At 38.7% G+C, this 115343-nt stretch carries 97 protein-coding genes and 2 tRNA genes (2 of these 99 only partly in view); 45 read left to right on the top strand and 54 right to left on the bottom strand.

Going from position 1 to position 115343, the window contains the following annotated elements; translation table 11 throughout:
* The 6 genes from SK086_RS01715 to SK086_RS01690 form a co-directional block, all read right to left on the bottom strand.
* A protein-coding gene (locus SK086_RS01715) for an ABC transporter ATP-binding protein (protein WP_324689330.1) crosses the window boundary here: on the bottom strand, positions 1 to 535 show its 5' portion. The gene continues 191 nt to the left of window position 1, outside the view; only the first 535 of its 726 coding nucleotides appear in the window; its start codon is at positions 533 to 535; its stop codon lies beyond the left edge, outside the window.
* Between the two features lie 92 nt (positions 536 to 627).
* Positions 628 to 1857, bottom strand: a complete 1230-nt coding sequence (locus tag SK086_RS01710) for a nitrous oxide reductase family maturation protein NosD (RefSeq protein ID WP_324689329.1) — start codon at positions 1855 to 1857, stop codon at positions 628 to 630.
* On the bottom strand, positions 1854 to 2285 hold the full coding sequence (locus SK086_RS01705; protein WP_324689328.1) for a nitrous oxide reductase accessory protein NosL: 432 nt from the start codon (positions 2283 to 2285) through the stop codon (positions 1854 to 1856). The genes SK086_RS01710 and SK086_RS01705 overlap by 4 nt, the downstream gene beginning before the upstream one ends.
* Complete coding sequence (locus SK086_RS01700; RefSeq protein ID WP_324689327.1) at positions 2282 to 2872, bottom strand: hypothetical protein; 591 nt, start codon at positions 2870 to 2872, stop codon at positions 2282 to 2284. Before SK086_RS01700 ends, SK086_RS01705 begins: the two co-directional genes overlap by 4 nt.
* A gap of 52 nt (positions 2873 to 2924) precedes the next feature.
* Complete coding sequence (gene nosZ / locus SK086_RS01695) at positions 2925 to 4904, bottom strand: Sec-dependent nitrous-oxide reductase (RefSeq protein WP_324689326.1); 1980 nt, start codon at positions 4902 to 4904, stop codon at positions 2925 to 2927.
* A 61-nt stretch (positions 4905 to 4965) separates the two neighbouring features.
* Positions 4966 to 5448 carry a c-type cytochrome gene (locus SK086_RS01690; RefSeq protein WP_324689325.1) on the bottom strand — a complete coding sequence of 161 codons (483 nt, stop codon included), beginning with the start codon at positions 5446 to 5448 and terminating at the stop codon, positions 4966 to 4968.
* A 236-nt stretch (positions 5449 to 5684) separates the two neighbouring features.
* Between SK086_RS01690 and SK086_RS01685 the strand changes: the two genes are divergently transcribed.
* The 6 genes from SK086_RS01685 (at position 5685) to SK086_RS01665 (ending at position 9425) form a co-directional block, all read left to right on the top strand.
* Complete coding sequence (locus tag SK086_RS01685; protein ID WP_324689324.1) at positions 5685 to 6638, top strand: 2-hydroxyacid dehydrogenase; 954 nt, start codon at positions 5685 to 5687, stop codon at positions 6636 to 6638.
* Between the two features lie 154 nt (positions 6639 to 6792).
* Positions 6793 to 7134: a TM2 domain-containing protein gene (locus SK086_RS01680; protein ID WP_290872153.1), complete on the top strand. Its 342-nt coding sequence runs from the start codon at positions 6793 to 6795 to the stop codon at positions 7132 to 7134.
* A gap of 3 nt (positions 7135 to 7137) precedes the next feature.
* The gene (locus SK086_RS13640; RefSeq protein ID WP_407652313.1) at positions 7138 to 7545 is read left to right on the top strand and encodes a DUF2752 domain-containing protein; all 408 of its coding nucleotides are present in this window, start codon (positions 7138 to 7140) and stop codon (positions 7543 to 7545) included.
* Positions 7542 to 7991: a DUF4870 domain-containing protein gene (locus SK086_RS01675; protein ID WP_324689323.1), complete on the top strand. Its 450-nt coding sequence runs from the start codon at positions 7542 to 7544 to the stop codon at positions 7989 to 7991. The genes SK086_RS13640 and SK086_RS01675 overlap by 4 nt, the downstream gene beginning before the upstream one ends.
* Positions 7988 to 8782, top strand: a complete 795-nt coding sequence (locus SK086_RS01670) for a M48 family metallopeptidase (RefSeq protein ID WP_324689322.1) — start codon at positions 7988 to 7990, stop codon at positions 8780 to 8782. Before SK086_RS01675 ends, SK086_RS01670 begins: the two co-directional genes overlap by 4 nt.
* A 148-nt stretch (positions 8783 to 8930) precedes the next feature.
* Positions 8931 to 9425, top strand: a complete 495-nt coding sequence (locus SK086_RS01665) for a DUF805 domain-containing protein (RefSeq protein WP_324689321.1) — start codon at positions 8931 to 8933, stop codon at positions 9423 to 9425.
* 48 nt (positions 9426 to 9473) lie between these two features.
* Here the strand turns inward: SK086_RS01665 and SK086_RS01660 are convergent, their stop codons facing one another.
* On the bottom strand, positions 9474 to 11285 hold the full coding sequence (locus SK086_RS01660) for a lysophospholipid acyltransferase family protein (protein ID WP_324689320.1): 1812 nt from the start codon (positions 11283 to 11285) through the stop codon (positions 9474 to 9476).
* A 194-nt stretch (positions 11286 to 11479) separates the two neighbouring features.
* On the opposite strand from SK086_RS01660, the gene SK086_RS01655 reads away from it, so the two are divergent.
* The 3 genes from SK086_RS01655 (at position 11480) to SK086_RS01645 (ending at position 14415) form a co-directional block, all read left to right on the top strand.
* Positions 11480 to 12241, top strand: coding sequence for an exodeoxyribonuclease III (locus SK086_RS01655; protein ID WP_324689319.1), 762 nt, complete (start codon positions 11480 to 11482; stop codon positions 12239 to 12241).
* A 27-nt stretch (positions 12242 to 12268) separates the two neighbouring features.
* The gene (locus SK086_RS01650) at positions 12269 to 13234 is read left to right on the top strand and encodes an OmpA family protein (protein ID WP_290872135.1); all 966 of its coding nucleotides are present in this window, start codon (positions 12269 to 12271) and stop codon (positions 13232 to 13234) included.
* 146 nt (positions 13235 to 13380) lie between these two features.
* Positions 13381 to 14415, top strand: a complete 1035-nt coding sequence (locus tag SK086_RS01645; RefSeq protein WP_324689318.1) for an aldo/keto reductase — start codon at positions 13381 to 13383, stop codon at positions 14413 to 14415.
* Positions 14416 to 14975: 560 nt separating this feature from the next.
* Here the strand turns inward: SK086_RS01645 and SK086_RS01640 are convergent.
* Complete coding sequence (locus SK086_RS01640; RefSeq protein WP_324689317.1) at positions 14976 to 15476, bottom strand: hypothetical protein; 501 nt, start codon at positions 15474 to 15476, stop codon at positions 14976 to 14978.
* An 11-nt stretch (positions 15477 to 15487) separates the two neighbouring features.
* Positions 15488 to 16936 carry a glycoside hydrolase family 108 protein gene (locus tag SK086_RS01635; protein ID WP_324689316.1) on the bottom strand — a complete coding sequence of 483 codons (1449 nt, stop codon included), beginning with the start codon at positions 16934 to 16936 and terminating at the stop codon, positions 15488 to 15490.
* Between the two features lie 105 nt (positions 16937 to 17041).
* Between SK086_RS01635 and SK086_RS01630 the strand changes: the two genes are divergently transcribed.
* On the top strand, positions 17042 to 17410 hold the full coding sequence (locus SK086_RS01630) for a helix-turn-helix domain-containing protein (protein WP_324689315.1): 369 nt from the start codon (positions 17042 to 17044) through the stop codon (positions 17408 to 17410).
* A 1-nt stretch (position 17411) separates the two neighbouring features.
* Here SK086_RS01630 and SK086_RS01625 read toward each other — a convergent pair whose 3' ends face one another.
* Genes SK086_RS01625 through panC form a run of 8 tightly spaced genes read right to left on the bottom strand, consistent with a single transcriptional unit; the run spans position 17412 to position 26333 of the window.
* On the bottom strand, positions 17412 to 18035 hold the full coding sequence (locus SK086_RS01625; RefSeq protein ID WP_324689314.1) for a murein L,D-transpeptidase catalytic domain-containing protein: 624 nt from the start codon (positions 18033 to 18035) through the stop codon (positions 17412 to 17414).
* A gap of 4 nt (positions 18036 to 18039) precedes the next feature.
* Positions 18040 to 19413, bottom strand: a complete 1374-nt coding sequence (locus tag SK086_RS01620) for a PQQ-dependent sugar dehydrogenase (RefSeq protein WP_324689313.1) — start codon at positions 19411 to 19413, stop codon at positions 18040 to 18042.
* A gap of 51 nt (positions 19414 to 19464) precedes the next feature.
* Entirely contained in the window at positions 19465 to 21417 is a 1953-nt protein-coding gene (locus tag SK086_RS01615; RefSeq protein WP_324689312.1) for a biosynthetic peptidoglycan transglycosylase, read from the bottom strand.
* Positions 21418 to 21469: 52 nt separating this feature from the next.
* Positions 21470 to 22831 (bottom strand): DNA repair protein RadA, encoded by a 1362-nt coding sequence (gene radA, locus SK086_RS01610; protein WP_290872124.1) that lies wholly within the window; start codon positions 22829 to 22831, stop codon positions 21470 to 21472.
* Positions 22831 to 24096: an alpha/beta hydrolase-fold protein gene (locus SK086_RS01605; protein WP_324689311.1), complete on the bottom strand. Its 1266-nt coding sequence runs from the start codon at positions 24094 to 24096 to the stop codon at positions 22831 to 22833. The genes radA and SK086_RS01605 overlap by 1 nt, the downstream gene beginning before the upstream one ends.
* A 55-nt stretch (positions 24097 to 24151) precedes the next feature.
* Entirely contained in the window at positions 24152 to 25117 is a 966-nt protein-coding gene (locus tag SK086_RS01600; protein ID WP_324689310.1) for a lysylphosphatidylglycerol synthase transmembrane domain-containing protein, read from the bottom strand.
* 3 nt (positions 25118 to 25120) lie between these two features.
* Complete coding sequence (panD, locus tag SK086_RS01595; protein ID WP_290872115.1) at positions 25121 to 25471, bottom strand: aspartate 1-decarboxylase; 351 nt, start codon at positions 25469 to 25471, stop codon at positions 25121 to 25123.
* 13 nt (positions 25472 to 25484) lie between these two features.
* Entirely contained in the window at positions 25485 to 26333 is an 849-nt protein-coding gene (panC, locus tag SK086_RS01590) for a pantoate--beta-alanine ligase (RefSeq protein ID WP_324689309.1), read from the bottom strand.
* A 105-nt stretch (positions 26334 to 26438) separates the two neighbouring features.
* Between panC and SK086_RS01585 the strand changes: the two genes are divergently transcribed.
* The 12 genes from SK086_RS01585 (at position 26439) to SK086_RS01530 (ending at position 42726) form a co-directional block, all read left to right on the top strand.
* Positions 26439 to 27245, top strand: coding sequence for a glycogen/starch synthase (locus tag SK086_RS01585; RefSeq protein WP_324689308.1), 807 nt, complete (start codon positions 26439 to 26441; stop codon positions 27243 to 27245).
* 15 nt (positions 27246 to 27260) lie between these two features.
* Positions 27261 to 28916, top strand: a complete 1656-nt coding sequence (locus tag SK086_RS01580; protein ID WP_324689307.1) for a DUF4270 domain-containing protein — start codon at positions 27261 to 27263, stop codon at positions 28914 to 28916.
* Positions 28917 to 28927: 11 nt separating this feature from the next.
* Positions 28928 to 30775 carry a glutamine--fructose-6-phosphate transaminase (isomerizing) gene (gene glmS / locus SK086_RS01575; protein ID WP_324689306.1) on the top strand — a complete coding sequence of 616 codons (1848 nt, stop codon included), beginning with the start codon at positions 28928 to 28930 and terminating at the stop codon, positions 30773 to 30775.
* A gap of 286 nt (positions 30776 to 31061) precedes the next feature.
* The gene (locus SK086_RS01570; RefSeq protein ID WP_324689305.1) at positions 31062 to 33899 is read left to right on the top strand and encodes a TonB-dependent receptor domain-containing protein; all 2838 of its coding nucleotides are present in this window, start codon (positions 31062 to 31064) and stop codon (positions 33897 to 33899) included.
* A gap of 28 nt (positions 33900 to 33927) precedes the next feature.
* On the top strand, positions 33928 to 35415 hold the full coding sequence (locus SK086_RS01565; protein ID WP_324689304.1) for an SGNH/GDSL hydrolase family protein: 1488 nt from the start codon (positions 33928 to 33930) through the stop codon (positions 35413 to 35415).
* Between the two features lie 218 nt (positions 35416 to 35633).
* A complete protein-coding gene (gene atpD, locus SK086_RS01560) occupies positions 35634 to 37145 on the top strand; it encodes a F0F1 ATP synthase subunit beta (RefSeq protein WP_290873376.1) in 1512 nt (503 codons plus the stop codon).
* A gap of 72 nt (positions 37146 to 37217) precedes the next feature.
* Entirely contained in the window at positions 37218 to 37499 is a 282-nt protein-coding gene (locus SK086_RS01555; RefSeq protein WP_290873372.1) for a F0F1 ATP synthase subunit epsilon, read from the top strand.
* Between the two features lie 169 nt (positions 37500 to 37668).
* Positions 37669 to 38811, top strand: coding sequence for an aminotransferase class I/II-fold pyridoxal phosphate-dependent enzyme (locus SK086_RS01550; RefSeq protein ID WP_324689303.1), 1143 nt, complete (start codon positions 37669 to 37671; stop codon positions 38809 to 38811).
* Between the two features lie 41 nt (positions 38812 to 38852).
* Positions 38853 to 39254, top strand: coding sequence for a GxxExxY protein (locus tag SK086_RS01545; protein WP_324689301.1), 402 nt, complete (start codon positions 38853 to 38855; stop codon positions 39252 to 39254).
* 36 nt (positions 39255 to 39290) lie between these two features.
* Complete coding sequence (gene bioD, locus SK086_RS01540; protein ID WP_324689296.1) at positions 39291 to 39929, top strand: dethiobiotin synthase; 639 nt, start codon at positions 39291 to 39293, stop codon at positions 39927 to 39929.
* Positions 39930 to 39970: 41 nt separating this feature from the next.
* Positions 39971 to 41242 (top strand): adenosylmethionine--8-amino-7-oxononanoate transaminase, encoded by a 1272-nt coding sequence (gene bioA / locus SK086_RS01535; RefSeq protein ID WP_324689294.1) that lies wholly within the window; start codon positions 39971 to 39973, stop codon positions 41240 to 41242.
* 266 nt (positions 41243 to 41508) lie between these two features.
* Positions 41509 to 42726 (top strand): beta-ketoacyl synthase N-terminal-like domain-containing protein, encoded by a 1218-nt coding sequence (locus SK086_RS01530; protein WP_324689292.1) that lies wholly within the window; start codon positions 41509 to 41511, stop codon positions 42724 to 42726.
* A gap of 100 nt (positions 42727 to 42826) precedes the next feature.
* Here the strand turns inward: SK086_RS01530 and SK086_RS01525 are convergent, their stop codons facing one another.
* Positions 42827 to 43309 carry a regulatory protein RecX gene (locus tag SK086_RS01525; RefSeq protein ID WP_324689290.1) on the bottom strand — a complete coding sequence of 161 codons (483 nt, stop codon included), beginning with the start codon at positions 43307 to 43309 and terminating at the stop codon, positions 42827 to 42829.
* A 591-nt stretch (positions 43310 to 43900) separates the two neighbouring features.
* Between SK086_RS01525 and SK086_RS01520 the strand changes: the two genes are divergently transcribed.
* Complete coding sequence (locus SK086_RS01520) at positions 43901 to 50980, top strand: T9SS sorting signal type C domain-containing protein (RefSeq protein ID WP_324689288.1); 7080 nt, start codon at positions 43901 to 43903, stop codon at positions 50978 to 50980.
* Between the two features lie 63 nt (positions 50981 to 51043).
* On the opposite strand, the gene SK086_RS01515 is transcribed toward SK086_RS01520, so the two are convergent.
* From SK086_RS01515 to SK086_RS01505, 3 genes are all read right to left on the bottom strand, one after another.
* On the bottom strand, positions 51044 to 51904 hold the full coding sequence (locus SK086_RS01515) for a cupin-like domain-containing protein (RefSeq protein ID WP_324689286.1): 861 nt from the start codon (positions 51902 to 51904) through the stop codon (positions 51044 to 51046).
* Positions 51905 to 52005: 101 nt separating this feature from the next.
* On the bottom strand, positions 52006 to 53091 hold the full coding sequence (gene bioB, locus SK086_RS01510) for a biotin synthase BioB (RefSeq protein WP_324689284.1): 1086 nt from the start codon (positions 53089 to 53091) through the stop codon (positions 52006 to 52008).
* A gap of 154 nt (positions 53092 to 53245) precedes the next feature.
* On the bottom strand, positions 53246 to 54178 hold the full coding sequence (locus SK086_RS01505) for a bifunctional riboflavin kinase/FAD synthetase (protein ID WP_324689282.1): 933 nt from the start codon (positions 54176 to 54178) through the stop codon (positions 53246 to 53248).
* Between the two features lie 216 nt (positions 54179 to 54394).
* Between SK086_RS01505 and SK086_RS01500 the strand changes: the two genes are divergently transcribed.
* Positions 54395 to 57067, top strand: coding sequence for a zinc-dependent metalloprotease (locus SK086_RS01500; RefSeq protein WP_324689279.1), 2673 nt, complete (start codon positions 54395 to 54397; stop codon positions 57065 to 57067).
* Between the two features lie 46 nt (positions 57068 to 57113).
* Here SK086_RS01500 and pth read toward each other — a convergent pair whose 3' ends face one another.
* The 3 genes from pth to SK086_RS01485 form a co-directional block, all read right to left on the bottom strand.
* Positions 57114 to 57734, bottom strand: a complete 621-nt coding sequence (gene pth / locus SK086_RS01495; protein ID WP_324689277.1) for an aminoacyl-tRNA hydrolase — start codon at positions 57732 to 57734, stop codon at positions 57114 to 57116.
* 373 nt (positions 57735 to 58107) lie between these two features.
* Positions 58108 to 58716, bottom strand: a complete 609-nt coding sequence (locus SK086_RS01490; RefSeq protein ID WP_324689275.1) for a 50S ribosomal protein L25/general stress protein Ctc — start codon at positions 58714 to 58716, stop codon at positions 58108 to 58110.
* 31 nt (positions 58717 to 58747) lie between these two features.
* Positions 58748 to 59689 (bottom strand): ribose-phosphate pyrophosphokinase, encoded by a 942-nt coding sequence (locus tag SK086_RS01485; RefSeq protein ID WP_290873332.1) that lies wholly within the window; start codon positions 59687 to 59689, stop codon positions 58748 to 58750.
* A gap of 306 nt (positions 59690 to 59995) precedes the next feature.
* On the opposite strand from SK086_RS01485, the gene SK086_RS01480 reads away from it, so the two are divergent.
* Positions 59996 to 60075, top strand: a tRNA-Leu gene (locus tag SK086_RS01480).
* A gap of 38 nt (positions 60076 to 60113) precedes the next feature.
* Here the strand turns inward: SK086_RS01480 and mgtE are convergent.
* The 6 genes from mgtE to serS form a co-directional block, all read right to left on the bottom strand.
* The gene (mgtE, locus tag SK086_RS01475; RefSeq protein WP_290873328.1) at positions 60114 to 61466 is read right to left on the bottom strand and encodes a magnesium transporter; all 1353 of its coding nucleotides are present in this window, start codon (positions 61464 to 61466) and stop codon (positions 60114 to 60116) included.
* Positions 61456 to 62235: a 16S rRNA (adenine(1518)-N(6)/adenine(1519)-N(6))-dimethyltransferase RsmA gene (gene rsmA, locus SK086_RS01470; RefSeq protein ID WP_324690433.1), complete on the bottom strand. Its 780-nt coding sequence runs from the start codon at positions 62233 to 62235 to the stop codon at positions 61456 to 61458. Before rsmA ends, mgtE begins: the two co-directional genes overlap by 11 nt.
* A 41-nt stretch (positions 62236 to 62276) precedes the next feature.
* Complete coding sequence (locus SK086_RS01465) at positions 62277 to 62579, bottom strand: GIY-YIG nuclease family protein (RefSeq protein WP_324689270.1); 303 nt, start codon at positions 62577 to 62579, stop codon at positions 62277 to 62279.
* Positions 62580 to 62633: 54 nt separating this feature from the next.
* Positions 62634 to 62945: a DUF4286 family protein gene (locus SK086_RS01460; protein ID WP_324689268.1), complete on the bottom strand. Its 312-nt coding sequence runs from the start codon at positions 62943 to 62945 to the stop codon at positions 62634 to 62636.
* A gap of 55 nt (positions 62946 to 63000) precedes the next feature.
* Positions 63001 to 64779 carry a tetratricopeptide repeat protein gene (locus tag SK086_RS01455; RefSeq protein ID WP_324689266.1) on the bottom strand — a complete coding sequence of 593 codons (1779 nt, stop codon included), beginning with the start codon at positions 64777 to 64779 and terminating at the stop codon, positions 63001 to 63003.
* A 79-nt stretch (positions 64780 to 64858) separates the two neighbouring features.
* Positions 64859 to 66130 (bottom strand): serine--tRNA ligase, encoded by a 1272-nt coding sequence (gene serS / locus SK086_RS01450; RefSeq protein WP_324689264.1) that lies wholly within the window; start codon positions 66128 to 66130, stop codon positions 64859 to 64861.
* Positions 66131 to 66310: 180 nt separating this feature from the next.
* Here serS and SK086_RS01445 point away from each other — a divergent pair, with 180 nt between their 5' ends.
* From SK086_RS01445 to SK086_RS01420, 6 genes are all read left to right on the top strand, one after another.
* Positions 66311 to 68230 (top strand): M1 family aminopeptidase, encoded by a 1920-nt coding sequence (locus SK086_RS01445; protein WP_324689262.1) that lies wholly within the window; start codon positions 66311 to 66313, stop codon positions 68228 to 68230.
* 77 nt (positions 68231 to 68307) lie between these two features.
* Positions 68308 to 69654, top strand: coding sequence for an RIP metalloprotease RseP (gene rseP, locus SK086_RS01440; protein ID WP_324689260.1), 1347 nt, complete (start codon positions 68308 to 68310; stop codon positions 69652 to 69654).
* Between the two features lie 83 nt (positions 69655 to 69737).
* Positions 69738 to 69811, top strand: a tRNA-Asn gene (locus SK086_RS01435).
* Between the two features lie 293 nt (positions 69812 to 70104).
* Positions 70105 to 70974, top strand: a complete 870-nt coding sequence (locus SK086_RS01430; RefSeq protein WP_324689258.1) for an AAA family ATPase — start codon at positions 70105 to 70107, stop codon at positions 70972 to 70974.
* Positions 70967 to 71422 carry a JAB domain-containing protein gene (locus SK086_RS01425; RefSeq protein WP_324689256.1) on the top strand — a complete coding sequence of 152 codons (456 nt, stop codon included), beginning with the start codon at positions 70967 to 70969 and terminating at the stop codon, positions 71420 to 71422. Before SK086_RS01430 ends, SK086_RS01425 begins: the two co-directional genes overlap by 8 nt.
* A 37-nt stretch (positions 71423 to 71459) precedes the next feature.
* On the top strand, positions 71460 to 72452 hold the full coding sequence (locus tag SK086_RS01420) for a DUF3871 family protein (protein ID WP_324689254.1): 993 nt from the start codon (positions 71460 to 71462) through the stop codon (positions 72450 to 72452).
* Between the two features lie 226 nt (positions 72453 to 72678).
* On the opposite strand, the gene SK086_RS01415 is transcribed toward SK086_RS01420, so the two are convergent.
* Entirely contained in the window at positions 72679 to 72873 is a 195-nt protein-coding gene (locus SK086_RS01415) for a helix-turn-helix domain-containing protein (RefSeq protein WP_324689252.1), read from the bottom strand.
* 117 nt (positions 72874 to 72990) lie between these two features.
* Between SK086_RS01415 and SK086_RS01410 the strand changes: the two genes are divergently transcribed.
* The 7 genes from SK086_RS01410 (at position 72991) to SK086_RS01380 (ending at position 83714) form a co-directional block, all read left to right on the top strand.
* Complete coding sequence (locus tag SK086_RS01410) at positions 72991 to 73695, top strand: hypothetical protein (RefSeq protein WP_324689249.1); 705 nt, start codon at positions 72991 to 72993, stop codon at positions 73693 to 73695.
* Between the two features lie 225 nt (positions 73696 to 73920).
* Positions 73921 to 75171, top strand: coding sequence for a hypothetical protein (locus SK086_RS01405; RefSeq protein WP_324689247.1), 1251 nt, complete (start codon positions 73921 to 73923; stop codon positions 75169 to 75171).
* 187 nt (positions 75172 to 75358) lie between these two features.
* Positions 75359 to 77197 (top strand): ATP-binding protein, encoded by a 1839-nt coding sequence (locus tag SK086_RS01400; RefSeq protein ID WP_324689245.1) that lies wholly within the window; start codon positions 75359 to 75361, stop codon positions 77195 to 77197.
* Between the two features lie 297 nt (positions 77198 to 77494).
* Entirely contained in the window at positions 77495 to 79813 is a 2319-nt protein-coding gene (gene hsdR, locus SK086_RS01395) for an EcoAI/FtnUII family type I restriction enzme subunit R (protein WP_324689243.1), read from the top strand.
* Entirely contained in the window at positions 79813 to 81606 is a 1794-nt protein-coding gene (locus SK086_RS01390) for an AAA family ATPase (protein ID WP_324689241.1), read from the top strand. The genes hsdR and SK086_RS01390 overlap by 1 nt, the downstream gene beginning before the upstream one ends.
* Position 81607: 1 nt before the next feature.
* Positions 81608 to 83110, top strand: coding sequence for a class I SAM-dependent DNA methyltransferase (locus SK086_RS01385; RefSeq protein WP_324689239.1), 1503 nt, complete (start codon positions 81608 to 81610; stop codon positions 83108 to 83110).
* Complete coding sequence (locus tag SK086_RS01380) at positions 83103 to 83714, top strand: restriction endonuclease subunit S (protein WP_324689237.1); 612 nt, start codon at positions 83103 to 83105, stop codon at positions 83712 to 83714. The genes SK086_RS01385 and SK086_RS01380 overlap by 8 nt, the downstream gene beginning before the upstream one ends.
* A 301-nt stretch (positions 83715 to 84015) precedes the next feature.
* Here the strand turns inward: SK086_RS01380 and SK086_RS01375 are convergent, their stop codons facing one another.
* The 8 genes from SK086_RS01375 to SK086_RS01340 form a co-directional block, all read right to left on the bottom strand.
* Positions 84016 to 85575, bottom strand: coding sequence for a DNA primase family protein (locus SK086_RS01375; protein WP_324689235.1), 1560 nt, complete (start codon positions 85573 to 85575; stop codon positions 84016 to 84018).
* A 96-nt stretch (positions 85576 to 85671) separates the two neighbouring features.
* Positions 85672 to 85947, bottom strand: coding sequence for a helix-turn-helix domain-containing protein (locus SK086_RS01370; protein WP_324689233.1), 276 nt, complete (start codon positions 85945 to 85947; stop codon positions 85672 to 85674).
* 136 nt (positions 85948 to 86083) lie between these two features.
* On the bottom strand, positions 86084 to 86875 hold the full coding sequence (locus SK086_RS01365) for a hypothetical protein (protein WP_324689231.1): 792 nt from the start codon (positions 86873 to 86875) through the stop codon (positions 86084 to 86086).
* Between the two features lie 11 nt (positions 86876 to 86886).
* On the bottom strand, positions 86887 to 88122 hold the full coding sequence (locus SK086_RS01360) for a tyrosine-type recombinase/integrase (protein WP_324689229.1): 1236 nt from the start codon (positions 88120 to 88122) through the stop codon (positions 86887 to 86889).
* A 174-nt stretch (positions 88123 to 88296) separates the two neighbouring features.
* On the bottom strand, positions 88297 to 89850 hold the full coding sequence (locus SK086_RS01355) for a recombinase family protein (RefSeq protein WP_324689227.1): 1554 nt from the start codon (positions 89848 to 89850) through the stop codon (positions 88297 to 88299).
* A 486-nt stretch (positions 89851 to 90336) separates the two neighbouring features.
* Positions 90337 to 90957 carry an SHOCT domain-containing protein gene (locus SK086_RS01350; RefSeq protein ID WP_324689225.1) on the bottom strand — a complete coding sequence of 207 codons (621 nt, stop codon included), beginning with the start codon at positions 90955 to 90957 and terminating at the stop codon, positions 90337 to 90339.
* Between the two features lie 164 nt (positions 90958 to 91121).
* A complete protein-coding gene (locus tag SK086_RS01345; protein WP_324689223.1) occupies positions 91122 to 91427 on the bottom strand; it encodes a hypothetical protein in 306 nt (101 codons plus the stop codon).
* A gap of 32 nt (positions 91428 to 91459) precedes the next feature.
* Positions 91460 to 91927: a hypothetical protein gene (locus SK086_RS01340; protein ID WP_324689221.1), complete on the bottom strand. Its 468-nt coding sequence runs from the start codon at positions 91925 to 91927 to the stop codon at positions 91460 to 91462.
* A gap of 548 nt (positions 91928 to 92475) precedes the next feature.
* Here SK086_RS01340 and SK086_RS01335 point away from each other — a divergent pair.
* Both SK086_RS01335 and SK086_RS01330 read left to right on the top strand, forming a co-directional pair.
* Positions 92476 to 92706: a helix-turn-helix domain-containing protein gene (locus SK086_RS01335; RefSeq protein WP_324689218.1), complete on the top strand. Its 231-nt coding sequence runs from the start codon at positions 92476 to 92478 to the stop codon at positions 92704 to 92706.
* Positions 92707 to 92832: 126 nt separating this feature from the next.
* Positions 92833 to 93429 (top strand): recombinase family protein, encoded by a 597-nt coding sequence (locus SK086_RS01330; RefSeq protein ID WP_324689216.1) that lies wholly within the window; start codon positions 92833 to 92835, stop codon positions 93427 to 93429.
* Between the two features lie 280 nt (positions 93430 to 93709).
* Here the strand turns inward: SK086_RS01330 and SK086_RS01325 are convergent, their stop codons facing one another.
* Genes SK086_RS01325 through SK086_RS01315 form a run of 3 tightly spaced genes read right to left on the bottom strand, consistent with a single transcriptional unit; the run spans position 93710 to position 94560 of the window.
* Positions 93710 to 93865: a hypothetical protein gene (locus SK086_RS01325; protein WP_324689214.1), complete on the bottom strand. Its 156-nt coding sequence runs from the start codon at positions 93863 to 93865 to the stop codon at positions 93710 to 93712.
* Positions 93846 to 94052 (bottom strand): hypothetical protein, encoded by a 207-nt coding sequence (locus SK086_RS01320; RefSeq protein ID WP_324689212.1) that lies wholly within the window; start codon positions 94050 to 94052, stop codon positions 93846 to 93848. Before SK086_RS01320 ends, SK086_RS01325 begins: the two co-directional genes overlap by 20 nt.
* Entirely contained in the window at positions 94039 to 94560 is a 522-nt protein-coding gene (locus SK086_RS01315; protein WP_324689210.1) for a hypothetical protein, read from the bottom strand. Before SK086_RS01315 ends, SK086_RS01320 begins: the two co-directional genes overlap by 14 nt.
* Before the next feature lie 606 nt (positions 94561 to 95166).
* Between SK086_RS01315 and SK086_RS01310 the strand changes: the two genes are divergently transcribed.
* The 5 genes from SK086_RS01310 to SK086_RS01290 all read left to right on the top strand — a co-directional run bounded on the left by SK086_RS01310 (position 95167) and on the right by SK086_RS01290 (position 103703).
* Positions 95167 to 95562 (top strand): hypothetical protein, encoded by a 396-nt coding sequence (locus SK086_RS01310; protein ID WP_324689208.1) that lies wholly within the window; start codon positions 95167 to 95169, stop codon positions 95560 to 95562.
* Positions 95563 to 95642: 80 nt separating this feature from the next.
* Entirely contained in the window at positions 95643 to 96725 is a 1083-nt protein-coding gene (locus SK086_RS01305; protein WP_324689206.1) for an efflux RND transporter periplasmic adaptor subunit, read from the top strand.
* A 23-nt stretch (positions 96726 to 96748) separates the two neighbouring features.
* Entirely contained in the window at positions 96749 to 99925 is a 3177-nt protein-coding gene (locus tag SK086_RS01300; RefSeq protein ID WP_324689204.1) for an efflux RND transporter permease subunit, read from the top strand.
* Positions 99909 to 101345: a TolC family protein gene (locus SK086_RS01295; protein WP_324689202.1), complete on the top strand. Its 1437-nt coding sequence runs from the start codon at positions 99909 to 99911 to the stop codon at positions 101343 to 101345. The genes SK086_RS01300 and SK086_RS01295 overlap by 17 nt, the downstream gene beginning before the upstream one ends.
* 348 nt (positions 101346 to 101693) lie before the next feature.
* A complete protein-coding gene (locus SK086_RS01290) occupies positions 101694 to 103703 on the top strand; it encodes a zinc-dependent metalloprotease (RefSeq protein WP_324689200.1) in 2010 nt (669 codons plus the stop codon).
* Between the two features lie 203 nt (positions 103704 to 103906).
* Here SK086_RS01290 and SK086_RS01285 read toward each other — a convergent pair whose 3' ends face one another.
* From SK086_RS01285 to nuoF, 12 genes are all read right to left on the bottom strand, one after another.
* Positions 103907 to 104335 carry a LexA family protein gene (locus tag SK086_RS01285; RefSeq protein ID WP_407652311.1) on the bottom strand — a complete coding sequence of 143 codons (429 nt, stop codon included), beginning with the start codon at positions 104333 to 104335 and terminating at the stop codon, positions 103907 to 103909.
* Complete coding sequence (locus SK086_RS01280; protein ID WP_324689196.1) at positions 104332 to 105597, bottom strand: Y-family DNA polymerase; 1266 nt, start codon at positions 105595 to 105597, stop codon at positions 104332 to 104334. The genes SK086_RS01285 and SK086_RS01280 overlap by 4 nt, the downstream gene beginning before the upstream one ends.
* A gap of 72 nt (positions 105598 to 105669) precedes the next feature.
* Positions 105670 to 106134 carry a hypothetical protein gene (locus tag SK086_RS01275; RefSeq protein ID WP_324689194.1) on the bottom strand — a complete coding sequence of 155 codons (465 nt, stop codon included), beginning with the start codon at positions 106132 to 106134 and terminating at the stop codon, positions 105670 to 105672.
* Positions 106135 to 106245: 111 nt separating this feature from the next.
* Entirely contained in the window at positions 106246 to 107625 is a 1380-nt protein-coding gene (locus SK086_RS01270) for an NADH-quinone oxidoreductase subunit N (protein ID WP_324689192.1), read from the bottom strand.
* Positions 107626 to 107629: 4 nt separating this feature from the next.
* The gene (locus SK086_RS01265) at positions 107630 to 109066 is read right to left on the bottom strand and encodes a complex I subunit 4 family protein (protein WP_324689190.1); all 1437 of its coding nucleotides are present in this window, start codon (positions 109064 to 109066) and stop codon (positions 107630 to 107632) included.
* 10 nt (positions 109067 to 109076) lie between these two features.
* Positions 109077 to 110954, bottom strand: a complete 1878-nt coding sequence (gene nuoL, locus SK086_RS01260) for an NADH-quinone oxidoreductase subunit L (protein ID WP_324689188.1) — start codon at positions 110952 to 110954, stop codon at positions 109077 to 109079.
* Positions 110955 to 110960: 6 nt separating this feature from the next.
* Positions 110961 to 111281: an NADH-quinone oxidoreductase subunit NuoK gene (gene nuoK, locus SK086_RS01255; RefSeq protein WP_324689186.1), complete on the bottom strand. Its 321-nt coding sequence runs from the start codon at positions 111279 to 111281 to the stop codon at positions 110961 to 110963.
* A complete protein-coding gene (locus SK086_RS01250; protein ID WP_324689184.1) occupies positions 111281 to 111796 on the bottom strand; it encodes an NADH-quinone oxidoreductase subunit J family protein in 516 nt (171 codons plus the stop codon). Before SK086_RS01250 ends, nuoK begins: the two co-directional genes overlap by 1 nt.
* Entirely contained in the window at positions 111796 to 112347 is a 552-nt protein-coding gene (locus SK086_RS01245; RefSeq protein WP_290876938.1) for a NuoI/complex I 23 kDa subunit family protein, read from the bottom strand. The genes SK086_RS01250 and SK086_RS01245 overlap by 1 nt, the downstream gene beginning before the upstream one ends.
* A gap of 6 nt (positions 112348 to 112353) precedes the next feature.
* Entirely contained in the window at positions 112354 to 113385 is a 1032-nt protein-coding gene (nuoH, locus tag SK086_RS01240) for an NADH-quinone oxidoreductase subunit NuoH (RefSeq protein WP_290876941.1), read from the bottom strand.
* Entirely contained in the window at positions 113385 to 114434 is a 1050-nt protein-coding gene (locus SK086_RS01235; protein ID WP_290876944.1) for a 2Fe-2S iron-sulfur cluster-binding protein, read from the bottom strand. Before SK086_RS01235 ends, nuoH begins: the two co-directional genes overlap by 1 nt.
* An 80-nt stretch (positions 114435 to 114514) precedes the next feature.
* Positions 114515 to 115343, bottom strand: the 3' portion of a protein-coding gene (gene nuoF / locus SK086_RS01230; protein ID WP_295337221.1) for an NADH-quinone oxidoreductase subunit NuoF. It continues 539 nt past the right edge of the window; the window shows 829 of its 1368 coding nt (coding positions 540–1368); its start codon lies off the right edge, out of view; it ends in the stop codon at positions 114515 to 114517.

Below are 115343 nucleotides of genomic sequence, written 5' to 3'. Positions count from 1 at the left end.
GTTTTCCTTTTTCTTTTTCACGGATGATTTTTTCTTTTAAAATTTCGGATGCCAGCGGATCTAAACCGGCGGTAGGTTCGTCTAAAATCAGTACATCGGGATTGAATAAGAAAGCCAAAACAGCACTCACTTTTTGGGTAGTTCCGCCCGAAAGGGTTCGCATTTGTTTGTCGAATAACTTGTCGAGTTCAAAAGCGCGGATGAGTTCTTCGTCTAATTCGGTGGTTGAAGGCCGTACTTTTTTAATCATTTCGATAATTTGACCGATGGTCATATTGTCGGGATAGCGTCCAATTTGTGGCATATAGCCTATGTTGTTTCGGTAAAAATAATCACCGAGAATTGATTTTCCGTTGAAAGTAATCGAACCGTTATCGGGAATGACCATGCCTAAAATCGATTTGATTAAAGTGGTTTTTCCGCAACCGTTAGGTCCGATTAGGGCAATGCATTGTCCTTTTTGAAACGAAAGGTTAATGTCTTGCAATACGGCTAATTTGCCGAATTTTTTGTTTATATTTTGTATGGTTATCATGGTTTGTTTCGGGTTTCGGGTTGAAAGTTGCGAGTTTAAGGTTTCGGGTTTCGAGTTTTTAACCTATAACTCGCAACCCGTAACCCGCAACTTTATAACCTTAACTGCTTCATTAAAGGCGTATTGTCTACAAAATTATCAGGTGTGATGCTGGGTAATACTTTTTCGGATTTGTCCAAAAGGGTAATCATAAAACTGCGGTACAATAACATCGACGATGGGTTGCTTTCGGTGAGTACCGCAAACAAACTGAGCGGATGGTAAGGCACATCGCCTATGCCGTCTTTGTTTAAATCGTAGCCTTCGTATTTGTCCCAATAATTGCTGTTGAAAGTATTGAGCACTAAACTTCCGTTGGTGCTGATGTCGAACGTATTGCCGACATAATTGTTGTTTACCACTTCGTTTTCCATACAGCTGGCTTGGATTTTCATGCCCCAGCCGTTGGCTTCAAAAACGTTTTTTTCGACTTTAATTCGGGACGTACCTTCCATATAAATTCCGGAAGTATTTCGTTTGAAATGGTTGTTAAAGATGTAACTGTCGGCTATCTCTTTGAGCAATAAACCGTAGGCCGAATCGCCCCAGTTTTCTTCGAAATAATTATTGAACATTTTGACGTTTTTGGTAAACATCACTGCTACTCCGGCTCCGTTTCCTTTAAAGACATTAGTGATATAAGAATCGTCGTTAGAAAACATAAAGTGCAAACCGTACCGAATGTTGTGGTTGGAGATATTGCGCCAAATCACCGAGTTGGTTACAAATTCGAAATAGATGCCATCACGGTGTCCTGAAATTTTGTTGCCAATGATTTGCAGGTTTTCGCTTTTCCAACAGTGAATGCCGTTTCCGATGAGTTGTTCTTGTTTGCCGTAAGCCCTGATGTTATTGTTTTTGACAAGGCTGTTTTTGGAATTTTGGAGGTAAATGCCAAAAAAGTTATTGTCGAGGATGTTGTTTTCAATGCGAACAAAGTTTCGGTCATACACTTTAATCCCGCAAGGATCATCCAATGCGGCATAACCCGAATTGATGATTTTGAAGCCTTTGACTACCACATTATCGGCAGCAACAGATACTACTTCAAATTTGTTTTGGCCGTCAAGCGTTGGGAAGTTTTTACCCAAGAAAATGATTTTTTTGTTGATAAGAATATTTCCTTCTTTGTAAATACCCGGAGTAACCAATACCGTATCGCCATCGTTTGCCAAAGCCAAAGCTTGTTTGATGGTTTTAACCGGATAGGTTTTCCCAACGGTAATGGTTTTAGCATTACTGATTAGGCAAAAAAAGTAAAGGATATACACTAAATTTTTCATTTGTAACTGTTGTAAACTTCTGTCCAGTTTAAAGGTTTTGCATTGAACTTTTTAGCGTATTCGCTTTGTTCTGCTGCGGTTGCCAATGCTGCCATATTGCCTCTCATGGGCGAATTGATTTGGTCGCTTTTGATAAAGAAAGCTGTTTCTGCCGGAATCAAAGTGTTGTCTTTGGTGTAATCGTTTACAAAGAAAGATTGGTAAGGCACTACGGTATTAGATTTGGCAAATTGCACCATACAGCCCAAATCGTCAAATTTGTAATAACGGCCTTTTTGGGTAATCAGTTCGGCTCCGAATTTACCGTTGGCGATGGTCATTTTGCAAAAATCGCAAGCATCGGTATTGATTTTAAGAGGTTTAGCTTCTTTGGAACTACAAGAAGCCAAGAAAAGGAATGCGATACACGCTAAAGCTAGAGTTCTCATAAGGTTGTTTTTTTAGTAAACTTATATTCTTTCAGAACCACAAAAAACAGTAATATTCCGGCAACAGTTAACAACCAACCTCCGGTGTCTGGGATGGAGTAAGCCCCAAAATTGAGTAGTTGTTTGTAACCAATGAGTGGCGGCTGGTAAGCCATACCCGGGACTCTGATGGCTGCATTTGGATCGAGATTGTGTCCGTATTCGTAATTCCATCGATAGAAATCTACAGCAGCTAAGGCGATAAAAACTATATAAGTGATTAGAAAAGCGAGTACTGCTTTTCTTTTGGCTACAAAAATTAATACGATGGAGATAAGCGCAAAAGCACCGAAGACATAAGGCAAAACGGTAAACTCGAAAAAGTTTTCGGTATGCAAGGTGGCCATACCGATGTAGTGGTTTAACCCGTTGATGATTTCCACATCGCCGCCAATTTTGTTGGTGTAAAGTTGCAGTACAAGGCCTTCCGGGTATTGAGGTGCTTCGAGTTGGATTTGCCACATGGGTACAAACAAAGCTCCTACAAATAGGGCTCCGGTTATCAAAAGCAATACTTTTGACAGACCTGAAATGGATAGATTTTTCATTGCATTCAGAGAAAAAAAGGGAACAAATAAAATCTGTTCCCTTTGGTTAATTTTATTTGGTAGCCTTCGGTAAGTTGGTCCCCACACTCCAGGTGAGCGGAACACTACTTCCTGCCGGAGAAACTCTTACATAACCTTGCATTTCTTGGTGTAGTGCGCTACAGAAATCGGTACAATACATAGGATACATTCCTGTTTTTTTAGGAATCCATTTCAAGGTTGTGGTTTCGCCCGGCATGATGAGTAACTCGCCATTGTCGGCACCTTTGATGGCAAATCCGTGCGGTACATCCCAGTCTTGCTCTAAGTTGGTTACGTGGAAGTATACTTCGTCTCCCAATTTAATGCCTTCAATATTATCCGGTGCAAAGTGAGAACGGATAGAAGTCATATATACATGAACTTTGTTGCCTTCTCTAACCACTTTGGCTTCTTTTTCTCCTTTGGTTACAAAAGGGTGATTGTTGTCGGCAATTTTATAGAATTTCAACTGACCATTGTTTCGAATCAAATCGGCCGGTGCAGCTTGTGCATAGTGCGGTTCACCGATGGTCGGGAAGTCGAGGATGAGTTGCATTTTATCCCCGCTGATGTCAAATATCTGAGCAGATTGAGCTAACTCCGGACCGGTTGGTAAATAGCGGTCTTTGGTAATTTTATTATAGGCGATTAAGTATTTACCGAAAGGTTTTTTACTGTCACCGCCGGGGATACACAAGTGACCCACAGAATAGTAAGTAGGTACTCTATCCAATACTTTTAACGTTTTGATGTCCCATTTTACCACTTCAGAAGACACGAAGAAAGTGGTGTAAGCATTTCCTTTACCGTCGAATTCGGTATGTAATGGTCCTAAGCCCGGTTTTTGCACTTCACCATGTAAGGCCGCTTCGTATTTTACTACCGGAATTCCGCCGTAGTCACCTTCAAATTTTTTGTCTTTGATGGCGCCCATCAATTTATCAAAACTGAATACCGGAATCAAGGCAGCCAATTTACCGGAACCTACGATGTATTCACCTGTTGGATCAACGTCACAACCGTGAGGTGATTTAGGACAAGGAATCATGTAACAAATGTCTTTTAAGGCAGCGGCATCTAACACTAAAACTTCATTTTTCATTTCAGAAGTGGCGCTATGTGTTTTTTCATTCCATTTGTTGTGAGCGTATTTCACGCTTTGTTTTTTTCCTTTTCCGGCTTTGATGTACTCTTCAGCTTTTTTCCAGTTCACCGCCATAATGAAGTCTTTATCACGTTGAGACGCATTTACTTCTAATAAGGTGTTGGCTTGTTCGGTATTGTAACAAGAGAAAAAGAACCAACCGTGTGATTTTCCTTTACCGGCGTGCGATAAGTCGAAGTTAACCCCCGGCGTTACAATTTGGAATGCTAAGTCCATTTCTCCTTCTTTGCCCACTTTTACAAAACTGATGTGGCCTTTGAAGTTTTCTTTATAAGTATTGATGGCTACGTCACCGTTGGTATAATCCGGCGGAACGCTGAAACGAGTTCCGGCAACCACGTATTCTGTATTTTCGGTGATGAATGGAGAAGAGTGATTTCCACCACTGTTGGGCAGCTCGATAATTTCGGCAGTTTTGAATGTTTTCAAGTCGATTCGAGCGATACGAGGAGTGTTATTGGCGTTACCAAAAACCCAGCGACCGTCTACTTCACCATTGGTTTGTGACATTTCGGTGTGGTGTAAATCGTCCCAAGGCACAAAGCCGTTGGAAGTGTTTAACATCGGCTTGGTTTCTTCGCTGTAACCCCAACCTTTTTCAGGGTCAACGGAAAACACCGGAATTACTCGGAATAATCTACCGCTTGGCAGACCGTAAACACTCAACTGTCCGCTGAAACCTCCGGACACGAAGTTATAAAATTCATCATATTTACCCGGAGCGACATAGGCTTTTTGAGCGGCATCACCACTCACCGCATCGCCCGAATTCTTTGGTTTACAAGAAGTGAACAAAGCACTTCCGAGAACGACAGCAAAAATTGCTTTTACAAACTTATTTTTCATTATTATTGATTTAATAAGATTGGCCAGCACTTTCACGGGTTAACCAATCTCAGGTTTTGGTTTATTTTACACCGTCAATTTTTCGCATGTATTCTAAAATATGACGGGCATCATCGTCGCTTAACCCTTGGTTTGGCATACGAACCAAACAAATTTCTAATTGGGCTTGTACTTCAGGGTCTTTGTCGATCATTGGGTCAGGATTGGTGATAAAGTTCATAATCCATTCCGGTCTTCTTCTTTCGGTTACGCCTTTCCATCCCGGACCAACGAGTTTTTCATCAGTTGATTTGTGACAAGAAGTACATTTTACAGCAGCTACTTCTTCGCCTTTGCCGGCCATGGCTTGGTCGAGCGTAGCGCCCAATTCTACGTTGGTAAATTTACCTTCACCTCTTTTTGGGTCGTAACTTGATGGGTCAGCGGCTTTTGTTTCTGTTGCAGACGGATCGGCAGCAGGGTTGTATTCTTCAGTTTCTTTTTCCTTTTTCCCACAAGCAATCAGCAGAGAAAAGGTGAGCGCGGTTAACAATAATTTTTTCATGATAGGAAGTATTAAAGATTCATTTACAAATTTCAGCATTAAACACTTGTTAATTTTATGATTACAATCATAAAGAGTAGGAAAGTTTTCCGGCTTGTCTTTTAAAAGCTATGATTCTGATAGTCAGATAGTCATAATCGACTGTGCTTGTAACAAATGTTTAAGGTTATCATTGGTGTAAATTGCCTTTTTATCATGTCTTATTAAATCTTATCTTTACTTCTCAATTGCTACTTATGCCAAATCGAGACATCAAAATACTACACATCGACAGCAATCATCCTTTGTTATGGGAACAATTGGTTGCCGCCGGATTTCAAAATGAAGCCGATTTCACTTCCTCTAAAAGCGAAATCGAAGCTAAAATCGAAGATTATCAAGGCATTGTCATTCGTAGTCGTTTTAAAATTGACAAAGCGTTTATGGATAAAGCCACTAATCTTAAGTTCATTGCCAGAGTTGGCGCGGGGTTGGAGAGTATTGATTGCGACTATGCCGAGACCAAAGGTATTCATTTGATTGCAGCGCCGGAAGGCAATTGTAATGCGGTTGGAGAACATGCTTTGGGGATGTTATTGTCGTTAATGAACAAACTCAACAGGGCTGACCGTTTGGTGCGCCAAGGCCAATGGATACGAGAAGGCAATCGAGGCTATGAATTGGAAGGCAAGACCGTTGGCATTATTGGATATGGCAATATGGGGAAATCGTTTGCCAAAAAACTACGCGGATTTGACGTTACCGTTTTGTGTTATGATATTTTACCCAATGTAGGCGATGCCAATGCGCGTCAAGTTTCGTTGGCCGAGTTGCAAGCCAAAGCTGAGGTATTGAGTTTGCACATACCATGGACACCCGAAACGGATAAGATGGTGAATACGAATTTCATCAATGCTTTTGCCCAACCTTTTTGGTTGATTAATACCTCAAGAGGTAAAAATGTGGTGACCGATGATTTGGTCACAGCTTTAGCCACCGGGAAAATTTTGGGCGCCGGATTGGATGTGTTGGAATACGAAAAGTTGTCTTTTGAAAATTTATTTATCGACAGTGAAAAACCCAAAGCCTTTGCGTATTTATTGCAAGCGGACAATGTTTTATTGACGCCACATATTGCCGGATGGACGTTTGAAAGTCATGAGAAATTGGCCCAGACGATAGTGGATAAGATTTTGAAAATGTTCCGTTAGCCAATTCTTTTACCGTTACTACTACTGAGTTTGTTTTGTATTCCGAAAGGACTTTCTTTAAATTTCGGGTGCAATACTTTTTAAAAGTTCGATTTTTTATAAGAATTTTATATATTAGAGCCATCAATTAATTTAACCAATAAAACAATTTATTATGGACGCACAAAAAGTCGACATGTTTTTAATGATGAACTCTAAGTTTTTCGAAGCGCATCATTTGCCAAGTGTGAGAGAGAAATTATTAACCCTTGACGAGTCAAGATGGGGTATGGTTCAAACCATGCAATTTAAAGATCCTACAACTGCTTTAATCATTTCTATTGTAGGTGGTGGTTCTTTGGGAATCGACCGTTTCTTTATTGGTGATACCGGATTGGGAATAGGAAAATTGTTGACTTGTGGTGGTTTAGGAATTTGGACTATCATCGATTGGTTCTTAATTATGGGAGCTACTCGTGAGAAAAACATTGAGCTTTTTCAAAATACTTTATACTAGTAAATGATGACCCGAAACAAGTTATACGTATTGTTAGGTGTGGCTTGTTTCCTTGGGTTTGTTTACCTTCTTTTAAGTACCTATTACTTTCAGCAATCTGACACAACGCTTTGTTGGTTTAAGAATGTTACTGGGTACAATTGTCCTTCATGTGGCACTACGAGAGCTGTTTTGTTACTTTTTAAGGGCAACTTGTTGCAGTCTGTTCAGTTCAATCCTTTAGGTTCAATCGTATTTCTTATTATGGTTTTAGCGCCTATTTGGATTGCCGTTGACTTGCTGACCCAGCAAGACACTTTGTTTCAAAAGTATAAGCAAACTGAGGTTTTTTTGAGAAAACCCTTGGTCGCAAGCTTTTTTATTTTACTGATTTTATTGCTCTGGTATTGGAACCTAACTAAAAATCTATGAGAAGACAAATAACCAATTTTCCCTATCAGCCTTCGGATAGTGAATGTGAGAAAGCGTCGAACAGCTACTTGATGTCGTTAGTGGCTGTGGTAGCCGGATTACCGTTGCCGATTCTGAATTTGATTGCCACTTTCTTCTTTTACGTGGCCAACCGCAACAAGCCTTATTTTGTAAGATGGCATTGTACACAAGCCTTGCTGTCACAATTTGCGCTTTTCTTTATGAACAGTTACAGTTTTTGGTGGACGGTTTCTATATTGTTTGGCGACGTAAAGTTTACCAATGAATATTTTGCTTATGTGCTTACCGTAATTGTGGTTAATATCATCGAATTGATTTCTACGATTTATGCAGCCGTTCAAGTTAGAAAAGGCATACACATAAAGTTCTTCTTCTTTGGCGGACTAACAGATTTGATTTGTAAACCTAAAACGCTACACTTATGAAAATAGCAGCACAAGGATTAGCCATAGTCTTTACAGTGTTTTTGATTTGGTTTGGCTTATCACAGTTAGACTATGTTTCCTTTTTTAAAGTGAAGCAGAATGGTCAAGATTTAGAAACCGCTTTGGGAGAATTAATTTGGGATGAAATAGCCAAAACCGAAGATGTAGTGCTTAACGACAGCTTGGTTAAAACCCTCGATAAATTAATCAATCCTTTATGTGAAGCTAACGGAATTGAGCGTGATTCCTTAAAAGTTCATATCATAGAAAAAGATGAAATCAACGCTTTTGCTTTGCCTAATAATCATTTGGTGGTTTATACCGGTTTGATTGCAGATTGCAAAAACCAACAAGCATTGCAAGGTGTTTTAGGACACGAAATCGCCCATATTGAAAACAAACACGTGATGAAGAAGCTTTCCAAAGAAATTGGATTTTCCGTATTGCTTTCGGCTACCACCGGTGGCAAAGCAGGCGAAGTATTGAAGGAAATTTTCCGAACCTTATCTTCTTCGGCTTACGACCGTTCTTTGGAGAAAGAGGCCGACATAACCAGTGTAGATTATATGATAGCCGCAGATATCGATCCTAAACCTTTGGCCGATTTTATGTATGAAATGGCTATGGATAGCCAAATGCCTAAAGAGATGTATTGGATTGCATCGCATCCGGAATCCGAGGAACGAGCCCAATATATTTTGGAATACATTAAAGGAAAGAAACTCAAAAACAAAGCCACTATAACTGAGAAAGAATGGCAGGCTTTTCAAAAATTAGCCGAACAACAATAGCAAAAAAGCAATCTTAGGGTTGCTTTTTTTTGTTTCAAGAAATACCCAGCTTAATTATTTTATTACAAAATTTCTTTATATTTGAGTCTATTAACCCATGGAGTAACCGAAAATCCTTAAGAGTAGGACTAACTAATAACTATTAATTATGTTTAACTGGTACAAAAAAGTTGTATTTGAAAATTATGCCAATTTTAACGGCAGAGCACGCCGATCAGAGTATTGGTATTTCACGCTTTTTAATTTGATTTTTTCAGTCATTACAATGGCCATTGACAAAGCGTTGAATTTGGAAATTGGTCTAAACACCGTTTACGGTTTGGCTGTTTTTATTCCGGGATTAGCTGTTGCTTTCCGAAGATTGCACGACATTGGAAAAAGCGGATGGTTGCTAGTGATTATTTACTTAGCGATGATTATTTGTGCTGCTGTAATGGTTGGCGCTAGTTTGTCAGCTTTGTCAGGAGTAGCTTCGCCGGAAGGATTTGGCATAGGCGTAATTATTGCCGGAGTGGTTGTTTTTGGTTTGGCCATTTGGTTGCTTGTGATGTTTTGTACCAATGGAGATGTTGGAGAAAACAAATACGGACCGGATCCAAAAGCAGATGGTTCAGAAGATATCAGTCAGATTGGAGTAGAATAATCCCATTTGACATTCAATAAAAAAGCCGGTAGTTACTACCGGCTTTTTCTATTTGTAATTTTTTTCTTTGCGTTCCAATTCGGCTTGAAATTCCTCCATTACCGGTTTTACAGTGCTCTCGGGTAAGTCGGCAATGCGAATGTACATCAAGCCATCGACAGCATTATTGAATAGTGGATCTACATTAAAAGCCACCACGCGTGCGTTTTGCTTGATGTATTTTTTAATCAATACCGGAAGTCGCAAACTGCCCGGTTCGACTTCGTCAATAATTTTGTCGAATTTATTCAAATCGGCTTCCGTCTCATTGAATACAAAATCCTTGTCGGCATCTTTCAATTTTACTTTGAACTCTTTCTTCGGATTGATGTATTGCGCCACATACGGATCATAGTAATGCGACTTCATGAACTCTATCATCAACGATTTGGAGAATTCGGTAAACTGGTTACTGATGCTTACGCCACCAATCAAATATTTGTGCTCCGGATAACGCAAGGTAGTATGTACGATGCCTTTCCACAACAAGAACAACGGCATTGGTTTTTGCTGGTAATCGCTCACGATAAAGGCGCGACCCATTTCGATGGACTTCGACATCATGTCGTATAACTCCGGTTCGAAACGGAATAAGTCTTGTAAATAAAAGCCTTCGATACCGTATTTCGGGAAAATTTCTGCGCCCAAGCCCATGCGGTAAGCGCCGGCTATTTGCTGATTTTCATCGTCCCACAAAAACATGTGGTGGTAATAATTGTCGTATTGGTCTAAGTCGATTGATTCGTTAGTGCCTTCACCTACAGCCCTAAAAGTAATCTCGCGCAAACGCCCTATTTCGTGTAAAATGTTCGGGATTTTATCGGCAGTTACCAAAAAAACCAAGTAGTTCTTGCTTTGTAACAAACGGTAATCGCCTTGCTTCAACACTTCAATTTCCTCTAAAATCTTGTCGTGGTTGGCCGGTTTTACAATTTGTTTCGGACTCTTAGGCGTTTTCAAATTCAAGTTGAGGTTTTGCGAACTCAATAGTTTGGATTCTTCGTTAAAAGAATTGGCTAACATATAGGTTTTACGACGCAAGAATTCCGAGTATTCTTCAATGGTTTTGTGTTCGTTTTGTTCGGCTACGGATATCGGTTTCCCAATGCGCACTTTAATTACTCGGTCCTTTTGGGTTAGCAATTCCGAGGGTAATTTGGCGGTGCGCAGCGTTGGATTAATTTTTGATAAGAAGTAGAAAAAACGACTGTTCTTGGCGTGGAAATAAATGGGTACTACCGGAACTTGTGCTTTGCGAATCACTTTGATGGCGCCTTCTTCCCAAGCTTTGTCTACTACTAGTTTTCCGTCTTTATAGGTAGAAACTTCTCCGGCAGGAAACATGCCTAAAGGTTTGCCGTCGCTCAAATGGCGTAGCGTTTCTTTGATGCCGATGACGCTCGATTTGGCATCTTTATGGTTTTCGAACGGATTCACCGGCATGATGTAAGGCTTCATCGGTTCGATGCGATGCAACAGGAAATTGGCGATGATTTTAAAATTCGGTTCTCTTTCGAGCATTAATTTCAATAACAAAATACCGTCAATACCACCCAGCGGATGGTTAGATATTGTAATATAAGCACCGTCTTTCGGTAATCGTTTTAAATCGTCTTCCGGAATTTCAAACTTAATTTGAAATTCATCCAAAATAGCGTTTAGGAATTCTACTTCGCTCAAGTGTTTGTTGCGGTCGTAGATTTTATTTAAGGTGGAGATTTTCAAAGCTTTCATTAGTAACCAGCCACAAAAAGTTCCGAAAACCCCGTATTTATCAGCGTTTATTGCTTTTGCAACTTCTTTAGCAGTAACTAAACCCATGTATACCGTTTATTTTTGAGTAAGAAACAAAGATAGTAATTCTGCTGAAATAGCCTTCAGAAAATGTGGAAAACACGGTTGAAACTTTAATTTTTTATTAAGGTTTTTGGGTTTCAAATGTTTGGGTTTTTGCCTATTTTTGACCCAAGGCCTTTCGGTCGAACAGTATGCAACACAATTTAATCTAAAGCTTAATGCGCATCATCTCTTATAACGTAAACGGCATTCGCGCGGCGATTTCAAAAGGATTTTTGAATTGGTTGCAGCAAGCCAATCCCGATGTGATTTGCCTCCAAGAAATCAAAGCCACCGAAGACCAAATTCCGTTGTTAGACGTGGAACTTTCCGGCTATCCTTATCACTATTGGTTTCCCGCAACTAAAAAAGGCTACAGTGGTGTGGCTATTTTGTCTAAAATAAAACCCAACAAGGTAGTTTTCGGGACCGGTATTGATCATATGGATTTTGAAGGCAGAAACTTGCGAGCGGATTTCGATGATTTTTCGGTGATGAGTTTGTATTTGCCTTCCGGAACCAACATGGATCGCTTGGACTATAAGTTCCAATACATGGATGAATTTCACGAGTATATCACCAATTTGAAAAAAGAAATTCCGAATTTGATTATCTGTGGCGATTACAATATTTGTCATGAAGCCATCGATATTCACGATCCGATACGCAACAAAACCGTGTCGGGATTCTTACCGGAAGAACGCGCATGGTTGGACAAATTCATGAAAAATGGGTTTATCGATACCTTCCGATTCTTTAACAAAGAGCCGCATCATTACAGTTGGTGGAGTTATCGGGCTAATGCCAGAGCCAATAACAAAGGGTGGAGAATTGATTATTGTTTGGCCAGCGAACCTTTAAAAGACCGTTTACGCAGAGCGGTAATTTTACCCGAAGCCAAACATTCCGACCATTGTCCGGTTTTGGTAGAAATTGAATAAGTAAAAAACAGCCTTAAAATAGATAAAATGATAAAAAGAGTAGTTTTAGGAATCCTAGTATTAACGGTGATGTCATCGTGTGTGTCAAAAAAAATCTACAATGATTTAGAAAACAAATACACCGATTTAAAAAAGGAAAATCGTTCGTTATCGGATGAGGTAGATGAGTTGCACAAAGCCAACGCCGAGTTTGACTCGGTGAACAAATCACTGACAGCCGAATTAACTAAATTGAAAGCCGACCGCGATAAGTTGCAAGCCGATTGTGCCGCAACCACCAATAATTTAAAAGCGTTACAAGAATCGTATGCTGCTTTAGAAAAAAACAGCAATGATGCTTTGGCTTCAAATATGAACAAAAATCGCGAATTGCTTGCCCAATTGGAAGCCAAGGAGAAAGCCATGGCAGCTGAGCAAGATCGTTTGAATAAATTGAGAGATGAATTGGCTTCAAGTACCCAACGTTTGAATGAATTGGAAAGCATGATTGCAGCCAAAGATGCCAGCATGAAAAAGCTGAAAGAAACCTTATCCAAAGCGCTCAATGCCTTCGAAGGAAAAGGGTTAACCGTAGAACAAAAGAATGGGAAGGTTTACGTTTCGATGGAAAACAAATTGTTGTTCCAAACCGGAAGCTGGGCAGTTGGTGCCGAAGGAAGAAAAGCGGTAGTAGAAGTTGGGAAAGTATTGGCCCAAAACCCGGATATTACGGTGTTGATTGAAGGCCATACCGACAACGACAAAATTTACGGCGCTATTGGTGGCGGTATAGAAAACAACTGGGATTTATCGACCAAAAGAGCCACAGCTATTGTGAATATTTTGGGAGAGAATGCCGGGATTCAAAAGAAAAATTTAACCGCAGCGGGTAGAGGAGAATTTGCACCGTTGATGAGTAACGATACACCGGAAGGCAAAGCGAAAAACCGCAGAATTGAAATTATTTTGACACCGAAATTGGATGAAATTTCCAAGATGTTGAATGAGTTTTAATAGGTAGGTGTTAAGGCGCAGAGCAACTAAGGTTCTAAGTTTTTGCTTAGAACCTTTTTAGTTTCAAACGTTTCCAAAAAATCTGTTAATCGAAATAAAATAACGACCACAATACGCTACTTTTGCGGGGCAAAAAGCCATTCAAAATGAACTACACTACTTTACCGAATACCGATATTAAAGTCAGCAAAATTTGCTTGGGCACTATGACTTTCGGAGAGCAAAACACCGAAAGTGAGGCTCATGCGCAATTGGATTATGCCGTAGAGAAAGGCATTAACTTTATTGATACAGCTGAAATGTATCCGATTGCAGCCAGACAAGCGACTTTAGGATCGACGGAAAGGTATATAGGGACTTGGTTAAAAAAAACAGGTAAGCGTTCGGATTTGGTGATTGCGACCAAAATAGCCGGACCGAATCGAGGTATGGAGTACATCCGTCAACCTTTAAACTTTTCTAAGAAAAGCATACACGAAGCGGTGGAGTTGAGTTTGAAAAACCTACAAACGGATTATATCGATTTGTATCAAATGCATTGGCCGGAGCGGGTGATGAACATGTTTGGTCAGCGTAGTGTTTCGAAAATTGACACCCAATGGCAAGATAATTTTGCAGAAGTTTTAGGAGTGTATGACGGTTTAATCAAAGAAGGCAAGATTAGACATATCGGCGTCTCTAATGAAAACCCTTATGGCGTGATGAAGTTTTTAAGCGAGAGTGAAAAGCATAATCTGCCCAGAATCGCCACTATTCAAAATCCGTATTCGTTGTTAAACCGATTGTTCGAAGTAGGTTTGTCTGAGATTTGTATGCGAGAGCAAGTAGGATTGATGGCCTATTCTCCATTGGCTTTTAGTTTTTTAACCGGTAAGCATTTGAATGGTTTACAACCGGATTCTCGTTTGGGCTTGTTTCCTCAGTTTACGCGTTATGCCAGTGAAAATTGTTTGAAGGCTACCCAATTGTACCATCAGCTGGCATTGGATAACGGTTTGACCCTAACCCAAATGGCATTGGCTTTTGTGCACCAACAAGATTTTGTGATGTCTACTATTATCGGTGCTACTAAAATGGAACAACTCCAGGAGAACATAGCGGCTTTTAGCACCGTACTTTCTACTGAAGTTGTTGCCGAAATTAACAAAATTCAAGCGGTATTTCCTGATCCTGCGCCATAAGAAGGCACTTTATTGTTGAGAAAATTTATTTTTTAAAATTCATTAAAAGATGATTTTCTTTTTGATACATCACTTAATACCTTTATGAGAATTCCAGAAGATTTGGTTAAATAATCTTTTGGAGACCTTACTTTTGAGATAACGTTATTAGCATTTTTAGTCTAAGGTTGTCTATTAAAAATCAGAAATCCACTTTTCTCAATTGGTCTTAATGTTAATGTTGTTTCGGTTAAGCTATAGATTTCATAGCACAACGTTTCGTTACTGTTGCTTGAATTAACTAACCTGAGGTAGTTTAACTCTGAAGTTACCGGCACCACTTCACCACATTGTGGTGAGGTATTTGACAAGCTAAAGGAATATGTGGTGTTTGATTGTCCTGAATAAATCCATGTACAAGTGTTGCCGTTAAAAACCAATTTATAATTATTATCTTCTTGTGAAATCCATGTGCCTATGATTGAGGCGTCTTGGTTTTGGTTTGTTGTAAAGGATATTAATATTGTGGAAATTACAACAGTAACTATGATTCTAATTTTTGTTTTCAAGAAATAAAGTATTTAAGGTTGAGCCAAAGTCATAAAAACATGATTTGGTAAATAATATTCCTCAGACGGTTGTGACAATTGTTTAATAAAAACAGTATCATCATTTGGATTAAGGGTTAGTCGGACATTGATTATTGCATCTGAGAATCCACTTTTGATAGTACCTTCATAAACATTTTCCGAAACCAAATTAAGTGTGATAGAATCCTCTCCATTACTGTCCACGCAATCAAGTTTTGAACCGCTCATGAAGCTGCTACAGTGTTTACCTGTTACTACACTTCCGGTTTGAATTAGATAAAACTCAGTGTTGCTATCAGTTGTGGTCGATTTCCAATACCAAGTGCCACTTAAAGTTGCTTGTGAAGAAGGATTTGAATTTGCGAATAAGTTTTCGTTTTTTACATCATCATTCTTTAATGACATTTTAAAATATTTACCAATATTATTGGTGCCGTTTAAAGTTAACACTACGCTTAGTAAGGTGAGTATAATGATTGTAGCTCTTTTCATAATATTTGTTTTTAACAGTTAACATTTTTTGAATTTTGATTAGTTTTATTGATGAACTTGTTGGCTCTGTTCAGCCATCCGTTATGGTACTTTTTCAGGGTATTTGTTAACAACTGTTGATTAGTAGCGTTTGGATATTTAGCAATATATCTTGATGTGCTGGCGTTGACCAAGTTATCGTAATATTGAATTCTATTTGACTTAAAGTTATTGTATAAAGCAATTTGGTTTGGATGATTATTTATTATGCTTATAAGATTGTCATCTACAGAACCGTTCAAAGTTAAGTTGTAACCTAGATTGTTAAGCGTCTTTTTTAATGTGATTATTGCATTAGATCCTGCATTAACATAAAAGTCAAAAAGTATGTATCTCAAATCACCATCAATGATATCGTCACATTTTATTTTATCCCAATACAGTGATTTATACATCGCTTTAGCTTGATCATTTGTCAACATTTCTAAGTTCTCAATGTTGGGTTCAACCCCTAGAATGCTTTCTGCATTTGCTACCCATACTTTCCAGCTAATCCCCTTGTTAGTGGCACCACCCGGATCAATAGGGTCAAATGTAAAACCACCCTCAGCATCTATGATGTTGTTAACTCTTTTATCAAACGTGTTACAATCTTTATCGCTTTCTATAACCCCAATCACCCCGCTTGGTGCGCACCGATTCAAACCCATGGGGCAAAGATCTGTGAAAGTTACCACTAAAGTTACATCATAACCGGGATTGGACCCGTTGCCGCACATCGATTCGAGATATGAGTTCCAATCAGGATAGCTTCTTCCGCATTCACAAACTACAGAGAGAGAAACATCCAGACAAACCGTATCCTCCGAGCCTCCTCCTTGAGATCCTGTAGGGCCTTCGCTGCCACCATCATAGGAACCGCCACCGCCGCCAACTTCAGGGGTGTCTTCATTATCAGAAAAGTCAGTTTCAATATCTTCGCAAGGGTTTGTACTTAACAATCCTTTGGCGGTTACGGTCCCTTTAAATTCCTGAATTTTTTTGAGTTGTTCTTGGTACTCTTGCGCAAACACATCTGTCATAGCGTATTTCATCAAAGTCAATTCCAATTCCCCGTTTTTATCCGTCATTACCAAATTGTGGAAGGTCTTGTAATCGTCTTCCGGATGATTGGTAACCCTGAAAATGTAATTTCTAACCCCTAATGAATCAACAACAAGTAAGATAGTGCTGTAGTCAATCGTTTCGTAATCCGTTCTCGATAAAGATTGTTGTTGACCGTTTCCCCCTAAGTTAGTAAACTTAGTTTTCAGCGTGTTGGCAATTCGTTTGGCCTCAGCGCTTTTCAAATACTCGGTTGTAATACCGCTTTTTCTACCCAATCCCTTTTCTTTCACAAACATTTCTTCTGTTTGACAGCTTTGCAGGGAGCAAATGCTAATGAAAAGGATTCCCCAAAGATACAAATTTCTTACATTCATAATTAAATAAATTAAAATTTAACAAATAAATACAGCCAAAACTATATATATTTGTAGTAAAATTCTATTTAAAAATGAATTGTGTTGATTTAAAACGTAATAATTATGGAGATAGGAATTAAAATCAGAAAATTACGCGAAGCCAAAAAAATGTCACAAATGGAGTTGGCTTATATTTTAGGCATTTCACAATCTAAACTTTGTACTATAGAAAGCAATGAAGACAAATCGATTGATTTTGTGCTTATGCATAAAGTTTGCCAATTTTTCGGAGTGGGATTTGATCATTTCATAGATTACAAAGCCGAGGGGCAACCAACCAAAGGACAGCTTTCACTAAGTACCATTCACGATGCGTTTGAAGACAGCGTGATGAACCAAATCCATTTTCTTATTGTTGATAATCGCTCCAAAGAACACCGAATTCAAGAGCTTTTATTTCAAATTGCCCAAATGAAACGTGATCAAACGTGAATCAATAATATAAATACAATAAGATGGGTTTTTCCGAAGCATCAATCAGTTTTTCCAAACGGCCAAAATAAGTTTCATTCACCATCGGACACCCTAAGCTATTACAAATCGGGTTACTTTGCTCTTCGTAAGGCACTTTTTCATAGTGGTGTAAAACGATGAATCGCTCAAAAGCTTTGTCGTTTGTCTTCTCTAATCCGAAAAGCTTATACGATTTGCCAAACTTCCCAACATAATCTTTTCCGATAGCATACAAGCCTAAAGAAGTAGTATTAGAATCGGGAATATTACTGAAATATAATTCGCCTTCTATGCCGGTCTCAGAACCCGATCCGTGCGCCATCAATCCTTGGTCTGTTATCTTGTTTTGTTTCAAATCGTACACAAAAAACCTGTTTTTACCCGACATGATTTTTAAATCGGCCAGAAAAACCAACTCATTATTGTACTTCGGATTTTTATCCAAAAACTTTTGCAATACTTTTATTTTCGATGACAAACGCTTTTGGGCAACATCATCCGATAGGGGTTTGGACCGACTGAACAGCGGTGCGGATTTTTTCGTAAACCAATAGCCCAACCCTAAAACCAACACTATAACAAGAAGGCCAAACAGTTGTTTCATCAATTTATTCTTTAACCAATTTAGTTTGGAACAATCTACCGTTTGGACCGTCAACGGTAGCCAAATAAATTCCCTTAGCCAATGAGGCCACTGAAATACGATTGACTGCTAAAGCGTCTAAACCTTGAGTTAAAACTACCTTTCCGGTAAGGTCGGTAATGGTAACCGCTCTCAGCAAAAGATTATTGTCATTTTGAACCACTAATTCATTCTGAACCGGATTAGGGTAAAGTCGAATACCTTTGTTGCCAAAGTCGTTAACCGATAAACTGGCATCTATCATTTTGTAAATAGTACCACCCATGGCCACGTACAATTCTCCGTTTGTATCTTCTCCGAAAGTGGTAATTAAATTCGGACCGTTGTAGTTCCAAGTGATGGTTCCGTCGCTGCTAACCCATCCGATTTCTCCTGTACAATAGTCGGCAAAAAAGTATTTGTTGGCAAAGTTAGGATAAGTTGTACCGGTGTAAAAATAACCGCCCGTAATCGAGCATCGATTGGTAGTACCGTGAACATAAACCGCAATCGGGGCGTATGTAGCGCTATAACCCGGACAGCCGGAAGTATCATAAGGAACATTGCCCTCATAACATCGCCAACCGAAGTTTAATCCGGTGTTGGACGCAGGAGCACTTACTTTATTAATTTCTTCAATCGCATTTTGCCCAACATCGGCTATCCACAAATCTCCGTTCAAACGATTAAAGGAAAACTTCCACGGATTGCGTAATCCAATGGCCCAAATTTCATCGTTTCCGGTAATGCCCACATAAGGGTTGGTTGCCGGAATGCCGTATGGTGAAGCGGAGTCTACGTCAATTCGGAGCATTTTACCTAAATTTTCATTGATGTTTTGTGCTCTGTTTCCGGGATCGCCGCCACTGCCACCATCACCCATGCCAATGTACAAATAGCCATCGGGACCAAATTTAATCGAACCGCCATTATGGTTGCTAAAAGGCTGTGCTACAGTTAATAAAATGGTTCCGCTGGAAGCATCCGCGATATTGGGATCTGATGAAACACTATAGCGCGCAATAACAGTAGCCCCGTCACCAGCTCTGGTATAGTTGACATAAAAATAGCCATTAGTGGCATAGTTGGGATGAAAAGCCAAACCCAACAATCCTCGCTCACCACCTGATAGAATAGTGGAAGAGGTTAGGGTTAAAAAAGGAGTGGTATTGATGGTGCCGTTCGGATTCAGAATGCGAATCAAACCGCTTTGTTGGACTACAAAAAGGCGCGTATCATTGGGCGCACAAGTGATTTCTACCGGAGAGGAAAATCCGGTGGCAAAACTTTGTAAATTGATGGTTTGTGCCGAAATACCGAAGCAGCACAGTCCGAAAAGGAATAGTAATTTTGTTTTCATAGCAATTGGTTTTGGGTAAAGTTAAAAAAAACCAACTACTAATACAAGTCTTTAAAAATCAAACTCTTCCGTGTTGAGACTGTCGTTAACAACTGCCGGTACAATTTTTTGTTTTAAATATTGTTGTGCCGCTCCTGAAATGGTCAACGGGAAGTTGCCTATGGTGTCGGTTTCGGTGAGTAGTTTTCGGCGTAGCATCAATCGCGTTAGGAAATCGCTTTGCTGACGGGCAAAAGATTTGAGTTGTTGTTCGCCGTCAAATCGGTACATAAATCCTTTGGGTTTCGGGACAATGGTAGCCAGGAACAAACATTCGTTCAAATTCAATTCGGCCGGTCTTTTTTGGAAGTAAAACTGAGCCGCTTCGCCGATGCCGTATACATTCGGACCCCATTCGATGACGTTAAAATATACTTCTAACATGCGCTCTTTGGTGCTGATGCGATTGTTTTCCAATATGTAAACCAGCAAAATTTCTTCCAGTTTTCGCGATAAGGTTTTTTCGCGGGTGAGAAATACATTTTTCACCAGTTGCATGCTGATGGTACTGGCGCCGCGGGCAAACTTTTTAGTTTTGATGTTTTTGGCAATCGATTGCTTAAAGGCTTCACCGATAAATCCGCGATGGTTGAAAAACGATGGGTCTTCACTGGTAAGCACACATTTCTGCAAATAGGGTGAAATCTCAGTCAATGGCGTGAAATTCGGATTTGACGGGCCAACTACTATCGGGCGTTGCGGGATGCCTTTGTCAATAGCGCGATAGGTAAATTCACCGTTGATTTTATTCAGATCGGCTTCTCCGTATTTGGTAATTTTAAGACCTTCGGGTTGCAGTTTGCTCTCAAAAATCAGGTCTTTGGGTTTGTGGTTGTTGTATTCAAAATGCAGGGCATAACTAAAATGGCCTTGGGCTTCCATACCTTCAAAATGGCGAAATAATCCGGTAGGTAAGGAGTTGATAAAATCTTGTGCCTTCATTTTCGGAATGGCTAATTTCAAGGCGTAAATCTTATCTTCTTCATTCGTGTAAGCCACATAGGGTTTGCATTTGATGTCGTTTAATTGCAAAGTCGAAGTGCTGTCGAGTGCCAAAAAGCGAGAGCCGACAACCCAGCGGTAATCAAATCGGGCATTTTGAATCACCACATCTTTGGATGCGATTTTGGGATGGTTGACCACCAAACCGCGTATGGAAGAATAGCCGTTTATGTGCAATTCGCCGCTGTCCATCGCCAAATTTTCCAAGTTGAAATGAATCGATTGGAATCCGGTTTTCAACTGAAATTTTTGGTCCAAATACGGCAATCGAATGGTGTCGCTTTTCGGGTTGAAGAATTCCAAATCGGCTTTCCTATCGCGTGGATCGGCAAATCCGGTTACCGCCCATTGTTGGGAAAAGCCCTCAGAAGTCACTTTAATCAACGTGTTCAATTTTTTATCGGATAAGGCCAATTGGTTGAAATCGAAAACTACTTTGTGTCCCATATCGTCCAACTTTACGGCAAAACCTTTCACTTGCATGTCGGTTGGCACCAAGTCGAGTAAATTAGAAGTTAGGCGATTGAGCAGTTTGGCATAATTGACTTCAGCTGTTTCTTTTGGCTCTTTTTTGGAGCGCAGAAATGCCTTGAAGTTGCTGCCGTTTTTGGTTTTTACCAACTGAATATAGCCGCGGTTGATGTCGAGTTTGCCCAATTGGATATCACCGGTGAGTAGTTTCCAAAAATTAACACTGGTTTTTAAATTATCTATACGTACCAAAGTGTCAGCTTGGTTCGGCACCAGCGTAATGTGTTGGAATTCTAAATCGGATAAACCTTGGAATTCGGCTTTGGCCACTTGAAATCGGCATTGGTAATCGCGCTGCATTTTGGCATCAATCCTATCAATAACTTTGCTCAAAAGACTACCTCTAAAAACAAAGAGCAATACCAAGCCTAACAACAGCAAAACGCCACTGATTTTAAGACCTAAAAAAACTTTTTGTCGGGTGGTTCTCATGATTGATACGACTTCTAAAGCAGACTAAATAATGGCTTAACCAGATTTCAGTTTAGCCAAACAATTGTTCGACGACTTCTTCAATTTTGGAAACTAAAACGATTTTGATGAGCGGATTTTTGAGTGCAATTTTGTTGTATTTCGAAACGAATATCGTTGCAAAGCCTAACTTTTCCGCTTCTTGGATGCGTTGTTCTACACGGTTTACCGGGCGGATTTCTCCGGACAAACCAACTTCTCCGGCAAAACAAACGTCTTTCCCAACCGCTATGTCTTCGTTAGAAGATAAAATAGCAGCCACTACAGCCAAATCAATCGCCGGATCATCTACCGAAATACCGCCGGTTACATTTAAAAATACGTCTTTGGTGCCTAAGCGAAACCCGGCGCGTTTTTCCAAGACAGCCAAAATCATATTCAATCGTTTGGCGTTGTAACCCGTGGTACTGCGTTGCGGTGTTCCGTAAACTGCTGTAGATACTAAAGCCTGAATCTCTATCATTAATGGGCGCATGCCTTCTAAAGTTGAGGCAATGGCGGTGCCCGAAAGTTCTTCTTCGCGATGGGAAATGAGGATTTCCGACGGATTAGAGACTTCGCGTAAACCGGAACCTTGCATTTCGTAGATGCCCAATTCGGCGGTAGAACCAAAACGGTTTTTTAAAGAACGCAATAGGCGGTACACGTGATTTCGGTCGCCTTCAAATTGCAATACGGTATCGACCATATGTTCCAAAATCTTCGGTCCGGCTATGTTACCATCTTTGGTGATATGCCCAATCAAGATTACCGGTATGTTGGTTTCTTTGGCGAATTTAATCAACTCAGCAGTGGTTTCCCTAATTTGAGAAATGCTGCCGGCAGTCGATTCAATATGGTCGGTGTGCAGGGTTTGTATGGAGTCGATAATCACGATATCGGGTTCGACTTCTACAATATGACGGAAGATATTTTGTGTTTTGGTTTCGGTTAAAATCAAACAGTTCTCACTGTTGGGATTGATGCGTTCTGCGCGCATTTTAATTTGTTTCTGACTTTCTTCACCCGAAACATACAAGGTTTTGTAGGGAAGTTTCAAGGAAATTTGAAGCAATAACGTACTCTTTCCAATGCCCGGTTCTCCGCCCAAAAGGATGAGTGAGCCTGGAACGATTCCGCCGCCAAGCACGCGGTTCAATTCGCTGTCGGTGGTGTCCATGCGGACTTCCTGTGTCGAATCGATTTCCTTTATTTTCAGAGGTTTGGAAACTCTTTTGTTTTCAGAAGCTGAAGGCTTCCAATCTGTTTTTTCTTCTTTTTGAATAATCTCTTCGGCTATGGTATTCCACTCTTTGCAAGCATTGCATTGCCCTTGCCATTTGGCGAATTGGGTACCGCAATTTTGACAAAAGAAAGTCGTTTTGAGTTTGGCCATTATTCTGATTTTTTCTCTTCTGTTGGGGTTTCTGTCGGCGTTTCGCTTGGCGTTTCTGCCGGTACTTCTTCTACCGGCGTTTCTTCGATTACTTCTTGGCCTTTTTTACCTTTTTTTGGCATTGATTTTTTCAATTCATCGGCTCTTTCCATCATCATGTCTTTGGTCAAATCGCCCACTTCTGATTGTTGGAATGCGGCCAAATAGGATTTAAGTGCACGGGCATTGTCGCCTTTTTTTTCATACATCTGCGCCATGTGATAGTCGGCCAACATGGTTTTTGGGTAATTTTTGCGCGCCAATTGCGCCAATTGATCGAATTCGTTATATGCTTTGTTTTTTAAGATGGCGGCTTCGATGGCTTTGAAATCGTTCATTCTGATTTGTAATTTCAAGTTGAATGACTTTTCAAGCATATCGTACTTTTGAACCAAATAATCCACATAACCTGAAGGCAATACCACAATTTTTTCTTGAAACTCTACTGTAGAGATCGGTTGGTAGACCGAGAATATTTGGTACAAAGCACTCGGAATGGCATGTAAAACCAAGGAATAGTGCGAAGAACCTTTGAAGTCATCGTAACGGTAATTTACTTTTGGATTGTTGATTTTACCGGCCAATTCATCCAAGGCTTGAATACGGGTTCTCATTTTTTTGACATCACCATCGGCAGAGCAATGGTAGTAAAAAAGCGGTTGTTGTATGGCTGTTAAACGATTCACTATACGCTCTTCCATTTCGGTTCCCAATTCCGGACTCATCGAAATAAAAGCGTTAAAAATAGGTTGTTCTTTATACAAATAGCAATTTAAAAATCCGGCGGTAGTATCTAAACCGGCGGCAATTCGGAACGGAGCGATTCTGAAGTTTTTCTCAATCATCGGAATCAATTCCATTCCTAAAAACTCGAAAAACGCTTCTCCTTTTTCAGAAGGTAAACCGGTGGTTTCATCCAACATACAATCGGTTTCCCGCTCGTTGTTTTTATTTTGACTAACTGATACTATAATCACTTCGGGCAAATCATCCCAATAATATCCGTAACTCAAAGCACCTTGAAAAGCATCGTGCAGGAAGTCGCCGTCCAGCAACAATAACATCGGGTATTTTTGAGCTTTATTTTTAGAATACGAAGGCGGTAGACTAATTTTGATTTCGCGGTCTTCGTTTAATTTTTGAGAGGTTATGGTGTCGGTTATGGTTTTTTGGGCCATCAAAGAACCGGAGCAAACAAACAGAAAAAGGAACAACAATTGTTTCATGGGCTTTGGTTTTGGTTAAAGAAATAAATGCTGAAATGCTCAGCAAGATAATAAATTATTTATTGCGGTTAAACACCGGCAACAAAACATAAGAGGTTAACCCCAAAGTAATAATGAGCAAGGTTTGAGAAGTCCAAACCAACCAACCGAAAGCCGTGCCAATATCGTTAGAAATGCCGTAAAGAGAGAAAATCAAGGCGATGGAAAACGGGTAGGCGCCAAGACCTCCGTTAGAAAAACCAACCGCCAAACTTCCGAAGATAAAGCCCATAATTACGATGTCAAAACTAATCTCGGCCGTTTCGGGCAAGGCAAAAATAGTAACGTAAAACATGGCCAAATAGGAGAACCAAATAAAGAAAGAATGAAATAGGTATTCCCATTTTTGCTCCATTTTAAAAATAGTCATCATGCCCTCAATGAGCCCGGAGAGTTTTTTCTTGAGTTTAAGGATGATGTTCCATTCGGCATAAATCCAAATCAGCAGAAAAACAATGCCCAGGAATATAGCAAAAATAGCGTAGTAAATAAGCGTTTGCAGGGAAATGTTTTTGCTCAATAAGAATTGATAGATGGCATCAAATTGCGATACGAAGCCAATAATCACAAACAAGAAAAAAATGAACAGATCCACGATTCTCTCGGCTACTATAGTCCCGAAAGCCTTGTCAAACGGCACATCTTCGTATTTTTTTAATAAGGCTGCTCTTGAAATTTCACCCGAACGCGGCACCGTAAGATTCACCAAATAAGAAACAGAAACGGTGAAAAAGTTGTTGTAAAACTGCGTTTGATAGCCCAAATGATTCAGCGCAAATTTCCAACGGTAAGCCCTGGACCAATGTCCGGTAACCGCAATCACTAAAGACAACAAAATGTAATAGTAATTGGCTTTTTGAAAGCTGATTTTAATTTTGTCAATTTCCTCCGGTTGGAGTGTGGTGTATTGGTAGTAAATGATCCCGATTCCTATCAAAAGAGGAATGAGGATAGTGAGCCATTTACGAAGTTGTTTTTTCAAGGTTTAGGTAAGAGAATTGTCGTTTTCGTTAGGGAAAACCAACCAAGGTTTGAAGGTTTTAGCTTCTTCAAAATCCATGATGGCATATGACATGATAATGATGATGTCGCCTTTGTGCACTTTACGAGCAGCCGGTCCGTTAAGGGTAATTTCGCCGGAGTTTTTTAACCCTTTGATGACGTAGGTTTCGAAACGCTCGCCATTGTTCACATTCACTATAGACACTTTTTCACCTTCAATTAGGTTAGAAGCATCCATTAAGGCTTCATCAATGGTGATGCTGCCAATATAATTTAAATCGGCACCGGTAACTTTAACGCGGTGTATTTTAGATTTTACTACTTGAATTTGCATGGGGCAAAGTTAATTAATTTAATGAAATAGTGTCAATCAATCGGACATTGTTGACAAAAACCGCAATGAAAGCACGGTATTTTTTGTTTTGGCTTTTACGAACGCAAGGCAACAAAGTGGCTTCGTCGGCAATTTGAAAGTATTCCAACGCAAAAGCAGGATGTTTGGCAAAGCTTTTTTGAACCCATTGGGTAACTTCGGCTGCCGATTTTTGAGCAAACAATTTTCGGCTTTCTTTTAATATTTTATAAATGATGGCGGCTTCTTTTCGTTCGGTATCCGTCAGTCTTTCGTTTCTAGAGCTCATGGCCAGGCCGTTGGGTTCTCTTAAAATCGGGCAGCCAATTACAGTGACCGGAAGTTTTTCTTTTGCAGTCATTTTTTTTACGATTTGCAACTGTTGGAAATCCTTCTCGCCAAAATAGGCATTGGTGGGTTTTACAATTTCGAATAATCGTTTTACTATCGTGCCTACGCCGTTAAAATGACCGGGACGAAATTGTCCTTCCATTTGGTGTTCCAATCCGTCAAAATTAAAAGATTCCGAAACGGTGTTGCCTTGATAAATGTCGTCTACACTAGGAGCAAACACTATAATTTTATCAGAAACAGTTTTAATTTTGGCCACATCGGCTTCTAAGGTTCTGGGGTATTTGGCCAAATCATCGGCGTTGTTAAACTGTGTTGGGTTGACAAAAATACTGATGACGGTCAAATCGTTATTCGCCACAGCTGCTCGCAACAAAGACAAATGGCCTTCGTGCAAAGCGCCCATAGTAGGCACAAAACCAATGTTGGTAGTGGCTTTTGAAACAGCAGCTAAATGAGCAACTAATTCATTTTGATTGTTAAAAATGAGCATTGGCTTTGGTAAATGAGTTGCAAACTTACTATTTTCATAAATAACTGCATAAATTTTTGTACTTTTGCCTGTTTTTTATTGCCAATAAATAAAGTTACAAAAATTATGGAAGATAAGAGGATATTGTATGTATCATCTGAAGTGGTGCCTTACTTGGCTGAAAATGAGGTTTCTTTAATGTCGTATGACGTTCCTAAAATGATTAATGATCAAGGAGGACAAATAAGAATATTTATGCCACGATACGGGAATATCAATGAAAGAAGGCATCAATTACACGAAGTGATTCGTTTGTCCGGAATGAATTTAGTGGTAAACGACTTAGACATGCCTTTGATTATCAAAGTAGCTTCTATTCCTAAAGAAAGAATCCAGGTTTATTTTATCGATAATGACGAGTATTTCAAGCGCAAAGCTACTTTCAGCGATGAAGACGGTGTCTTGTATCCCGATAATGATGAACGCGCTATTTTCTTTGCCAAAGGTGTAGTAGAAACGGTGAAAAAACTCAATTGGGTACCTGATATTATTCATGTTCACGGTTGGATGGCCAGCTTGTTGCCTGTTTATATGAAACATTATTACAAAGACGAGGCCTTGTTTTCGGATACCAAAATTGTAACTTCTGTTTACAGTCAGTCTTTTGACGGGAATTTGGATCAGGAAATGATCAATAAAGTTAAGTTTGACAATATCCCTGAAGACGCAGTAAAAGAATTGGAAACACCTAATTACGACCATTTGATTATGGCAGCTGTAAAACACTCCGATGGCGTGATTATAGCGTCTGACAATGTATCGGCAAGTTTAACAAAATTTATAGAATCTTCAGAGAAACCTTTTTTACCTTTCACCCCGAAAGATAAATTCGCGGAAGCATACACGCAGTTTTACAAAACCATGCTTTCATAAAAATTACTACATTTTATGTTTAAAAAATCATTTTTACAACAGTTCGCATTAGGGCTTACCGCTTTGACTTTATTGGTGTCATGTGACAAAGATTATAACGAAATCGGAACCGATATTGTAGGCGACGATCATTTTGGATTTGAATTGTACAGCGGCGCTACTGTTAAAGCATACAACCAAAAGTTAGGGCCAATAGCGTCTAACAATTTACCGATTAATGCACTCGGATTTTATGAAAACCCTGCTTTCGGAACTACACAAGCTAATTTTGTGACACAAGTAGAATTAGGAACTTCTGATCCTCAATTTAACAATATTGATCCTGAAGATTACGATACTCAACCTACTGCAATTGACAGTGTTGTATTAGATATTCCTTATTTCAGTACGTTTTTAGATGAAGATGAGGACGGTGTTAAAACCTATGACTTGGATTCTATTTACGGCAATCCTGAATCAAAGTTCAAATTAAGTGTTTACCAATCTAACTACTATTTAAGAGATTTAGATCCGACACAGTCTTTAGGGGAACAACAATTGTTTTATACCGATATGAATACTGAAATTGACAATTTCAAAGTTCCGACCTTGTTGAATGATTTACCTACAACAGACCCTCAGAATTTAAACGGTCAACAAAATGCCCAATTCTTTTTTGATAAAAGAGAGCACAGAACCGTAACTTTAAATGATGATGGAGAAGAAGTGGAAACCCGATTTGCGCCATCGATGCGATTGCATTTAAACAAAGCTGTTTTTACCAATTTAATTTTAAATGCCCCAACGGGACAGTTGGCCAACAACCAAGTTTTCAAAAACTATTTCAGAGGCTTGTACTTTAAAACAGAAAGTATTGGAAATGCCGGCAGTATGGCGATGCTTAACTTCAAAGGCGGTAAAATTACCATTTACTACAATGAAGACAAGGCAAGTACTGTAGACGGCGCAACGGTGTATAAAAGAGTCAACAAAACTTTGGCGCTGAATTTAACCGGAAACTCTGTAAGCCTGCTCAACAACAGTAATGAAAATACTGATTATTTGAACACTACGGCCAATAACACGCAAGAAGCTTCTACCTTATACCTAAAAGGAGGCGAAGGTTCAATGGCGGTCATTGATGTATTCGGTCCTGATGCTGATAACAATGGTATTGCCGATGAAATTGAGGCTATCAAAGCCAATGGTTGGATGATTAATGAAGCCAACCTGACTTTTTACATCGACAGAACAGCAATGGCAAACACGGGTATTTCCGAGCCTAATCGTATCTTTTTATACGATTTGAACAACAAAAGACCATTGGTGGATTATTCTTTTGATTTTTCATCTAACGCAACTTATCCTAAATTTAATAAATTTGTCCACGGCGGCATCATCGAAAAAGAAGAGGTTGACAATGGAAGAGGAATCAAGTATAAGGTCAGAATCACCAATCATTTAAGGAATTTAATCAACAACGATTCCACTAATGTCAGATTAGGATTGTCGGTTACAGAAAGTATCAATAATGTTGCGTTTTCTAAATTGAAAACACCTAATGCTAACGTTATTAGTGCGCCAAGTATGTCGGTGGCAAACCCTTTGGGGACTATTCTTTACGGATCTCACTCTTCTGTACCGGAGGATAAAAGACTAAAAATTCAAATTTATTATACCAAACCAGATTAATATATAAAGTTATGTGTGGAATTGTTGGCTACATCGGATACCGTGAAGCGTATCCTATAGTAATAAAAGGTTTAAAAAGACTAGAATACCGAGGTTACGACAGCGCGGGTATTATGCTTTACGATGGGAATGATGTTGCCATTTCAAAAACCAAAGGTAAAGTATCTGACTTGGAAGAAAAATCCAAAGCATTGTCCGAATCCAAAGCCACAATCGGTATGGGACACACACGTTGGGCAACGCATGGCGTGCCTAATGATGTAAACTCACATCCACACGTATCTAATTCCGGCAACTTAGTGATCATTCACAACGGAATTATCGAAAACTATGAGCCGTTAAAGAAAGAATTAATCAAAAGAGGCTACACTTTTACTTCGGATACTGATACAGAAGTGTTGGTAAACCTTATTGAAGATGTACAAAAGAAAGACAATCTGAAAATAGGGAAGGCCGTTCAGGTCGCTTTAAATCAGGTGGTTGGGGCTTATGCGATTTGTGTTTTTGACAAACAGAAACCGGATGAAATTATAGTGGCCCGATTGGGAAGCCCGCTAGCCATTGGATTAGGAGAAAATGAGTTTTTTATCGCTTCAGATGCTTCTCCGTTTATCGAATACACTTCCAACGCCATCTATTTAGAAGACGAAGAAATGGCTATTGTAAGACTACACAAGCCACTTAAAATAAGAAAAATCAAAGATGATTCTTTGGTTGATCCATACGTACAAGAGTTGCAAATGAATTTGGAACAAATTGAAAAAGGTGGATACGATCATTTCATGCTCAAAGAAATCTACGAGCAACCTAATGTTATTAAAGATACCTATCGCGGCCGATTGTTGGCCAATCAGGGCATCATACAAATGGCCGGTGTAGAAGACAATATCGAAAGATTCCTCAATGCACAAAGAATTCTAATCATCGCTTGCGGAACCTCATGGCACGCCGGTTTGGTGGCTGAATACGTCATCGAGGAGTTTGCCAGAATCCCCGTGGAAGTAGAATATGCTTCGGAGTTCCGATACCGCAATCCTATCATCAACAAAGAAGACGTGGTGATTGCCATCTCTCAATCGGGTGAAACAGCCGATACCTTAGCCGCTATCAAATTGGCTAAAGAAAAAGGGGCTTTTGTTTTCGGAGTTTGTAATGTGGTAGGTTCTTCTATTTCCAGAGAAACACATGCAGGAGCTTACACACATGCCGGACCGGAAATTGGTGTGGCTTCTACCAAAGCATTTACAACTCAAATTACCGTATTGACTATGTTAGCTTTGCGTTTGGCTAAAGCAAAAGGAACTTTATCGAATTCGGATTTCCACCGCTATTTACAAGAATTGGAAGTGATCCCGGAAAAAGTAGCTGAAGCGTTAGAGTCGAATGAGACTGCAAAGGAAATTGCTGAAAAGTTTAAAGACGCCAGCAACTGTTTGTATTTGGGTAGAGGCTATAATTTCCCGGTAGCTTTGGAAGGTGCCTTAAAGTTAAAAGAGATTTCATACATCCACGCCGAGGGTTATCCGGCAGCCGAAATGAAACACGGTCCAATTGCCCTAATCGACGAACAAATGCCGGTTGTGGTTATTGCTCCTAAACAAGGGCATTACGATAAAGTGGTCAGCAATATTCAGGAAATCAAATCCCGTAGCGGTAAAATTATTGCTGTTGTCACTAAAGGTGATGTGCAAGTGAAACAATTAGCCGATCACATTATTGAAATTCCGGAAACTTCAGATGCGCTATCTCCGTTGATTACGACTATTCCATTACAATTATTGTCGTACCACATTGCTGTTTTACGAGGCTGTAACGTGGATCAACCCAGAAATTTAGCCAAATCGGTGACTGTTGAATAGTAATATTTGTACTACAATATAAAGGTTTAAGCGAGATTTGTTCTCGCTTTTTTTTTACCTTGAATTTATCATAAATTTAACAGAATATTCATTTTGTATGTGTGCATAGTATTTTTTTTATCGATTGGGCGAAAACATTAAAAAATGCGTAACAATTTTATATTTTATCATATTGTTGATAATCAGGTGTTGCAATACATTATTCTTAAAAACTAAGCTTGTTTTTTGACAATTGAAAAAAAATATTTGTACATTGGCTACTTAAACCAACAAAATTTAAAACCAAATGAAGATTTATTTATTTATCGTTTCATTGTTTTTTTGCGGTATCACCTACGCGCAAACTTCAATATCCGGTTCGGTAAAAGACAGTAAAAACCAACCGGTTCCCGGTGCCAACGTTAAAGTGGTTGGCGATAGTGCCGGAACAGTTACCGACGGCGATGGTAATTTTAGTTTGTCTACAACAAAAAAACCACCTTTTGACATCGAAATTTCCAGTGTGGGTTACGGTTCTACTACTGCTACAGTAACCGCCGCCAACCAAAAAATCACAGTGTCTTTGTCAGAGAAAGAAACGCAATTAGACGAGATTGTAGTGTCGGCTTCCAGAGCTCCTGAGAAAGTCCGAGAATCTCCGGTAACCATCGAGAGAATGACTATCAAAGATGTGAAGAAAACAGCTTCTCCGACTTTTTACGATGGTTTAGAGAACTTGAAAGAAGTTCAAATGAATACCAGTAGTATGTCGTTTAAATCCATCAATACCCGTGGTTTTGCTACTGTAGCCAATACCCGTTTTATGCAATTGGTGGATGGTATGGACAACTCTTCTCCGTTATTAAACTTTGTGTTAGGTAACTTGATTGGAGTATCTGATATTGATGTGGCCAGCGTTGAGCTTTTACCGGGTGCTTCATCAGCATTATATGGTGCCAACGCGTTCAACGGTATTTTGTTTATGAACAGTAAAAGTCCATTCAAATACCAAGGGATTTCTACCTATGTAAAATATGGTCAAACCAACCAAAAAGCGGCTGGTGCGAACGAATATTACGACTATGGTGTAAGAGCGGCACACAAATTCAATGATTATTTTGCAGCCAAAGCCAACTTCACTTACATGAGAGGTACCGATTGGTGGGCAACCGATTATACTGATAAAACAGTAGAAGGAAGAGACAGAAGTCACCACAATTATAACGGTATGAACGTTTATGGTGACGAAGCTACTACGAACATTAGAAGTGTTGGACAGTCATTGGTTAACTTAGGTTTATTACCGGCATCTGCCTTGAATGTTTTACCTAACGAGAATGTTTCAAGAACTGGTTACAACGAAGTAGATTTAACGGATAATAAAGTTAGAAATGCTAAAATCGACTTCTCTTTACACGCCAGACCTTTCGGTAACGAAAACTTTGAAATTATTTGGCAAAGTAAATTTGGTTTCGGGAACTCTGTTTACCAAGGGGCTAACCGTTATTACTTGAACGGCTTCCAAATGCAACAACACAAATTGGAGTTCACCGGGAAAAACTTCTTCGTTAGAGGATATTACACTACAGAAGACGGTGGTAAATCATACGATATGTTATTCACCGGATTAAACATCAACAGAGCTTGGAAACCGGATGCTACATGGTTCGGTCAATATGCCGGAGCTTTTGTTCAATCTACTTTAGCCGGTGCTACACCAACTCAAGCACACTTAGCAGCAAGAGCAACAGCAGATAACGGAAGATTTTTACCGGGTACACCGGAATTCCAAAATGCATTCAATCAGGTCACTTCTGATCCAAATGTATTAACAGGATCTAAATTGGTGGACAATTCTAAAATTTACCACTCAGATGCTAACTATAACTTTAGAGATTTAATCAAATTTGCTGAAATTCAAGTAGGTGGTTCTTACCGCAGATACGACTTGAATTCTTTCGGAAGAATTTACACTGATACACCACAATTCGGAGGCATCAAGTACGATGAATATGGTGTTTATTCTCAAGTTCAGAAAAAATTCATGGAAGACAGATTGAAATTTACCGGTTCGGTTCGTTACGATAAAGCGGAAAATTTCGACGGAAACTATTCCCCAAGAGTATCTTTTGTATACAGTGCAGGAGAAGCTAAAAATCACATCTTCAGAGCGTCATTCCAAACCGGTTTCCGTAACCCGACTACACAAGATCAATACATCGGATTCAACGTTGGAAATGCTATCTTATTAGGTTCAGCTCCGGACAACTTAACCCGTTACGAAGAAACTTTACCGGTAACATCACCGCTAGGGCAAGCCTTAGTAGGAACAAGTACTACCATCAATGGTAACAATGCTTACTACAACTCTTATACAGCGCAATCTGCAACTGCCTTTGCAGCCTTAGCACCGTCTAACCCGGTAGCAGCTGCGGCTTTATTGGTAAGAACAAATGTAGATTTAGTAAAACCTGAAACTGTAAAAGCATTTGAATTAGGATACAGAGGTGAAGTAAAAGGATTTACTTACGACATCAACGGATACTATAACATTTACAACGATTTCATCGGTAACTTAACCGTTGTGGCGCCTTTGTATGGTACAGCACAAGACGCTCCGGATCTTACTTTAGGTGCTTCTAATCCTGGCGTTCAATCGGTTGATGCATTGGTAACCGGAAACACCAGAGCGTTCCAATTGTACACCAATACCGATATCGAAATCAAATCAATTGGATTTGGTGTAGGTTTGGCAAAAAAACTACCTAAAAACTTTGAGGTATCAGCCAACTATAACTATGCAGAGTTCAACTTTGATCAGGCTAAAGATCCAAGCTTCGAAGCCGGTTTCAATACGCCTAAACACCGTGTGAAAGCCACTATCAGCAATGATAATTTATTCAAAAACTTCGGCTTCAACATCAGTGGAAGATGGAGTGATGAATACAAATGGGAATCGACTTTTGCTGACGGTATGATTGATGCCGCTACCGTAATTGATGCACAAATCAGCTACTTGGTACCAAGTATCAAATCTACTTTCAAATTGGGAGCTACCAACATTGGCGGTAAAGAATACAGACAGCTTCTTGGGCCTGGATTAATCGGTCAACAATATTTCTTGTCATTAACTGTTAATCCGTAATTATCAATCAGACTTAAAATATAATACTATGATAAAAAATTTCAAATGGTTACTATTGGTTTCATTAACCTTTGTAGCATGTAATAGTGATGATGAGCCTTTTGTAGATCCTAATTCTACAGACGGAACACCATTAACCGCAGGATCTGCCGATTTCTCAAAATATGTGGCTTTAGGGAATTCCTTAACAGCCGGATATGCTGATAATGCGCTATTCATTGCGGGACAACAAGGGTCGTATCCAAGTATCTTGGCCAGCCAGTTTGCTTTGGTAGGCGGCGGGGAATTTAAAATTCCTTTTATGGCGGATAATACAGGAGGACTATTGTTGGGAGGCAATCCAATTGCCGGAACCAGATTGTACTTTAACGGAAGTGCTCCGGCTTCAGTGCCTGGTGTGCCTACTACTGAAGTAACCAATGTGTTGTCAGGACCATTCAATAATATGGGTGTGCCTGGGGCAAAAAGTTTCCACTTATTGTCTACTTCCTATGGAAATCCTGCCGGTATCGGAAGTTACGCTAACCCGTACTTTGTACGTTTCGCTTCTTCTACTTCTGCCTCAGTGATTGGTGACGCTGTCGCGCAAAGTCCGACTTTCTTCTCGCTTTGGATTGGAAACAACGACGTGTTGGCTTATGCTACCTCTGGTGGTACCGGAGTGAACCAAACCGGAAACTTAAATCCGGCTACTTACGGAGCTAACGACATCACCGACCCTAATGTGTTTGCCAGTGTTTACACCGGTTTAGTAGATCAGTTAACCGCTAATGGAGCTAAAGGAGTAGTGGCCAACTTGCCTTATGTAACGACCATTCCATACTTTACTACAGTGCCTTACAATCCTGTTGCACTTAACGCAACAACAGCGGCTCAATTGAATGCCGGTTATACTGCCTATAACAACGGTTTGTTGTTTGCGCAATCTAACGGTTTATTAAGCGCTGCTGAAGTAGCCAGAAGAACCATTTCTTTCTCGGCTTCCAGCACCAATCCGGTGGTTATTGTAGACAGTTATTTGACTAACCTTTCCGGTTTCGGAATCCCTTCTTACCGTATGGCTACCAGCGAAGATTTAATCGTGTTGCCGGCCAGAACATTTATTGGTACTACAGTGGGTGGAAATCCGGCTCAAGTAAACGGAGTATCTGTTCCTTTGGCCGACAGTTGGGTGTTGTCTAAAGATGAAATCCAAGAAGTTAGAGTGGCTACTGATGCTTACAACAGCGCTATTGAGTCTATCGCTCAAACCAAAGGATTGGCTTTTGTAAATGCTAATGCTTTACAAACGCAAATTGCAACTGGTGGTATTGCCGCTAACAATGTTAATGTTACTTCAGCCTACGTAACCGGAGGTGGATTCTCATTAGATGGTGTGCATCCAAGTCCAAGAGGGTATGCGTTAATTGCCAACAAATTCTTAGAGGCTATCAATGAAACATACGGCTCTAATTTTAAAGGAGTAAACATAGGATTGTACCGAATTCTATACCCAATGGATCCGGCTAATTTCTAACCTAACCAATTTTTTCAAATACACAAAAACCACTTGCTATGTCAGGTGGTTTTTGCTTTTTACGCAGTGATGGTTCTTTTGAGAAACAGAATTATCAAAAAATAAGAAAAAAACTCTTGCCAAAGATTGATTTTTTAAAATAGAAAATTTACCTTTGCGCACTGAAAAAAGAGGTATTTTTTTCAAACCTAAATAGCTATTTAATAAATACATAAACAATGTCTAAAGCAATAGGAAAAGTTTCGCAAATCATCGGTCCCGTAGTTGACGTAGTATTTGATACTAAAGATGTTGAGTTGCCAAAAATTTACGACTCATTAGAAATCATTAATAAAAATGGTTCAAAATTAATTCTTGAAGTTCAATCTCACATTGGTGAAAACACGGTGCGTACCATCTCTATGGACTCAACCGACGGTTTGAGCAGAGGTACTGATGTACACGCTACAGGGGCACCTATACAAATGCCAATCGGAGCTGATATCTACGGAAGATTATTTAATGTTGTAGGAGATGCTATCGACGGTTTAGGAGATTTACCAAAAGATGGTGCTAACGGGATGCCTATCCACAAACAAGCACCTAAGTTCGAAGACTTGTCTACTTCAACCGAAGTTTTATTCACCGGAATCAAAGTAATCGATTTGATCGAGCCTTACGCAAAAGGAGGAAAAATTGGTTTGTTCGGTGGTGCCGGAGTAGGTAAAACAGTATTGATTCAGGAATTGATTAACAATATCGCCAAAGGTCACGGTGGTCTTTCTGTATTCGCAGGAGTAGGAGAAAGAACTCGTGAAGGAAATGACTTGCTTCGTGAGATGTTAGAGTCAGGCATTATCAAATACGGAGAAGATTTCATGCACTCTATGGAAAATGGAGGATGGGATTTATCTAAAGTTGACAAACCGGGCATGAGAGAGTCTAAAGCTACTTTCGTATTCGGACAAATGAATGAGCCACCTGGAGCTCGTGCTCGTGTAGCGCTTTCAGGATTATCTATCGCGGAATACTTCCGTGACGGAGCCGGTTCAGACCAAGGAAAAGACGTATTGTTTTTCGTAGACAACATCTTCCGTTTTACCCAAGCAGGTTCTGAGGTATCCGCGTTGTTAGGACGTATGCCTTCAGCGGTAGGTTACCAACCAACTTTGGCTACTGAGATGGGTGCGATGCAAGAGCGTATTACGTCAACTAAAAAAGGATCTATTACTTCTGTACAGGCGGTTTACGTACCTGCGGATGACTTAACGGATCCGGCACCGGCTACAACCTTTGCCCACTTAGATGCTACAACAGTATTGTCTCGTAAAATTGCTGAGTTAGGGATTTATCCTGCAGTAGATCCATTGGATTCTACTTCACGTATCTTAACGCCGCTAATCTTAGGTAACGAGCACTACGATTGTGCCCAAAGAGTAAAAGAGATTCTTCAAAAATACAAACAGTTACAAGACATCATCGCCATCTTAGGTATGGAAGAGTTATCAGAAGATGATAAATTAGCCGTATCTCGTGCGCGTCGTGTACAACGTTTCTTGTCTCAACCGTTCCACGTAGCGGAGCAGTTTACCGGTATCCCAGGGGTATTGGTTGATATCAAAGACACCATCAAAGGATTCAACATGATCATCGACGGTGAATTAGATCACTTACCGGAAGCAGCTTTCAACTTGAAAGGAACCATCGAAGACGTTATCGAGGCCGGACAAAAAATGTTAGCAGAAGCGTAATCAATTATGAATTACGAATTACGAATGAATAATTTTCGTAATTCGTAATTTCAAATTCGTAATTAAAATTTTATGATTTTAGAAATAGTATCACCGGAAGCTACCTTGTTCAAAGGCGAAGTAACCTCAGTTTCCCTACCGGGTGTTGACGGTTCCTTCCAAATCTTGAACAACCACGCGCCTATAGTTTCTATCTTAAAACAAGGCACCGTAAAATTGGCTGCTAACAGTTTTAAGTTCGACAAAGATGTAGCCGATAAGTTTACCAAAGTAAATGATCAAAACTACACTTTGGAAATCAATTCGGGAACTATCGAAATGAAAGACAACAAAGTAATCGTGTTAGCCGACTAATCCGATTCACTATACTTAAAGAACCCAATCTTGTAAAAGGTTGGGTTTTTTTATGGGGAGCTATTCCGGCTGTCCACTGTATCTTTTTATTTCGTTTTGCAAACAAAATGAAAAGGATGCCGTTCCCATCCGGGCTAAAAACCACTCTCCTTTCCTTATATTTGTAGTCATGGAACTGCCAAAATCCCTTCAAGCCAAACTCCAACAGCGCCAAGCCAACAACGCCTTGCGTCAATTGCCCAAAGCCAAGTCTTTAGTCGATTTCGCGTCTAACGATTACATCGGCTTTGCGCATAACGAAAACCTCTTTCACCAAACGCATCAGTATCTTTTAGCCCATAATATCAAAACCAATGGCGCCACCGGTTCCCGCTTAATCTCCGGCAATCATAATTTGTATGAAGTTACCGAGAACTTTATCGCCCAATTCCACCAAGCGGAAGCCGCTTTAATTTTCAACTCAGGTTACGACGCCAATGTGGGCTTTTTCAGCAGTGTTCCGCAACGCAACGATATTATCCTGTACGACGAATTGTGTCACGCTTCCATCCGCGACGGCATCCAAATGAGTCACGCCAAAGCGTATAAATTCAGTCACAATGATTTTGAGAATCTAGCGGGATTACTCAAACGATGTCAAACTGAGCCTGTCGAAGTTTATGTGGTGACCGAAAGTGTTTTCTCCATGGACGGCGATTCACCTAATTTGGAAGTACTTACCCAACTCGCCCAAAAATACAAGGCCTACTTAGTGGTCGATGAAGCCCATGCACTCGGCGTATTCGGAGAACATGGCGAAGGCCTAGTCCAAAGCTCCGGATTACAAGACCAAGTCTTTGCGCGCATCATGACCTTCGGCAAAGGATTAGGTTGTCACGGAGCTGCTATTTTAGGCAGTGCCGAACTCAAAAGCTACTTAGTCAACTTTGCCCGCAGTTTTATTTATACTACCGGCTTGTCTCCGCACAGTGTGGCTACCATTTTAGTGGCTTACCAACATTTAGCAAAAGAAAAGGAAACTCTGGCATTGCTGAAAAATAATATCATTTTCTTCAATCAAGAGAAATTGCGATTAGGATTAAAACCAATGTTTGTGTATTCCAAATCCGCTATACAATCCGCCATCATACCCGGCAATGATAAAGTAAAACACATCGCTACACAATTGCAACAACACGGCTTCGATGTCAAACCCATCTTGTCACCAACCGTACCCGAAGGCCAAGAACGCCTCCGCTTTTGCCTGCACAGCTACAATTCCGAAATGGAAATCTTGAATGTGTTGGAATTGTTAGCTACCTTTGTGTTTTAGCCACGGATGAAACAGATTTTACTGATTTATACAGTTTGCAAATGACAAAATTATTGCACAAACCAATTACTGATGGTATTTTAAAAGTATATTTTGATGTTTATAATCATTTGGGTTATGGATTTCTAGAGAAAGTTTATAAGAATGCAATGTATTTTGAATTAAAGGAGAAAGGCTATAAAGTTGAAATTGAAAAACCAATTAAAGTTTATTTTAAAGAACAACTTGTAGGGGAATATTATGCAGATTTGGTTGTGGAAGATAAAGTAATAGTTGAATTAAAAGCAACTCAATTAATTATGAATGTCCATGTAGCTCAAACAATCAATTATCTTAAAGCTACTCCAATTGAAGTTGGCTTACTGTTAAATTTCGGTGAAGAACCCGAGTTTAAAAGGCTAATTTATATTAATGAAAAAAAAAATAATTTAAAAAATCAGTGATAATCCGTTCAATCCGTTTTATCCGTGGCTAATTATATGAAACTATTCATCACAGGTATCGGTACCGATGTAGGGAAAACAGTCGCTTCCGCCATAGTAACACAAGCTTTGGAAGCCGACTATTGGAAACCCGTTCAAGCAGGCGATTTGGAACTTTCCGACACGCACAAAGTCAAAAACCTTATTTCTTGTCACACTGAGCGAAGTCGAAGTGCTAATTCCCAATTCCATCCCAACGCCTATGCGCTCAACACGCCGGCCAGTCCGCACTTAGCCGCCGAGTTAGACGGAATTACCATCGATTTAAATCAAATCAAAGAACCCGTGACGAACAATCACTTGGTTATTGAAGGCGCCGGCGGGATATTAGTTCCGCTCAACAATACCGATTGTATCATCGATTTAATCCGTCCCGATTATAAAGTCATTGTCGTGTCTCGACATTATTTAGGCAGTATCAACCATACCTTAATGACTATCGAAGCGCTTAAAAACCGAAAAATTACCGTAGCCGGGATTATTTTTTCAGGTGATGAAAACCAAGCTACAGAAACCATCATTCTCAACAAAACCGGAGTTAAATTGATTGGCCGAATTGACAATGAACCCTACTTCGACGCCAATGTGATTGCCTATTACGCCGATAAGTTTCGAGACAACTTGACGCGCTTGTAAATCTGAAATCAAAAATCGTTAATCAACAATCTTCACGCCCAATGACACTATCCGAAAAAGACCAACTATACAACTGGCATCCCTACACCCAACACAAAACCACCGGGCCTTTACCGGCTATTGTAAAGGGCGAAGGTGCATTGCTTTGGGATGACAACGGCAAAGAATACATCGACGCCATCGCCTCTTGGTGGGTGAACCCTTTTGGTCACTCTAACAAAGTGATGGCTGAAGCGATTTACAACCAATTGACCACTTTAGAACACGTTTTATTCGGCGGTTTTACCCATAACAAAGCGGTTGAATTATCCGAAAAATTATTGTCGATTTTACCCGCCAACCAAAAGCGTATTTTTTATTCCGATAACGGTTCTACCGCGGTCGAAGTCGCCCTCAAAGCCGCTTTGCAATACAATTACAATCAAGGTTTAAAGCGCACTAAAGTGATTGCTTTTGAAGACGCTTTCCACGGCGATACTTTTGGCGCTATGGCGTCCAGCGGCATTACTTTTTTTACCGAAGCCTTCAAAGGTTCGTTACTCGAAGTGGTGCGCATTCCGGTGCCTGTGCCCGGGAAAGAAACCGAAGCTTTACAAGCGTTGACCCAATTGGTACAAACCAACGAGTTCGCCGCCTTTATCTTCGAACCACTGGTGCAAGGTGCCGCCGGTATGGTCATGTATGAAGCTGCGGTTTTAGACCAAATGATCGCCCTTTGCCAACAACACCAAGTGTTTACCATAGCCGATGAAGTGATGACCGGTTTCGGGAAAACAGGCAAAACTTTTGCTTCAGATTACCTGCAAAACAAACCCGATATGCTTTGCTTGTCCAAAGCCCTAACTGGCGGAACGATTCCGATGGCCATCACTACTTTTACCCAACAAATCTTCGATGGTTTTTACGACAGCGATGTCAACAAAGCCCTGTTTCACGGCCATACTTTTACCGCTAATCCAACGGGTTGTGCCGCTGCTTTGGCCGCCATCGGTTTGCTGGAAACGCCCGAAATGCAAAACAATATCACCCGCATTAACGCCCAACATTTGTCTTTTGCCCAAAAAATGCAAAGCCATCCTAAAGTGAAAACCACCCGCGTGCAAGGCGTGATTTTCGCCCTCGAAATCAAAACCGACACCAACGAAAGTTACTATGGTGCCATGCGCATGAAACTCTACAATTTCTTCATCGAACACGGCGTGATTTTGCGACCGGTGGGCAACATCGTTTACATTTTACCGCCGTACATTATTACCACCGAACAACTGGAAAAGGTTTACAATATTGTGGAACAAGCTGTGGAGTTGGTTTAAAAGCTGTGGGTTATAAGTTGCGAGTTGTAGGTTTGGTCTTCGACAAGCTCAGACTGACAGCTGCTATTTTTCGAGAGGTTATGCTCAAGACAACAACAATTTCAATTTACAACAATCACAATCGTAAGCACTATTGTCTCCCTGAGCTTGTCGAAGGGCTGATTGAAGTTGAAAGCTGTAACTTACACCCAATGCCAATTGAACTCCCAACGCGTAACCTCTAACTTTCCCCAATAATAACTACCTTTGTTCCACAATAGACTGCCATGTTAACAAACAAAATCGCCATAACCTCGCTAGCTTCTATGTCTCCTTTGGGGAATGAGGCCAACTTGATATGGAAACAATACCTTTCGCCCGAAACACTCATTACTACCCAAGTGTTCGATGGGCAAAGTCGTTTGGTGGCTACCATCCCGCAAGCACTGCGTTTGGAAATCGACGCCTTGCGTAAAGAAGACAGCAAATACAAAGCCCTAGACGAAACCGTGCTCATGGCTATTTTGGCTTCTCGTCAAGCAGTGGCACAAGCCGGTTGGCAATCGGGCGATGTGTTCGGGATCAACATTGGTTCGTCTCGCGGGGCTACGCAACTGTTCGAGAAATACCACAAAGAGTTTATCGAAACCGGCAAAACCGCCACCCTAACTTCGCCTACCACAACCTTGGGAAATATTTCCTCTTGGATTGCCCACGACTTAAAAAGTACCGGTCCCGAAATCTCGCATTCCATTACGTGTTCTACAGCTTTACATGCCGTGTTGAATGCCGTGGCTTGGCTGCAATCGGGGATGGCAACTAAATTTTTAGTAGGCGGCAGCGAAGCACCTTTAACGCCTTTTACCTTGGCGCAAATGCAAGCGTTGAAGATTTATGCAAATCCTGATTGTAGCAATCAAACCAATAAAGAAGCAGATTGTCAGTCTGAGCCTGTCGAAGACCTTTCCCTCAAATACCCTTGTCGCGCCTTCGATTTTACCAAAACCAAAAATACGATGGTCTTGGGCGAAGCCGCTGCTGTAGCCTGTTTGGAAGTAGGCGATAACCCAAAAGCTTTAGGGTACATTACCGGAATGGGCTATGCTACGGACGACTTACAACACAACATTTCCATCTCTGAAGAAGCCTTGTGTTTTCAAAAATCAATGGCGATGGCGTTGGAAAATACACCTTTAGAAGAAGTTGATGCCATAGTCATGCACGCGCCGGGTACGTTGAAAGGCGACACTTCAGAATACAAAGCGATACAAAAAATATTTGGCGATAGCTTGCCGATGCTTACCACCAACAAGTGGAAAATCGGGCACACCTTTGGCGCTTCCGGCATGTTGAACCTCGAATTGGCTTTGCTCATGCTCCAATACCAAACCTTTATCGGGATTCCTTATGTAGCGGAACCTAATCCGAGAAAAACCATCCGCAAAGTACTGCTGAATGCCGTAGGTTTCGGTGGTAATGCGGTGAGTGTTTTGCTTTCAAAGTAGCCCTTCGACAAGCTCAGGGTGACATTGTGCAGCCGATTGTGTTTGGTGTTTGAAATGTAATTTATCTTCTTTTACGAATAAACAATTGATTATACAGTTGTCAGTCTGAGCCTGTCGAAGACCCAAACTCCTTCATCTTCTCATACACCAGCTGACTTTCCCAACCTCTTCGCAATAAGTAATCACAGAATTTTTTATTCTTTTTTTGTCCATCGCGTTCGGTTAAACTATTCCAATGGCGTTGCGCCAAGGTCTCAAAAATCTGATAGTATTCGGTGTCATCAATTTCGCTTAAAGCCGCTTTGATATTGGGTGCCGAAATGTGTCTTTGTTTGAGTTCGTTAACGATTCTGATTTTGCCCCAAGATTTGATACGGTGTTTGCCCCGAGCGAAACTGCGGGCGAAACGTTCTTCGTTCAGGAAATTGTGTTGCAGTAAATGCACAACGATTGCATCAATTTCGTCACTTTTCATGCCCAGTTGGTACAACTTATCCAACACTTCCTGATGGCAACGCTCTTGGTAGGAACAATAATATTCCAGTTTGAGTGTGGCTTCGGCAAGGGTTGGTTTTTCAGGCATAACATCTTGGGAATAGGTGTAAAAGTAACGATTATTTAGAAAATGGAAACCGGTTGCTTTGGATTAGCACACGGATGCCACGGATTATAAAGATTTTCACAATTTTTTTTTAGCCACAGATTTCACAGATTTCACAGATTTCACGGATTTTCTATCTGTGTTTATCCGTAGTATCTGTTTCATCCGTGTTCCAAAGAATTAGTTGTTGACCAGAAGATAATTTCGAGTTCAAAGTTGAATACCAACCCAAAACCCGCAACCCAAAACCCAAAACCCGCAACCCGTAACCCGCAACCCGTAACCCACTCCTTAAACACTTCTTAAAATGCTGTTTTTCAAATCAATACCCTGACATTTCATTGAAAACTTTGCAAGAAACGGAAGCTTTGTAGGGCTTTCGTTTCATTATCGGTAAAAATTACATTTTGATGACAATTTCTTAAGACAAACCGCTTGTAAATTATTAATTTAGATGTAGCTTTGTAAGCCCAAATCCTACCTTGCCATTACTTGGCCCTTATTGGTGTGCGCTGCGCTAAGTAGTTCGTTCACAAATAACTAGTGTCTATGAAACCTTAGATTCATTTTTATATGACATTTAAAAAATTACTCGTTGCCCTAACGGTTGTATTGGTTGGGATTGAAAGTTCATTTGGACAAGCTTTTACGGCTACTTACGACTTTGCGTCATTAACTACAACATCAGGACAAACTGACCCTACACCTGTTCCTACAGCTACAGGAGCTACTTTTGGGTCTTTTTTGTCTGTAGGAGCTTCCATGAATCCAAATGCTGCTGCAAGATTTTCGTATATATCATGGGATACAGGTGCAGTTAATGCTTCTGATGTATTTACAGGCTCATTAAATACAGGAAAATACTATGAAGTTACCATTACACCTGCATTAGGATATATTCTAGATATAAATACAATAACGTTTACACTTCAACGTTCTAGTACAGGGATTAGACAATATGCAGTTAGATCAAGTTTAGATACTTATGGGGCAAATTTGCCTGCCAGTGTTTCTCCTGCAAATGCTAATTTATCAGTTGTTGCAACCAATGTTTTTCAAGTTACAGATGCCTCGACTGGAGCAAATACTGGTAGTACAATAACACTTGGTTCAGCATATGATGTTTTGTCCGGAGCTGTAACTTTTCGTTTTTATGGGTGGAATGCAGAAGCTTCGGGAGGTTCATTTAGTATAGATAATGTAGTGATTAATGGTGTCGCTTCTCTTGCAGGACCAACAATAACCCTAGCCGACAACGGTACCCAAATCACAGCCAATACGGTAGGTCAAGGGACTACCAATCATATTTTGTCGTCGTTTCAAGTCACCGTAGCCAATGCAGCAGCTACTCTAAACACGGCTTCGTTTACCACTTCGGGCAATTACCAAGCGGCCGATATTGCGGCTTCGGGCTTTACCCTTTGGTACAGTGCAACCAATACTTTTGGGTCGGCTACGGCTTTGGGCACCTTGAGTTCGGCAGCAGCCGGCAGTGGTGAAACACTTAACTTTACAGGCTTAACGCAATCTATTCCGGTAGGCGTGGGCTATTTTTGGGTTACCGCCAATATAGCTTCGGGCGCTACCGTTAACAATACCATCAACCTCAATGCCATTGCCAATGCCAACTTAACGTTTGCCTCGGGCACCAAATCGGGCAGCGCAACAGCCGGTGGAACGCAAACCATTACCAATCCGGTGCGCATTACAGTGGCCAACGGGAACTGGTATGTAGGAGCTACTTGGCAAGGCGGTGTGGTGCCATCCAACACAGATAACGTAATTATTGCGCACTTGGTAACCAACAATGCCCCAAGTGGAGCAGCCATTACTCGCAACGCCGGAACCACTACTGTAATCAATGCAGGAGCCGGTTTATCTACCGGAGCCTTTACTTATACCAACAACGGCAGCACCACCGTAAACGGAACTTTTACCATCCAAAACGGAGGGTATGCCACCGGAAACAACTTTGTATATGGCGGGGCCAGTACCTTGGTGATGAGCCATGCCAATAGTACATATTACGACTTGAATGCCGGACAAGCCTTTTGGCCGGTAGCCAATCCGCCGTTTAACGTAACCATTTCGGCCAGCTCACCAACCCGTTTAAACATGGCAGTAGGTCCGGTAAACGGAACCTTAACGTTGAACAACGGAATTGACATCGCGGTAGCCAATGCGCTTACCGTAAACGGAACTTTAAGAATTAATCCCAATGGTTTTGTGAATACCAATTCGCCTATTTACGGCGCCGCTTCTACTTTGCAATACAGCACCGGCGGTTTGTACGGTAGAGGATTTGAATGGCGTGCTTTGGGCGTAGGAACCATCGGAGTAACGCCGGGTTATCCTAATAACGTTACAATAACGGCTAACACCGTGTTAGATTATATCAACGGAGCAGCTTCGGGAGCGGTAGGCATCAAAGCTATGGCAGGGTCTTTATCCATTAGTGCTACCACCGCTGCTTTACACATGAACTATGGGAGTGTTTCTGCCGGAGGTGCTTTGATTGTAGGCGGAAACGTGTCGGTTACCGGAACTTTGTCGTTAGGGCAATCCGCAGGAGACGATATCAAAATAGGTGGAAACTTAGCCGTTACCGGAACTTTTAACGGCAATGATAGGGCTGTCTTTTTTACCGGAACCAGCCAAACCGTGACGGCTTCGGCCACCCTAACACTTCCTTATGTAGTGTTTCAACCGGCTTCGGGTAGTACCACAGTACAGTTAATTGGAACCGGACCTTATGTTGTTTCGGCGCCTCAAGGAGGCAATGCCATCAGCTTTAGCAATGCCGGAGATATTTTTGATATCAACAGCCGAAATCTAACCATTGGAACAGCCGGCTTGGCCAACACCATTTCGGGACTGGGTACTTTTAAAGGAACAACTACTTCCAACTTAACGTTAAACGGAATAGGAAGTATTGGTACTTTATACTTTACCACAGGATTTCAAAATTTAGGAACTTTTACTGTAAACCGAACTTCGGGCGCTATTGGCTGTGTACTGGGTTCCGCTTTAACCATTAATAACGGTTTAGTACTTACCTCGGGGATTGTCGATTTAGATGTGTACACTATGAGTTTGAAAGCGGCTGCTACAATTACCGGAGCAAGTGCATCTAATTACGTTATAGCCGAAAATAGCGGGATATTGAGTAAAGAGTTTACAGCATTGGGTAGTTTTACTTATCCGATAGGCGACAAAACCGGCACCATGGAATACACGCCGGCTACCATTAACATCACCGCTCAAACAGGATTAGGAACCGGTGATTATTTAGGCGTTTCGGTAGTCGATGCCAAGCATCCTAACATGACGGCCACAACTAATTTTATTTCCAGATATTGGTCGATTACCAAAGTCAACACTTTTACCGCTACATATACCTTTACCGGAAATTATGTAACAGCCGACATTAACGGGGCACCGGGCTCTTCGCTTTCCCAACAATGGGACGGCACCGCTTGGTCGCTCACCGGAACAAGTCCTTTGGGCGGCAATACGCTAACACTAACTAACATAACGGCATTACCAACCACCAACCATTGTACAGGAGGTTTACGTGATCCTGAGATCAACATCAAACAAGGCGCAACCAATTACTTATCGGGCGGAACACCTTATGTCTTTACCAATACCACAGCAGGCGCTTCAACTTCGGTAACTTTTACCATAGAAAATTTAGGCAATCAAAATTTAATCATCACCGGAAATACCTTTACCGGAAATCCGCCATTCAGTTTAAATCCGGCATTAACTTATCCTATTTCGATAGCCAATAGCGGTACAACCACATTTACCATTGTATTTGCCCCTACAATTCCGGGGCCTTACAGCGGAAGCATCACTTTTGCCAATAACGATTCCGATGAAGGTAGCTATGTGTTAAACTTCTCCGGAACTTGTGTAGGCAGTGCTGCTTCGGATATTTTAAGAGTAAGCCCGTCCGAACCACTAACCATTCCGAGTACTAATATAGGCACCATAGCTTCAGTAACCGATGGGGTAGAAGTATGGCGATTTAATTTAAGAGATGGTGGTGCAACAGCCGATGCGGATTTATTGCCGACTACCATGACCAATTTGATCATTACACAAATTGCAGCAGACGAAATAGGGAACTGGAATGAAGCCATAGAAGATATTGTTTTGGTAGATGTTTCTTTGGGAACCATTTTGGCGCATGGTGTAGTGAATGCTAACCAAATTCAGTTTTCTGGATTTAGCACAACTGCAGCCGATGGCACTCAAAAATTATTGGCATTGCGATTAACATTGAAGTGTCCGTTAGGCGCAGGTGCCTTGGAAACCGATGATTTTGTGTTTACCATTTCAAATGCAAATGTAACTTTTGACCCGTCAGGTTCAGGGAAGACCACTTTTACCGCACAATCTTCTACCAACGACAGGAATGCGTTGTCTATGGTAGCCACTAAGTTATTGTTTACCACCCAACCAATCACCACCGGCGTTAATAGCGCCATGGCTAACGTGGTGGTATCGGCTACAGATAATTGCGGTAACTTAGATATCAATTTCACCGGCAATGTTAGCTTAACAAGTACCGGAACCATGACCGGAGCCCCTATCACTGTAGCGGCTGTTGGCGGAGTTGCAACGTTTACCGGAATTATTCATACCGTTGTTGGTACCGATTATACTATGGGTGCTACTGCTGTTGGCTTAACCGGAGCCGGTAGTACTTTGTTTGATATTTCGGTGGTTACTGTTTTAACGCCGGGCGATTTAGCCGTGTTGGCCATTAACACCAATACCGAAGCACCTTCGGGCTGCGACTTGATCAGTTTTGTTTGTTTCCGCGATTTGTTACCGGGAACTACTTTGTTTATTACGGATAATGGTTACGAGCGAAAAACTGCCGGCCTTTGGGGTGGAACAGAAGGCGTAATTACTATTACACGAACAGGAGCCGTTTTGCCGAAAGGAACCATAATCACCATTCAAACTACGGTTACAACAGGAAATGTAACCAGCGGTAGCCATTATGATGTATATACTTGCGGAGCCATCGATACCAACTGGACCAAATCGGCCATTGGAGGTTCCGGATTTAATTTGAATTCAGACGACGACGTTTGGTTTATGCAAGGCGGGATTTGGACCAATGATACCGGCCACGCATCAACCTATACCGGTAATGTGTTGTACGGTTGGACCGAAAGTGGTTGGGATGCCGCACCGGGAGGAGCTTCCGGCGATACCAAATGGTCAACCTTGTATCCGCAAAAAGAATGTTTCAGTACCATAGCCCCTCTTGGAGACGGTTTTGTAAAATATGACGATCCTAACAATCCCGATTTTTCAACTTTAACGAACGGAAAATTTGATTGGATTGCGTCAATTAATAATCAGGCCAACTGGGATTCCTACGCCGATAACGCTGCTTTTGATACCGGAGGATACAATTACAAAGGCAATTGTACGTTAGTGGCTATCGATACCGATATATACATCAACGGAAGATGGAGCGGTCGCAAAGATACCAACTGGTTCAACTGTGAAAACTGGGATACCTTAATAGTGCCGGATGCTACGGTGGATGTTTTGATTCCCGACAATACACTTGATCGTAAGGCAGTGGTAGACGCAACGGCACCGTTTGCCGTTTATCAAAATTATATTGCTAAAGCCAAAAATTTAACCCTAAGTGGTGAAGCCTTAGAGATATCAGGTAATGCTAACAATAAGTTGGAAATTCACGGCAATTTAACCATCGCCAATACGGTAGCCGATGCTGCTTTAGATATGAATGACGGGAACAATGCTACATCTGACGGTCAAATTTACTTGTACGGTAATTGGACCAACAACAAAAACAATAATGCCTTTGATGAAGGTAACGGAACCGTGCATTTTGTAGGCGCGCCAACACCGCAAATTATCAATGCCGTTACCCCATTAGGAACAGAAGTGTTTTACAATGTATTGATGGATAACAACTTCACTACTTCGGTGTCTAATGATTTAGTAGCTTCGGGCGATTTGACTTTGGCTACCGGAAGAACCTTAACGGCTTCGGTAGGCGATTACATTCGCGTGAACAATCGTTTAACCAATAATGGGAACATTTTAATAGACGATGATGCCCAGTTGATTCAGGTAAATGACACCGACACCAACGCCGGAGATTACACCAGTACAACTACCAAGTTCCAAGTGAGAAGAGGTTTCACAGCCAAACATGTGGATTATGTATATTGGAGTTCTCCAATTGACAACTACAATGTTTCGGGCTTGCCAAGCGGTTACCGTTACCAATGGAATCCGACTTTGGTAAATACTAACGGCACCATGGGGAACTGGCAAGCCGCCGCCGGCATTATGCAAAAAGGAAAAGGGTATATAGCCCGTACTTTTAACGGTTCGGCCACGCCAATAACCGCTACGCATACTTTCCGCCAAGGAAAACCTAACAACGGTTTGTTGACGCTTCAAATTAAACGCGGTACTTATAACGGCGCCGATTACGATGCCGATCCGGTAAATACTACCAATGCGTTAACCACCAAATACGATGACAATTGGAATTTGGTAGGGAATCCGTATCCGTCAGCTATTGATGCTGATAAATTTATGGCATTGAATGCTACTAAAATTGAGCCGGCCATTTGGATTTGGCGTCACGGTTTAGGATTGTCCAATACTTCCAATCCGTATTACAATAATTTTGGCTACACTTACTTGCCGGATTATTTAATGTACAACAGTTTGGGTTCGACGGAGCCTAGCTTTAGCGGAAAAATTGCTTCCGGACAAGGCTTTATGGTGAATATGTTACACAGTGCCGGAACTTTATTTTCAACCGGTCCGGACACTTATGCCGATAATGTAACCTTTAACAACAGTTTGCGTTTAGGCACTGCCGATGCGATTTATGACAATTCTGTCTTCTTCAGAAACGCCAATACAGCGATGAGTCCGACAGCCGACTTACCAACTGAAGAGAAAAACCGAATTTGGTTAGACATTGTCAATACCGCCGACGGACAAGTAGATACGACTTTGTTAGGATATTCTACCAATTCTACTTTGGCTTACGACAGTGCTTATGATTGTTTCTTTGCGCCTAGAGGTAAAGTGAGCTTGTATTCGTTAATCGACCAAAAACCATTCATCATCCAAGGGCGACCATTGCCGTTTGACATCAACGATCAAGTGCCGATGGGAATCAATATAGTGTCGAACGGAAGCCATACCATTGCTATCAAAAAGACAGACGGTATCTTTGTAGACGACATCAATATTTATTTGCAGGATTTGGAGTTGAATGTGATTCACGATTTGAAGCAGTCGCCATACGCTTTTACAGCCAATAAAGGAATCATTGACAATCGTTTTATCATTCGATACACCAACAGCACCTTGAGTAACGGAGAGTTTGAGGCTTTGGCTAATACAGTTGTAGTATCCGGAAGCAACGGCGTATTGTCGGTTACCTCGCAACGCGAAAACATTAAAGAGGTTATGGTGTACGATGTTTTAGGCAGAGAATTGCTGAGAGCTGAAGGGCTAGACAGTCTGAATTTCACCGGAAGTAATATCACCCAAAGCAATCAAGCTTTGATTGTCAAAGTTACTTTAGAAAACAAAGCAACGATTACCAAGAAGATAGTTTTATAAACAAAGAAAAAGGTACGCTTAAAAGTTGGTTCCCGAATTATTTCACCATTCGGATTCCTGCTTTTAGGCGTATTTGTTTGTTCTTATAACGGCTTGTTCGTTTTTGTAATCAATCCATTTTTGTCCTTTCCAACGGCGCATCAAATTGTCAAAATGACGCATGATGAACACATTATAAGCAGCTTTAGACAGGTTGCCCAATCGTCTCGGGAAAGCCCTTAAACTCATTGAAAATCCCGGAGTCACATATTTCATATAATGCCAGTAGCCTTCGGGCATGTAAAGCATTTCACCGTGTTGTAAATCGGTTACCAAGCCCTGTGCTTTTTCCAGTGCCGGCCATTGGTTAAAATCGGGCGCATCAAAATCAATATCCTCTCTCGAGATTAAGGCATGAGGCACTTTGTATAAATAAGGTGTTTGGTCGGGCGCAAAAAGAACACATCTTTTTTTGCCGTGAAAATGGAAGTGTAAAATGTTGGAGTAGTCAATGTCGTAGTGCATGAAAACCTTAGAGTTTTCGCCGCCAAAGAACAGCATCGGTAATTGTTTAACCAATTTTAATCCGATATCCGGCCATTTGAAATCGTTTTTCAATACCGGAACTTCTTTCATCAAGTTGTATAAAAAAATGCGATAATTGGTAGGTTTGGCATGTAACAAGTCAATGTAATCACTCATCTTCATATGGGCATGCGCTTCGTTGAAACCGTCTTTGTGAGAAACCGGACGGTCATCGTATAAAGGCACTGTTTTATCGCCGGCGACTTCCTTGATGTAAGCCAGGTTCCATTTTTCATAAGCCGGCCAATCTGCCGTGAGTTGTTCAACTACTACCGGCTTCTGTTTTTTTACATACAAGTTGTAAAAATCAGCTTTGGATATGGTTTTTACGCGTTCAATTTCTGTAAGTTTTAACGACATAGACTGTTCAGGTAAAAGATAAAAAAAACTCCCGGTAAGAAATACCGAGAGCAAAGTTAAAAAAAGGTTTATAAAATATAAATCTTTAGGATTATGTTAACTTATTTTCCTTTAGTTGAGGCTTCTAAGTTGCGTTCGATAACGTGACCCGGACGAGACCATTTTGGTTTTTCTCCCAACGGTTTGTACTGAGAATCTTCGGCTTCCACCGTTTTAGGTTGCATGATTTTGATGAACGGTTTTTGCGGTTGCAATCCTAACATCTCAAACATTTTCATGTCTTCATTCACATCCGGATTTGGGGTAGTCAATAATTTGTCTCCGGCAAAGATAGAGTTGGCTCCGGCAAAGAAGCACATGGCTTGACCCTCGCGAGACATTTCAGTTCTTCCGGCAGACAAACGCACTTGGGTTTCCGGCATAACGATACGGGTAGTCGCTACCATGCGAATCATTTCCCAAATTTCTACCGGTTTTTCATCTTCCATAGGGGTACCTTCAACGGCCACTAAGGCGTTAATCGGTACTGATTCGGGTTGCGGATTTAGGGTAGATAAAGCCACCAACATTCCGGCACGGTCTTCAATACTTTCACCCATTCCGATGATACCGCCACTACAAACCGTAACATTGGTTTTGCGAACATTTTCAATGGTTTGTAAACGGTCTTCAAAACCACGAGTGGAAATCACTTCTTTATAGTATTCTTCCGAAGTGTCTAAGTTGTGGTTGTAGGCATATAATCCGGCTTCGGCCAAACGTTTGGCTTGGTTTTCGGTTAGCATTCCTAAAGTGCAACACACTTCCATGTCGAGTTTATTGATGGTTCTTACCATTTCCAAAACCTGATCAAATTCTTCTCCGTCTTTCACATTGCGCCAAGCGGCACCCATACAAACACGGGAAGAACCGTTAGATTTGGCTCTGAGGGCTTGCGCTTTTACTTGGTTTACCGTCATTAAATCGTTGCCTTCAATATTGGTGTGGTAGCGCGCGGCTTGAGGGCAATAACCGCAGTCTTCCGGGCAACCACCCGTTTTAATGGAAAGCAAAGTGGAAACTTGTACCACGTTTGGATCGTGATGGGCTCTGTGTATGGTGGCAGCTTCGTAAAGCAAGTCCATTAATGGCTTATTGTATATAGCGATAATTTCTTCTTTAGTCCAATTGTGTCTGGTAATACTCATAGGTGCTAATTTATATTGCTCCAAAAGTAGGCAATTTGTATGTAAGTTACAATTTTGCTCCGAACAAAAGGAAGAGTGAAAAGTAGGAGCAAACTACAGCTTGTATTGCGTTAGCCTTTGAGGATGTTTTGGAAAGTAGATCAGAGTATAGCGTTTAACGCAATGAAGCGATAAAACTTACTGTGTCACTTTTATCGTGAAGCAATTGGTTTTTTAAAGCGTCAAGCGATGGGAATTTTTGTTCGCTTCTCAACCGTTTTAAAAGCGATACACGGATGGTTTGATGGTAAAGGTCTTGGTCGAAATCCAGGAAATGAACTTCTATGGTTTGCGAAGTGCCATCAACGGTTGGTCGATTGCCAATGTTCATCATCCCGAATACAGTTTTCTCCTGAATAGTACTCTGTACTACATACACGCCATTTTGCGGAATGAGTTTGTAGTCTTCTTGTACCGAAATATTAGCAGTTGGGTAGCCTATAGTCCTGCCTAATTGTTGGCCTTTCACTACTTTGCCAGTAATGGCATAAGGATAACCGAGGTAATTGTTGGCCAATTCGATATTGCCTTCGTTCAGTGCTGTTCTAATTTTAGTAGAGCTTATAGAGACAGCGTTGAGTTCTTCGGCCGAAATTTGAGCCACTTCAAATCCGTAAGTTTCACCATAAGTAATCAGGTCGTTGATGTCAGCGGTTCGGTTTCTGCCAAAGCGATGATCGTAACCAATGATGATTTTTTTCAATCGGAAAGTGTCCACCAAAACCTCTTTAACAAATTCCTCTGCGGTCATTCGGGAAAAGGCTTTGTCGAAAGGATGAATAACCAAATGGTCAACGCCTAACTGTTCTAACAGAGCGGTCTTTTCCTCGATGGTATTCAGTTGCTTCATCTCGGTACCTTCTTGCAAAACCATTCTGGGATGTGGAAAAAAGGTCAGTACTAAGCTGTCACAATCCTTGTCTTTGGCTGCAGCTGTAATTTGGGCGATTATTTTTTGATGACCCAAATGCACGCCGTCAAAGGTACCGATGGTCACTATAGTCGGTTTTTCGGCAACAAAAGAAGGTATGGAGTGAACTATTTTCAATGATAAACAAATGATATTGCCGCAAAAATAAGTGTTACAAACCAATTATGGTAATTTTCTCGTAGATAATAGCTGTTAAAGAAGAATTACAATCAATAAGTCAATTTATAATGGGTTTCTTAAAAATGATTGTAAAAAAACGCAAAATCATCATTGATCTTTGTAAATGATTGAAAGATAACTATCTTTGGCTACGTTTTATTTAACCATACCACAATGAAAAAAATTTTACTTTTAGTAATTTTTATCGCTTCAATGTCAGGTGTTTCCGCTCAAAGAAACAGTCCGTGGCAAGTATTGAGCAGTGATAAAGTAATTACCGCAGAAAAAATCAGAGAAACTACTTACTCTGCCAATCAGAAATTGTTGCAATTCAATGCGGAACAATTTAAACAAACATTAGCCAATGTTGCTGAAAGAGCTTCAGGACAAGCCGGTGTTGAAATCCAATTACCCAATATTAACGGGAAGTTGGAGTCTTTTTTAATTTGGGAATCATCCAACTTTGCACCTGAATTGCAAACGCAGTTTCCTGAAATCAGAGCTTATGTTGGCAAAGGAGTTACTGATCCAACAGCCTTATTAAACTTAAGTTTCTCGCCGCAAGGAATCCAAACTATGGTATTCAGAGCCGATAATGGAACAGAGTTTATTGAGCCTTTTACCAAAGACCGTTCGGTTTATGTAGTCTTCGACTCAAAAACCAGAACTAAATCGTCTTTACCGTTTGTTTGTGCTACCGAAGATGTAGCGATGGCGAACGGATTACGTCAAGGCATTAACAACCAAGTACAATCTAATGACCAAGTGTACAGAACTATGCGTTTGGCTTTGTCTTGTACCGGTGAATACGGAACTTATCACGGAGGTGCTGCCGGAGCTTTAGCGGCTATGAATGCTACTATGACCCGTTGTAATGGTGTTTTCGAGAGAGATTTAGCAGTGAAATTAATTATTATCGCCAACAATAACTTGGTAGTTTATACTAATGCGAATACCGATCCTTACTCACCGGCTTCCGGAATGAATAACTGGAATGCGGAATTACAAGCTAATTTAACAGCAGTTATTGGTGAAGCCAACTACGACATCGGACATTTGTTTGGTGCCACAGGTGGTGGAGGAAGTGCCGGTTGTATTGGTTGTGTATGTGTGAACAATCAAAAAGGAAGCGGAATTACATCTCCTGCCGACGGAGTGCCAATGGGAGATACTTTTGATATTGATTACGTTTCTCACGAAATGGGTCACCAAATGGGAGCCAACCATACTTTTACCCACACAGCCGAAAACAACGCTGTAAATGTGGAGCCGGGTAGTGGATCAACCATCATGGCTTATGCCGGAATTGGTGGTGGCGGTACGGATATGCAAGGCAACTCTGATGATTATTTTACTTACAGAAGTATATTGCAAATTCAAACCAACTTAAGTGGTAAGTCATGTCCGGTTTCAACCAACATAACTACTACTAATCCTAGACCAACCGTATCAGCAGGAGCAAACTATACTATTCCGATAAGCACTGCTTTCAAATTAACCGGAACAGGATCGGATACAGCAGGTCAAAATTTAACCTATTGCTGGGAACAAAACGATGACGCCACTACAGTGGGAGGAACATCAACTTTCCCATCACCTACCAAAACAAACGGTCCTAACTGGAGATCAAGAGTGCCAAGTGCTTCACCGGTACGTTTTATGCCTCCTTTCCAAAATGTGTTGAACGATCAGTTGGTGAATACATGGGAAACGGTATCATCGGTAGCCAGAACTTTGAACTTTTCTCTAACCGTGAGAGACAATGTGTTGGGTGGCGGACAAACCAATACCGGAGTTATGACTGTAACTGTTGTTAATGGTGGCGGTGCTTTTGCGATAACCAGTCCTAATGTGGCAAACGTTTCTTGGAATCCGGGATCCACACAAACAGTTACCTGGAATGTGGCAGGGACTACCGGTAACGGAATCAATACCACCAACGTAAATATTTTGTTTTCTACCGATGGTGGCGCCACTTTTACAACATTAGTTTCAAACACACCAAACGACGGTACTCAAGCAATTACATTGCCTACTACACCAGCGCCAAACTGTAGAATTATGATTGAAGCGGTAGGGAATATTTTCTATGCCGTATCTAAAAATATTGCATTAGGATATACCTTTACGTCTACTTGTGCCACTTATACCAACAACACTACTTTGGCCATTCCGGATGGATTAGCAGCCAACACTCCGGGAGCTACTGTGCAAAAAACAATCAATGTGCCTGCTACAGGAACCATCTCTGATGTGAATGTTACTTTGGCCGGAACCCATACTTATTTCTGGGATTTGATTGTAGCCATGAATCATCCTGACGGAACGCAAGTGGCTTTGTTAAACAGAAACTGTAACCAAGTTACAACCGGTTTCAATGTGTTGTTTAATGATGCTTCTCCGGCTATTGTTTGTGCGGCTAACTTAACCGGAACTTTTGCACCGGCTACTGTTTTGGCTGCTTTCAATGGAAAACCAATGAACGGTACGTGGTCATTATTAGCTAACGACAATTATAATGGTGATACAGGTTCTTTGGGTAACTGGTCAATCGAAATTTGTTCGACTACCGCTACTTTAAATACCCCTGAAAACACCTTAACAGATTTCAGTATCTTCCCTAACCCGAACAACGGGAACTTTACCTTGCAGTTTTCAAAGGCAGCTACTTCAGCTATTGAGGTAACAGTATTTGATATGAGAGGAAGAAAAATATTTGAAAACAGCTATAACAGCGAAGGGGCTTTCAATGAAAATATCCAGTTGAACAATGCGCAAACCGGAATCTATTTGGTTTCTGTTTCCGACGGTGTCAACAAAATTGTAAAAAGAATTGCTGTAGAGTAATTCGCAAGCAACAGATAAAAGGAAGGGAACCATTTGGTTCCCTTTTTTATTTTCCGTTAAAACTGTTCATGGTATTGTTTAAACCGGCCAAAGCAAACGATTCGATGATTTGCTTCGCCACTTCATAGCGCTCGAGGAGCTTGGCTTTTTCTTCGTCGTTCCATTCACCTAGCACATAATCTACTTGTTGGCCTTTTTTAAATTGGTCACTGATGCCAAAGCGAAACCTTGGGTATTCCGTAGAGTTTAATAACAGTTGAATGTTTTTCAAACCGTTATGACCACCATCGCTGCCTTTGCCTTTGATGCGAATGGTGCCAAAAGGCAAGTTCAAATCGTCGGTAATTACCAATACATTTTCTTTAGGAATGTTTTCCTTTTCCATCCAATAGTGTACGGCTTTACCGCTGAGGTTCATGTAGGTGTTGGGTTTGAGTAATATCAGTTTTCTGCCTTTTACGCTGTATTCGGCGATGGCGCCCAATTTGGCGGTCTCAAACGATAAGCCTTGCTGTTGGGCTACAAAGTCTACCACTTTAAAGCCAATGTTGTGACGGGTATTTACATATTCGGCGCCGATATTTCCTAAACCAACGATAAGGTATTTCTTCATATTTGTATTTTGCTCTTTGGGTTCACCGCTAAAGAGTTGTGTCAACCATTTCATGGGACAAAATTAAACTAATTATTAGGATAGAGGAAAAAATTTCAGCCACAGATTTTTAGGGTTTCAAGGATTAGCAGAGATTAATCCGTTAAATCTGTGTAGTCAGTGGCAAAGAAAATAAACGTGCTAATACAATTAGGCTTCAAATTTTTTATGGCACTATGTTTATAAAGTGCCTTTTGCTTATTATCTAGACCCGATTGAAGCGGTCTCGTCTTTTGGGACGAGACGCGTAAAGCGGGAATACGGCCCCGAAGCTTCGGGGCAAGAATACCCAAGCCATTCGCTTCGCCAATTCACTGTCGCTCGGGTCGCTTCTAAATAAAAAAAGCCCCGTTTTTCAACGAGGCTTTTAATATAACTTGGAAATGAATTATTTTTTCTTTCCTTTTGCCGGAGCTTTGGCTGCTTTGGCTGCTTCTTGAGCGGCTTTCATAGCGGCACGTGAAATCTTCACTTGACAAACCACAGTGTTGTCCGGGTGCATCAATTTGAAGTTGTTAGTTACCAATTTAGTAACGTACAATTTGTTCCCCATTTGCAATTCAGAGATGTTAGCCTCCACAAAATCAGGAAGATTTTTAGGTAAAGCTTTCACTTTTAATCTTCTTTGGTTCAAACGCAAGTCACCTCCTAATAATACACCTGGTGAGGTACCTGTAATTTTCACAGGAACTTCCATAATGATTTCTTTGCTCTCGTTCAACTGGAAGAAGTCAATGTGTAAAATTTTGTCACTTACCGGGTGAAACTGAATGTCTTGAAGAATAACGTTAGACGTTTTTCCGTTCAAATCAACTACAACAGTGTGAGCGTTTGGAGTGTAAACCAATCCTTTGAATGCTTTTTCTTCTGCTGCAAAATGTACTGGTTGTTCTCCTCCGTAAATAACGCAAGGGACCATTCCAGCATCACGTAAGGCTTTTGTTGCTTTTTTGCCTACGCTTTCTCTTTCTTGTCCTTTAATCGTAATCGATTTCATTGTAAAAATATATAGTTAATAAATAAAAATTCTACATTAAAAATTTTCCACTGATGGAATTGTTGTGCTGCACCATGTGCATTACTTCGGCGAAGAGCGGTGCACAACTCACCACTTTTATTTTGTTCGAATCTTTCTTTAACGGAATAGAATCGGTGACTATTAATTCTGATAACTTAGAGTTCTCAATTTTTTCATACGCTTCTCCCGAAAGAATCGCGTGGGTACAAATCGCTCTCACACTCAAGGCGCCTTTTTCTATCATCAAATCGGCTGCTTTGGCTAAGGTGCCTCCGGTGTCAATCATATCGTCCACCAAAATTACATTTCGGCCTTTAACTTCCCCAATCAACTCCATAGTGTCAATTACATTAGCGGCTTTGCGTTGCTTGTAACAAATCACCACATCCGATTCTAAGAATTTAGAATAAGCATAGGCTCTTTTAGAACCACCCATGTCTGGAGAAGCAATCGTTAGGTTGTCCAACTGTAAACTCTTTACATACGGTAAAAAGATAGTCGACGCAAACAAATGATCTACCGGTTTTTCAAAGAAACCCTGGATTTGATCAGCGTGTAAATCCATCGTCATGATTCGGGTAGCACCGGCAGTTTCCAATAATTTGGCCACTAACTTGGCGCCAATCGGCACACGAGGTTTGTCTTTACGGTCTTGTCTGGCCCATCCAAAGTAAGGAATTACCGGAGTAATGTGTCGGGCTGAAGCACGCTTAGCGGCATCAATCATCAACAACAGCTCCATTAAATTGTCGGCACTCGGAAAAGTAGAACAAACAATAAAAACGCGTAATCCTCTTATGGATTCTTCAAACGAAGGCTGAAACTCGCCATCACTATATTTTGAGAACGTAACTTTACCCAGCGGCACACCATAGTTTTTAGCTATTTGTTCGGCCAGATGGACGCTTTGGGAACAGGCAAATATCTTTGCTTCGGGTTCTAAATGCGACATTGTAATTTGTTGTTTAGTTCCGACAGGTTGCTGCTTTTTTTTGCTGTTTGGGATCCCAAAAGCCGATAAGCATAAACGCCTCGGATGTAGTTAGTTAGTTGTGTGTTGCTGTAACGCGGTGCAAATTTAGAAATTAAATCCGACTCTGAAAGCATTTTTTTGTCTATTTTTTTGAGGATATGAGAAAAAATTATTTACATTTGCACCCACAAAACACCAAAAGTGTTCCACTAGGAATTGCCCGGATGGCATAACTTTAATTAATTTTTTTTAAAAATTAACTAAATTTCATCCGAATTTGGAAATGCCCGGATGGCGGAATTGGTAGACGCGCACGACTCAAACTCGTGTTCTTAGGAGTGTGGGTTCGATTCCCACTCCGGGTACAAAAGAAAACCTCTCAATATTGAGAGGTTTTTTTATTTTAAAATCCAAGGATCATTTTGGCTATAGAGAAGTAAATCAAAATTCCGCAAATGTCGTTGCTGGTGGTAATGAATGGTCCGGTCGCTAAAGCAGGGTCGATATTGAATCGGTGGAGTAACAAAGGAATAAATGTACCAATAAGCGAGGCAATGACGATTACCGAAATCAATGCTATGGTTACAATTTCGCCAATAATGATTTCTACATTCAATAAAAAATGACTTCCAACAAACAATATAGAGGCCAAGATGATGCCGTTGAGCAAACTCAGGGAAACTTCTTTAATTAAGCGATTCCATAAAGAACCACTGATAGATTGATTGGCTAAACCTTGTACAATAATTGCGGAAGATTGTACGCCCACATTTCCGGCCATCGCGGCAATCAACGGCGTGAAAAAGAATAGGTTTCCATGGTTGGCCATAGCGCCTTCAAACAATCCCAATACTCTCACACTGATAAATCCTCCAAACAACGCCAAAACCAACCATGGCAAACGCGCGCGGGTTAAGTCAAGTATGCTGTCGTCGGCCTCTACGTCTTGTGAGATACCTGCTGCCAACTGGTAATCTTTATCGGCTTCTTCTTTGATTACGTCTACGATATCATCAATGGTAATTCTACCCACCAATCGGCCCATTTCATCTACTACGGGTATGGCTTCCAAGTCGTATTTCTGCATGATACGGGCAACTTCGGTATTCGACGTGTCAACGCGAACGTAATCTACTTTTTTAATATACACCTGACTGATCGGTGTTTTAGTCGAAGTGGTCAACAAATCTTTTAAAGACAAACGGCCTTTCAAACGGTTTTCATCGTCCACCACATAAATCGAGTGAACGCGGGTTACATTTTCCGCCTGGATGCGCATTTCTTTAACGCAAGTCAGTACGTTCCAGTTTTCGTTGACTTTCACCAACTCTTTTCCCATCAATCCTCCGGCAGTATCTTCGTCGTAGCGCAACAAATCAACAATGTCTTTGGCGTGTTCTACGTCTTCTAATTCCGAGATTACTTCTTCTTTTTTGCTTTGGGAAAGTTCGGCTATAATGTCGGCAGCGTCATCGGTGTCCAACTCGTCCAACTCTTCGGCAATTTCTTTAGCCGATAAACCTTGGAGGATTTTCTCGCGCAAATCATCTTCCAATTCCGGTAAGATTTCCGCGGTGATTTCGCTATCTAAAATTTTGAAAATATAAGTCGCTTCTGCAATTTCCAACTCTTCGAAAATCTCCGCAATATCAGCATGATGCAGGTCATTCAGCAAGGCTTCCAATGCCGAGTCATTCTTGGCATGGATGAGTTGCTCAATTTGTGCTAAAAGTTCTTTGCTGATTTTAAACTGCATTGGCTTCTATTTTTTGGGTGAGTTCGATAAATTGCTCAACACTGAGCTGTTCCGGACGGAGGTCAAAGATACTATCTTCTTTTAAATTATCCGTCAAATTAAAGGATTTTAGGCTATTCCTTAATGTTTTTCGACGTTGCTGGAACCCGGTTTTTACTACCGAGAAAAACAACTTTTCACTGCAAGGCAAGGTGAAATCAGCTTTCCGTCGCAAACGCAAAACCCCCGATTTTACTTTGGGCGGCGGATTGAAAACATGTTCGTGTACTGTAAATAAATATTCAGCTTCATAAAAAGCCTGCACTAAAACCGATAAGATGCCATAGGTTTTACTGCCTTTCTTTTCACAAATGCGTTCGGCGACTTCCTTCTGAAACATGCCGGTAAACTCTGGTACTTGGTCGCGTAATTCCAAACATTTAAAGACAATTTGCGACGAAATATTGTACGGGAAGTTACCGGTGATGGCAAACGGTTTGCCTTCAAACACTTCGTTGATGTTGTATTTTAAAAAGTCCTTAGAAATAATCTTCCCGTGCAATTTAGGATAATGTGCATTAAGGTAATCCACCGATTCTGTGTCGATTTCGATGACGTAAGTGGTAATGGGTTTTTCTAACAAATATTTAGTCAGCACGCCCATACCCGGACCGATTTCCAATACGTCATCGTAACCTTCCAACCCTAAGGTATCGGCTATGTCTTTGGCAATTCTTTCATCCGTTAGGAAATGTTGCCCGAGGTGTTTTTTGGCTTTTACTTGGCTCATGGATACTCTTTTGTCATTCCCGCGCAGGCGGGAATCCATTGTTAATTATTCCAATTTTCAGAGAGATCTTTCCAATCTTTATTTTCTCCTTCAATCAAGTTTATTTTCCATTGACGATTCCATTTTTTGAGTTGTTTTTCTCTATCAATGGCATCGTTTATATATTGGAATGTTTCATAATAAACCAACAATTTTACATCATATTTTGCTGTAAAACAGTTTGGGTTTAGCTTTTTTTTGTGTTCATCAATTCTTCTTTCAATACTATTAGTTACGCCAATATATAACGTGCCATTCTTTTTGTTGGCTAAAATATAAACATAGTATTGACGAAAGGACTGCATTCTAGCTGCTTTTATTTGTAGATTCCCGCCTACGCGGGAATGACAAAAACGGGGTTAATGTTCACTTATCAATTCCAATTCCGTACGAAACGCCAACATTTTATCGCCAAACAAACGAAGTCCTTCTTCGCGCAATCGCGGCGCATCTTCTTCATAGTAGCGTTCTAAAGTAGCCTTACTGTCGGTGGTGTATTGAATAGAATAGGTAGTGCCGCCCATTTCTTCTTCTACCAAAACTTTCACCATACGCGCAGCCGAAAATTTGCCGGTAGCCAAGACGTCGTTGATGTGTTTTTCTTGCATCCACTGCATCCATTGGTCGTGCACACTTTCGTGTATATTGATAGTAACGTTATAGAGTATCATGTGATTGTAGATTTTTGAGTAACGATTTTTGATTTCTGAATGTTATTGTTGCTGACTATAAATTGGTATCACCGCGCAGTTTTCGGTATTTGTTCCTCGAGTCGACAAAGTAAATGCTGTCCTCGTGTTTGAAGATGATTTCCTCATACAACGGTTTGGCTTTCTCGGCGTCGTTCAGATTCACATTGTAAATTTCGGCTGAATAGTACAGCGCTTCGTCGCGGTAAATACAGTCTTTATGGTTGTTTAAAAGGTTGGCGTAATAGTCTAAAGCTTGGGTGTAATCGCCCATTTTTTCATAGGTTTTCCCCAATCGAAGTAAAGTCACCGGTTCAATGGTTTCGCCTTTGTGCTCTTTTAAAATGAGTTGGAACTGCGCCAAGGCTTCCGGTTTTTTATTTTGATACAGTAGAAAATCCGCACGAGCCAATTTTTTCAAAGCCACTTGAGTTGAGTCTTCCACAGTATTGTCGCTGATAAGCAAGAACAAATCCATGGCATCGTTGGCAATCAGTTGGGTAGAAGCCGATTTTAGTACTTTGAGTTGGTGCGAAGCCCATTCGAAATCGCCTTTGTAGTAACTGGTTTTGGCCGTTTTGAGTTGTGCTTCTTGCCCGGTAACATCGCCGCTCATGTCTTCGCTGACTTGCGAATAATAGATTAAAGCTTGGTTGAACTTTTCTTCAAACAAAAGAATGTCTGCCATTTGCATTTTCAAATCGGCCATTTGGTAGCGGTTCACCGGCATTTCCATGGCGTTTTTCAAAATCATTTTGGCTTTTTCGGGATTGTTCAGGTGGAAAGCGGTAAAATCAGCTTCCAATTCGAGCAATTCCAAAGTGTAGGGACTAACGCCGAATTCTTTGATTAATCTATCTAAAGTAGCGGTGATTTCGGGATAATCTTTCGCTGTAGCGCGTTCGATTTTCATCTCCAACAAATAAGAATGGGCTTGCATAAGCAATTCCAAATCGTTAGTGTTTTCCAAAACGAAAGTCAAGATTTCCGAAGCAGAATCCTGATCATTATCGCTGATGGCCATTTGCGCCAAATTGACAATATTGCTAAACGAATCCGGATTCCTTTTGTAAATGGCTTTTTGCTGGATAAAAGCTTTACCGTATTCTTTTTGTTGGACAAAAAACCAGCTTAAAAAGTCGTTCCAAAATACATCCTGTGTTTTTTGGGCACGCAGCAATAAGGCTTTTTTTAAACTGTCGTTAAAATTGGCATCGGCATCTTCAGTCATAAAGCGCGACAACTGATTTTGAATGATGGGCAAGTTTTGCGGATTTTGATAGGCTTCCAATAAATAGGTTTCTATCATCAAATCGGGTTCACCTTTCTGGCCGTAAATCATGGCCATTTGAAAATTGAAACTTAATTTAGGATCCGTTTCCAGAGCCGTTTTATAAGCCAAAAGCGCATAATCAAACAAAGCTTTTCGTTCGAAAGTATAGGCGATGCCATAAGCTTCGGGCGCATTTTTTTTGATTTTGTCTATGGCTTGGTCGTAATATTTGTTGGCTTTTTCTTGGTTTTTTTGCAGTTGGTAGTTGTATCCTAATTCAACCAACAACGTGTTTTGGCGGTATTTGTCTAAACGCGCCTGTATGGCTTTTTCGGCTTTGTCGTACTGTTGTAATTGTTGGTAACATTCCACCACTCTTTGAAAGTAATTGGTGTTGCCTTGTTGGCCTTTGAGCAGTTCTTCATAACTCACCAATGCCTTTTCAAATTCGCCACGGTCAAAGTAATTGTTGGCCAATTGTTCGTTTTGAGCCTGAGCCCAAATCGACAATAAAAACAACAAAACAGTGAGTAATTTTTTCATGGCTTCAGTAAAACAACAATGTACTAAAGTAACACTTTTTGTGTTCGTTTAGTACATTGTTTAGGTAAGTTTAACGCAATTAGTTAATGATGTCAAAACCGGTGTAAGGTCTTAACACTTCCGGAATAACGATACCTTCCGGAGTTTGGTAATTTTCTATGATGCCGGCAAGTACTCTCGGCAAAGCCAATGAACTGCCGTTTAAAGTATGTGCCAATTGGGTCTTGCCGTCTTTTCCTTTGAAACGCAATTTCAAACGATTGGCTTGGTAGGTTTCAAAATTCGACACCGAAGAAATTTCCAACCAACGGTCTTGCGCAGTAGAAAACACTTCAAAGTCGTAGGTCATCGCCGAAGCAAATCCCATATCGCCACCGCACAAACGCAAAATACGATACGGTAACTTTAATTCTTGCAATAGGGTTTTTACGTGTTCTACCATGCCATATAAGGCTTCATAGGATTTATCAGGATGTTCAATGCGAACAATTTCTACTTTGTCAAATTGGTGTAAACGGTTTAAACCGCGAACATGCGCGCCCCAAGAACCGGCTTCTCTACGGAAACATGGCGTGTAACCGGTGGCTAAGATTGGGAGGTCTTTTTCTTGTAGAATGACATCGCGGTAAATGTTGGTTACCGGAACTTCGGCGGTTGGAATCAAGTACAAATCGTCTTTGGCATCGTGGTACATTTGGCCTTCTTTGTCCGGCAATTGTCCGGTGCCGTAAGCCGAAGCTTCATTCACCATGTGCGGCACTTGGAATTCCTGGTAACCGGCTTCAGTGTTTTTATCCAAGAAATATGAAATCAAAGCGCGTTGTAGTTTGGCACCTTTTCCTTTGTAGACCGGAAATCCCGGAGCAGTGATTTTGGTGCCCAATTCGAAATCAATAATGTCATATTTTTTAATCAAATCCCAGTGTGGTAAAGCACCTTCGTGCAATACCGGAATCTCACCTTCCTGAAACACATTTAAATTGTCATCAGCCGATTTTCCGTGCGGTACCAAATCGGCAGGCGTGTTTGGTAACAAATACATTTTTTGCAACAACTCGTTGGCATAAGTATCTAATTTCTCAGACAATTCTTTGCTGGTTTCCTTGAGTTGACTCGTTTTTTGTTTTAAAATTTCGGCTTTGGCTTTTTCTCCATTCTTCATCATTTCGCCAATGGCCGAGGAGAGTTTGTTGGCTTCCGCCAAGGTATTGTCGAGTGCCACTTGCGTGCTTCTTCTATTTTCATCTAACTGGATAGCTTCCTCCACGATAGCGGTAGCATCCATATTTCTTTTGGCTAAAGCGGCCAGCACTTTTTCCTTATTTTCTCTGATGTAACTGATTTGTAACATGACGGTTTTCTTTATTACGCTCGCAAATTTAATGAAATGTTTGATAAAACCTTTGGGATGCTCAAAAACTTCAGTCCCTACCCCGATAAGATACCGTTGATTAGCAAGCTGTTTTTATGGTGAAAGGCACTTCGGCTTTCTGTAATTATTGTTATATTCGCAGAAATTCAACGGTTTGCTATGAAAAATAGATACTTTTTAATGGTTTTTTTTACAATTTCTTCGGTTTTTGCTCAAAGCGATGTTTTAGAAACCCATACGATTGCTGAAATAGAAGGGAAATCGGCTTCGCGTACCCTAAATTTTCAGGCCAACGCCAATACACTCAATTATGATGTGACCTATCATAAGTTGGAACTCACAGTAGATCCGGCTATTTATTTCATTACCGGAAAAGTAACCACCACTTTTACAGCTTTGGCTGATATGAATTCGGTGACTTTTGATTTGGCCAATGAATTAAATGTTACCACCGTAAAGCAGGGAACAACCAACTTGAGTTTTGTGCAAAACGGGAACAACGAGTTGGTTATTACCCTACCAAGTACCTTGACTACCGGAAATTCAGCTACCCTAGAAATGATGTATTCCGGAGCGCCGCCACAAAATGCGTTTGAAGCGTTTGCGGTTAATGTGCATTCGGGAGCAGCAGGAATGTGGACGTTATCAGAACCTTACGGCGCCAGAGATTGGTGGCCTTGCAAACAGGATTTAAGTGATAAAATCAACAATATAGATGTCTTTGTTACAGCGCCGAGTCAGTATGTAAGCGTGGCAAACGGAATGGAACAAAGCCAAGTGGATAATGGCAACGGCACCAAGACAACTCATTTTCATCACAGTTATCCGATTCCGGCTTATCTGATTGCCTTTGCGGTAACCAATTACCAAGTATACACCCAAACCGCGGGGACTGCGCCGAATACCTTTCCGATTGTGAACTATATCTACCCGGAAAATTACACATCGGCCGTGACTGCTGTGGCGCAGACCTTACCCATCATGAATTTGTTCGAAACCTTATTTGAACCGTATCCGTTTCGAAATGAAAAGTACGGTCATGCCCAATTTGGTTGGGGAGGCGGTATGGAACACACTACGGTTTCATTCATGGGAAGTTTTGGACGAGGCTTGATTGCTCACGAATTGGCGCACCAATGGTTTGGCGACAAAATTACTTGCGGTACATGGAAAGACATTTGGCTCAATGAAGGATTTGCGACGTATTTATCGGCATTAGTAATTGAAAACTTAGACGGCTTGAACGCATTCATTGCGCAAAAGGCGAGTATGGTTGACTTTATTACTTCCAGTCCATCGGGGAATTTGTACTTAACCGATGTGCAACTGACTGATGTAGGCAGAATTTTCAGCAGTCGTTTAACCTATAACAAAGGCGCGATGGTGTTGGAAATGTTGCGATTTAAAATGGGAGATACTGCTTTTTTTCAAGCCCTTCGCAATTATTTAGCCGATCCTAATTTGGCTTATGATTACGCGGTGACTACCGATTTAAAAGCACATTTAGAAGCCGTTTATGGTCAGAGTTTAACCGAGTTTTTTAACGATTGGGTATACAATCAAGGGTATCCAACGTATACCATTACGGCTCAAAATTGGGGCGCCGGTCAAGCGCGATTTGTAATCAACCAAACCCAATCGGATACTTCGGTTAGCTTTTTTGAGATGCCGGTACCGATTCGCATTACCGGAACAGGCGGGCAAACCGCTAATTTGGTTTTAAACAATACAACTAACGGTCAGGTATTTATTCAAAATGTGCCTTTTACCATAACCGGAGTTCAGTTTGATCCCGAAGTTCATCTCATTTCTAAGAACTCCAATGCTACTTTGGCCAATGAAACGTTCTCATTAGAACAAGCCATAGTACTGTATCCTAATCCGGGTCGCGACGAATTGCATTTTCAAATGCCTGCGGATTTGGCCATAGAACAAGTAATGATTTACAATAGTTTAGGGCAAAAAATACTTAGTACCAATCGTTTGGATATAAACATAAGCAGTCTTTCAACCGGAGTTCATTATGTTGAAATACAGACGGCTGAAGGGACTATTCATAAAAAATTCATAAAAGAATAACCAAACACAAATAATATATGCAGGAGTAAGGTGAAAACCTTACTTTTGTGCGTTTAAAAGAAATGACAGTTTAACACATGGAAATTGCAATCAAGCTCTCTCAGTTTTTACTGAGCTTATCAATACTTATCATCCTTCACGAATTAGGGCACTTTATTCCGGCCAAATTATTCAAAACCAGAGTCGAAAAGTTCTATTTATTTTTCGATATTAAATATTCACTGCTCAAAAAGAAAATAGGTGAAACCGAATACGGTATCGGTTGGTTGCCTTTAGGAGGTTATGTTAAAATCTCGGGTATGATAGATGAAAGTATGGATACTGAGCAATTGGCGCAAGAGCCGCAACCTTGGGAATTCCGTTCTAAACCAGCCTGGCAACGCTTAATCATTATGTTGGGTGGAGTGACGGTAAATTTCATTTTGGCGTTCATTATTTACATTGGGATGACATTCTTTTATGGCGAAAAATACATCGAAAACGCTAACATAAAAGATGGTGTTTGGGTACACAATACAGAGTTGGAAAAAGCGGGTATTAAAACCGGAGATAAGTTAGTGGCTATTGATGGCAAGCCCATCGAAAAGTTTGAACCGTCTGTGAATATGGATGTTTTGATGGCCAAAACCGTAATAGTGAATCGCAATGGTCAAGAAACAACTGTAAATCTGCCTAACAATTTTATCGGGAAGTTTATCGATCAAGATAAAAAGTCGTTGATTAGCTTGAGAATGCCTTTCGTAGTGGGCGGATTTGCCGATAATTCACCTAACAAAGAACAATTAAAGCCTAAAGATATTTTTGTTTCGGTTAACGGGCAAGCGTTAAGATATTTTGACCAATCAAAAGCTATTTTTGCCGCTCATAAAGGCAAGCAGGTTGCTGCTGTTGTCTTGCGTGATGGTAAAGAAACTCCGGTAACTTTATCGGTAAACCAAGAAGGTAAGTTGGGTATTGGTCCGGCTGAAGTTACCGAAGCCAATTTAGAGAAGTTAGGTTATTACAAATTTAACACTGAAACATTCGGTTTCTTTGAGTCTATTCCGATCGGAATTGAGAAAGGATTTACACAATTGGAAAATTACTGGAAACAGTTAAAACTGATTTTCAATCCAAGTACCGGAGCTTATAAAGGAGTTGGCGGATTCCATGCCATCTACAATGTATTTCCGGACAGTTGGAGTTGGGAAGTGTTTTGGAGCATCACCGCTTTGTTGTCAATCATGTTGGGAGTAATGAATTTATTACCGATTCCGGCCTTAGATGGAGGTCATGTGATGTTCTTGTTATACGAAATGATCTCGGGCAAAAAACCAAGTGATAAGTTCATGGAAAAAGCGCAATTGGTTGGCTTTGTATTACTTATTTCATTATTGTTGTTTGCCAACGGAAACGACATTTACAAAGCGATAGTTGGCAAGTAATTTTTTTTGAAATTTTATTCATTTTTATTTGCAAAAAATAAAATTCGTTCTATCTTTGCAACCGCTTAAAAGATATAACATCTTCCTCCTTAGCTCAGTTGGTTAGAGCATCTGACTGTTAATCAGAGGGTCCTTGGTTCGAGCCCAAGAGGGGGAGCTAGCAAATAAAGGGGTTTCAAGACTTAAAGTTTTGAGCCCCTTTTTTATTTGCATACAATTTGCATACAAACTTCGACGTGTTTGTAAAAAAGCAACGTGTTACTCCGCCTCTTTAATATTTTCAACATCATTTTTTTGAGTTAAAATTTTTTTTGAAAAAATACTATATGGCTATGTATAAAAAATAGCGTGTTCCCGCATGCAAGTACCCCCCGGTACAACATACCCCTCCTCCCGGAATCAATCTGCGCTACCCCCATCAAATTAATATTAACTTTTAATTTTTAATTTATGGAATTAAGAAAGTCAAGCAGAAGTTCAGCAAAAATTAGAATTGCTGTACAAGGATGTAGTGGAAGTGGTAAAACCTATTCTTCACTATTGTTAGGTTATGGTCTTTGTAAAGACTGGAAAAAGATTGCTGTAATAGATACAGAGCATCAATCCGCTGATTTGTATTCTCATCTTGGGGAGTATTTTGTGCTTAATTTAACTGCTCCGTATACACCGGAGAGATACATAGAGGCTATTTCAACTTGTGAGAAAGCAGGGATGGAAGTCATAATTATAGACAGTATTTCTCATGAGTGGGAAGCTGATGGAGGAATATTAGACATTCATTCTCAAATGGCTGGCAACAGTTTTACCAATTGGAGTAAGATTACACCACGGCATAATGCTCTAGTCCAAAAAATACTTTCTTCTAGTTGTCATGTTATTGCAACGGTAAGAAGCAAACAGGATTATGTAATCACTGAAAAGAACGGTAAAAGTGTACCTGAGAAAGTTGGAATGAAAGGAGTTCAAAGGGATGGTTTAGAATATGACTTTACTATTGTTTTTGAATTAGACATTTACAACAATGCCAATTGTTCTAAAGACAGAACTCAACTGTTTAGCTCAAGAATTCCTTTTAAAATTGATGTCACTACAGGGACTAAAATTTCAGAATGGTGCGGTTCAATAGGATTGACTAATTCTATTGATCCTGTGACTTTAATTAACTCTTGTAAGACCCTCGAAGAGCTAACACATTTGTATAAGACTAACCCTGAAGTTAGGAAGTATGATGCTGAGCTAAATAGTAAAGCGGCTATACTAAGAAGTGTTGTTGTGCCTCAAAATGGATTTGATAATTTCACGCATAGAAACCATGAATAATTTATCAAATCTGGGTGAGTTTACCATTGGTTATAAGTACTGTTCTAATATCAAGGACAGACCACAGTTACACAGTACTAAAGATGCTTTTCAAGTTCTGAAGATGATTTATGATACTGATAGACTTGGAATTCAAGAGCAGTTTGTTGTAGTTTTCTTGAACAACTCAAATATCGTGATAGGCTGTTGTAATTTGTTTACCGGTTCCCTCAATAGTACAACGGTTGATTTAAGATTAATTATTGCATCAGCCCTAAAACTTATGGCTACAGGTATAATTATTAGCCACAATCATCCTTCAGGAAAAATGAAAGCTTCTGAAAGTGACATATTACTAACTAGGAGGCTTAAACAAGCTCTTGCGTTAATTGATATCATTCTGATTGACCATATTATTATCTCACCTTTTGATGAATACCTTTCCTTAAAAGAGGACGGTATTTTCTAAAACTTCCAAATTTTATTAATCTTTAAATTATTTAGCCATGAATTTTAATTTACCTGGTACAGACTTTGTGCCTTTTACTCAATCATTGTCAGATGACAGAAAAGTGTCTCCTAAAAGACCATTTGTTGAAGCAAATTCAGAAGAGATTAGCCTTTCCTTTTTGAAAAATAAGTGTATTATACCGGTTTTCACTAAGGATAATGAAACTACTCTTTCTCATCAAGAATTTATAGATTCTGCATTCAACGTTGTTAAAAGTATTTATCCTAATGAAGTGATTGAGGCTCCTGAGATTAGAGTTTCTCATCAGATTAAAGGTAGAACTCCGGATGCTATACATCTTCCTGTAAAAGATTTAAAAGATGAGCAAAAAACCACTTACTATGAGAGAATGGCATTTATAATCAGAATTCCTTCAATTTCTGAGGATATAAACGGCAACAGGTTATCTTTAACAGTAGGAGGTGTAAGAGCTTTAAACACTGAAAACTTATACAATAAGAAGACTTCAGAAAAGTTCAAAATATTCATAGGATTTCAGAATATGGTCTGTTGTAATTTATGTGTATCAACTGACGGCTTTAAGAGTGAAGTTAAAGCAATGTCAATTATTGATTTAGAAGATAAAATGAGGGAGTTATTTTCTTCATATTGTCTGCAAAGTCATCTAAATGCGATGATACAACTTGCCAAATATTCCTTGACTGAGAGTCAATTTGCTCAAATTATTGGCAAAGGAAGACTTTACAATTTCTTGCCTAAGTCAGAGAAGAGCATTTTGCCGGAACTGTTATTAACAGACGGACATCTAACAACCGTTGCAAAAGATTTTTACAATGATGATAGCTTTTGTAAAGATGAATTTGGAAATATTAACCTCTGGAATTTTTACAATCTATTAACCGGAAGTAATAAATCTTCCTATCTAGATACGTTTCTTGACAGGGGAGTGAATGCATTCCATTTCACAGAGGGTATTCTTGATGCACTGAAGAACAGTGATTCAAGGTATTCATGGTTTCTTCAATAAATTTTAAAAGGGGTTGTAATCACATACAGCCCCTTTTTTTAACTCTTAAAAATTTAAATTATGCTGTTTAAACTTATAATATTTACACCCCTGATTAGCTTATTAATAGGGTATATAATTGTTGTTTTATGGATTAAGGGAGATACTAGTAAGGTTTCTATCTTAGATATAATGGCTATCGGCTTTAAAGTAACCTTATTTTTGATAGGAATTTGGTTGGTAATTTTCAGCTTTTAAAATTAAATAGCTCTTTTGGCTCAATTTCAAGGGCATTTGCTATTTTTACAATTGTTTTTATTGTAGTATTAATCTCAGCCCTTTCAATCCTACCTATTTGATTTTTAGGAATGTCACAAATATTGGCAAGATACTCTTGAGAGAATTCCTTTTTTTCTCTTAGTTGCCTGATGCGAATTCCCATGTTTTTCAAAAAAGTATCCTCTGAAATAGTCATATTCAAAGGTCATTACATTTGGAATTCTTAATAGACACATAAATGTGTCTAATTTTATATATTTGTTAAATAAATAGTTACAATATGAAAAAAATACTTGCATTCGCATTTCTGATAGTTGTGTTATTAGGGTGCAGCAGTGACTCAGATAGTGGAAATAATAACAATAATAATGGTAACAATGTTGATTATGAATTTACAATCAAGATTAATGGTGTTGTACACAAAGTAAAAGGAAACACTAGTGATTTTATTGATGAGTACGGCTCAAATCTTTTCGGGATTAATCCAAATAGATGTTATGCAACTATAGGCACTACAACTAATTTACAGTTCATCATTGCAGACATTACAAAAAGTAACTTTATATCTGGTCAGACACTAACTGTTAATATTATTATTCCTAATTGTCAATTGGGACAAAATGAAGCAACAGTATCAATTTTAACATCTCCGGTGCTTGATAGTTTTGATTCAACAAACAACACAGGGGGTATATTTGTTGAAAACAGCGGTTTATATTGTTTTTCTAATGCAGGTAGTTGTCAATACCCATACATGGAAGATTTTAAGAATAAAGTAACAATAAATATTACAGATTTAGGTACCTCTCCAACGACAAATATAAATCCTCAAAATGGTAATTCAATTAATTATGGAGACACATTCAAAGGTAATTTTAGTGGTACCGTATATTATTCAACACCTTTTAATAGTGTAGTTGTTCCGGCAAATTTTAATATACCGATGCAGTTGAGTATTGATTTTAAAGCTATTAGAATAAACTGACTCTGATATTTTTCTCTGTTACAAGTTTTTTCATTTGAAATGGAGAGATTAATTATTTTGTTTTAAATAGTATAAGCTAATAGCCGAAGCTATCAGTTATGGTTGGTTTTTCTTATGTTATTCTGCTTTCTTGACGAAAATATTTTATTTTAGCAGAAAGTACTCAGTTCGCTGGCATTGTAACAGTCGGATAGCGGTGAAACGTTAACTGTAATATTTAAAAATATGTATAGAAATTCACCAAATCGAATTTTTAGCGGAAAAGGATCAATAAGTGAATATTTTAGAACTAAAGTCCAAGGAATTCAATCAGAGATAAATTCGGCAAGCGAGAACTACATATTAAATGTTAGTGAAGAACAATTTGCACAATATTTAGTTGACGAGAATACCATTGAAGAACCTATAATTCATTTTGATGATGTTTACGCTGACCATTATGAAAAAGAAATTTCAGCCGAGGATTTTCCACAAACTTTTCATGTTTACAGTGGAGAAAGATATAAGCGAAAAGTTATTCAATTTTTCGTTCCTATCACAGGAAACTCAGAGTTACTAAAATACATGCCCGGAATTAATACAATTACTCTTGGAGGTGGAATTACAAGCTTTGAAGTTGAACACGGAAAACTTAAACTTGAAGTAATCGATTTTTATGATAATCCCCAAAAAATCAGGCAGAACTATGATGATAATGTAAAACATACTCATGACAAATATAGTTTGCTCAAAAAGAATATTGAAGAATTCAACAATTCTTTATATACATGGATAATTGGAGAAATTAGAAAGCGTAAAAACGAATTTTTAGCCAAAAATGAGTTTATGTCTTCATTAGGTGTGCCTCTGAAAAAAAAAGAAAATACTACTGAAACTTTCGCAGTACCCAAACCTCCATTACGAACAAAAATTAAAGTTGACAAACCTGAAGTCAAAAGTTCTGGTTTCAAGCCTGAACCAACATTAACTATTGAAATTTACAATCAAATCTTGAAACTGATTAATGATGTTGGGAAGAATTTTGAGAGATTGCCAAGTGTATATAAAGATAAGGGCGAGGAAGATTTGAGAGACCACATAATAATGATTTTAGACCCAAATTTCGAAAATGGAAGTGTTACTGGTGAAACTTTTAATAAAACTGGGAAAACTGACATTCAATTGAGGTATGACAGTTCAGTTGTGTTCATTGCAGAATGTAAGTTTTGGACAGGTGAAAAAGGTTTTTTAGCAACTATAGATCAGCTATTAAAATATTTGACTTGGAGAGATACAAAGGCTTCTGTAATAATGTTTGTCAGACAAAAGGACTTCACATCTATTCTATCAAAAGTTGAAATTGTGACTAAAACACATAGTAACTATATTGCTTTTGTTAATAAAAGTGATGAAAACTGGTTCAATTATAGATTCCATTTAAATGGAGATAAAAACAGAGAAGTTAAAATGGCGATACAGTTATTTCATATTCCATAAAAATACTTCTGCTAACAGCTGTTATCAGCTAGAGTGTTTTTCTCAAGTTGTTCTTCTTTCTTCACGTAAAAATTTTATCTTAGCAGAAAGTACTCAGTTCGTGGGCCTCGAAAAAAGCCACTAGTATCGAAACGTTACGGGTAAGGCTATGAAGAATGGAATAAATATTAAAGATAATTAAAAATAAATGCAAGTAAAACTAAGTCAAGCTGTTAAAATGTTCTTCGGAAACTCATCTTTAGAGATGGTTTATTTCGAAGCTATTGCAAATGCACTTGATGCAGAAGCCAATGAAATTACAATTTCAATTACAGCAAAAGCATTAAACCAACCAGAAACTTTACAAATAGAAATTTCTGATAATGGACAAGGATTTACTGATGAACGATATAATAAATTTTCAAAATTATTTGATGTTGAAGAAAGTTCACATAAGGGTTTAGGAAGATTAGTCTATCTATGCTACTTTGACGAAGTGAAAGTTATTAGTAATTATGATAAGGTAAAGCGGCGTGAATTTGATTTTAACGAAAGTTTTAAGGAAGAAAGTTCTAAGATAACAACTGTTCCAGAAACAGAATCAGGTACTTATTTTAAAATGACAGATTATGCAATTTCGAGAATTGCAAAAAATGAATACTTAAGTGGAGATTATTTAAAACATAGAATACTCCAAGAATTTTATTCAAGATTGTTTCATCTCAAGGAACAAGGGAAAAAAGTCGTAATAACTATTAAAACAGATATTAACAATCATAAAAAAGAACAGGTTTTACTAAATTCAGATATTCCAAAGTTTACAACTGTAGAACTTGAAAGTTCAATTAATCTAATTGATACTTTTTATTTGCACTATTCTATAAAGGAAGTTGATCCAGACGAAAGTTCTTTAATTGCTGCTGTATCTGTTGATAATAGAACAGTTAAAGTTGATATCGTTGCAGAAGAGAATATTCCTTTGGGTTATGAAATGGTATTTCTTTTATTCTCAGATTATTTTAATGGTAAAGTAGATGCTGCTAGACAAAATTTAACCATTTCAAAAGCAGATTTAAAAGATATACAAACCATTTTTAGAAAAAAGGTAGCTTCAATAATTGAGGAGAACATACCTATAATAAAAAGGCGGAATCAAGAAACTAAAAACAATCTTGTAAACAGATATCCACATTTAAGCGGTTATTTCGACGATGACAACGTCGGCTATATCGGAAGAAATGAAATATTAAAAAAAGCCCAAGATGAATTCTTTAAAGCCCAAAAAGAACTATTAGAAGCAAGTAGCTTAACAAATGAGCAATTTGAAAAAGCTTTAGAGGTTTCGTCAAGAGCATTAACTGAATATATTTTATTTAGACAATTAACGATTGATAAACTAAAAAAATCTACTAGCGATAATAGTGAAGCTGAATTGCACAAGCTCTTCGCCACAACAAGAAAAGAAGGTAAGTTTGAAAAAGAAAATTTTGTAAATGATTTATATAGAAATAACTCATGGTTGCTTGATGATAAGTATATGACTTATGAAACCATTTTAAGCGACAGAGAATTTGGAGAACTAATATCGTTTATTACAGAAGATGAAATTGAGAGAAATGATGATAGAATTGATATTGCCTTGGTTTTTTCTAATAATCCTAACAACAAAAAACCTTTCGATATAGTAATTGTGGAATTAAAGAAAAGAGGTATTTCGTTAGAGGAGAATATGAAAGTTGTGACGCAACTCGAAAAAAGAGCTCGAAAACTAATGCAATACTATGAAAATCAAATTCAAAGAATTTGGTATTATGGTATAATAGAGTTTAATGAGGAAGTTGAATTAGCGCTGTCAGGCGAATATACAGAACTGTACTCGACTGGTAAAATGTATTATAAAGAAACAAGCGTAGCAATTTCTTTGAGTCCAAAAAAAATATTACCTATAGGTGTCTTTATTTGGGATTTAGATGCGGTTGTTGAAGATGCACATTCGAGAAACGCAGCATTTTTGAACTTGATTAAAAATAAATTCACAACCGAATAATAAGCAACCCCAGCCCATAACAGCTTTCATCCGCTATAGCTGGTTTTTCTTGAGTTGTACTTCTTTTTTTACATAAAACTATTATCTTAGCATACAGTATTCTATTAATTGGTATTGCTCAGTCAATCAGTTAAAATCAAATTAATAAAATCACAGAATACATGAGGAAAATTAAGTAAACAGACTTGGTTAACGAACGTTTACAAAACAGATAAAACCAAGACTTTGAGTGCTTTATTAAATTACTGAGATATTAAAAGTAAGTGTAAAAGACCTACTTAAAGAGGAATAATAATTATGACAAGATATATTTCAGAAGCCGATACGAGAGCAAATTACATTGATCCAAAACTTATTGAAAGTGACTGGACTTCTGATAATATTGAAAGAGAATATTATTTTACTGACGGTAGAAAACTACTTGGGAACAAACGAGGAAAAAGATTATTTCTCGACTACCTTTTGAAATTCAACAATATAAATCTTGCAATAATAGAGGCCAAAAAAGCTGATGACCACCCAACAAAAGGACTACAACAAGCAATAGATTATGCAGAAAAATTAAAAATTGAATTCGTTTATTCTTCAAATGGCAAGCAAATCTATGAATTTAATAGAGTCATTGGCAAAGGAGATTATATTGAAAAATTTCCCACTCCTCAAGAACTTTACAATAAAATTTTCGGAAAAAACATTGAATTAAAAAGACAATTACACAGCATTCCTTTTTATTTGACAGGTGCAATGAGACCACGTTACTATCAGGAAATTGCAGTTAATAAAGTTTTAGAAAACATTGCAGAGGAAAAGAAACGTATTCTATTGACACTTGCAACAGGAACTGGAAAAACATTTATCTCTTTTCAGATAGTTCATAAACTTTTTCAAGCAAAATGGAATCTAGATGGTGAAAGTCGAAGACCAAGAATTTTGTTTTTGGCTGACCGAAATGTACTCGCTGACCAAGCAATAAATGCATTTAATCCTTATGAAAATGACCTTGTAAAAATTAATGGAGAAGAAATCAAAAGCAGAAACGGTGTTGTACCAACAAATGCTTTTATCTTTTTTGCTATATATCAAGCAATCGCTGAAAGAGAAAACATCGGAGCATATTACAAGGCTTATCCATCAGACTTTTTTGATTTAATAATTATTGATGAGTGCCACAGAGGAAGTGCAAATGAAGAAGGCTCATGGAGAGCAATACTTGACCATTTCAATCAATCAGTTCATTTAGGATTAACAGCAACTCCAAAAAGAGAAGATAATGTTGATACATATAAATATTTTGGAAAGCCAATTTATGAGTATTCTTTAAATGACGGAATAACTGATGGTTTTTTAACTCCTTACAAAGTAAAAAGAGTTAAAACCAACATAGATGAATATATTCATACGAATGATAACAAAGTTATTCAAGGAGAAATCAAGAAAGACCGATATGATATAAACGACTTTGATAAAAATATAACTATTATTCAACGTACTGATTTAATTGCTCGAGCCATTCTTAATAATATTGGAAGAATGGAAAAGACAATTGTATTTTGTGTAAATCAAGATCATGCACTAGAATTGAGAGATATGATTAACAAATACAAAACAGTTACAGACTCTAACTATTGCGTGAGAGTAACATCTGACGAAGGAAAAATCGGCAGAACATTTTTAGAGGCATTTCAAGATAATGACAAAGATATTCCTGTTATTCTTACATCTTCTAAAATGCTTACTACAGGTGTAGACGCTAGAAATGTAAGAAACATAGTTCTTACTTCTCCGATTGGTTCAATGGTTGAATTTAAACAAATTATTGGAAGAGGAACAAGGGTTTATGATGGGAAAGATTTTTTTACAATAATTGATTTTGTCGGTGCGACTGATTTATTTTATGATGCAGATTGGGATGGAATTCCAGAGGATGAAATTGAAACAGACGAAACCGGAAAGACAGGTTCTGAAAAAAAACTCCAAAAAACTCAAACAAATACTGTAGATGAATCTAGTGAAGAATACGGAGAAAAAAAGGAAAAACTAATAATAGAATTAAGTAACGGCAGAACTTTAAAAGTAATTGACATTGATACAAGATACATAGACGAAAACGGCAAGCCACTATCAGCCAGAGAATTTCTTGAAAAATTGGTTGGGGAATTACCTGCTATTTATCAAGACGAAAATCACCTTAGAAAAATTTGGGCTAATCCAGATACAAGAAAAGAATTATTAGAACAGCTTGGAACTTTAGGTTTTGATAGAGAGCAATTAGATGCTTTACGCAATATGATTGCCTCTCCTGAATGTGATATTTTTGATGTGCTTTCACATATATCATTTAGTTCTGATTTAAAAACAAGAAAGGAGCGAGCAATTGCAGTTCGAGAAAATAATTTCTTTGCTGTTTACCAAAACTTTAAAGCAAAAGAGTTTTTAGAGTATGTGTTAAATCATTACGAAAAGTTTGGAATTGAAGAGCTAGAAAGAGACAAACTTGGCGATCTTGTAAAACTGAAACTTGGTACAACAAAAGATGCCAAAATTGTTTTTGGTGACATGAAAAATTTGTTGGTAGCATACTATCAACTTCAACAAAACATTTATAAAGCAGTATAATGGAATTAGAAATACCAGCAAATAAAATATATAATCACCCCCAAACATTGCAGTTAGACAGCAGCGTAATGACTTTTGTGGGTGAGAATGGTTGTGGTAAATCCGCAATACTAGAGAGTATTTTTAAAAAGTATTTAGTAGATATTCAACAAGATACAGACTTGTTTGCATTTTCATCAGGTAATAATGAGTCGTTTTCATCAATTTTTCAGAAGAATATTAGAAATATTGAAAAGTTAGTAGTTGATGACTTAAATTATGATGAAGAAGAAAATGCAAGTTCAAGAATTGATAATGCAATTAACACGATATACTTTGATCGTTCTTGGGTTAGACTACTTTTGTTTTTTTCAACATCATTAAAAAGAAATGGTAAAGTAATTGAATATTTAAAATCTAAAAATTTGGTTGATGTTGATGAACAGGGCAATGATACTTCGACTCGTATCTATTTTCCATTCAGAGTCAGAAGAAATTACAACTATAAAATATTTAACGCAAGACAAAGAGAAGCAATTGAACCAGATTATCAGTCTGTTAGACGAACATTTTTACATCAATATTTGGTTAAATTTATTGAGTCTTTATATGGTAACTTAGATATTGAGGAAGAAGATGAGCGGATAGTAAAATCAAGGTGTTGGATTAAAGCAGAGGATAGCGCACTAATTTTCGGAAATGATGCTAACAGAATTTTTACATTTCTTGCTTGGGCTACAAATTATGATCAATTTATTTTCAGAGATGATTGTGAGCTTTTTTTCAAAGATAGCTTAGAATTGAATCAACTAAGTGATGGCGAGCATCAACTATTAGCAATATATGCTATGATAGACTTATTTGATTCTGAGAAAGCATTGTTTTTGTTAGACGAAGTTGATTCACATCTTTATTACCGAAATATTCAAAAGTTATGGGATGTTTTTGGTACTATCAACGGAAAAGTTATAACAACTACTCATTCAGCCGACTCAATAATTTTAAACGAATTTTCAAATATAAAACTTGTTGAAAAGGGTAAAATTGAAAATGATATTGTTGCTAATAAAATTCTTGATAGACTTGAATCTTTATCTGCTGGTGGAAATTACAAACTCTCCGTAGCTGGTAAGGTTAAGTATTTGGCACTTGTTGAGGACTATTTTGATTGGTTTATATTTACAGAACTATGTAAGAGGAAAGTTCCTGATTTTGACCTAAATGTGATGCAGCAAATACATTACATAAAATGCAGTTCAGGTTATCAGAATAGTTCACAACGTTTTGGGAATAGTAAATTGGATTGGATAGAGTCATTTAGAAGAGAGCATGCAAACCCTAATACAAAATCTATATTTCTTATTTGTGATAGAGATAATCTTTCTCCTGATGATGTTAGAGATAATGGTTTGGTGGTTAATTCTGTACCTGCAGGTAGAACTAGCACAATAAGTTTAAGAGGAACTGGTAACAAAACGGCTTATTTAATGAGCTGGAAACGACGAGAGATTGAAAATTATCTTCTTAGTTATAGTATGCTTTCAAATTACGGAAAGTTAAATGAAATAAATAATCATCTTGCTCCTATTAACCAATTAATACAAAACAACCCTTGTGACAATAATGATGTTAGGAATTTGGACGTTAAATCGATGTTGCAACCCTTGTATCTCAAAGACGGATTAACTTTAGTTCCAAATGATGAAAGTGGTGTTGACTACAACAAGCTTTCTGCAATAATATCCGAAATACCCGCAGATGAAATATCAGAAGACATTCTAAACGTCTATAACTTTATTAAAGGAAAAATATAAGATGAGCGATATACAAATCAAAATAGATAGAATAACCGACATCCTTAGAAGGGATGATGGTATTAGTGGTGCAATGCATTATACTGAGCAAATTTCATGGATTTTATTCTTGAAATTCTTAAATGACTTTGAAATTAATAAAGCTGATGAAGCAGTCTTAAACGGTAAAGAATATGAATTTGTAATCCGTAAAGATTTAAGATGGGAAAACTGGGCTTGTCCTAAAGATGAAAATGGTAAACTGGATGTAAAGCGTGCTTTAACTGGGAGTGATTTAATTGAGTTTGTAAATAGAACTTTGTTTGATTATCTGCGAAAATTCAAAAATAACAACAATGATCCAAAGTCCTTAAAATATAAAATTGGGGCAATATTTGAATTTTTAGATAATAGAATTGCCAGTGGTCATACATTAAGAGAAGTACTTGATATAATTGATACTTTGGATTTTCAAAGTTCAGATGAACTTTTTGAGTTATCACATATCTATGAAAACTTGCTTAAAGGTATGGGTTCAGATGGAGGTAATTCAGGTGAATTCTACACACCTCGTGCAATTATTAAAGCAATGGTCGAAACAGTAAATCCACAAGTTGGAGAGACAATATATGATGGAGCTGTTGGGAGTGCTGGGTTTTTAGTTGAAGCCTTTGAATATCTAACCAAGCCTGAAAAAAAATCCAAATACTCAGCCAGCGAATGGGAAACAATTCAAACTAATACATTCTTTGGGCAAGAAAAAACTTCATTAGGTTATGTCATGGGGATGATGAATATGATTTTACATGGTATTGAAAGTCCGAATGTATATAAAGGGAACACGCTTACACAAAACATTAGACATTTTCAAGAAAAAGAAAGGCACAATATAATTCTAGCAAATCCGCCATTCGGGGGTAAAGAAAAAACACAAATACAGCAAAATTTTCCAATAGAAACTAATGCAACAGAAATGCTATTTATTCAGCATTTTATGAAAATGTTAAAGGTAGAAGGTAGAGCAGCTATAATTATTCCTGAAGGTGTATTATTCCAAACAAACAATGCATTTAAGAAAATCAAGCAAGATTTATTGGAAGGATTCAATGTTCATACAATAGTTAGTTTGCCAAGTGGGGTATTTTTGCCGTATAGTGGTGTTAAAACAAACATTCTATACTTTGATAGAAAAGGGGCTACTTCAAAAATTTGGTATTATGATGTTACTCCTCCCTATAAACTAACGAAGAATAAGCCTATAGCTTACGAGCATATGCAAGAGTTTGTTGAACTATTCAAAAATCCAAACAAAAGAAACCAAACTAATGGCAAATCATATGAAGGATGTAATGATTGGACAGTTTCTATAAATGAAATAATTGATTATGACATTAGTGCTAAAAACCCTAATAAAATAGTTGAGATTGAACACTTAACAGCTTCTAAGATAATGTCGAAAATTAGAAGTAACGATTTAAAATATAAATCTTTAATTAACGAAATTGAAAAAGAAATACATGGATAATTGGAAAAGAAAAAAACTGGGAGATATTGCATCTTTTATTACAAAAGGTACAACTCCAACTACGAATGGTTTTAATTTTCAAAAATCAGGTATTGGTTTTGTAAAAATTGAAAATATTAATAATGGTGCCGTTGATTTAAAATCTATTGAGTCTTTTATTTCAGAAGAAGCTCATTTTGCTCAATCAAGATCAATTTTACAGAAAGATGATTTATTATTTAGTATAGCAGGTACTATTGGGAAAATAGCATTAGTAAAAGAATCTGATTTACCATTAAACACAAATCAAGCATTAGCAATTATTAGAGGTTACAAGGATGAAGTAATCCCTGAATTTTTAGGGTATACATTAATTTCTAGTGTTTTACACGAGACTAAAAATAAGGCAAGAGGTGGTGCTTTACAAAACATATCGCTCGCTGACATTAAAAATACTGAAATAGTATACCCTATTTCAAAAATTGAACAAGCTCGTATTATTTCAAAACTAGATTCTTTATTTCAAAAAATTGACAAAACAATAGAAATTATGCAAGAGAATATAAATCACTCAAATTCACTTAAAAATAGTTTATTAGAACAAGCCTTTAAAGGAGAATTATAAATTCTAACGCACAAAGTTATACGCTTCATTTTAATATAAAAAAGGGGTTTTTAAACCCCTTTTTTATTGCTAATCTAAATATTCCTCTACAAGATTCTTTTCAATTATTTCAAATCCTTTTTTACTGAAAAGTTGGATTTTATTTGAATCCGGGTAATCTTCTTTGACTTTTGAATTTTTGTGTATACAATATGTAACATCAATTAATTTGTGTACGCATGGAGTGAAATATCTATACCCTTTGAAGTATAATATTATCATTTTTATAATTGTTCTCATTTTTTAAAGTTTAAATTAAAATTTATTTTTTGTAGTTCAGAATGTTCAGTTCTTTCAGACTTACATTATCATCAGAATCTTCTGAATCAAATGAATCTCCTAAAGAAAACTTTTTCTTGGTTCTTTTGATGTAAAAAGCACTACTACCATCATTTAACCTGGTTCTTTCAAATCCCAGTGATTCTAGGCGTTGTCCAAATCTTCTTTTTGCAAAAGGTCTATAGTTATCATCTGCACAAAATATTTTATAATCTTGGTAAAGGTCTTTTAATGCCGTTTTACAATTTAAATCAGAAACAACATTACATTCCTCAACAAATAATGCAATACTGTCAGTTGATTTTCTGAACTCTTCAACAGCCTGAAATGATTTCGCACAATCAGTAAATTTCTGTTGTTTTATTAATCTCTGAAGTCCGGCTAAAACCCAATTGAAAACACCAGGTAACTCATTGTTTATGATTTTAGAAGCTAAGTTTATGTCCTTTTCTGCCTCAGTTATTTTCACCTCAAATGGAATAATTAAAAATCTTCTAAAGTAAGCATCAGTTTGTTCAGTTTCCTTCGGTAGTTCATTAGCATTAATTACAAACCGCACTTTATTTTTCACAGTAAAAGATTTGCCGTATGGCTCTCTAGCTTGCAGCGGCTCACCACTTATTAACGCTTTAAATGTGTCAACTTCCAAATCATTACCTTTTTCTGAACTGTAATTGAGTAGTACGTTTACTAATTTGGCTCTTTTGTATTCATGAGAGAATGTTGCCATTGGATAGTTCAGAACATTTTGTTCTCCAAGCAATGCGCACATGATATTAAAAAATACTGATTTTCCATTTTGCCCAGAGCCGGTAAGTACTAAACATTTTTCAAGATTCATTTCTTTAGTAAAAATGTAACCCATAAATTCTTGTAAAACTTTCTGACTTTCTTCATCCGGTAAGACTTTGTCTAGATAAGATTTGAATGTATTACAAGTTGCGGATTCATCATATTTGAACGGTAATTGATAGGTCATGAAGTCTTTTGGTTCAAAATCTCTCAACTTTCCAAGACCTCCAATTATTTCATACGTGCCATTGCTTAGATTTATTAATATCTCACGATTAACATGAGTGGGAGGTTGTAAAAAACCATCAGTTAAAAATTGTTTTAGCAAACTTTCTTTAAAATCATAATGTATGCTTTCATACTCCGCATTCCCCATTTTAATTGCCGCCTTTCCAAGAAATGTTTTGAAAAGTTCCCTGTCAATTTGTGACCAATATTGTCCGTTGTAAACGTAGATATAGTCATAAACTTTAGCTATATTCCATTTGTATTTTACTGCCGTTTCTCTTAGACTTTTGATAACACCTACAACAATATGTTTTTTGGTAATATTTACTTCATCCGGTATATTCAGAAACTCTCTAAAATTAACTGGTTTTACGTACTCAAGTAAGTTTTCTAAAACATCAATTTGTGTTGATGCTGCTGTTGACTTCAATTCATCCGTTAACTCTTGAGTGTTTTCTTTTTTGTCATTAATATTTTCTGTATTGGATTTTATTTCATCCTCTTTTTTAATCTCTACATTCATAATATTAAAATTTATGGTTAAAAATTAATAATGTTTTTTACCGTTAGGCAGCCTAATATTTTAGGTTGCATCTTGTCAAATTTTTGAATGCCGTAGTTAGATGCCTTCAGAAGCTTCTCTCTTAATTTCATCAATTGACTTTTGTCTTGAACTTGAAATCCAAGCATCAATTTCAGATTGCTTAAAAAAGAGCTTACGTCCCGGTTTGTAGAAAGGAATAACTCGATTATGTACCAATTGGTACAAATAGTTAGGGGAGAAGCCGGTGTAAATAGAGACTTCTGTAATTGTCAAAAAGGTTTTTGATGAAAAATTTTGAATTTCTTCACTTGACCCGTGATTAGAGTCATTTTTAACTTGATTTTTAGTCATAATTATACATTTATAATACCGTTGACTTTTTTAATTAGCCGTTTTGGTTTTCAAATGTATATTGAAAAATTCAAATTCTTTGGTGGCGGTTGGTGGCGCCACCAAAGGTTAACATACACATAATCAATAAGATGTGTTATTTAAATTTTTCGATTTCTTCTTTAATTTGTGGGAGATAATCCCCAATGAACTTTGCCGCTACACTTGATGGTTGTTTTGAATGAAAGTATTTCATAAATGTGTTGTCAGACAATTTATCTTTTTTATTTGTTTGGAATATCTCGGCAACAACCTTGGCAAAATCAGTAGAATTATTTGGTTGAAATATCTCGGCTTTTTGAAGGATCTTAAAGAAAAATGCTAGCTCTTCAACAGTTAGTTTTGTTTTAATTTTTTTAATGCCTAAACATTTTGAAGTGTTTGTATTTGAGACAAATAAAAGATTGTTAATGTCGTCTTGAGTAAAGTTTTCATTTTGTCTTTTGGACTCTTTGATGAACTCAATTGATTTTAATAAAAAAGTATGTTGAGATAGTATAAAGTCATTACAATAAGCGGTGCTATTTTTTTCAAAAAATTCATCCTCTAAATCATTTGAAAATTTATAATTCTTGTGAATTAATCCTGTTTTTTTTGTTTCAAATGTAATGCGGTTAATTTTATCTAACGATTTTAAAATTGAATCTAAGAATTTTATTCTCTCAACTTTGTTGACAATATTATCTAATTGTTCTTCTATAGAATCGCAAAATTTATCAAAGTTTGATTCTAGGGATGAATTAAAATCATCTAATGAATTAAAATCATTGTATGATGTTGTATTCAAAACAATTTGTCCCTTTCCTTCAGGTTTTTCAATTACTTTATGATTAGCCGTTACTATTTGAGCTACGAAAATATGTTTTAATAAATCATCAATTTTAGACATTTGCTTGCTATTTATAAATCCATTAATTTCTCTGAAATCTCTTTTTTCTTTTCATTTTCAAATCCTGCAAAATACCCTTTGGTAGTTGACAAATTACTGTGTTGAAGTGCTTCGCTCACAAATTCCATACTTTCTCCTTGCAAAATCGCATTTGTCGCAAATGTATGTCTTGCCCAATACGTAGATATTTTTTCCTCTATACCGCATGATTGTGCAAGGGAGAGAATGTGCTGGTTTATTAGTCGAGTAAAGTTTTTTATCTTTTCATGTTGTTCTTCTGCGGATTGATTTTTATTAATAATTTTAAAAATGTATTCATCCGGTTTCCCATTAATATTGCCGTATTTTTTGATTACATTCAAGGCAAAACTATGTAACGGAATACTCAAAGGAAGATGGTTCTTGTTAGTTCTAGATGTTTTTGCTCTCTTAAAAGTTAATACCCCATCTTTCACATTAGACACTTTTAATTGAAGGATATCCTTAACATTCATCCCGTAACATACATAAGAAAAAAACCAAAAATCTTTAGCAATTTCCTGTTCTGAACTTTTGGGAGGACAATTGTATAATGTAGAAAGGGATTTTTTGTTAAGTGCTTTTTTTACAGATTTAGGCGCAGGTATTATATATTTTCTTTTACCAAATGGGTATAATTCTATCTTTACAGCTTTATCTTCTATAGCATTATTGAATATTGCTCTTAATGGGCGAAGATATATTCCAACGGTAGTTTGGCTTAGTTTCTTTTCATCAATCATATATCTTTCATATTTCTCTAACCAATCTGGTGTAATTGCATAGAAAGGTATCATGTCTTTTCCATAGAAAGCTATTAAAGATTTTAAGCTCAATTCGTAATTTGAAGCTGTGCCGATTTGTTTATTTTCCTTTAATTTATTTATGTAAATGTTGTAGTAGTATGCTACATCGTTTTTGTTTACACTTCTATTTGAGAAGAAAATATTTTCAAATTCTTTAGTAGTAAAATGTTCAAGAGAAGCCGCAATTTGGTTGGCTTTAGTTAAAATTGCATTAAGTTTTATGTTGTCCTCTTTGTATTCTTTTTTAGGTTTCTTTGTCTCCCAAATATTTTTGAATTCTTCTTCAGTGTATTCAAGTGAGAGATTATAAAATTTTTGTTCTCTTGGAAATGGCACAAAAACACGAAGTTTAACTGGGTATTTCCCGTTCTTCTTTACTCTTCTAGTATCTAAATAGATGCTTAAGTGAATGTCAGTTCCCATTTAAACGTTTGATTTAGTTAAACCTTTATATTTGCATACAATTTGCATACAAAATTATAAAATTAAATAAAATAAAGGTGAACTAACTTCATTTAATTCCTTGTAATGCTTTGATAAAAAGGGATTAAATAAAATTAAGTAAGATTGACTAAAGTTATAAATTATGACTGTTAATCAGAGGGTCCTTGGTTCGAGCCCAAGAGGGGGAGCCACATTGGAAAAGCCATTCGAAAGAGTGGCTTTTTTTATTTCCATACTTTGCGAACTATTGAAAAATCTGGTCATAAGCTCAACTATATAGTTCTCAGAATTGGTTCGAAAACCATCTTTTTCAAGCACTATATTTTCAGGGTAAATCACCCTTAAAAATGAACCTTTTGCCTTATCTTTCAGTAGGTTGAACGTATTCCCCAATTTGCTTAACAATTCTACTGAATTATCCACATATTTCATCAAATCAATATCGTTTTCCTCAAGTGCATCAATACGGTTTTCTATGTCGTTAATTTTATCAGAATACCTTTTTTTAACCTTGAAATAGTCCTCAGGCGACAATTCGTTTACCATATACTTATCCTCTGCATTCTCAAGCATTTTTTTTATCGAATCCCGTTCGGTTTTAAGCTCATTTATGCGAGTTTTAGCGCTAACGGTATTTGAATTAATAACATCGCTAAGAATCGCTTTAAATAGCTCCTTAACATTTTCGTTTAATGAAATTGTGTCCAATAATTTCTGCACTCTCTCATGTACAACTTCTTTTTTCAAACGAATTTTACATGAGGACTTACAATGATAATACTCATAATAACCACCATTACCCTTAGACTTGCTAGCAGTTATTTGTTTTCCACAGCTTGGGCAAACCAGATTCCCCCTTAAAGGGAATGCTTCGTTTTCGCTGGAAGGAAATTTAGCCTCAGAATTTTTTCTGCCATCCAAAACGTTCTGAACTTTTTTAAATAGTTCTATATCGATTATTGGCTCGTGAATGCCTTTAATTATCTCAGCTTGTTCCTTTTTATATTCAGGTATCTCTATCAATCCGCAATACGTTTTATTTCTGAGCATATTGTAAAACTGTTGCTTCTGAAGTTTTAGTCCATACTCATTTTTTAACTTTTTCCTTATCACCTCAACAGGCTCAATACCTTTGGCAACTTCACTATATGCCTTAACAACAATTTTCGCATCGTTGTTAGGTTCTATCGAAGTTTTATCAAGTAATTTGGTGTTTGAATATCCAAATGGTGCTTTAGCTATAAAACATCCTTCTTTTTTTGCCCTTCGCATTCCGTCTTTGGTACGTTGTGAAATTTTATCATTTTCTACCTCGGGGATAATTAAAAACAATGACAACATCACTTTGCTATCTGGAATACTAAGGTCAAGCGGTTGTTCAATAGAGTTTACTTCAATACCCATTTCCGACAGTTGTCTAATTACCGTTAAGGCACCCTCTATATTACGCGAAAACCTATCCCACTTGGTAAACAATACCATATCAATCGAATTTTTATTCTTTTTAACGTACTCCATTAATACTTTCCATTCAGGACGGTCAAAATTTTTTGCTGAATAGTCCTCTCTGAAGTGCCTTGAAATATTGTATTTGTTTAGTTTGCAATACGTTTTTAACATTTCTTCTTGATGGTTTAAGCTAAAACCATTTTCTGCCTGTTCGTCTGTACTTACTCTACTGTAAGTAATTACATTTATGTTTTTCATAATTTTATTTTTTTAAATTTTGTTTTTGCTGTGCACAATTTCAGCGATTTTGTACAGTGCTTCTCTTAACATTTCTACTTCTTCTTTAGTATAAAAAATGCCGTTACGATTTAAAATTTTTTTACATTCGGTAATTGAAAGCATTAAATTACATCCGCCTGTTCTCGATTTTTTAGGACGGGAGATTATTGTATAAAACCTCATCAGGGTACAAGATACTTGACTGCCTGAATAAGTAATTTGGCTTATTAGCCATTTATAATGCTGAAACTACTTTTTAGAAACAAAGTAGTAATAATTGAAGTTATGCGTCAAAGTTGCAAAGCAACCCCCAGCGACTTAGGGTAATTTTTGTAATAGGGCTGTTTTTGAAGAACAAACAGTTTTAACTATAACTCGAATATATACAAATATACCGAATTAAAATGAAAATTGCAATTTTGTATAGCAATTTGTTTTCCGGCTTCAAAGCCGGAAAACAAATCATCATATCCCTAAAATTTGATTCTTTTTTTTATCAAACTCATCTTTGGTGATTAGTCCCTTACTGAGCAATTCTGCTAATTTATTAATGTCGTCCAAATTATTGTTTTGACTTAAAACCTCAACAACCTCTCTTTTTTCAATTTTCAAGTCTTCAAATTTCGGGAGTTTTGACCTTTCGTCATCACCAATAAAAAACATTAAATTATTACCACCATGTCTATTTTGAATAACTACTCTTATAGCTTCAACTCCATAAATGTAAATCAGTATACTTTGTATCAAATTTAACCCTAACATGCCATCGAGAAATATTGAACCAAAAAAAAGGAAAACCGAAAAAAGTGTAACGGCTAAGCCTAAGTAAAACATAATTGTGGATTTTGTAATTGCTAGAAATATAAATCCACAAATAGCAACAACAATCCCAATTAGTAAAGTCCTAAAACAATAAACAAAATCAACATGATTAAGTATTCGCATGTTTTGAATTTCCACATTTCCAATATTAGTTCTTGATATCGTATTTACGTTGTTAACAAATCCTCTTTTTTGCTGAAATGAAACACTTTCGCTATCTATCACTAAATTTCCGCTTGAAAAATTTATAGTTTTGTTACTCATTTTATATTTGTTCTATAGTCTACAATTAAATATTCCATCCCAGTAGTGTGGAACTTCTCCAAACATTCAATTCCTTTTTTTCAGTATCTTTTTATTTTTCAGGAGTATCCCATAGGAATGATTTGACTGATTAAAATCCGATTTTGTGTCCTTTATCTTTTACCTTAATAACCTTTTCGAGCTCTTGCCTCATTCATTCTATCCAAAGTCTTTTGTGCACAATCTTCACAACTTGTGAAAATGGCACCTTTGTCTATGCTTAATGGTCCACCAACTCCATCTGAAGATACAGTAAATCCGTCACCTTGATATTTTTTTCCACATTTCTCGCAATTGTGCCACTCAGCAGAATTATTTGAACTTGAATTTAAGTCATCACTAGTATTTTTTGAATCACCTGTAGCTATAGCAACGAAAACAAAACTTATAATTACCAAAGTAGTTGTGAACAGTTTTATTTTTTTTTTCATTTTATACAAAATTTGATTTATACGTTTAAGTTTTAATATTCCCAACCCTTATCGAGGGTTAATGATGAAGCATGCCAATTAGATTCAATATCTCCAACTTCTAACCATCCTTCATCACCTTTACCACTTCTAATCATAATATATCCCGCATCGCATTTTCCTAACAACCTGTATTTATTCCCATGCGATTCTTTATTTAATGGTCCTATTGAATAATTTATTATTTCATCTGGGTTCTCTTTCCATGCCTCAGCGGGTTCACCAAGTGAATAGAAATGATTCTTTTTCCAAATTTTTATTTGATTTTCAGTAAATAAAAATCTATAAAAAACGTTCATCCCAGAATGAGCAATACTACTTTTCCACTTTCCAGGTAAAAATTCTTTTATTTCTTGTTCAGACTGAATATCGACTTTCCCATTATCACCTGACCCATAAGCCATAAGTAGGAACAAGCAACAAACAATTACCGAACTAATAATTTTCAATTTTTTTTTCACTTTTATAAAATTTAATGTTAATACAAAATAAAGAATACATTATCAGACTTGTAAGTACATCGTTATAGTCAAATGTGCCTGATATAATTTTTAAGTATTGTAAAAACTCCATAACACACAAAACAACCAACGGCACAAATAAAATTTTAGTTAACCATCTAAAATTCTCACTCCATATTAAATAAAGCAAAGCCGAAAATGAATAAACCCATAAGCCGTCTGGCAAAGAATATATAATCCAATTAGGAAGTTTTGCGCCATATTTACAGGTTATATCTCTTAGGCTTTCTACATACTCACTTCTTATTCAGTCATAATAAATTAAATCACTAGACCTAAAAAACAAGTAAATAAACCCACCGCTTAACAATGGTAACATTACATGTTTAACACCAAATGCTAGTTTCTCTTTTAAATTCATACTAACTGTTAGTTTAACAAAAACATGTCAAAAATATAAAAAAACTCTATATAAAGAGGTAATATATAAAGAGTAACTAAAAATAATACCATTTTATTCATTTGCTATTATTATAATGGCTAATAAAATGGAGGAAAACGATGAAAAATTATTTTTAAAAAATATCGGTGAAAGGCTAAAATTTTATCGTAAAAAGGCGGGATATTCTAATTATGAATACTTTGCCTATGAAAATAACATTAGTCGTCCTCAATATGGCAAATATGAAGCTGGAGCAAATATTCAGTTAAACACCTTATACAAAATACTAAAAGCACTTAAAGTTACACCCGAAGAATTTTTTAAAGGAATCGAGTAACGTATATTTTTAGGTCATGCTTCGAATTAGTACACTTTTTTTAGCTAAAAACCTGGTTTTTAGGCGTATATTTTTGCCATTCTAAAAATATACACTATATTTGTCATGCAATTAAAATTATTCGCCATGTCAAAAGTAAAATACATCAGAGTTTCAACAACAGAACAAAACACAGGTCGTCAAGAGGTAAATGCCAACCAATTTTCAAAAATCTATATCGACAAAACTTCGGGTTCAGTCCAATTCACAGAACGAAAAGAAGCCTCTAAACTTATATCTGACATCGAAGCGGGTGCTATATCTGAAATCCACATTGCTTCCATAGATAGGCTAGGACGAAACATTATCGATATTCTTACAATGGTCGAATATTTTAACAAAAGGTCAATAAACCTGTTTGTGGAAAATATCGGAATGTTTTCGCTTGTCGATAACAAACCAAATCCGAGTTTCAAAATGATTGTAAGTGTATTAGGCAATGTAGCCGAGATGGAACGAATTAATATGCTAGAACGCCAACGTCAAGGCATCGAGCTTGCAAAAGCCAAAGGAACATATAAGGGTCGACTTTACGGAACTAGAATGTCAGACGAAGATTTGCTTAACAAATACAAAGCGGTTGTTCGTGAACTAAAAAGCGGTCAATCTTTAAGAAGAGCCGCTAAACTCGGAGGTTGCAGTTTAGGGACAGCTCAAAAAATCCAAAGATTAATCTCCCTATAATCAAAAAAGGTCGTGAGATTCACGACCTTAATTTTTTAATAAAACAACAGGAACACCTTAAAGGGAATCTGCTTCTTTTTACAATAAAACGCCTTTTTTAAATATAATTCATCCAGCACATACCCAATTATAATGGGTACAAAAGGGACATTATTAAATGAAAAATGATACAAAATTTTAAACGCCTTATCAAGTGCCTGATTAGTAACACTTACATTTTTTGTTAATTATCGAAGGCGGTAACGAGTAAACAAATTTTACAAAAAGCAAAGGGGGAGTGCTATCCAAGTTGTTCGATACGCTTTTTTATCTCTTCAATCTCCTTTTCGAAAAAAAGTTTTTTTAATTGCTTTTGCAGTATTTGTTTTTTGTGCGGGTCTTGTTCAACCTGCACCTCAACTTGTTTTACTCTGATTTTAGCCAATATCTTCTCCATCACGTAAGTAATTTGTCAGATACTCTTCCAAAAAAAGTGCATTAAGGTTGTTATCCCTGAGTAAAAGGTTGTATTCCATTAATAGGTGTTCGTCGTCCAGAATAGCGTTTTCTTCGTACATGCGAAGGCTGTAATCAACTAAGAACTGTCTTAGTTTCGGATTGTAGTTAAAATTAGTTATTTGCATTTTGTTGTTTTTTTAATGTTGTTATTTTTGCTTGTTTGCTAATGTAATCACGCCAACCGCTGAGGTCGTAAATTATACTTTCAAAGTAACTCATATTACTGAAACCCAGTTTTAACATACTCATAAGTGCCTTTTTATTAGTACACTTAATGTAACAATGTATGTGATTTTGCCCGTTACTTTTTTTAGGTTCAATTGCGTAATGTATCTCCAATTTTGCATCATCAGTTCTATCGAAAACAAACTGCATTATTTTGTTTAAATCGTTTTCAGATAAATGTTTACATGGGTCGATTGTAAGTGCATAGTACTTGTTTCGCCTTTTTCTCAACGGTCTGAATTTTGGTAGTAACAAGTGATGAATTTGCCAATGGTGGTTCTTGTCCTTATATAGTAATTCGTTACTAGTATTTTGCTCTAGTACAGCAATAATTCTCCTCACATTGCGGGAAGAAACTTCAAATTTTTTACTTACTTCGTTAACTGTGAAGTATTCGTTTTTTTGCATTTTATTTTGTTTTTAAACGTACCCTACCTTTTAGGATAGCTGTATAATGCCGTCCATTGGTAGCTTATTTTATAATAAATATGTCGGCTTTTTAAAAAGTTCCGACGGAATTAAATTTTTTTTGAATAAAGTTGATATTTGAGTTTGGTATATGGTTTACCACTCAAAAAAGTACAGAGCTTAGTTATATTAAATGGCTTCTACAAAGTCGTAATATAAATGGTGAAGCTTTTTTAAATCTGTTGCGAATTGGTTCGAAAAAACAATATCATGGGGAGCAAAACAAAAGCCTGATACGAAAGTATCAGGCTTTTTCATTTGCGACCACTCTTGGGCGATAAGAGCCCATGAGGGATTTCCTTCGGCAGTCGCTACGCTCGTGTGATATTAAGAGGAGGAAGCCCGGTGGGCTTTACTTTATTCAGTATTCTTCTTCCCAAAAACCATCAAACCACAAGTGATACAAGATACTCCACATTTCGTACTTAGTACTTCTTACATCGTACTTCCAACTTAAGTTTCCCTTAAATCTCCCAAAGCCATAGTACAACCATAAAAAAATAGACTTTATTTTGTGCCGAAATTCAGTTCAAATTAGGTGTAAAGGTGAGCAAAAGACTGTTTTTATATTTCTTTTTATTCAGCATAGTGTCGACTTTAAGTGGTCAATGCTACGCTGCATCACCTATTTCCTATGGTACTAAAACCCTGAATGAGGTTGCCTCAAAATCAGAACGCATTCAATTTAACGAAACTGCCAACCTCTTTGAGTTCTCCAAATGCGAGTTGGTCAACGGTAACGATAACGAGGAAAACGAATTCGAGCAAGAGTTTGCAGAAAAACAAGCAGTCTCAATTGATTTTCCCAAAACTGTCGGATTGTTATTCAATTGGATAGCCACTACCACTTTCAATTCCACCATTTCCCAAAATTACTACAGGGAAAACAGCTCGCGTTTACCACGTCACAACTTTATAAGCCTAAGAGTACTGCGCCTGTGATTTGATTTTTTATTCCGTTCCTAACCCTTGGAGGTTTTCCTGCATTAGTTAAAACAGTTCTAAAAATCAAAAAAATAGTCATGTACAAATCAGTCATGTTACTGGGCTTAGTAGCCTTGTTGGGTCTAAACAGTTGCTCAACCAAAACAGCAGAAAAAGAAGAAACCGGTAAATTTACCGTTACAGCACCGCTGGTAATCGATACTACATTTACCAAAGAATATGTCTCCCAAATTCGTTCTGTGCGCAACATCGAGTTACGCGCTCAGGAAAAAGGATACCTTCAAAATATTTATGTCGACGAAGGCCAACACGTGAGTGCCGGGCAGTTATTGTTCCGCATCATGCCGAAATTATACGAAGCCGAATTGCTCAAAGCGCAAGCCGAAGCCAAAGCAGCCGAAATCGAATGGCGCAATGCCAAAACCTTAGCCGATAAAAACATCGTTTCCAAAAACGAACAAGCCATCGCGCAAGCCAAATTAGACCAAGCGAATGCTGAGGTAGCCTTAGCCAAATTGCATCTGTCTTTTACCGAAATCCGTGCGCCTTTTGCCGGTATCATCGACCGCATTCCCATGAAGTTGGGTAGCCTAATCGAGGAAGGTGAATTGCTAACCAGCTTGTCTGATAACAGCAAAATGTTTGCGTATTTCAATGTATCCGAACCGGAATACCTCGATTACCAAACGCACATCAAAGACCGTGGCAATCCAACAGTAACCTTACTTTTGGCCAACAATCAGCCTTTGCCGTACAAAGGAAAAGTTGAAGTAATCGAAGGAGAATTCGACAGCGAGACTGGAAATATCGCCTTTCGCGCCGGTTTCCCTAATCCCGACAAGTTGCTTAAAAATGGCGAAACCGGAAAAGTCCAAATGGTTATGCCGCTGAAAAACGCTTTGTTGATTCCGCAAAAAGCAACCTATGAAATCCAAGATAAAAAATATGTCTTTGTAGTCGATGCCAATCATAAACTCAAATCTAAAGAAATTACGATAAGCGCAGAGATGCCCGATTTATATGTGGTACAAAGCGGACTCACAGCCGATGATAAAATCCTTCTCGATGGTGTTCAAAAAGCCAAAGACGATGAGAAAATCGAATTCACTTTCCTCAAACCGGAGGAAGTCATCGCTCATTTGAAACTCAAAGCCGAATAGTCCAACCCTTAATTTGATACCTCATGTTTAACAAGTTTATACAAAGACCGGTGTTGTCTATTGTCATCTCATTGATTATCGTTTTCATGGGAGCCTTAGCCCTGGTGGCCTTGCCGGTGACTCAGTTTCCCTCTATTTCTCCGCCCAAAGTAAATGTAACCGTAGAATATCCGGGAGCCAACAACGAGCTAATGGTGAAATCCGCCATTTTACCGCTCGAACGCGCGCTCAACGGAGTACCGGGCATGAAATACATGGCCTCCGATGCCGGTAACGACGGAGAAGGAACCATACAAGTAGTCTTCAATTTGGGTACTGATCCCAATCAAGCCTCACTCAACGTCCAAAACCGTGTGGCTTCGGTGGTGAATAAATTACCGCCGTTGGTGGTGCGCGAAGGGGTAAAGATTACCCGAGAAGAATCGAACATGTTGATGTATGTCAACTTGTATAGTACCGATAAAAATACCGACCAAAAATTCCTGTTCAATTTTGCCGATATCAACATCTTACCCGAACTCAAACGAGTAGATGGGGTAGGTGTTGCCGATATTTTAGGGAACCGAGAATATGCCATGCGTATTTGGTTGAAACCCGACCGTATGTTGGCCTACAAAATTTCTGCCGAAGAAGTGATGGAAGCGTTAGCCCAACAAAGTTTAGAAGCTTCACCCGGGAAAACCGGAGAAAGTTCCGGAAAGCGATCCCAATCGTTTGAGTATGTATTAAAATATCCCGGACGTTTTACCACTAAAGAGCAGTACAACAATATCATTTTAAGAGCCACGCCCAACGGTGAAATCTTGCGTTTGAAAGATGTGGCCACTGTCGAGTTCGGAAGCTCCATGTACGATATTTATTCGAATTTGAACGGGAAACCTTCTGCGGCCATCGTTTTAAAACAGTCTTATGGAAGTAATGCCAGTCAAGTTATCGAAGATGTCAAAGCGAAACTCAAAGAAATCAAAGCTTCTACTTTCCCTAAAGGCATGGATTATGAAATCAGTTACGACGTGTCCAAATTCCTTGACGCTTCTATCGAAAAAGTAATTCACACCCTAATTGAAGCGTTCTTGTTGGTGGGGATTGTAGTCTTTTTGTTCTTAGGAGACTGGCGTTCTACCTTAATTCCGGCCATTGCAGTTCCAGTCTCTTTAATCGGAACATTTATGTTCATGCAATACTTTGGCATCACGCTCAACTTAATCACACTTTTCGCTTTGGTATTAGCCATCGGGATTGTGGTAGATAATGCTATCGTAGTTATTGAGGCTGTCCACGCCAAGATGGAAACCCAACATCTTTCGGCCCGCAAAGCCACCAAAGAAGCTATGCATGAAGTTAGTGGTGCCATCATCGCCATCACCTTTGTAATGGCAGCTGTATTTATTCCGGTGGCTTTCATGTCGGGACCGGTGGGAATTTTCTACCGTCAGTTCTCGATTACTATGGCTACGGCTATCGTTTTATCCGGTTTGGTAGCTTTAACACTAACACCGGCGCTTTGTGCCATGATGCTCAAAAACACCCACGGGAAACCGAAAAAGAAAACGCCTATCAATGCCATTGTAGAAGGGTTTAACCGTTGGTTCGGGGGTGTATCAGACCGTTACAGAAACTTACTTACGCTCATTGTGAACCGAAGAACACTCACTTTCGGGATGCTTATCGGATTTTGTATCGGGACTTGGTTGCTCAACAACAGCGTGCCGTCCGGATTTATTCCCAATGAAGACCAAGGGATGTTTTATGCCGTAATCCAAACCCCGCCGGGGTCCACTTTGGAGCGTACCAATCAAATTTCAGAGCGTTTGCAAAAAATAGCCGAAGAGATTCCCGATGTAAAATCGGTTTCTTCCTTGGCCGGTTACGAAATCTTAACCGGGGGTACCGGAGCGAATTCGGGAACCTGTTTGATTAACCTCAAAAGCTGGGACGAACGTTCACACTCTTGCCAAGAAATCATCAAAGAACTCGAGGAAAAATCAACCGATATTTCCGGCGCTACTATCGAGTTTTTCCAACCACCCGCCGTACCGGGTTACGGAGCTGCCGGTGGTTTCGAGCTCCGATTACTCGACAAAACCGGAACGGGTGATTATAAAAAGATGGAAACCGTGAGCAACGACTTTGTTCGAGAACTCAACAAACGTCCTGAATTGTCTTCGGTATTTACTTTTTACAGTGCGAGTTTCCCGCAGTATATGTTACGCATCGATAACGATATTGCCCAGCAAAAAGGCGTAACTATCGAAAATGCTACCAATACGTTGTCAACCCTTATCGGAAGTAATTACGAAATCAGTTTTATCAAATACGGACGCCAATACAAAGTAATGGTTCAGGCAGCGCCGGAATATAGAGCCTTGCCTTCGGATATCTTAAAATTGTACGTGAAAAACGATCGTGATGAAATGGTACCGTTCTCCGCTTTTATGAAAATGGAAAAGGTATACGGTCTTTCCGAAATTACCCGACAAAACATGTACACCGCTTCTGAAATCAGCGGGCAAGCAGCTCCGGGTTACAGTAGCGGTGAAGCCATTGCGACCATTAATGAAGTAGCAGCTAAAACTTTACCCAGAGGATACGCCATCGATTGGGCAGGGATTTCTAAAGATGAGGTAGCCAGAGGCAATGAAGCCATCTATATTTTTCTGATTTGTTTGGGCTTTGTATATCTCATTTTGGCGGCTCAGTACGAAAGTTTTATCCTGCCTTTCGTGGTGATTTTATCATTGGCTGTCGGTGTATTCGGGGCTTTCTTATTCCTGAAGTTATTTGGTTTGGAAAACAACATTTATGCGCAAGTGGCCATGGTAATGCTCATAGGGTTACTGGGTAAAAATGCCGTTTTGATTGTGGAATTCGCCGTCCAAAGGCACGCCGCGGGCGACACCGTTTTGCAAGCGGCTATCGAAGGTTCTGCGGTGCGATTCCGTCCTATCTTAATGACGTCGTTTGCTTTTATTGCCGGATTGATACCATTGGTTTTTGCCACGGGTCCGGGGGCTATCGGGAACCGAACCATTGGCTCTGCTTCCGCAGGAGGAATGTTGTTGGGAACAGTATTCGGAGTGTTGCTCATTCCGGGCTTGTACTATGTGTTTGGCCGAATCTCCGAGAAAGTCAAATTTGTCAAAAAAGAAGAAGAAAATCCATTAACCGAAGAAATTGACCACAATGAATTACCTCAATAAATTATACTATTACTTCCTGCCCATTGGTTTGGCATTAGTGGTGGTAAGTTGTAAAGCACCGGCTATTGCGCCAACACAAGCATCGCCTGCCCTACCGGAAACTTTTATAGGAAGTACTGATACCGCCAATACAGGCAAGACGCCTTGGAAGCAGTTTTTCCAAGATCCGTATCTCAACGATTTAATTGCTGCGGCTTTGCAAAAAAACCAAGAGTTGCAGATTACCTTGCAGGAAATTGAAATCGCTAAAAATGACATCCGTGTTCGCAAAGGTGCCTTATTGCCTACAGTAGGCGTGAAAGCCGGTGCCGGAATAGAAAAAGTGGGTCGTTATACCAGTCAAGGTGCCGGAGATGCTTCTACCGAGATCATGCCGGGCGTGGAAATGCCCGATCCGCTCAACGATTTTACCATAGCGGCTTATGCCAATTGGGAAGTAGACGTTTGGAAGAAACTCCGCAATGCCAAAAAAGCAGCGGTGAGTCGCTATTTGGCCACTGTTGAAGGAAAGAATTTTGTGGTCACCAATTTGGTCGCTGAGGTGGCGGATTCATATTACGAATTGTTAGCGCTAGACAACCAACTCGATATAGTTCGCCAAAACATCACGCTGCAACAACGCGCTTTGGAAATTGTAAAAGTCCAAAAAGAAGCCGCCCGCGCAACAGAATTGGCCGTGCAGAAATTCCAAGCCGAAGTGCTGGGTTCGCAAAATTTGGAGTTCGTCATCTTGCAACGCATCAAAGAAACCGAAAACAAAATCAACTTTTTACTCGGACGCTATCCGCAAGAAATTGCCAGAGACAAGAGTCGCTTTTTCAACTTGAATCCAACCGAGGTAAAGGCCGGACTTCCGTCGCAATTGCTCAGCAATCGCCCCGATATCAAACAGGCAGAGTTGGAGTTGGCGGCGGCCAAACTGGATGTCAAAGCCGCGCGTGCCGAGTTTTATCCGTCTTTAGGAATTTCGGCTTCTTATGGGTTACAGGCTTTCAAACCTTCGTATTTGTTCACCTTGCCCGAGTCGTTGTTGTACTCTTTGGCCGGTGACATCGCTGCGCCTTTAATCAACCGAAATGCGATTAAGGCCGAGTTTAAGAATGCCAACTCCCGTCAGTTGCAAGCGTTGTACAATTACGAACGTACTATTTTAAATGCGTATTTGGAAGTGGCGACGCAGTTGTCAAAGATGGAGAATTTGAACAAAAATTACGCGCTTCAAACCCAACAAGTAGCGGCTTTAAGTACTTCGATAAACATAGCAAACGATTTATTCCAATCGGCCAGAGTAGATTACTTTGAAGTTTTAATGACACAAAGAGACGCTTTGGAAACGCAATTGGAATTGGTGGAAACCAAAAAAGAACAACTCAACGCTGTGGTACACATGTACCGTGACCTCGGCGGGGGTTGGAATTAGTAATTGTTTTAAGGGGAAAAGAGTCGGTTATGCCGGCTCTTTTTTTGTTATTTATTTAAGCGCTTATGCCAATTTGCCAAACGGGACTGAAAAAGTATACAATACTAACTTGATGTTTTTTGAGAATATTTTCTTGTTATTGATTTTAGTTATAAGTTTACGATTAAAATTTTCAGAAAAGCAAGTAATACTTTGTGTCCTCTCAGCTGAAGTTAGGTGTTGACGGGAGAGGGATTAATTTGATCTTTTAGGCGTGGTATTTAGTAAATAAGTCTTGTTAATATACTATTAATGAAAGAATTATTATACATTTACATTTTGAAATAACTTTTTTTTAAGTGGATTATGATGAAAAAAATTATTTTCTCTCTTTTCTTTTTAGTTACATTAAACATTTTTGGACAAAATAGAATCGAGTTTACTCATTCAAATCAAATAGAGCCCTCTTTACATGAGATTTTCAAATCTTATGAAATTCTTACAATAAGTGATAGCATTACAAATCTTGGTCATGGACAAGAATTAAAAATCATTCTCAATCAGGAATATAAATTTATATTGAAGGAAAATAAATTAGTTACTGAAGATTATTTGGTAGCCATAAAAAGCGAAGATAAAATTGATTATAAATCACTGGAAGATTTAAATTTTGATGGGAAATATTTTTTCAATCAAAATGCAGATGCTGAATCACAACTTGCTATTTCCTTTTTTGATAACCAATACACCATATATGTAAAAAGTAATGGTAACGAATTTTACATCGAACCATTGAATAAATATATTCATGATGCAGCAAACAACAGTTATGTATACTATGAGGTAAAAAACATCAAAAATTACACAGACCCTCTTTGTGACATTACTATAGATGAGAAAAATGGTTACAGTAATAGATTTTTTGAGGAAGCACTTCCCAACAATGATTGTAAAGTTGTGAGACTAAATTATTGTATAGATTATTCCTTGTACGTAGCCATGGGGTCAATAAATGCTACTATTAACAAAACCTTTGAAACCTTAAACTTAACTCAATTAGATTACTCTGTTGCTAACAGCCTCGCTTTTGATGTTAATTTTAAAATTCTCAGACACTACATAATTACTTGTAACAATTGTAACTATTGGCCAACAACCGATAGTCTCACTACCAATAGTTCATACTTTAGAGTTTTTGAATATTACAGCCAAATTTTTTCAACAGGTAATGCTAACATCAATGTTTTTTGTCAAAATTATGTCTCATCCTCAGGGGTGCTGGGTTTGGGGACAGTAAATGCATTTCAAAATTGCGTATTAGGAAATTTAACTACAATTGGAAGTGCATTAATGAGAGTTTTTCCATCTGCCGGCACTAACCGTTCTATTCTATCTCACGAGTTTGGTCATAATTTCGGATGCCAACATATTGATGGTGCCAATGTAATGAATCCCGGTGGCTCAACAAGTAATTATTGGGAACCGGTACATGTAGCATTAATCAATAGTAAATTACAAAATGCAACATGTTTTGCAAATTGCCAAACGGAATTATGCTACAATGATAACATCGAAAATTTAGTCATTTCAGTCAACAATACAACTAAAAATGTGAATGTAAATTGGCTTTCTGAAAGTGATAAAATTTACAAAATCAGAGTGTATAACTACAATAATAATTCATGGTCAGCATTCACTAATATCAGTTATCCGCAAAGTAATTTCTCTTTTCAATATAACAATAGTGCCACAGTGTGTAGTAAAAGATATAAAGTTGAAATAACTCCCGTTTGTTCAGGGGTAGATGGATTTTCTAATACTATTGTTTTTGAAGTCCCAGATATTCAAAACCCTTCTTTAACATTCCTCTCCACTACGCAAGAACAAGCTCTTTGCAGCGGTTTGAGTTATACTTTTACAGTAAATGCTATTTATCCGGGTACCGCTCCAACCTATCAATGGAAAATCAACAATAATAATGTAGGGAGTAACTCGCCGGAATTTACCACATCTGTGTTACAGAATGGAGATGTTTTAAGTTGTCAAATTATCAGTAATGAACCTTGTCTGTTATTGCAAACTGCCACAATATCTAAAACAATATCAGTTATACCTCAGCCATGTAGCCTTTCGAACAATGATTATGAAAGTCAAGATTTTGAAATTTACCCCAATCCGGTTAAAAGCAATTTTACAGTAAAAGCAAAAGAATTGATTAAAAAGATAACTGTTTTCAACATATTAGGACAAGAACTTGCTGTCCTTCCCGCGTCAAGTAATGAAATCAGTGTAGATATCTCAAATTTTGCTAAAGCCACTTATTTTGTGAGAGTATCTTTAGAATCAACATTTAAAACGATAAAGATTGTAAAAGAATAAAAAGAATTATAATTTAAGTTTTAAAACCAACTGTTGAGATATAGTTTTGTAAAATCTTTGTCTTTGAAGCAAGTTGACAATACCAGTCATTATTTTAAAAGCAATGTAATCATATCTCTTCTCCCATATCTCCTCCCTACTAAAGCCCTACTTAGTATATGAGTAGTATATCAAAACATACATTATGTCAAATAGAAAAGCAATTAAACGCTCTTGATTACATAAGTCACAATACCCCAAACCAACAGCTTGTTCTCTTCGGTTACTTTTATCGGTTGGAAGGCAGCGTTTTCCGGCATGAGGTAGAGGGCGTCTTTTTCAACTTTAATGCGTTTCACGGTGAATTCGCCGTCTATACAACAAACGGCAATTTTTCCGTCGGTAGGTTCCAAACTGCGATCGATTACCATGATGTCTCCGTCGTCTATCCCGGCGCCTATCATCGAAGTGCCGTCGGCTTTGGCGTAAAAAGTAGCTTCGAAGTTTTTGACCAATACTTTGTCTAAACTAATTTGCGTGCCTTCAAAATCGGTGGCCGGCGAGGGAAATCCGGCTTTGATGCCACCTTCAAAATAGGGCAGGAATCTCGAGTTTTCGAAATCGGGTTTGAAAAAAGTGAGTGGACTTTTCATGGGCATTTTATGGTCAAGATTTCACGGATATCGGTGGTGTACTTTTTAGACAAATGTTCTTGCTTCATCGTCCAAGTGCGCGCTAAGTCTTGGTTGGCGAGCTTAATTTTGCGTTCCCCGGTTTTTTTATAGTAGTCGTCCATCACTTGCATGAGCTTCAAATGCTTCGGATTTTCTTCTTCAAACAAATGGAATTGCTTTTGGCTTTCGGGAATAATATTGGTCACTATGACGCCCGCCTTTTTGTAGATTTCGCCTTCTTCAAAAACTTCCTTCAGCATTTTTATCGCTAAGTTACTAATGGTGATGGAAGAATTACTCGCATAAGGCAAGGTTTCCATACGGTAGAAATTGTAGCGCTGCCGATCCACTTTATATTTGTCTTTTTTCAAATACAAAATTACACCCTGGCAACACGATTTTTGTTTGCGGAGTTTCTCGGCACATACCGTGGCAAAGGTCGATACGCGTTCTTTCATGGCATCGAGCGTGGTAATATTTCCGGCAAAACTTCGGGTGATGGCAATGTTTTTTTTGTCCTTTGGTTCTTCTAATCCTAAGACCGATTGGCCTTCGAGTTCGTATTTCAACCGCAAACCCACTACGCCCATGGTACTTTTGATGTAAGCTTCGTGTTGCGGCAAGGTAAAATCGTAAGCCGTGTGAATGTTTCTCAACTTCATTTTTTTAGTCAGCCGAAACCCGATACCCCAAACGTCCTCAATTTTAGTCCATTTCAAGGCTTTGATGCGCTTTTCTTCCGTATCGATGATATAGACACCTTTTGTTCTTTCGGGAAACTTACGTGCGATTTTATTGGCGACTTTCGATAACGCTTTGGTTTCGGCAAAACCTACCGAAACCGGAATGCTCAGCCATCGCATAATGCGGCTTTTCATTTGCAAACCATAGTCGTGGAAATCGCTCACCGGAACGCCGTCAAAATTCATAAAGGCTTCGTCGATGCTGTACGGTTCCACATGCGGCGTAAAGCCTTCGAGGATTTTCATTACCCGATGACTCATGTCGCCATACAACGGATAATTAGAAGAAAAGACCTGTATGTTTTTGTCCTTAAGTTCTTGTCGCGCTTTAAATTCGGGCGCACCCATCGCAATGCCGAGTGCCTTGGCTTCATCGCTGCGAGAAATGATGCAACCGTCGTTATTGGACAAAATCACTATGGGTTTTCCAACCAAATGCGGCTGAAAAACGCGTTCGCAAGAAGCATAGAAATTATTGCAATCGACTAAAGCATACATGGTATAAAAGTAACAATTTTGCGGTGGAACAAAAGTTAATTTTACCGTTACTTTTTAGCCGTTATTCCGATTTTAGATTGCCTTTTTTTTGTTTTGGAAATAGTTCCAAACCAAAGCGGTCAGCATCACCACAACCCAAAAGGAAGGCGTAATAATGGTGTAAATAGGTGTCAAAGCATCATAGCGCAAATACGGATTGGGATTGGTGTAGTCTTCGGGAGTTATCGATAGCCAATCTTGTACGCCGTCATAAATGTTGACGGACATTAATAAGATAATAAAGATTCTTAAGAATTGGAGTGTTCGGCTTGTTGAGCCTTTGGCAGCCGTCAAGCCAATCAAAATGAAAAGCATCGCCGTCATATAACCTCTGCCAAATCCCCAACCGGTGTAAGGCATTAAAGTGGATTTTAGTTCTTTGTTGATGTCTAAATTCAAGTAAAAACTAAATACGCTAATCGCCATGCAAAAAAGGAAGAACACGATAATATCGTAGGGTAATTTTTTTAGCACTGAGGAGACGCTCGAATTTTCCATATTGGTTTCGGTTTGTTACCAAATATAAGATTTTAATCGAGACAATCGTATACAAAAAAAACCATCAAAAGTACTCTTGATGGTTTTCGGTATATTTCAATTAAGAACTTTTTAGTTCAATAAATTCATTACTAAAGAAGGATAAAGTCCCAGGGCAATGTTCAATACAATAGCACTCACGGCTACAAGGTAATACACTGCCGGTACAGCTGGTTTTTCGGCTGATGCTTCTTTGGTATACATGGCCAAGATCAATTTGAAATAGTAGCCCACACTGATGATGGAATTGACAACACCCACAATCACCAAGAACAAATAACCGGCCTTGATAGCATCGCTAAACAACATAAACTTAGCAAAGAATCCGGAGAAAATAGGAATACCTGCCATAGACAATAGCGAAGCGGTTAAAACAGCAGCCAATAAAGGATTGGATTTTCCTAACCCGTTGAAGTTTTCGGTCAGTTCGTTACCGCTGTCACGTGTTACGGCAATAATTACAGCAAACGAAGCGATACCCGCTAAAGCATAAGCTGCCGTATAATACAAGAGTGTTCCTGCGGCGGTAGACAAACTTAAAATAGCCATCAACATAAATCCGGCATGTGATATACCCGAGAAGGCCAACATACGTTTTACATTGTCCTGACGTAAAGCCATGATGTTTCCGATAGTCATAGACAAAATCGAAATCACAACAATCACCATTTCAAAAGTTGGGATTAACTCCGAACTCAAGCCGCTCAACAATTTGTAAAGCGTTGCCATAGCTACCACTTTAGCCAGTGTACTCATAGTAGCCGTGGTAATCGAAGGAGAACCTTCGTAAACATCCGGAGCCCAAAAATGGAAAGGTGCAGCGGCAATTTTGAATAACATTCCGATAATCATCAATACCATTCCGATAGGAAACCAAACCGGAATACCGGCACCGGAAGACAAGTCTTTAATCTCCGCTACATTGAAATAGCCTGTAGCGCCGTAAATCAAACAGATACCGAATAATATAATTCCTGAAGCAAAGGAACCTAACAAGAAATATTTCATTCCGGCTTCGTTACTCTTAATGTCCAATCTTTTGCTGGCTGCTAAAACGTATAAAGAAATCGACAATACTTCAATACCTAAGAAGAACATCGCCAAATTGCTAAACGAAACCATGGCAACGGCTCCCGCCAAAAGAAAAACTTTAATGGCAATAAAGTCGGATATCTTGGTTTGGTGTTCTTTATAAAAATCACCACTTAGAGCAACTAAGAAAATGGTCAGTACAATGAACAAAGAGTTGAATGCGTTCGAAAATTTATCAACGGCAATCATGCTCGCATAGTTGGAGTCGATGCTCGGGTCGATAGCCCAAAGGTTCAAAGAGATTCCTAAAATGGCAAGTAAACCTATGACAGTAACCGGAACCAGTAGTTTTCTTAAATTGAAGATTTCTGCCAACAGACAAAAAACACCTAATGATACTATTGTTATTAATACTTGCATTTTATTATTTATTAATTACGGCTAAAATTTCATTCAAACTCGGCGTTACCAAATCTACTATCGGTTTCGGATACAACCCGAAAAACAGTAAGAACGCTATAATCGCTACAAAAGTAATGGCTTCGTTAGTCGTTACTTCGGCAAATACTTTGGTATTGGTTTCGCCTAACATTACGTTTTGGAACATTTTCAACATATAGTAAGCACCCAAAATGATGGTGGTTCCGCCTAAAACAGCGTACCAAATATTCACTTGACTCAAACTATACAATACGGTAAACTCTCCCACGAAGTTAAAGGTTCCCGGTAAAGCCACAGAGGCTAATACCAAAATCATAAACATCGAAGTGAATTTTGGGGTTTGTGAACGAATCCCGCCTAAATCGGCTATCGTTCTGGTTTCGTATCTTCTGAAAATTACTTCAGCAGCGAAGAACAAGCCCACAATAACAAAACCGTGTGCAATCATTTGTGAAACCGCACCGCTTAATCCGTCAAGCGTTAAAGTGTAACAACCTGCGGCGATTAAACCAACGTGCGCTAAGGACGAATACGCTAATAGTTTTTTCAAATCTTTTTGACGTAAAGCCACGATAGATCCGTAAATTACACCGGCTATACTCAATCCGATTAGGATAGGCATGTAAGCTTTAGCAGCGCTCGGTGCGATAGGCAATTGCCAACGGATAACGCTGTACAATCCCATTTTCAACATGATACCGGATAAAAGCATGGTACCTACGGTTGGTGCTTTTTGGTATACTTTGGCCTGCCAAGTATGGAAAGGAATAATCGGAATTTTGATGGCATAGGCCAAGAAGAAGGCAAGGAAAATCCAGAACTCTTCTGTACCCGTTAATTCCAATTGGTACAAATCACCAATCAAGAAACTACCGGCTTTAGAATATAAGTAAGCAAAAGCAATTAACATAAACAATGAACCTCCCAAAGTATAGATGAAGAATTTCACCACAGCTTTCTTGCGCTCTTCGGCATCACCGTTACCCCAAATCAAAGCGATGAAGTAAATAGGAATCAAAGCCAATTCCCAGAAGATGTAGTATAACAATCCGTCTACAGCTAAGAAGGTACCCGTCATGGCAAACGACATGAACAACACTAAGGCATAGAAATTTTTACTGTTGTTGAAACTATTTCCAAAAGAAGAAAATACAATTAAGGGTGTTAAAGCAGTGGTCAACAAAACCATGGCCATCGATAAACCATCGGCTTTGAACGCTAAGGAAACTTTCGGACTGCTCATCCATTCACCTATATAACTGATGTTGGCGCCTTGGCTCATTAAGTTCAACAAATACAATGATAATCCTAAAGCACCCAAACTGAATATCAAGGCCACTTTTGAAGCTAATTTATCTCCGGCGAAAAACGTAGCAATCGAACCAATCAGCAGTAATAATAATATAGTAGTTACATCCATTGTGTAAAAATTATTGAGCGATAAATAAATAAGTGATGATGGCACAAATACCAAGTACAAAAACGAAAAGATACAATCCGATGTTTCCGTTGTGTAACTTTTTGCCTTGCGTTCCGATGCCGTTGGCTAAGGTTCCGAAACTGAAAACCACTTTGCCCAATGCCGGTTCTAAAGTAGTGCGGAAGAAGTTGGATAATCCGTTAATCGGTTTTACGATTAAGAAGGTGTAAAATTCGTCCACATAATATTTGTTGTAAACCGTTTTGTTGAAGCCGCTGATATCCGCATCTTCTTTCGGTACAAAGCCACCTTTGATATATTTGGCATTCGCCCAAATAATCCCAACGATAGCGCCTGCTAAAGCAATACCCATCAACATAAATTCTTGAGTCCCCAAATGATGTGCTTCGTGTTTGGCTGCCAAAATTGGTTCCAAGAAATGATTCAACCACATACTGCCCGGTAAGTTAATAGCGCCACCGATAACCGCTAAAACCGCTAAGATTACCAATGGAATGGTGATTAAACTCGGACTTTCGTGTAAGTGGTGTTTTTGTTCTTCGGTGCCTCTGAATTCTTTGAAGAATGTTAAGTACATCAATCGGAACATATAGAAGGCGGTCATGATCGAAGCAATCGAAGCCACTACCCATAATACTTTGTTGTGTTCAAAAGCCACCATCAAGATTTCGTCTTTCGACCAGAATCCTGCGAACGGGAAAATACCCGCAATCGCTAAAGTAGAAATCATCATTGTCCAGAAGGTAATGGGCATCGCTTTGCGCAAACCACCCATTTTTCGCATGTCTTGTTCGCCATGCAAGCCGTGAATTACGGAACCGGAACCCAAGAACAAACAAGCCTTGAAGAACGCGTGTGTAATTACGTGGAAAACCGCTACGGTGTAAGCGCCTAAGCCTAAAGCCAAGAACATTAATCCCAATTGGGAAACGGTAGAGTAGGCCAATACCTTTTTGATGTCGTTTTGTAATAAACCAATCGAGGCAGCCACTAAAGCGGTGGCAGCGCCAACAATGGCAATAATGTGTTGGATATCCGGCGTTAAGTCGAATAAGAAGTTCATGCGCGTTACCATAAAGATACCGGCAGTAACCATTGTCGCGGCGTGAATTAACGCAGAAACCGGAGTTGGTCCGGCCATCGCATCGGGTAACCAAGTGTATAAAGGTAATTGTGCTGATTTACCACAAGCTCCGATGAATAAACACAAAGCGGCTAAACCTAACATAGCTGAATCGGCATTACCGGCTGAGAGTACGGTTTTGATTTCGGTGTAGTTTAAAGTGGAGAATAAAGCGGCAATAATAAACATTCCGATTAAGAAACCTAAATCTCCGATACGGTTCATAATGAAGGCTTTTTTAGCGGCATCGTTGTACGGTTGGTTTTTGTACCAAAAACCGATTAACAAATACGAACACAATCCAACGCCTTCCCAACCGATGAACATTACCAATAAGTTGCTTCCGATAACCAACGTAATCATAAAGAAAACGAATAAGTTTAAGTAAGCAAAGAACTTGTGCATGTTCTCGTCATCGTGCATATAGCTGATAGAGTAGAGGTGAATTAACGAACCGATTCCGGTTACGAACAACAACCATAATAACGACAATTGGTCTAATAAAATCCCGAAGTCTAATTTGAAGTTACTTACTTGAATCCAATCGAATAAAGCAATTTCAAACGGTTTTCCGTTTTGGTTCAATTGGGCAAAAAAGCAGATGCTTAATAAGAACGAAACCACTACAGTTAGTGTTCCGATAGCGCCGGATACATTTCGACTTACTTTACTGCCCAAGAATATATTGAAAAGAAATCCAACAAATGGAGATAAAAGTAATACTAAAGCTAAATTTGTTTCCATCTCAGATTATCCTTTTAAATTCTTTAAATTATCAATATCAATCGACCCTAAGTTGCGGAATACCGAAACTAAGATGGCCAAACCAACCGCTACTTCTGCAGCAGCAACCGCCATCGAGAAGAATACAAATACTTGCCCTTCGGCATCTTGGTGGTACGTTGAAAAAGCTACAAACAATAAGTTCACCGCATTCAACATGATTTCAATCGACATGAAAACAATGATGGCATTTCGGCGGTACAACACTCCGAAAACTCCGATACAAAAAAGCAGTACCGAAAGGAAGATGTAGTTTTCTATTCCTATTTGATTTAAAATATTGTTCATTATTTTTTCTCCGTTTTTTCTTTTTTAGACAATAAAACCACACCAATCATGGCGGCCAACAATAAGATGGAAGCAAATTCGAATGGCACCATGTATTCGTTCAATAATATTTTTCCAAGGGTTTTAATCGATTGGAAATCTTCGCCTGAAGTATCGTATTCGCCCATGATGGTTTTCGAATTGATAAAGATGGTTACCAAAACGATACTCATTAGGATAAAAACAACGATAGCACCCAATCGGGTAATACGAGGTTTGTGGACTTCATTTTCCTTATTCAAATTCATCAACATGATGGTAAACAGGAAGAGTACCATAATTGCACCCGAGTACACTATAATGTGAACAATCGCCAAGAACTGCGCGTTGAATAATAAATAATGTCCGGCAATAGAGAAGAAACAAAGTACCAAGTAAATAGCACTGTGAATAGGGTTTTTACTGTAAATGGTTAAAAACGCCGTGGCCAACGTAATGGCTGCTAAAAAGTAGAAGGTAATTAAAATAGGCGACATTAGTTAGCGTTTTTAAGTTGAGTATTTTTGATAGCCATTTCTAAAGGCATCACCAATTTGTCTTTGCCGAAAATAAAATCTTCACGGTCGTATTGCGCCGGTACCAATTCTTTAGAGATGGTTAAGTAAATAGCGTCTTTCGGACAAGCTTCTTCACACAAGCCGCAGAAAATACAACGCAACATGTTGATTTCATAGATTTCGGCGTATTTCTCTTCGCGGTACAAATGCTCTTCACCTTTTTTGCGCTCGGCGGCCTTCATAGTGATGGCTTCGGCCGGACAAGATAAAGCACACAATCCGCAAGCGGTACAGTTTTCACGACCTTGCTCATCGCGTTTCAACATGTGACGACCACGGTACACCGGACTAAAAGTTCTCACTTGCTCCGGGTAATGAATCGTAGCTTTTTTTCTGAAGAAGTGTTTAATAGTAATGAGTAAGCCCTTTACAATGGCTACCAAATAAAGTCGCTCCAAGAACGTCATTTCCTTATTGGAAACTTGCTTCTTTTTTCCGGAAAGCGATATGCTTTGTATTGCTGTTGACATAGTTTCTTATTTAAAAGCTAAAATGCAAATTCCTGTTATTACGATGTTCACGATAGAAAGCGGAATCAAAATCTTCCAACCCAAGTTCATTAATTGATCATATCTGAAACGCGGGATGGTCCAGCGTACCCACATATAGAAGAAGATGAAGAAACAGATTTTGATGAATAAAACTCCAATTCCTAGTAAGTTTGCGGTATTCACACCAACGTTGTCAATCATCCATTGCATGCCCGGATAGTTGTAACCACCGAAATACAAGATGGCTAAAATAGCCGATGAGATAAACATATTAGCGTACTCGGCAAACAAATAGAATCCCATTTTCATGGAAGAATATTCGGTGTGGTAACCACCAATCAACTCCGATTCACATTCCGCTAAGTCGAAAGGCGTACGGTTGGTTTCCGCAAAAGCACAGATTAAGAAGATTAAGAATCCTACCGGTTGGTAGAATACATTCCAGTTCATGCCCGCTTGTTGTTCAGAGATTTCTTTTAAGCTCAAGGTTCCGGTCATCATTAATAAAGCAATCATGGATAATCCCATGGCTACTTCATAAGAAACCATTTGCGAAGCCGCACGAACCGCTCCCATTAACGAGAACTTGTTGTTAGAAGCCCAACCACCAATCATAATACCGTAAACCCCAACAGAAACCACTCCGAAGATGTACAATAAAGCCACATCCACATCGGTTGCTTGTAATTGAACTGTTCTGCCGAAGATTTCCAATTGGTCACCCCACGGAATAACAGCACTGGTCATTAAGGCTGTACTCATGGCAATGGCCGGTCCAACAAAGAATAAAAACTTGTTAGGTGTATTCGGTTCAAATTCTTCTTTAGCAAATAATTTCATACCGTCGGCCAAAGGCTGTAATAAACCACCCCAACCCGCGCGGTTTGGTCCAACACGGTCTTGTAAAAAGGCGGCTACTTTACGCTCTGCCCAAGTGGAATACATCGCCATAATCATGGTAATGGCGAATACGGTTACGATAACCACACTTTTTTCTATGATGAAAGCACTATCCATTATTTCTTAGTGTTTATTGGGTTACCATCTATTTTTTCGTTGTAATCGATGTCGGCCATACTGATTTTTTTACGGTCTTCTTCGCGACCCATCAAGATGCCTTTTTCGGTTTCAATCACCACTTTATCGGTAGTGTTGTATTTTTTGTTTTGGTTGATTACCGAATCTTTCTCAAATTGACGCGGTCCTTCAATTACCCAATCAGAAACCTCTTTTTTGTCGAAACGACAAGTATTACAGATGAAATCTTCTACTTCGTGGAATTCGTCTTTACGAGCGGTTACCCTTTGGATTTCGTTACCGAACATCCATAAAGTGGTTTTTCCGCAACAACCCGGCGTAGTACATTCTCTGTGAGCGTTGAAAGGTTTGTTGAACCAAACTCTCGATTTGAATCGGAAAGTCTTGTCGGTCAAAGCTCCCACCGGACAAACATCAATCATATTGCCGGAGAATTCATTGTCGATGGCTGCGGATACACAAGTCGAAATTTGAGAGTGATCACCACGATTTAAAACGCCGTGAACACGTTTGTCGGTCAATTGATCCGCCACTTCCACACAACGTTGGCAAACGATGCAACGGTTCATGTGTAGTTGAATTTTATCTCCAATATCTTCCGGTTCAAATGTTCTTTTTTCTTCCACAAAACGTTGTTGCAGTTTTCCGTGTTCGAAACTTAGGTTTTGCAAATCACATTCGCCTGCCTGGTCACAAACCGGACAATCGAGCGGGTGATTGATCAAAAGGAATTCGGTTACGGCTTTGCGCGCTTCTTTTACGCGGTCTGACGATTTACTCGCTACTTCCATACCGTCTTGACAACCCGTTACACAAGAGGCAACAAGTTTCGGCATCGGGCGCGGATCGGCTTCGCTACCTTTAGTAACGTCAACCAAGCAACAACGACATTTACCGCCGGTTCCTTTTAATTTAGAATAATAGCACATGGCCGGCGGAACAGATTCTCCACCAATCATACGAGCAGCTTGCAGGATGGTTGTTCCCGGTGCTACTTCAATTTCTTGACCGTCTATGGTTACTTTCATACCAATATATCACTCCTACGGAGTTTTTTATTAATTGTTTTCAGGTTTTAAGTTTATGCCTTGTGGCATCAAACTTTATTTTAAACTTCTTGTTTGCCCACCAAGTGTCTTACCTTTTCAAAAGGCTCATGTACAAAGTGGTCTCTGTTTTTTACTTTTTCAGGGAAACGAATATGGTATTCAAATTCATCTCTAAAGTGACGAATGGCTGCTGCCACCGGCCATGACGCCGCATCACCTAAAGGACAAATGGTGTTGCCTTCAATTTTAGATTGGATGCTCCACAACAATTCGATATCTTCTTCACGTCCTTGTCCGTTTTCAATTCTCCACAATACTTTTTCCAACCAACCGGTTCCTTCGCGACATGGTGTACATTGTCCGCAACTTTCATGGTGGTAAAAACGAGAGAAATTCCAAGTATTGCGAACGATACAAGCGCGGTCATCATATACTATAAATCCTCCTGAACCTAACATGGAACCCGTAGCGAAACCACCATCGGATAAACTTTCATAAGTCATCAAACGGTCTTCGCCTGCAGCAGTTTTGTAGATTAAATTGGCAGGTAAAATCGGCACCGAAGAACCTCCCGGCACTAATGCTTTTAAAGGTCGGTCGGTTTGCATACCGCCACAATATTCGTCGGAATTCATGAATTCGTAAACGGATAACCCTAATTCGATTTCGTAAACCCCTTGGTTTTTGATGTTTCCGGAAGCCGAAATTAATTTGGTTCCGGTAGAACGTCCGATTCCGATAGCAGCATAATCCGCACCCGAATTGTTTACAATCCATGGCACTGCAGAAATGGTTTCAACGTTATTCACTACGGTTGGATTTTGCCACAAACCTTGTACAGCAGGGAATGGTGGTTTCAAACGAGGATTACCTCGGTTTCCTTCCAAA

Origin of the sequence: Flavobacterium cheonhonense, from assembly GCF_035671315.1 — a bacterium.
Classification (GTDB): domain Bacteria; phylum Bacteroidota; class Bacteroidia; order Flavobacteriales; family Flavobacteriaceae; genus Flavobacterium; species Flavobacterium cheonhonense.
The sequence above is the reverse complement of the archived record's forward strand: the minus strand, read 5'-3'. Positions and strand labels throughout refer to the sequence as shown.

Bases quoted from the DNA above. Each gene is read 5' to 3' on its own strand.
- SK086_RS01710 (WP_324689329.1), bottom strand. From the start codon at position 1,857: ATGAAAAATTTAGTGTATATCCTTTACTTTTTTTGCCTAATCAGTAAT.
- SK086_RS01705 (WP_324689328.1), bottom strand. From the start codon at position 2,285: ATGAGAACTCTAGCTTTAGCGTGTATCGCATTCCTTTTCTTGGCTTCT.
- SK086_RS01700 (WP_324689327.1), bottom strand. From the start codon at position 2,872: ATGAAAAATCTATCCATTTCAGGTCTGTCAAAAGTATTGCTTTTGATA.
- nosZ (WP_324689326.1), bottom strand. From the start codon at position 4,904: ATGAAAAATAAGTTTGTAAAAGCAATTTTTGCTGTCGTTCTCGGAAGT.
- SK086_RS01690 (WP_324689325.1), bottom strand. From the start codon at position 5,448: ATGAAAAAATTATTGTTAACCGCGCTCACCTTTTCTCTGCTGATTGCT.
- SK086_RS01685 (WP_324689324.1), top strand. From the start codon at position 5,685: ATGCCAAATCGAGACATCAAAATACTACACATCGACAGCAATCATCCT.
- SK086_RS01680 (WP_290872153.1), top strand. From the start codon at position 6,793: ATGGACGCACAAAAAGTCGACATGTTTTTAATGATGAACTCTAAGTTT.
- SK086_RS13640 (WP_407652313.1), top strand. From the start codon at position 7,138: ATGATGACCCGAAACAAGTTATACGTATTGTTAGGTGTGGCTTGTTTC.
- SK086_RS01675 (WP_324689323.1), top strand. From the start codon at position 7,542: ATGAGAAGACAAATAACCAATTTTCCCTATCAGCCTTCGGATAGTGAA.
- SK086_RS01670 (WP_324689322.1), top strand. From the start codon at position 7,988: ATGAAAATAGCAGCACAAGGATTAGCCATAGTCTTTACAGTGTTTTTG.
- SK086_RS01665 (WP_324689321.1), top strand. From the start codon at position 8,931: ATGTTTAACTGGTACAAAAAAGTTGTATTTGAAAATTATGCCAATTTT.
- SK086_RS01660 (WP_324689320.1), bottom strand. From the start codon at position 11,285: ATGGGTTTAGTTACTGCTAAAGAAGTTGCAAAAGCAATAAACGCTGAT.
- SK086_RS01655 (WP_324689319.1), top strand. From the start codon at position 11,480: ATGCGCATCATCTCTTATAACGTAAACGGCATTCGCGCGGCGATTTCA.
- SK086_RS01650 (WP_290872135.1), top strand. From the start codon at position 12,269: ATGATAAAAAGAGTAGTTTTAGGAATCCTAGTATTAACGGTGATGTCA.
- SK086_RS01645 (WP_324689318.1), top strand. From the start codon at position 13,381: ATGAACTACACTACTTTACCGAATACCGATATTAAAGTCAGCAAAATT.
- SK086_RS01640 (WP_324689317.1), bottom strand. From the start codon at position 15,476: ATGAAAAGAGCTACAATCATTATACTCACCTTACTAAGCGTAGTGTTA.
- SK086_RS01635 (WP_324689316.1), bottom strand. From the start codon at position 16,936: ATGAATGTAAGAAATTTGTATCTTTGGGGAATCCTTTTCATTAGCATT.
- SK086_RS01630 (WP_324689315.1), top strand. From the start codon at position 17,042: ATGGAGATAGGAATTAAAATCAGAAAATTACGCGAAGCCAAAAAAATG.
- SK086_RS01625 (WP_324689314.1), bottom strand. From the start codon at position 18,035: ATGAAACAACTGTTTGGCCTTCTTGTTATAGTGTTGGTTTTAGGGTTG.
- SK086_RS01620 (WP_324689313.1), bottom strand. From the start codon at position 19,413: ATGAAAACAAAATTACTATTCCTTTTCGGACTGTGCTGCTTCGGTATT.
- SK086_RS01615 (WP_324689312.1), bottom strand. From the start codon at position 21,417: ATGAGAACCACCCGACAAAAAGTTTTTTTAGGTCTTAAAATCAGTGGC.
- radA (WP_290872124.1), bottom strand. From the start codon at position 22,831: ATGGCCAAACTCAAAACGACTTTCTTTTGTCAAAATTGCGGTACCCAA.
- SK086_RS01605 (WP_324689311.1), bottom strand. From the start codon at position 24,096: ATGAAACAATTGTTGTTCCTTTTTCTGTTTGTTTGCTCCGGTTCTTTG.
- panD (WP_290872115.1), bottom strand. From the start codon at position 25,471: ATGCAAATTCAAGTAGTAAAATCTAAAATACACCGCGTTAAAGTTACC.
- panC (WP_324689309.1), bottom strand. From the start codon at position 26,333: ATGCTCATTTTTAACAATCAAAATGAATTAGTTGCTCATTTAGCTGCT.
- SK086_RS01585 (WP_324689308.1), top strand. From the start codon at position 26,439: ATGGAAGATAAGAGGATATTGTATGTATCATCTGAAGTGGTGCCTTAC.
- SK086_RS01580 (WP_324689307.1), top strand. From the start codon at position 27,261: ATGTTTAAAAAATCATTTTTACAACAGTTCGCATTAGGGCTTACCGCT.
- glmS (WP_324689306.1), top strand. From the start codon at position 28,928: ATGTGTGGAATTGTTGGCTACATCGGATACCGTGAAGCGTATCCTATA.
- SK086_RS01570 (WP_324689305.1), top strand. From the start codon at position 31,062: ATGAAGATTTATTTATTTATCGTTTCATTGTTTTTTTGCGGTATCACC.
- SK086_RS01565 (WP_324689304.1), top strand. From the start codon at position 33,928: ATGATAAAAAATTTCAAATGGTTACTATTGGTTTCATTAACCTTTGTA.
- atpD (WP_290873376.1), top strand. From the start codon at position 35,634: ATGTCTAAAGCAATAGGAAAAGTTTCGCAAATCATCGGTCCCGTAGTT.
- SK086_RS01555 (WP_290873372.1), top strand. From the start codon at position 37,218: ATGATTTTAGAAATAGTATCACCGGAAGCTACCTTGTTCAAAGGCGAA.
- SK086_RS01550 (WP_324689303.1), top strand. From the start codon at position 37,669: ATGGAACTGCCAAAATCCCTTCAAGCCAAACTCCAACAGCGCCAAGCC.
- SK086_RS01545 (WP_324689301.1), top strand. From the start codon at position 38,853: ATGACAAAATTATTGCACAAACCAATTACTGATGGTATTTTAAAAGTA.
- bioD (WP_324689296.1), top strand. From the start codon at position 39,291: ATGAAACTATTCATCACAGGTATCGGTACCGATGTAGGGAAAACAGTC.
- bioA (WP_324689294.1), top strand. From the start codon at position 39,971: ATGACACTATCCGAAAAAGACCAACTATACAACTGGCATCCCTACACC.
- SK086_RS01530 (WP_324689292.1), top strand. From the start codon at position 41,509: ATGTTAACAAACAAAATCGCCATAACCTCGCTAGCTTCTATGTCTCCT.
- SK086_RS01525 (WP_324689290.1), bottom strand. From the start codon at position 43,309: ATGCCTGAAAAACCAACCCTTGCCGAAGCCACACTCAAACTGGAATAT.
- SK086_RS01520 (WP_324689288.1), top strand. From the start codon at position 43,901: ATGACATTTAAAAAATTACTCGTTGCCCTAACGGTTGTATTGGTTGGG.
- SK086_RS01515 (WP_324689286.1), bottom strand. From the start codon at position 51,904: ATGTCGTTAAAACTTACAGAAATTGAACGCGTAAAAACCATATCCAAA.
- bioB (WP_324689284.1), bottom strand. From the start codon at position 53,091: ATGAGTATTACCAGACACAATTGGACTAAAGAAGAAATTATCGCTATA.
- SK086_RS01500 (WP_324689279.1), top strand. From the start codon at position 54,395: ATGAAAAAAATTTTACTTTTAGTAATTTTTATCGCTTCAATGTCAGGT.
- pth (WP_324689277.1), bottom strand. From the start codon at position 57,734: ATGAAATGGTTGACACAACTCTTTAGCGGTGAACCCAAAGAGCAAAAT.
- SK086_RS01490 (WP_324689275.1), bottom strand. From the start codon at position 58,716: ATGAAATCGATTACGATTAAAGGACAAGAAAGAGAAAGCGTAGGCAAA.
- SK086_RS01485 (WP_290873332.1), bottom strand. From the start codon at position 59,689: ATGTCGCATTTAGAACCCGAAGCAAAGATATTTGCCTGTTCCCAAAGC.
- mgtE (WP_290873328.1), bottom strand. From the start codon at position 61,466: ATGCAGTTTAAAATCAGCAAAGAACTTTTAGCACAAATTGAGCAACTC.
- rsmA (WP_324690433.1), bottom strand. From the start codon at position 62,235: ATGAGCCAAGTAAAAGCCAAAAAACACCTCGGGCAACATTTCCTAACG.
- SK086_RS01465 (WP_324689270.1), bottom strand. From the start codon at position 62,579: ATGCAGTCCTTTCGTCAATACTATGTTTATATTTTAGCCAACAAAAAG.
- SK086_RS01460 (WP_324689268.1), bottom strand. From the start codon at position 62,945: ATGATACTCTATAACGTTACTATCAATATACACGAAAGTGTGCACGAC.
- SK086_RS01455 (WP_324689266.1), bottom strand. From the start codon at position 64,779: ATGAAAAAATTACTCACTGTTTTGTTGTTTTTATTGTCGATTTGGGCT.
- serS (WP_324689264.1), bottom strand. From the start codon at position 66,130: ATGTTACAAATCAGTTACATCAGAGAAAATAAGGAAAAAGTGCTGGCC.
- SK086_RS01445 (WP_324689262.1), top strand. From the start codon at position 66,311: ATGAAAAATAGATACTTTTTAATGGTTTTTTTTACAATTTCTTCGGTT.
- rseP (WP_324689260.1), top strand. From the start codon at position 68,308: ATGGAAATTGCAATCAAGCTCTCTCAGTTTTTACTGAGCTTATCAATA.
- SK086_RS01430 (WP_324689258.1), top strand. From the start codon at position 70,105: ATGGAATTAAGAAAGTCAAGCAGAAGTTCAGCAAAAATTAGAATTGCT.
- SK086_RS01425 (WP_324689256.1), top strand. From the start codon at position 70,967: ATGAATAATTTATCAAATCTGGGTGAGTTTACCATTGGTTATAAGTAC.
- SK086_RS01420 (WP_324689254.1), top strand. From the start codon at position 71,460: ATGAATTTTAATTTACCTGGTACAGACTTTGTGCCTTTTACTCAATCA.
- SK086_RS01415 (WP_324689252.1), bottom strand. From the start codon at position 72,873: ATGGGAATTCGCATCAGGCAACTAAGAGAAAAAAAGGAATTCTCTCAA.
- SK086_RS01410 (WP_324689249.1), top strand. From the start codon at position 72,991: ATGAAAAAAATACTTGCATTCGCATTTCTGATAGTTGTGTTATTAGGG.
- SK086_RS01405 (WP_324689247.1), top strand. From the start codon at position 73,921: ATGTATAGAAATTCACCAAATCGAATTTTTAGCGGAAAAGGATCAATA.
- SK086_RS01400 (WP_324689245.1), top strand. From the start codon at position 75,359: ATGCAAGTAAAACTAAGTCAAGCTGTTAAAATGTTCTTCGGAAACTCA.
- hsdR (WP_324689243.1), top strand. From the start codon at position 77,495: ATGACAAGATATATTTCAGAAGCCGATACGAGAGCAAATTACATTGAT.
- SK086_RS01390 (WP_324689241.1), top strand. From the start codon at position 79,813: ATGGAATTAGAAATACCAGCAAATAAAATATATAATCACCCCCAAACA.
- SK086_RS01385 (WP_324689239.1), top strand. From the start codon at position 81,608: ATGAGCGATATACAAATCAAAATAGATAGAATAACCGACATCCTTAGA.
- SK086_RS01380 (WP_324689237.1), top strand. From the start codon at position 83,103: ATGGATAATTGGAAAAGAAAAAAACTGGGAGATATTGCATCTTTTATT.
- SK086_RS01375 (WP_324689235.1), bottom strand. From the start codon at position 85,575: ATGAATGTAGAGATTAAAAAAGAGGATGAAATAAAATCCAATACAGAA.
- SK086_RS01370 (WP_324689233.1), bottom strand. From the start codon at position 85,947: ATGACTAAAAATCAAGTTAAAAATGACTCTAATCACGGGTCAAGTGAA.
- SK086_RS01365 (WP_324689231.1), bottom strand. From the start codon at position 86,875: ATGTCTAAAATTGATGATTTATTAAAACATATTTTCGTAGCTCAAATA.
- SK086_RS01360 (WP_324689229.1), bottom strand. From the start codon at position 88,122: ATGGGAACTGACATTCACTTAAGCATCTATTTAGATACTAGAAGAGTA.
- SK086_RS01355 (WP_324689227.1), bottom strand. From the start codon at position 89,850: ATGAAAAACATAAATGTAATTACTTACAGTAGAGTAAGTACAGACGAA.
- SK086_RS01350 (WP_324689225.1), bottom strand. From the start codon at position 90,957: ATGAGTAACAAAACTATAAATTTTTCAAGCGGAAATTTAGTGATAGAT.
- SK086_RS01345 (WP_324689223.1), bottom strand. From the start codon at position 91,427: ATGAAAAAAAAAATAAAACTGTTCACAACTACTTTGGTAATTATAAGT.
- SK086_RS01335 (WP_324689218.1), top strand. From the start codon at position 92,476: ATGGAGGAAAACGATGAAAAATTATTTTTAAAAAATATCGGTGAAAGG.
- SK086_RS01330 (WP_324689216.1), top strand. From the start codon at position 92,833: ATGTCAAAAGTAAAATACATCAGAGTTTCAACAACAGAACAAAACACA.
- SK086_RS01325 (WP_324689214.1), bottom strand. From the start codon at position 93,865: ATGGAGAAGATATTGGCTAAAATCAGAGTAAAACAAGTTGAGGTGCAG.
- SK086_RS01320 (WP_324689212.1), bottom strand. From the start codon at position 94,052: ATGCAAATAACTAATTTTAACTACAATCCGAAACTAAGACAGTTCTTA.
- SK086_RS01315 (WP_324689210.1), bottom strand. From the start codon at position 94,560: ATGCAAAAAAACGAATACTTCACAGTTAACGAAGTAAGTAAAAAATTT.
- SK086_RS01305 (WP_324689206.1), top strand. From the start codon at position 95,643: ATGTACAAATCAGTCATGTTACTGGGCTTAGTAGCCTTGTTGGGTCTA.
- SK086_RS01300 (WP_324689204.1), top strand. From the start codon at position 96,749: ATGTTTAACAAGTTTATACAAAGACCGGTGTTGTCTATTGTCATCTCA.
- SK086_RS01295 (WP_324689202.1), top strand. From the start codon at position 99,909: ATGAATTACCTCAATAAATTATACTATTACTTCCTGCCCATTGGTTTG.
- SK086_RS01290 (WP_324689200.1), top strand. From the start codon at position 101,694: ATGAAAAAAATTATTTTCTCTCTTTTCTTTTTAGTTACATTAAACATT.
- SK086_RS01285 (WP_407652311.1), bottom strand. From the start codon at position 104,335: ATGAAAAGTCCACTCACTTTTTTCAAACCCGATTTCGAAAACTCGAGA.
- SK086_RS01280 (WP_324689196.1), bottom strand. From the start codon at position 105,597: ATGTATGCTTTAGTCGATTGCAATAATTTCTATGCTTCTTGCGAACGC.
- SK086_RS01275 (WP_324689194.1), bottom strand. From the start codon at position 106,134: ATGGAAAATTCGAGCGTCTCCTCAGTGCTAAAAAAATTACCCTACGAT.
- SK086_RS01270 (WP_324689192.1), bottom strand. From the start codon at position 107,625: ATGCAAGTATTAATAACAATAGTATCATTAGGTGTTTTTTGTCTGTTG.
- SK086_RS01265 (WP_324689190.1), bottom strand. From the start codon at position 109,066: ATGGATGTAACTACTATATTATTATTACTGCTGATTGGTTCGATTGCT.
- nuoL (WP_324689188.1), bottom strand. From the start codon at position 110,954: ATGGAAACAAATTTAGCTTTAGTATTACTTTTATCTCCATTTGTTGGA.
- nuoK (WP_324689186.1), bottom strand. From the start codon at position 111,281: ATGAACAATATTTTAAATCAAATAGGAATAGAAAACTACATCTTCCTT.
- SK086_RS01250 (WP_324689184.1), bottom strand. From the start codon at position 111,796: ATGTCGCCTATTTTAATTACCTTCTACTTTTTAGCAGCCATTACGTTG.
- SK086_RS01245 (WP_290876938.1), bottom strand. From the start codon at position 112,347: ATGTCAACAGCAATACAAAGCATATCGCTTTCCGGAAAAAAGAAGCAA.
- nuoH (WP_290876941.1), bottom strand. From the start codon at position 113,385: ATGGATAGTGCTTTCATCATAGAAAAAAGTGTGGTTATCGTAACCGTA.
- SK086_RS01235 (WP_290876944.1), bottom strand. From the start codon at position 114,434: ATGAAAGTAACCATAGACGGTCAAGAAATTGAAGTAGCACCGGGAACA.